Source organism: Stenotrophomonas sp. 116085_Sma, from assembly GCF_056479585.1.
The window spans coordinates 4,614,284-4,725,868 of record NZ_CM151057.1; the positions used below are offsets into that span (position 1 = coordinate 4,614,284).

105 protein-coding genes and 1 tRNA gene (2 of these 106 only partly in view) are annotated in these 111,585 nt (G+C 67.7%); 40 read left to right on the forward strand and 66 right to left on the reverse strand.

Features of this window, described 5'->3' with window-relative positions:
• Positions 1-721: the 3' portion of a TolB family protein gene (locus ACZK0Z_RS21330; protein ID WP_100443714.1), read on the forward strand. 143 nt of this gene lie to the left of the window's left edge; the window shows 721 of its 864 coding nt (coding positions 144-864); its start codon lies off the left edge, out of view; the stop codon is at positions 719-721.
• Between the two features lie 82 nt (positions 722-803).
• On the opposite strand, the gene ACZK0Z_RS21335 is transcribed toward ACZK0Z_RS21330, so the two are convergent.
• From ACZK0Z_RS21335 to ACZK0Z_RS21350, 4 genes are all read right to left on the reverse strand, one after another.
• Positions 804-1,073 carry a gas vesicle protein GvpG gene (locus ACZK0Z_RS21335; RefSeq protein ID WP_049428564.1) on the reverse strand — a complete coding sequence of 90 codons (270 nt, stop codon included), beginning with the start codon at positions 1,071-1,073 and terminating at the stop codon, positions 804-806.
• 32 nt (positions 1,074-1,105) lie between these two features.
• The gene (gene hemB / locus ACZK0Z_RS21340; RefSeq protein ID WP_049428566.1) at positions 1,106-2,095 is read right to left on the reverse strand and encodes a porphobilinogen synthase; all 990 of its coding nucleotides are present in this window, start codon (positions 2,093-2,095) and stop codon (positions 1,106-1,108) included.
• Positions 2,096-2,114: 19 nt separating this feature from the next.
• Positions 2,115-3,032 (reverse strand): bestrophin family protein, encoded by a 918-nt coding sequence (locus ACZK0Z_RS21345; RefSeq protein ID WP_197632953.1) that lies wholly within the window; start codon positions 3,030-3,032, stop codon positions 2,115-2,117.
• A 122-nt stretch (positions 3,033-3,154) separates the two neighbouring features.
• On the reverse strand, positions 3,155-3,403 hold the full coding sequence (locus ACZK0Z_RS21350) for a hypothetical protein (RefSeq protein WP_005411548.1): 249 nt from the start codon (positions 3,401-3,403) through the stop codon (positions 3,155-3,157).
• Between the two features lie 184 nt (positions 3,404-3,587).
• Between ACZK0Z_RS21350 and ACZK0Z_RS21355 the strand changes: the two genes are divergently transcribed.
• A complete protein-coding gene (locus ACZK0Z_RS21355; RefSeq protein WP_014038879.1) occupies positions 3,588-4,052 on the forward strand; it encodes a hypothetical protein in 465 nt (154 codons plus the stop codon).
• Positions 4,053-4,187: 135 nt separating this feature from the next.
• Here the strand turns inward: ACZK0Z_RS21355 and ACZK0Z_RS21360 are convergent, their stop codons facing one another.
• The 4 genes from ACZK0Z_RS21360 to ACZK0Z_RS21375 form a co-directional block, all read right to left on the reverse strand.
• A complete protein-coding gene (locus ACZK0Z_RS21360) occupies positions 4,188-5,987 on the reverse strand; it encodes a DUF885 family protein (protein WP_197619412.1) in 1,800 nt (599 codons plus the stop codon).
• A 67-nt stretch (positions 5,988-6,054) separates the two neighbouring features.
• Positions 6,055-6,570, reverse strand: a complete 516-nt coding sequence (locus ACZK0Z_RS21365) for a cytochrome c oxidase assembly factor Coa1 family protein (protein WP_049428574.1) — start codon at positions 6,568-6,570, stop codon at positions 6,055-6,057.
• Positions 6,571-6,594: 24 nt separating this feature from the next.
• Positions 6,595-8,820 carry a S9 family peptidase gene (locus ACZK0Z_RS21370; protein WP_049428575.1) on the reverse strand — a complete coding sequence of 742 codons (2,226 nt, stop codon included), beginning with the start codon at positions 8,818-8,820 and terminating at the stop codon, positions 6,595-6,597.
• Positions 8,821-8,982: 162 nt separating this feature from the next.
• Complete coding sequence (locus ACZK0Z_RS21375) at positions 8,983-9,672, reverse strand: glutathione binding-like protein (protein WP_049427180.1); 690 nt, start codon at positions 9,670-9,672, stop codon at positions 8,983-8,985.
• Positions 9,673-9,784: 112 nt separating this feature from the next.
• Between ACZK0Z_RS21375 and ACZK0Z_RS21380 the strand changes: the two genes are divergently transcribed.
• Positions 9,785-10,405, forward strand: a complete 621-nt coding sequence (locus tag ACZK0Z_RS21380; RefSeq protein WP_049427182.1) for a TIGR00645 family protein — start codon at positions 9,785-9,787, stop codon at positions 10,403-10,405.
• 201 nt (positions 10,406-10,606) lie between these two features.
• On the forward strand, positions 10,607-11,611 hold the full coding sequence (locus ACZK0Z_RS21385) for an energy transducer TonB (protein ID WP_197619410.1): 1,005 nt from the start codon (positions 10,607-10,609) through the stop codon (positions 11,609-11,611).
• A 74-nt stretch (positions 11,612-11,685) separates the two neighbouring features.
• Here ACZK0Z_RS21385 and ACZK0Z_RS21390 read toward each other — a convergent pair whose 3' ends face one another.
• Positions 11,686-11,940: a hypothetical protein gene (locus ACZK0Z_RS21390; RefSeq protein ID WP_197619408.1), complete on the reverse strand. Its 255-nt coding sequence runs from the start codon at positions 11,938-11,940 to the stop codon at positions 11,686-11,688.
• Between the two features lie 77 nt (positions 11,941-12,017).
• On the opposite strand from ACZK0Z_RS21390, the gene ACZK0Z_RS21395 reads away from it, so the two are divergent.
• The gene (locus ACZK0Z_RS21395; RefSeq protein WP_197632958.1) at positions 12,018-12,803 is read left to right on the forward strand and encodes a helix-turn-helix domain-containing protein; all 786 of its coding nucleotides are present in this window, start codon (positions 12,018-12,020) and stop codon (positions 12,801-12,803) included.
• Positions 12,804-12,962: 159 nt separating this feature from the next.
• Here ACZK0Z_RS21395 and ACZK0Z_RS21400 read toward each other — a convergent pair whose 3' ends face one another.
• The 4 genes from ACZK0Z_RS21400 to ACZK0Z_RS21415 form a co-directional block, all read right to left on the reverse strand.
• Positions 12,963-14,147: an ABC transporter permease gene (locus ACZK0Z_RS21400; RefSeq protein ID WP_111113176.1), complete on the reverse strand. Its 1,185-nt coding sequence runs from the start codon at positions 14,145-14,147 to the stop codon at positions 12,963-12,965.
• Complete coding sequence (locus tag ACZK0Z_RS21405; protein ID WP_106550666.1) at positions 14,144-14,890, reverse strand: ABC transporter ATP-binding protein; 747 nt, start codon at positions 14,888-14,890, stop codon at positions 14,144-14,146. Before ACZK0Z_RS21405 ends, ACZK0Z_RS21400 begins: the two co-directional genes overlap by 4 nt.
• Entirely contained in the window at positions 14,887-16,413 is a 1,527-nt protein-coding gene (locus ACZK0Z_RS21410; protein WP_197632951.1) for an alpha/beta fold hydrolase, read from the reverse strand. The genes ACZK0Z_RS21405 and ACZK0Z_RS21410 overlap by 4 nt, the downstream gene beginning before the upstream one ends.
• A 68-nt stretch (positions 16,414-16,481) precedes the next feature.
• Positions 16,482-17,684, reverse strand: coding sequence for a GGDEF domain-containing protein (locus tag ACZK0Z_RS21415; RefSeq protein WP_286074503.1), 1,203 nt, complete (start codon positions 17,682-17,684; stop codon positions 16,482-16,484).
• 154 nt (positions 17,685-17,838) lie between these two features.
• On the opposite strand from ACZK0Z_RS21415, the gene ACZK0Z_RS21420 reads away from it, so the two are divergent.
• The 3 genes from ACZK0Z_RS21420 (at position 17,839) to ACZK0Z_RS21430 (ending at position 21,052) form a co-directional block, all read left to right on the forward strand.
• On the forward strand, positions 17,839-18,324 hold the full coding sequence (locus ACZK0Z_RS21420) for a DUF1203 domain-containing protein (protein WP_197632947.1): 486 nt from the start codon (positions 17,839-17,841) through the stop codon (positions 18,322-18,324).
• 233 nt (positions 18,325-18,557) lie between these two features.
• On the forward strand, positions 18,558-19,724 hold the full coding sequence (locus ACZK0Z_RS21425) for a lytic polysaccharide monooxygenase (protein ID WP_049427199.1): 1,167 nt from the start codon (positions 18,558-18,560) through the stop codon (positions 19,722-19,724).
• 161 nt (positions 19,725-19,885) lie between these two features.
• On the forward strand, positions 19,886-21,052 hold the full coding sequence (locus ACZK0Z_RS21430) for a lytic polysaccharide monooxygenase (protein ID WP_049427201.1): 1,167 nt from the start codon (positions 19,886-19,888) through the stop codon (positions 21,050-21,052).
• 77 nt (positions 21,053-21,129) lie between these two features.
• Here ACZK0Z_RS21430 and ACZK0Z_RS21435 read toward each other — a convergent pair whose 3' ends face one another.
• The gene (locus tag ACZK0Z_RS21435; protein WP_080354965.1) at positions 21,130-21,879 is read right to left on the reverse strand and encodes a ferredoxin--NADP reductase; all 750 of its coding nucleotides are present in this window, start codon (positions 21,877-21,879) and stop codon (positions 21,130-21,132) included.
• Between the two features lie 85 nt (positions 21,880-21,964).
• Between ACZK0Z_RS21435 and ACZK0Z_RS21440 the strand changes: the two genes are divergently transcribed.
• The 5 genes from ACZK0Z_RS21440 (at position 21,965) to ACZK0Z_RS21460 (ending at position 26,754) form a co-directional block, all read left to right on the forward strand.
• Positions 21,965-22,933 carry an ATP-binding cassette domain-containing protein gene (locus ACZK0Z_RS21440; protein ID WP_197632945.1) on the forward strand — a complete coding sequence of 323 codons (969 nt, stop codon included), beginning with the start codon at positions 21,965-21,967 and terminating at the stop codon, positions 22,931-22,933.
• Complete coding sequence (locus tag ACZK0Z_RS21445) at positions 22,930-23,721, forward strand: ABC transporter permease (RefSeq protein WP_049427207.1); 792 nt, start codon at positions 22,930-22,932, stop codon at positions 23,719-23,721. Before ACZK0Z_RS21440 ends, ACZK0Z_RS21445 begins: the two co-directional genes overlap by 4 nt.
• A gap of 209 nt (positions 23,722-23,930) precedes the next feature.
• On the forward strand, positions 23,931-24,698 hold the full coding sequence (locus ACZK0Z_RS21450) for a hypothetical protein (protein WP_197632943.1): 768 nt from the start codon (positions 23,931-23,933) through the stop codon (positions 24,696-24,698).
• A gap of 194 nt (positions 24,699-24,892) precedes the next feature.
• Positions 24,893-25,831: a 2-dehydropantoate 2-reductase gene (panE, locus tag ACZK0Z_RS21455; protein WP_197632942.1), complete on the forward strand. Its 939-nt coding sequence runs from the start codon at positions 24,893-24,895 to the stop codon at positions 25,829-25,831.
• Entirely contained in the window at positions 25,828-26,754 is a 927-nt protein-coding gene (locus tag ACZK0Z_RS21460; RefSeq protein ID WP_197632940.1) for an NAD-dependent epimerase/dehydratase family protein, read from the forward strand. Before panE ends, ACZK0Z_RS21460 begins: the two co-directional genes overlap by 4 nt.
• Positions 26,755-26,832: 78 nt before the next feature.
• On the opposite strand, the gene ACZK0Z_RS21465 is transcribed toward ACZK0Z_RS21460, so the two are convergent.
• Positions 26,833-27,630 (reverse strand): TatD family hydrolase, encoded by a 798-nt coding sequence (locus tag ACZK0Z_RS21465; RefSeq protein WP_049427229.1) that lies wholly within the window; start codon positions 27,628-27,630, stop codon positions 26,833-26,835.
• A 68-nt stretch (positions 27,631-27,698) separates the two neighbouring features.
• On the opposite strand from ACZK0Z_RS21465, the gene hrpB reads away from it, so the two are divergent.
• Both hrpB and ACZK0Z_RS21475 read left to right on the forward strand, forming a co-directional pair.
• Positions 27,699-30,203 (forward strand): ATP-dependent helicase HrpB, encoded by a 2,505-nt coding sequence (gene hrpB, locus ACZK0Z_RS21470; RefSeq protein ID WP_197632938.1) that lies wholly within the window; start codon positions 27,699-27,701, stop codon positions 30,201-30,203.
• A gap of 160 nt (positions 30,204-30,363) precedes the next feature.
• Positions 30,364-30,738, forward strand: coding sequence for a hypothetical protein (locus tag ACZK0Z_RS21475; RefSeq protein ID WP_049427214.1), 375 nt, complete (start codon positions 30,364-30,366; stop codon positions 30,736-30,738).
• Between the two features lie 90 nt (positions 30,739-30,828).
• On the opposite strand, the gene ACZK0Z_RS21480 is transcribed toward ACZK0Z_RS21475, so the two are convergent.
• The 3 genes from ACZK0Z_RS21480 to ACZK0Z_RS21490 form a co-directional block, all read right to left on the reverse strand.
• A complete protein-coding gene (locus ACZK0Z_RS21480) occupies positions 30,829-31,368 on the reverse strand; it encodes a pseudouridine synthase (RefSeq protein ID WP_197632936.1) in 540 nt (179 codons plus the stop codon).
• Between the two features lie 88 nt (positions 31,369-31,456).
• Positions 31,457-31,708: a hypothetical protein gene (locus ACZK0Z_RS21485; RefSeq protein ID WP_238378667.1), complete on the reverse strand. Its 252-nt coding sequence runs from the start codon at positions 31,706-31,708 to the stop codon at positions 31,457-31,459.
• Between the two features lie 109 nt (positions 31,709-31,817).
• A complete protein-coding gene (locus ACZK0Z_RS21490) occupies positions 31,818-32,675 on the reverse strand; it encodes a class I SAM-dependent methyltransferase (RefSeq protein ID WP_197632934.1) in 858 nt (285 codons plus the stop codon).
• 169 nt (positions 32,676-32,844) lie between these two features.
• Here ACZK0Z_RS21490 and ACZK0Z_RS21495 point away from each other — a divergent pair, with 169 nt between their 5' ends.
• The 4 genes from ACZK0Z_RS21495 to ACZK0Z_RS21510 all read left to right on the forward strand — a co-directional run bounded on the left by ACZK0Z_RS21495 (position 32,845) and on the right by ACZK0Z_RS21510 (position 37,272).
• Positions 32,845-33,801, forward strand: coding sequence for an aldo/keto reductase (locus ACZK0Z_RS21495; RefSeq protein WP_197632932.1), 957 nt, complete (start codon positions 32,845-32,847; stop codon positions 33,799-33,801).
• A gap of 643 nt (positions 33,802-34,444) precedes the next feature.
• Positions 34,445-34,515, forward strand: a tRNA-Gln gene (locus ACZK0Z_RS21500).
• 355 nt (positions 34,516-34,870) lie between these two features.
• Positions 34,871-35,995, forward strand: coding sequence for a slipin family protein (locus ACZK0Z_RS21505; RefSeq protein ID WP_049427220.1), 1,125 nt, complete (start codon positions 34,871-34,873; stop codon positions 35,993-35,995).
• Positions 35,996-36,051: 56 nt separating this feature from the next.
• Positions 36,052-37,272, forward strand: a complete 1,221-nt coding sequence (locus ACZK0Z_RS21510; RefSeq protein ID WP_049427222.1) for an RtcB family protein — start codon at positions 36,052-36,054, stop codon at positions 37,270-37,272.
• Positions 37,273-37,381: 109 nt separating this feature from the next.
• Here ACZK0Z_RS21510 and ACZK0Z_RS21515 read toward each other — a convergent pair whose 3' ends face one another.
• Positions 37,382-38,287, reverse strand: a complete 906-nt coding sequence (locus ACZK0Z_RS21515; RefSeq protein WP_049427223.1) for an NAD(P)/FAD-dependent oxidoreductase — start codon at positions 38,285-38,287, stop codon at positions 37,382-37,384.
• Positions 38,277-38,735, reverse strand: a complete 459-nt coding sequence (locus tag ACZK0Z_RS21520) for an Rrf2 family transcriptional regulator (RefSeq protein WP_459004604.1) — start codon at positions 38,733-38,735, stop codon at positions 38,277-38,279. The genes ACZK0Z_RS21515 and ACZK0Z_RS21520 overlap by 11 nt, the downstream gene beginning before the upstream one ends.
• Positions 38,736-38,919: 184 nt before the next feature.
• On the opposite strand from ACZK0Z_RS21520, the gene ACZK0Z_RS21525 reads away from it, so the two are divergent.
• Positions 38,920-41,040: a methyl-accepting chemotaxis protein gene (locus ACZK0Z_RS21525; protein ID WP_100443717.1), complete on the forward strand. Its 2,121-nt coding sequence runs from the start codon at positions 38,920-38,922 to the stop codon at positions 41,038-41,040.
• A 91-nt stretch (positions 41,041-41,131) separates the two neighbouring features.
• Here ACZK0Z_RS21525 and ACZK0Z_RS21530 read toward each other — a convergent pair whose 3' ends face one another.
• On the reverse strand, positions 41,132-42,034 hold the full coding sequence (locus tag ACZK0Z_RS21530; protein ID WP_049426727.1) for a LysR family transcriptional regulator: 903 nt from the start codon (positions 42,032-42,034) through the stop codon (positions 41,132-41,134).
• Positions 42,035-42,139: 105 nt separating this feature from the next.
• Between ACZK0Z_RS21530 and ACZK0Z_RS21535 the strand changes: the two genes are divergently transcribed.
• Positions 42,140-43,354 (forward strand): MFS transporter, encoded by a 1,215-nt coding sequence (locus tag ACZK0Z_RS21535; protein WP_197632927.1) that lies wholly within the window; start codon positions 42,140-42,142, stop codon positions 43,352-43,354.
• Between the two features lie 86 nt (positions 43,355-43,440).
• A complete protein-coding gene (gene dkgB, locus ACZK0Z_RS21540; protein ID WP_197632925.1) occupies positions 43,441-44,250 on the forward strand; it encodes a 2,5-didehydrogluconate reductase DkgB in 810 nt (269 codons plus the stop codon).
• Positions 44,251-44,318: 68 nt separating this feature from the next.
• Here the strand turns inward: dkgB and ACZK0Z_RS21545 are convergent, their stop codons facing one another.
• The 3 genes from ACZK0Z_RS21545 to ACZK0Z_RS21555 form a co-directional block, all read right to left on the reverse strand.
• Positions 44,319-45,872 carry an ATP-binding response regulator gene (locus tag ACZK0Z_RS21545; protein ID WP_295547574.1) on the reverse strand — a complete coding sequence of 518 codons (1,554 nt, stop codon included), beginning with the start codon at positions 45,870-45,872 and terminating at the stop codon, positions 44,319-44,321.
• A gap of 208 nt (positions 45,873-46,080) precedes the next feature.
• A complete protein-coding gene (locus ACZK0Z_RS21550) occupies positions 46,081-46,395 on the reverse strand; it encodes a hypothetical protein (RefSeq protein ID WP_336339723.1) in 315 nt (104 codons plus the stop codon).
• Positions 46,396-46,575: 180 nt separating this feature from the next.
• The gene (locus ACZK0Z_RS21555; protein ID WP_157804702.1) at positions 46,576-46,743 is read right to left on the reverse strand and encodes a hypothetical protein; all 168 of its coding nucleotides are present in this window, start codon (positions 46,741-46,743) and stop codon (positions 46,576-46,578) included.
• 39 nt (positions 46,744-46,782) lie between these two features.
• On the opposite strand from ACZK0Z_RS21555, the gene ACZK0Z_RS21560 reads away from it, so the two are divergent.
• Complete coding sequence (locus ACZK0Z_RS21560; protein ID WP_197632923.1) at positions 46,783-47,559, forward strand: ElyC/SanA/YdcF family protein; 777 nt, start codon at positions 46,783-46,785, stop codon at positions 47,557-47,559.
• Here the strand turns inward: ACZK0Z_RS21560 and ACZK0Z_RS21565 are convergent.
• Positions 47,522-48,223, reverse strand: a complete 702-nt coding sequence (locus ACZK0Z_RS21565; RefSeq protein ID WP_197632921.1) for an alpha/beta fold hydrolase — start codon at positions 48,221-48,223, stop codon at positions 47,522-47,524. The genes ACZK0Z_RS21560 and ACZK0Z_RS21565 overlap by 38 nt on opposite strands.
• A gap of 139 nt (positions 48,224-48,362) precedes the next feature.
• Between ACZK0Z_RS21565 and ACZK0Z_RS21570 the strand changes: the two genes are divergently transcribed.
• Positions 48,363-48,743, forward strand: coding sequence for a YbjQ family protein (locus ACZK0Z_RS21570; protein ID WP_049426729.1), 381 nt, complete (start codon positions 48,363-48,365; stop codon positions 48,741-48,743).
• A gap of 60 nt (positions 48,744-48,803) precedes the next feature.
• On the opposite strand, the gene ACZK0Z_RS21575 is transcribed toward ACZK0Z_RS21570, so the two are convergent.
• Positions 48,804-51,524: a bifunctional acetate--CoA ligase family protein/GNAT family N-acetyltransferase gene (locus tag ACZK0Z_RS21575; RefSeq protein ID WP_049426730.1), complete on the reverse strand. Its 2,721-nt coding sequence runs from the start codon at positions 51,522-51,524 to the stop codon at positions 48,804-48,806.
• A gap of 117 nt (positions 51,525-51,641) precedes the next feature.
• The gene (gene mgtE / locus ACZK0Z_RS21580) at positions 51,642-53,012 is read right to left on the reverse strand and encodes a magnesium transporter (RefSeq protein ID WP_100443719.1); all 1,371 of its coding nucleotides are present in this window, start codon (positions 53,010-53,012) and stop codon (positions 51,642-51,644) included.
• A gap of 344 nt (positions 53,013-53,356) precedes the next feature.
• Here mgtE and ACZK0Z_RS21585 point away from each other — a divergent pair, with 344 nt between their 5' ends.
• The gene (locus ACZK0Z_RS21585) at positions 53,357-55,135 is read left to right on the forward strand and encodes a monovalent cation:proton antiporter-2 (CPA2) family protein (protein ID WP_197632608.1); all 1,779 of its coding nucleotides are present in this window, start codon (positions 53,357-53,359) and stop codon (positions 55,133-55,135) included.
• A 132-nt stretch (positions 55,136-55,267) separates the two neighbouring features.
• Here ACZK0Z_RS21585 and ACZK0Z_RS21590 read toward each other — a convergent pair whose 3' ends face one another.
• The 26 genes from ACZK0Z_RS21590 to ACZK0Z_RS21715 form a co-directional block, all read right to left on the reverse strand.
• On the reverse strand, positions 55,268-58,606 hold the full coding sequence (locus tag ACZK0Z_RS21590; protein WP_100443720.1) for an ankyrin repeat domain-containing protein: 3,339 nt from the start codon (positions 58,604-58,606) through the stop codon (positions 55,268-55,270).
• A complete protein-coding gene (locus ACZK0Z_RS21595) occupies positions 58,599-58,859 on the reverse strand; it encodes a YcgL domain-containing protein (RefSeq protein WP_049431711.1) in 261 nt (86 codons plus the stop codon). Before ACZK0Z_RS21595 ends, ACZK0Z_RS21590 begins: the two co-directional genes overlap by 8 nt.
• Positions 58,860-59,019: 160 nt before the next feature.
• Entirely contained in the window at positions 59,020-59,460 is a 441-nt protein-coding gene (locus tag ACZK0Z_RS21600; RefSeq protein ID WP_049431708.1) for a hypothetical protein, read from the reverse strand.
• A 62-nt stretch (positions 59,461-59,522) separates the two neighbouring features.
• On the reverse strand, positions 59,523-60,761 hold the full coding sequence (locus ACZK0Z_RS21605; protein WP_100443721.1) for a beta-ketoacyl-ACP synthase: 1,239 nt from the start codon (positions 60,759-60,761) through the stop codon (positions 59,523-59,525).
• Positions 60,761-61,492: a 3-ketoacyl-ACP reductase FabG2 gene (locus tag ACZK0Z_RS21610; protein WP_049431705.1), complete on the reverse strand. Its 732-nt coding sequence runs from the start codon at positions 61,490-61,492 to the stop codon at positions 60,761-60,763. The genes ACZK0Z_RS21605 and ACZK0Z_RS21610 overlap by 1 nt, the downstream gene beginning before the upstream one ends.
• Complete coding sequence (locus ACZK0Z_RS21615) at positions 61,489-61,944, reverse strand: hotdog family protein (protein ID WP_049431704.1); 456 nt, start codon at positions 61,942-61,944, stop codon at positions 61,489-61,491. Before ACZK0Z_RS21615 ends, ACZK0Z_RS21610 begins: the two co-directional genes overlap by 4 nt.
• Positions 61,941-63,125: a beta-ketoacyl-ACP synthase gene (locus ACZK0Z_RS21620; RefSeq protein WP_197632606.1), complete on the reverse strand. Its 1,185-nt coding sequence runs from the start codon at positions 63,123-63,125 to the stop codon at positions 61,941-61,943. Before ACZK0Z_RS21620 ends, ACZK0Z_RS21615 begins: the two co-directional genes overlap by 4 nt.
• On the reverse strand, positions 63,122-63,679 hold the full coding sequence (locus ACZK0Z_RS21625; protein WP_197632605.1) for a DUF3261 domain-containing protein: 558 nt from the start codon (positions 63,677-63,679) through the stop codon (positions 63,122-63,124). Before ACZK0Z_RS21625 ends, ACZK0Z_RS21620 begins: the two co-directional genes overlap by 4 nt.
• Entirely contained in the window at positions 63,667-64,917 is a 1,251-nt protein-coding gene (locus tag ACZK0Z_RS21630) for a tryptophan 7-halogenase (protein WP_197632604.1), read from the reverse strand. Before ACZK0Z_RS21630 ends, ACZK0Z_RS21625 begins: the two co-directional genes overlap by 13 nt.
• 53 nt (positions 64,918-64,970) lie before the next feature.
• The gene (locus ACZK0Z_RS21635; protein ID WP_336339721.1) at positions 64,971-67,340 is read right to left on the reverse strand and encodes an MMPL family transporter; all 2,370 of its coding nucleotides are present in this window, start codon (positions 67,338-67,340) and stop codon (positions 64,971-64,973) included.
• Positions 67,318-67,941, reverse strand: coding sequence for an outer-membrane lipoprotein carrier protein LolA (locus ACZK0Z_RS21640; RefSeq protein ID WP_197632612.1), 624 nt, complete (start codon positions 67,939-67,941; stop codon positions 67,318-67,320). The genes ACZK0Z_RS21635 and ACZK0Z_RS21640 overlap by 23 nt, the downstream gene beginning before the upstream one ends.
• A gap of 2 nt (positions 67,942-67,943) precedes the next feature.
• Positions 67,944-68,375 carry an acyl-CoA thioesterase gene (locus ACZK0Z_RS21645; protein WP_197632603.1) on the reverse strand — a complete coding sequence of 144 codons (432 nt, stop codon included), beginning with the start codon at positions 68,373-68,375 and terminating at the stop codon, positions 67,944-67,946.
• Positions 68,362-69,912: an HAL/PAL/TAL family ammonia-lyase gene (locus ACZK0Z_RS21650; protein WP_106549976.1), complete on the reverse strand. Its 1,551-nt coding sequence runs from the start codon at positions 69,910-69,912 to the stop codon at positions 68,362-68,364. Before ACZK0Z_RS21650 ends, ACZK0Z_RS21645 begins: the two co-directional genes overlap by 14 nt.
• Positions 69,902-70,843, reverse strand: coding sequence for an LpxL/LpxP family acyltransferase (locus tag ACZK0Z_RS21655; RefSeq protein WP_197632602.1), 942 nt, complete (start codon positions 70,841-70,843; stop codon positions 69,902-69,904). The genes ACZK0Z_RS21650 and ACZK0Z_RS21655 overlap by 11 nt, the downstream gene beginning before the upstream one ends.
• Before the next feature lies 1 nt (position 70,844).
• Entirely contained in the window at positions 70,845-71,621 is a 777-nt protein-coding gene (locus ACZK0Z_RS21660; RefSeq protein WP_197632601.1) for a glycosyltransferase, read from the reverse strand.
• Positions 71,611-73,296, reverse strand: a complete 1,686-nt coding sequence (locus tag ACZK0Z_RS21665) for an ApeI family dehydratase (protein WP_049431678.1) — start codon at positions 73,294-73,296, stop codon at positions 71,611-71,613. Before ACZK0Z_RS21665 ends, ACZK0Z_RS21660 begins: the two co-directional genes overlap by 11 nt.
• Positions 73,289-73,840 carry a COG4648 family protein gene (locus ACZK0Z_RS21670; RefSeq protein ID WP_049431675.1) on the reverse strand — a complete coding sequence of 184 codons (552 nt, stop codon included), beginning with the start codon at positions 73,838-73,840 and terminating at the stop codon, positions 73,289-73,291. Before ACZK0Z_RS21670 ends, ACZK0Z_RS21665 begins: the two co-directional genes overlap by 8 nt.
• 22 nt (positions 73,841-73,862) lie before the next feature.
• Positions 73,863-74,120, reverse strand: coding sequence for an acyl carrier protein (locus ACZK0Z_RS21675; RefSeq protein ID WP_005411609.1), 258 nt, complete (start codon positions 74,118-74,120; stop codon positions 73,863-73,865).
• Between the two features lie 17 nt (positions 74,121-74,137).
• Positions 74,138-74,395, reverse strand: coding sequence for a phosphopantetheine-binding protein (locus ACZK0Z_RS21680; RefSeq protein ID WP_005411610.1), 258 nt, complete (start codon positions 74,393-74,395; stop codon positions 74,138-74,140).
• Positions 74,382-75,179 carry a lysophospholipid acyltransferase family protein gene (locus ACZK0Z_RS21685; protein ID WP_049431672.1) on the reverse strand — a complete coding sequence of 266 codons (798 nt, stop codon included), beginning with the start codon at positions 75,177-75,179 and terminating at the stop codon, positions 74,382-74,384. Before ACZK0Z_RS21685 ends, ACZK0Z_RS21680 begins: the two co-directional genes overlap by 14 nt.
• Positions 75,172-75,915 carry a beta-ketoacyl synthase chain length factor gene (locus ACZK0Z_RS21690; RefSeq protein ID WP_049431668.1) on the reverse strand — a complete coding sequence of 248 codons (744 nt, stop codon included), beginning with the start codon at positions 75,913-75,915 and terminating at the stop codon, positions 75,172-75,174. Before ACZK0Z_RS21690 ends, ACZK0Z_RS21685 begins: the two co-directional genes overlap by 8 nt.
• A 216-nt stretch (positions 75,916-76,131) precedes the next feature.
• Positions 76,132-77,145 carry a cytochrome d ubiquinol oxidase subunit II gene (cydB, locus tag ACZK0Z_RS21695; RefSeq protein ID WP_005414876.1) on the reverse strand — a complete coding sequence of 338 codons (1,014 nt, stop codon included), beginning with the start codon at positions 77,143-77,145 and terminating at the stop codon, positions 76,132-76,134.
• Between the two features lies 1 nt (position 77,146).
• A complete protein-coding gene (locus ACZK0Z_RS21700) occupies positions 77,147-78,544 on the reverse strand; it encodes a cytochrome ubiquinol oxidase subunit I (RefSeq protein WP_049431660.1) in 1,398 nt (465 codons plus the stop codon).
• Positions 78,545-78,794: 250 nt separating this feature from the next.
• On the reverse strand, positions 78,795-79,010 hold the full coding sequence (locus ACZK0Z_RS21705) for a hypothetical protein (RefSeq protein ID WP_197632600.1): 216 nt from the start codon (positions 79,008-79,010) through the stop codon (positions 78,795-78,797).
• Positions 79,007-79,651: a sigma-70 family RNA polymerase sigma factor gene (locus tag ACZK0Z_RS21710; RefSeq protein ID WP_197632599.1), complete on the reverse strand. Its 645-nt coding sequence runs from the start codon at positions 79,649-79,651 to the stop codon at positions 79,007-79,009. Before ACZK0Z_RS21710 ends, ACZK0Z_RS21705 begins: the two co-directional genes overlap by 4 nt.
• 37 nt (positions 79,652-79,688) lie before the next feature.
• Positions 79,689-80,018, reverse strand: coding sequence for a hypothetical protein (locus ACZK0Z_RS21715; protein ID WP_010482336.1), 330 nt, complete (start codon positions 80,016-80,018; stop codon positions 79,689-79,691).
• A gap of 167 nt (positions 80,019-80,185) precedes the next feature.
• Here ACZK0Z_RS21715 and ACZK0Z_RS21720 point away from each other — a divergent pair, with 167 nt between their 5' ends.
• The 8 genes from ACZK0Z_RS21720 to ACZK0Z_RS21755 all read left to right on the forward strand — a co-directional run bounded on the left by ACZK0Z_RS21720 (position 80,186) and on the right by ACZK0Z_RS21755 (position 89,997).
• Complete coding sequence (locus ACZK0Z_RS21720; protein WP_197632598.1) at positions 80,186-82,555, forward strand: prolyl oligopeptidase family serine peptidase; 2,370 nt, start codon at positions 80,186-80,188, stop codon at positions 82,553-82,555.
• Entirely contained in the window at positions 82,552-82,971 is a 420-nt protein-coding gene (locus ACZK0Z_RS21725; RefSeq protein ID WP_197632597.1) for an NUDIX domain-containing protein, read from the forward strand. The genes ACZK0Z_RS21720 and ACZK0Z_RS21725 overlap by 4 nt, the downstream gene beginning before the upstream one ends.
• Positions 82,972-83,001: 30 nt before the next feature.
• On the forward strand, positions 83,002-83,559 hold the full coding sequence (locus ACZK0Z_RS21730) for a hypothetical protein (protein WP_049431640.1): 558 nt from the start codon (positions 83,002-83,004) through the stop codon (positions 83,557-83,559).
• A 35-nt stretch (positions 83,560-83,594) separates the two neighbouring features.
• A complete protein-coding gene (locus ACZK0Z_RS21735; RefSeq protein ID WP_197632596.1) occupies positions 83,595-84,716 on the forward strand; it encodes a hypothetical protein in 1,122 nt (373 codons plus the stop codon).
• 37 nt (positions 84,717-84,753) lie between these two features.
• Positions 84,754-86,370 (forward strand): hypothetical protein, encoded by a 1,617-nt coding sequence (locus ACZK0Z_RS21740; protein WP_197632595.1) that lies wholly within the window; start codon positions 84,754-84,756, stop codon positions 86,368-86,370.
• 435 nt (positions 86,371-86,805) lie between these two features.
• The gene (locus ACZK0Z_RS21745) at positions 86,806-87,768 is read left to right on the forward strand and encodes a hypothetical protein (protein ID WP_152906608.1); all 963 of its coding nucleotides are present in this window, start codon (positions 86,806-86,808) and stop codon (positions 87,766-87,768) included.
• Positions 87,769-87,842: 74 nt separating this feature from the next.
• Positions 87,843-88,739, forward strand: a complete 897-nt coding sequence (gene hemF / locus ACZK0Z_RS21750) for an oxygen-dependent coproporphyrinogen oxidase (RefSeq protein ID WP_197632594.1) — start codon at positions 87,843-87,845, stop codon at positions 88,737-88,739.
• A 94-nt stretch (positions 88,740-88,833) separates the two neighbouring features.
• Positions 88,834-89,997 (forward strand): hypothetical protein, encoded by a 1,164-nt coding sequence (locus tag ACZK0Z_RS21755; protein ID WP_049427258.1) that lies wholly within the window; start codon positions 88,834-88,836, stop codon positions 89,995-89,997.
• Between the two features lie 75 nt (positions 89,998-90,072).
• Here the strand turns inward: ACZK0Z_RS21755 and ACZK0Z_RS21760 are convergent, their stop codons facing one another.
• Both ACZK0Z_RS21760 and polA read right to left on the reverse strand, forming a co-directional pair.
• Positions 90,073-90,552: a DUF421 domain-containing protein gene (locus tag ACZK0Z_RS21760; RefSeq protein WP_032129193.1), complete on the reverse strand. Its 480-nt coding sequence runs from the start codon at positions 90,550-90,552 to the stop codon at positions 90,073-90,075.
• 372 nt (positions 90,553-90,924) lie between these two features.
• Complete coding sequence (gene polA, locus ACZK0Z_RS21765) at positions 90,925-93,699, reverse strand: DNA polymerase I (protein WP_197619343.1); 2,775 nt, start codon at positions 93,697-93,699, stop codon at positions 90,925-90,927.
• A 98-nt stretch (positions 93,700-93,797) separates the two neighbouring features.
• On the opposite strand from polA, the gene ACZK0Z_RS21770 reads away from it, so the two are divergent.
• The gene (locus tag ACZK0Z_RS21770; RefSeq protein WP_005411628.1) at positions 93,798-94,082 is read left to right on the forward strand and encodes a DUF2782 domain-containing protein; all 285 of its coding nucleotides are present in this window, start codon (positions 93,798-93,800) and stop codon (positions 94,080-94,082) included.
• Positions 94,083-94,231: 149 nt separating this feature from the next.
• On the opposite strand, the gene ACZK0Z_RS21775 is transcribed toward ACZK0Z_RS21770, so the two are convergent.
• Positions 94,232-94,678 (reverse strand): universal stress protein, encoded by a 447-nt coding sequence (locus ACZK0Z_RS21775; RefSeq protein ID WP_049427255.1) that lies wholly within the window; start codon positions 94,676-94,678, stop codon positions 94,232-94,234.
• 183 nt (positions 94,679-94,861) lie between these two features.
• On the opposite strand from ACZK0Z_RS21775, the gene ACZK0Z_RS21780 reads away from it, so the two are divergent.
• Positions 94,862-95,008, forward strand: coding sequence for a hypothetical protein (locus tag ACZK0Z_RS21780; RefSeq protein ID WP_197632593.1), 147 nt, complete (start codon positions 94,862-94,864; stop codon positions 95,006-95,008).
• Between the two features lie 81 nt (positions 95,009-95,089).
• On the opposite strand, the gene ACZK0Z_RS21785 is transcribed toward ACZK0Z_RS21780, so the two are convergent.
• The 9 genes from ACZK0Z_RS21785 to ACZK0Z_RS21825 form a co-directional block, all read right to left on the reverse strand.
• Positions 95,090-95,644, reverse strand: a complete 555-nt coding sequence (locus ACZK0Z_RS21785; protein WP_197632592.1) for a hypothetical protein — start codon at positions 95,642-95,644, stop codon at positions 95,090-95,092.
• 107 nt (positions 95,645-95,751) lie between these two features.
• Entirely contained in the window at positions 95,752-96,078 is a 327-nt protein-coding gene (locus ACZK0Z_RS21790; RefSeq protein ID WP_197632591.1) for a low molecular weight protein tyrosine phosphatase family protein, read from the reverse strand.
• 104 nt (positions 96,079-96,182) lie between these two features.
• On the reverse strand, positions 96,183-98,375 hold the full coding sequence (uvrD, locus tag ACZK0Z_RS21795; protein ID WP_197632590.1) for a DNA helicase II: 2,193 nt from the start codon (positions 98,373-98,375) through the stop codon (positions 96,183-96,185).
• A gap of 9 nt (positions 98,376-98,384) precedes the next feature.
• The gene (locus ACZK0Z_RS21800; RefSeq protein ID WP_197632589.1) at positions 98,385-99,806 is read right to left on the reverse strand and encodes an FAD/NAD(P)-binding protein; all 1,422 of its coding nucleotides are present in this window, start codon (positions 99,804-99,806) and stop codon (positions 98,385-98,387) included.
• A gap of 45 nt (positions 99,807-99,851) precedes the next feature.
• Positions 99,852-101,270, reverse strand: a complete 1,419-nt coding sequence (gene cls / locus ACZK0Z_RS21805; RefSeq protein WP_197632611.1) for a cardiolipin synthase — start codon at positions 101,268-101,270, stop codon at positions 99,852-99,854.
• Positions 101,271-101,501: 231 nt separating this feature from the next.
• Positions 101,502-101,669, reverse strand: coding sequence for a 50S ribosomal protein L33 (gene rpmG, locus ACZK0Z_RS21810; RefSeq protein ID WP_169411268.1), 168 nt, complete (start codon positions 101,667-101,669; stop codon positions 101,502-101,504).
• A 10-nt stretch (positions 101,670-101,679) separates the two neighbouring features.
• A complete protein-coding gene (gene rpmB, locus ACZK0Z_RS21815) occupies positions 101,680-101,916 on the reverse strand; it encodes a 50S ribosomal protein L28 (protein ID WP_005411638.1) in 237 nt (78 codons plus the stop codon).
• A gap of 324 nt (positions 101,917-102,240) precedes the next feature.
• On the reverse strand, positions 102,241-102,750 hold the full coding sequence (dnaQ, locus tag ACZK0Z_RS21820; RefSeq protein ID WP_197632588.1) for a DNA polymerase III subunit epsilon: 510 nt from the start codon (positions 102,748-102,750) through the stop codon (positions 102,241-102,243).
• A gap of 56 nt (positions 102,751-102,806) precedes the next feature.
• On the reverse strand, positions 102,807-103,700 hold the full coding sequence (locus ACZK0Z_RS21825; RefSeq protein WP_197632587.1) for a LysR family transcriptional regulator: 894 nt from the start codon (positions 103,698-103,700) through the stop codon (positions 102,807-102,809).
• 109 nt (positions 103,701-103,809) lie between these two features.
• Between ACZK0Z_RS21825 and ACZK0Z_RS21830 the strand changes: the two genes are divergently transcribed.
• The 5 genes from ACZK0Z_RS21830 to ACZK0Z_RS21850 all read left to right on the forward strand — a co-directional run bounded on the left by ACZK0Z_RS21830 (position 103,810) and on the right by ACZK0Z_RS21850 (position 110,451).
• On the forward strand, positions 103,810-104,199 hold the full coding sequence (locus ACZK0Z_RS21830; protein WP_197632586.1) for a RidA family protein: 390 nt from the start codon (positions 103,810-103,812) through the stop codon (positions 104,197-104,199).
• Positions 104,200-104,386: 187 nt separating this feature from the next.
• Positions 104,387-104,719 carry a hypothetical protein gene (locus tag ACZK0Z_RS21835; protein ID WP_049427242.1) on the forward strand — a complete coding sequence of 111 codons (333 nt, stop codon included), beginning with the start codon at positions 104,387-104,389 and terminating at the stop codon, positions 104,717-104,719.
• A 56-nt stretch (positions 104,720-104,775) separates the two neighbouring features.
• Positions 104,776-106,029 carry a TolC family protein gene (locus ACZK0Z_RS21840; RefSeq protein ID WP_197619333.1) on the forward strand — a complete coding sequence of 418 codons (1,254 nt, stop codon included), beginning with the start codon at positions 104,776-104,778 and terminating at the stop codon, positions 106,027-106,029.
• A complete protein-coding gene (locus tag ACZK0Z_RS21845; protein WP_197632584.1) occupies positions 106,026-107,231 on the forward strand; it encodes an efflux RND transporter periplasmic adaptor subunit in 1,206 nt (401 codons plus the stop codon). The genes ACZK0Z_RS21840 and ACZK0Z_RS21845 overlap by 4 nt, the downstream gene beginning before the upstream one ends.
• Before the next feature lie 10 nt (positions 107,232-107,241).
• A complete protein-coding gene (locus tag ACZK0Z_RS21850) occupies positions 107,242-110,451 on the forward strand; it encodes a CusA/CzcA family heavy metal efflux RND transporter (RefSeq protein WP_197632583.1) in 3,210 nt (1,069 codons plus the stop codon).
• Between the two features lie 103 nt (positions 110,452-110,554).
• Here the strand turns inward: ACZK0Z_RS21850 and ACZK0Z_RS21855 are convergent, their stop codons facing one another.
• On the reverse strand, positions 110,555-111,585 hold the 3' portion of the coding sequence (locus ACZK0Z_RS21855; protein WP_049426736.1) for a DUF885 domain-containing protein. The gene runs 739 nt beyond the window's last position; the window shows 1,031 of its 1,770 coding nt (coding positions 740-1,770); its start codon lies off the right edge, out of view; it ends in the stop codon at positions 110,555-110,557.

Consider the following 111,585-nt stretch of genomic DNA (forward strand, 5'->3'; position numbering starts at 1 on the left):
CGACGGCCAGCGCATCGTGTTCGCGCGCCGCGGCGAGGCCGGCTGGGGCCTGTGGCAGGCACGCGTGGTCGATGGCCGCTGGCAGCAGGCGCAGGCGCTGCCGGTGGGCGTGGCCGGCGAGGCCCGCGATCCCTACTTCAGCCGTGATGGCCGCTGGCTGCTGTTCGCGGCCGGCCGCGAGGGCGCGCTGGCGCTGTACCGCGCCACGGTGGAAGCCGACGGCCAGCTCGGCAAGGCGCAGACCTTGGCGGGCGATGGTGGACGCCGGGAAGAGCGCGGACCGGCCCTGAGCGCGGATGGGCGACGACTGTTGTTTGCCCGCCAGCAGGGCCGGGGCGCCGGCTGGAATCTGTTCGTGTCGACGCTGGATGCCCAGGGCCAGCGCGGACCGGCCACTGCACTGAGCGCGTTGAACAGCGCCGACGACGAGACCGACGGCGACTGGCTGGGCCAGGACGGCGCCGTGGTGTTCAGCCGCGGCAGCGGCACCACCGCACAGGTGTGGAGCAGCGGTTGTGCGTGGACCGGCGTGGCCCTGCAGCCGTTGGGGCTGTCATTCAACCAGACGGGTGGCTGGACCGGCGCGCCGGTGGTCGACAACGCCAAGCCGGGCGAGATGATGGTCGCCAGCAGCGCGGCCAAGGCACCGCGTGCCGGTGGCGTGGACGTGTACCGGTTGGCGGTACCAAAGGTGGCGGCGGTGGCGGGGTGCGTGCGGTAGATCCACGCCACGCGTGGATGGCGCCCGCGAAGGGGTCAGAGCCCTTTCCTGCGGAAAGGGATCCGACCCCGGGCATTGCCCGTCAGCGCGACAACACCCTGGCGCGCTGCTGCTCGTACTCGACCTCGCTCAGCTGGCCATTGTCCTTGCGCTGGTTCAGCGCGGCCAGCTCGGCCTGCACGCTCTCCGGCAGGGCCTGCTCACGGGCCACGTGGCGGGCAGCGGAGAGCTGCTCCGGCGGGCGCTTGCCGGCCCGCCAGGCGGCGATGAAGACACCGACGATGATGGCGCCGAACACCAGCGTACCGATGCCCCAGATCAGCCATTGCATCCATCCCAGTTCGGGCCCCATCGCGCATTCCTCCGTCTAGCGTGGCGCTATTGTCAGCGCTCGCGCAGCCATCGCGCCACCTGCGGCGCGAAATAGGTCAGCACGCCATCGGCGCCGGCCCGCTTGAAGCCCAGCAGCGACTCCAGCACGCAGGCGCGCTCGTCCAGCCAGCCGTTGGCGAAGGCGGCCTTCATCATCGCGTACTCGCCACTGACCTGGTAGGCGAAGGTCGGCACGCCGAAGGTCTCCTTCACCCGGCGCACCAGGTCCAGGTACGGCATGCCCGGCTTGACCATCACCATGTCGGCGCCCTCTTCCAGGTCCAGCGCGATCTCGCGCAGGGCCTCGTCGCCGTTGGCCGGGTCCATCTGGTAGGTCTTCTTGTCGGCCTTGCCGAGGCTGGCTGCGCTGCCCACCGCATCACGGAACGGACCATAGAACGCCGAAGCGTACTTGGCCGAGTAGGCCATGATGCGCACGTTGATGTGGTTGCCGGCATCCAGCGCGCGGCGGATCGCACCGATGCGGCCGTCCATCATGTCCGACGGCGAGACGATGTCCGCACCGGCCTCGGCATGCGACACCGACTGCTTGACCAGCGCGTCGACGGTGATGTCGTTCAGCACATAGCCCTTGTCATCGATGATGCCGTCCTGGCCATGGGTGGTGTACGGGTCCAGCGCCACGTCGGTCATCACTCCCAGTTCCGGGAAGCGCGACTTCAGCGCGCGGATCGCCCGCTGCGCCAGGCCGTCTTCGGACCAGGCGGCCGATGCGTCCAGCGACTTCAGCGACGGGTCGATCACCGGGAACAGGTCGATCACCGGAATGCCCAGCTCCAGCGCCTCTTCGGCCACCTTCAGCAGCTCTTCGATCGACAGCCGTTCAACGCCCGGCATCGACGGCACCGCGGTGCGGCCGGCCTGTTCGTGCACGAACACCGGGTAGATCAGGTCGTCGGTGGTCAGCGTGTTCTCGCGCATCAGGCGGCGCGAGAACTCGTCGTGGCGCATGCGGCGCGGGCGGTACAGCGGGTGGGACATGGCAGGCTCCGAGGAGTGGCTATTGCAACAGGTAGCCCTGCGGCAGCAGGGGTTCGGGCAACGGGCGTTCGCCTAGCGCATCGAGCTGGTCGATCTCGATCGTGCGCACCAGCGCGTCCAGCGGCAGGTCGTTCGGCTCCAGGCCGAACGGGTCTTCCATTTCTTCGCCCAACTGGTCCAGGCCGAAGAAGGCATAGGCAAGCACCGCAGACAGTACCGGCGTGCCCCAGCCCAGCGAACTGGCCAGGCCGAACGGCAGCAGCACGCAGAACATCCACGCGCAGCGATGCAGCAGCAGGGTGTAGGCGAACGGCAGCGGCGTGGTGAGGATGCGCTCGCAGCCGGCCTGGATCGACGACATCGCGCGCAGGCGCTCTTCAAGCTGGGTATAGAGGATGGGGTCGAGCTGGCCGGCGCGCAGCGCCTGCGCCAGTTCGGCCGCGATCATCGCCAGCAGTGCATCGGGCACGTTCTCGCGCTGGCCCAGCTGTTCGCGCTGGCGCTTGTCCAGCCACGGTAGTGCCGCCAGGGCGACGATGCGGCCACGCAGTCGCGCCGCCAGCGCATGGGCGAACGCAGTGGTGAGGTAGGCGACGCGACGACGACGGCCCGCGTCGTCGGCCAGCAGCAGGTTCACCTGGCGCGCCAGCGAACGCGATTCGTAGACCAGCTGGCCCCACAGCTTGCGGCCTTCCCACCAGCGGTCGTAGCAGGCGCTGTTGCGGAAGCTCAGGAAGATCGACAGCACCAGGCCAAGCAGGGTGAACGGCGTGACCGAAACGCGTTCGATGCCGGTGGGCGGCGCCAGTTCCACCACCGCGGCCACGGCGATGGACAGGATCAGGATGGCCAGCACCTTCGGCGCGATCGCTTTGACGATCGAGCCGCGCAGGATGTACAGCAGTTGCCAGCCGTGGGGACGGGGTCGGATGATCATGGGGCAGCCGCGCGGGGCGCGGATTCACAGGCACGCGGGGGGCTCGCGCAGCCATTCATTGTACGCCCCCGCCCGGCCATCGGCCGTGTGCCTGCGACGACCGGTCGCACCCGGGACCGGGCTCAGACCACGCCGCCACCCAGGCCAAGGCGCAGGATGCCGACCACCACCACGATGCCGTTCAGGACCAGGCCGGCCCAGGCCCGGCCACGCTTGCTCGGGTGGGTGAACAGGATGCCCAGCGCGGCGATCACCGCGCCCACCGCAGCGAACGGGATCAGGAACCAGTTGCCCCAGCCGAGCAGTGGAATCAGCGCCAGGATCATCCACAACAGCGCCAGTACGCCCCACAACAGACTGATCACACCCATGTCGCTCTCCCGCAGTTGGTTCCTGCCCCAACCATAGACGTTCCCGCTGCCGCCGCCTACTGCCATTGGCGGAGCTGTCACCCGCACCGTGCTAGCGTGCTGCCGTGCGTGCCCTGGCCCGGGTGTTGGCGCCGATTCAGAGTGGCCCGCCGATGATCGCAACCAGTCCTACAGGGGTCGTGCCATGAACATCCGTTGGGCCGCGTTGGCGGCCATCCTGCTGGTCGCCGCTGGCTGTGCCAGCACCTCCAAGGTCATGCTGGGCCGCGCCCGCGCACCGATCGATCCGGCGCTGGTGCAGATCTATTCGACGCCACCGGCCGGCTCCCAGGAAATCGCCCAGCTGGAATCGGCTTCAGCCGTCGGCTTCGGCACCCAGGGCCAGACCGATGCCGCCGTGGCCCGCCTGAAGCGTGAAGCCGCGGCGCTCGGCGCCAACGGCGTGGTGCTGATGGGCGTGGGCAGCAGCGGTTCGCCGGTAGGCATGTCGGTGGGCGCGGGCACGTTCGGCTCGCACGTCGGTGGCGGCGTCGGCATCGGTATTCCGACGACGCAGAAGCGCGCCGCGGGCGTTGCCATCTGGGTGCCGAATCCGGCACCGCCGGCGCGGTTGCCGACACAGGTGATCACGCCGCAACCGCAGCGGTGATGCGGCACTACCGCTGCAACCGACGCATCGCTCTGGTGGGTGCCAACCTTGGTTGGCACGACCCCACAGCGCCGACCAAGGTCGGCATCTACCCACACCGGTTGCCGGCCAGCGGCCGGCACTACCGGGTGGGATTCAGCGCTTGTACTTCGGCACGAACACCTTGTTCACTGCGTCAGCCAGCTGGTCCGGCGGCAGCAGGCCCTGGTCGAGCAGGAAGTTGTTGAACGCCAGGCGGTCGAACTTCGCGCCCAGCGCCAGCTCGGTCTGCATGCGCAGTTCCAGGATGCGGGTATAGCCGTAGAAGTAGCTGCCGGCCTGGCCCGGCATGCGCACCATGTAGCGGTCCAGTTCCTGGGTGGCCATCGCCTTGGACAGGCCGACCTGCTCCATCAGCACGCGCTCGCCGTTGGCACGGTCGGTCAGGCCGAGGTTGAGCATCGGGTCGAGCATCGCGCGCGCAGCGCGCAGCAGGCGGAACTGCAGGGCGATCATCTGCCCGTCCAGCGGCTCGTACGGCACCATCTCGGCTTCGGCATACAGCGCCCAGCCTTCCACGTTCACCGAATTGAACGCGAACATGGTGCGCGCCAGCGACACGCCGCGCTCGACCATTGCGGTGAACTGCAGCTCGTGCCCCGGGCGGCCTTCGTGCGCGCTCAGCGTCCATGCCGCCGCACCGAAGTTGAAGTCGTCGTACTGCGCGCCCGGGCCCGCGGCCGGGTTGCCCAGCGGCAGCACGAAGGTGCCCTGCTGCCCGGTGTTGTTGACCAGCGGGGCCGGCAGGAAGTGCGGCGCCGGGCTGGCCGCGCTCTCGGCGGCCGAGCCCAGGCGCATCTGCATGGCGCGCTTGGGTACGTCGACGATGGCGTGTTCACGGATCAGCGGATCGATCGCATCGATCACCTTGCGGTAGTGGCCTTCCAGGTGATCGTCGGCGATCTTGTCGGCCTTCAGCGCCCGGATCACCGCCACCGGGTCGCTCGGATCAGCCACCTTCAGGCCCTTGTCCTTCACCACCAGCGGTGCCAGCTGCTGCATCGCCGAGCGGGTTTCCATGAACTCCAGCTGCGCGCGCTGCATCAGCAGCTTCGGGTCGATGTCGATGCCGACCTGCTTGAGCTGGTAGGCGTACAGCGGCGCCGGCAGGCGTGCGTCGGCACGTGCTTTCGGCAGCACCTCCCTGCGCGTCCAGGCGGCGTAGTCCTTCATCTGCCCGGCCAGGGTCTTCATCGCCTCGTCGGCGCCGGCGATCTGGTACTTCTTCAGCAGCGACTCGATGCCGGTGACGTAGGTCTCGACGTTGTCCAGCGACTGCTGCACTTCGATCTTCGTCGGCTGCAGCAGGCTGCCGTCCTTCAGCCGCTCTTCGTAGCGCTGGCGGGCCAGTGTGGTGAAGGCGGTGCCACCCGGCTGCAGGCCGGCATAGGCTTTGAGGCGATCGATCGCCTTGGCCCGGCGCTCGGCCGGCACCTGGTCGGACAGCAGCAGGTTGAGGCCGCTGAACACGGTCTGCGGTGCGTCGCTCCACGGCAGCAGGTACTTCTCGTTGAGCTCGCTGCCTTCGATGTTCTGGTTGGCGGCGTGGATCATGATCTCCAGGTCCTGGCGGACGTTGGGATCCTTTTCGGCGGCCAGCTTTGCTTTCAGTTCGTCGCGTGCCTTGGCCATGGCAGCGCGGTAGCGCTTGGCGTTGTCCGGGCCGAGGTCGGCCACCTTGTCGTCATAGCCGGGCACGCCGAAGAAGCCGGTTTCCTCCGGCTGGAACGGGCCCTGCGCATCCAGCAGGATCTGCGCCAGCGCATTGCTGCGGGCGACCCAGGCCGGGCTGGCCGGGGTAGCGGCCTTGGCGGCGGGTGCCGCCAGCGCCGGCGGTGCGGACAGCAGCGGTGCGGCGCTCAGCGCCAGGGCAACGGCCAACGCGATCGGCTTCATGGTGCACTCCAGGACAGGGTTGCCCGCACCCTACGCGCTCACGGCGATGGCGACAATCGGCCGGAGGTCACAACGCGGCGGTCAGCGGGCATTCGCCGCGATCGCGGCAGGCCTGCAGTTCGCATTCGCGTGCAGCCTCATCATCATCCAGCGCCGTCAGGTCGAAGGTCTGCTTGTCCTCGCCCAGCACGTACATCACCGGGTAGTCCCACACGTCATCGCGACGGGTGCCCTGCACGAACAACCGCCCATGCGCGTGCGGTCCTTCCAGGGCCACGGTCAGGCCGACATCACGCTGGCCGTTGATCGCGGTCTGCATGCTGCCCAGCGGCATCGACTCGATGTTCAGCGGCTCACCGAACGCTTCCACCAGTTCGATACTGCAACCGGCGCGCCGCAGCGCCTCGCGCATCGGCGGGCTCTCGCGTGCCGCCTCGCTCCAGCGCAGCACGCTCCAGGTCACCACACCCCCTGCCCCACCCAGCACCAGCACCACCACCAACGGCATGGCCCAGCGCCAGTGGCGGCACCACCAACCGGCGGATGCCGGGTCATGGCCGGGAATCGGCGGTGGCTGGGTCATCGGCGGGCTCCTTCCCGTGCTGGATCAGGGTTTCAGGCAACGTCCCAGGAAGGCTTCGGCCACGCGGTAGCGATGCAGTGCATCGGCGCCGGACAGGCCATGCTTGGCACCCGGGTAGGTCATCAGTTCGAACGGCTGGGCACGCTTCTGCAGCGCGCTCATCAGGCTGGTCGAATTGGTGAACAGTACGTTGTCGTCCGCCATGCCGTGGATCAGCAGCAGCGGCGAACGCAGGCCATCGATATGGGTCAGCACGCGCGCTTCGCGGTAGCCGGCTTCATTGCGCGCCGGCAGGTCCATGTAGCGCTCGGTGTAGTGGCTGTCGTACAGGCCCCAGTCGGTCACCGGCGCACCGGCCACGCCACAGGCGTAGCTGTCGGAGGCCTTGGCCAGCAGCATCAGGGTCATGTAGCCGCCATTCGACCAGCCCTGCACGCCGATGCGCGCCGGGTCCACCCATGGCTGCTGCTTCAGCCAGGCCACGCCACGCAGCTGGTCGGTCACTTCCACCGTACCCTGCTTGCCGTACAGCGCACCGCCGAAGTCGCGGCCACGGCGCGGGGTGCCACGGTTGTCCAGCGAGAACACCACGTAGCCCTGCTGGGCCAGGTACTGGTTGAACAGATGGTCGCCGCGGCCGGGCCAGCTGTCGGTGACGGTCTGGCTGGCCGGGCCGCCGTAGACATACACCGCCACCGGGTAGCGCTTGGACGGATCGAAGCCGGCCGGCTTGATCAGGCTGTAGTTCAACGGGGTCTTGCCGTCGGCAGCCATCAACGTGCCGAACTCGACCGGGCGCTGCGCATCGCGGTAGCGCGCATACGGGTGCTTGGGATCGGTCAGGTCGTTCTCGACCAGCGTGGCGATCTTCTCGCCGTTGGCGCGGAACAGTTCGATCTGCGGCGGCGTGCTGCTGTTGGACCAGCTGTCGACGTAGACGCTGGCGTTGCGCGCAAAGCTGGCGCTGTGCATGCCCGGCGCCTTCGACAGGCGCTGCGGCTCGCCGCCCTGCAGCGACACTGCGTAGATCTGGCTTTCGCGCGAGGTTTCGATGCCAGCGCGGAAGTAGGCCTTGCCGGCCTTCTCATCGACTGCCAGCAGTTCGTCCACCGGCCAGTTGCCGTGGGTCAGTGCAGTGGCCTTGCCCTTGCTGTCGATGCGGTACAGGTGCTGGAAGCCGGTGCGTTCGGACGACCACAGCACGCTGCCGTCGTCGAGGAAGCGCAGGCTGTTGTGCAGCGGCACCCAGGTCGGGCTGGTCTCGTGGGCGAGCACGCGCTGGCGGTTGGAATCGAGCGCCACTTCCACCAGGTCCAGCTGCTTCTGGTCACGCGACTGGCGCTGGAAACTCAGGTGCTGCGCATCGCGCCAGTCGACGCGGGCCAGGTAGATGTCCTGTTCCTTGCCGAGGTCGACCCAGCGCGGCTGCGCATCGGCGGCCGGTGCGATCACGCCCAGCTGCACGCGCACGTTGGCATCGCCGGCGGCCGGGTAACGCTGTTCGATCACATCAGTGCGGTCGGCATAGACCTCGTAGCGCTTCTGTACCGGTACCGGCGATTCGTCGATGCGGGCAAAGGCGATCGCAGAATCATCCGGCGCCCACCAGTATCCGGTGTGGCGGTCCATTTCCTCGTCGGCGACGAATTCGGCCACGCCGTTGCCGATAGTGGTGCTGCCGTCGCGGGTCAGCTGCAGCTGCTTGTCGCTGGCCAGGTCGATCACCCACAGGTTGCGGCCGCGGATGAAGCTGACGAAGCCGCCCTTGGGCGACAGCTTGGCATCGGTGGCGAAACCTTCACCGTGGGTCAGCTGGCGCACCGCCGCCTGACCCTGCTGCTTGAGGTCGTACAGGTACAGCTCGCCGCCCAGCGGGAACAGCAGGCGCTGCGCGTCCGGCGACCACTGGTAATCGACGATGCCGGTCATCGCGGCGATGCGCTGGCGCTCGCGGCGCGCCTTTTCCTCATCACTGAGGGTCTCGGTGCCGGGCAGCACCACCTTGGAATCGACCAGCAGCCGGGTCTGGCCACTGCCGATGTCGTAGGTCCACAGGTCCAGCTGGTTGCGGTCGCTGTCCTTGCCGCGCAGGAAGCTGACCTGCGATCCGTCCGGCGCCACCTTGGGCTTCATCAGGGTCGGGCCGGACAGCGGCAGCGGGCCGGTGATGGCTTCCAGGGTCAGCTTTTCAGCGTGGGCGGCGGTTGTGGTGGCGAGCATGAGGGCGAGCGAAGCGAACAGGTGGCGCATGGAGGATCCCGGCAAACGGCAGGTCCGCCCCCGCGATGGACGCGGAGCGGTCGTCCCCCATCCTAACCAAGCCTGTGCGGGAAGGCAGCATGACCTTCTGCCCATGGCCGGGTGCTGGGGTCAGAGCCCTTTGCGCTGCAAAGGGATCCGACCCCGAGGCGGTCAGCGCTGGCCGAACAGGTGCTTGCGCTCTTCGTCGCTGAGCGGCTTGCCGGCGTTCGGGTTCACCTGCTGGCGCAGGGCATAGGCACGCTGGGTGGCCGGGCGTGCGGCAATGGTTTCATGCCAGCGCTTGAGGTTCGGGAACGCGGTGAAATCCACCGGCAGCTTGTCGTAGGCGCCGATCCACGGGTAGCTGGCCATGTCAGCGATGGTGTACGCGTCGCCGGCCAGGAACGCGTGCTGGGCCAGGCGCTTGTCCATCACTCCGTGCAGGCGACGCACTTCGTTGTCGTAGCGCTCGATGGCATACGGGATCTTTTCCGGCGCGTACACGTTGAAGTGGCCCATCTGGCCACTCATCGGGCCCAGGCCGGCCATCTGCCAGAACAGCCACTCCAGGGTGGTGACGCGGCCGCGGGGGTCGCTGGGCAGGAAGCGGCCGGTCTTCTCGGCCAGGTACAGCAGGATCGCGCCAGACTCGAACACGCTCTGGGGAGCACCGCCATCGGCCGGGGCCTGGTCGACGATGGCCGGCATCTTGTTGTTCGGCGAGATCGCGAGGAATTCCGGCTTGAACTGGTCGCCCGAGCCGATGTTGACCGGGTGGATGCGGTACTCCAGGCCGGCTTCTTCCAGCAGCAGGGTCACTTTGTGGCCGTTCGGGGTGGGCCAGTAATACAGGTCGATCATGGCGGCGGCTCGGGGTGCGGAAAGGAACCTGAAGTCTAGTGCGTGAGTTGGCTTGGCACCGTCATGGCGGGCCGGTAACCTCGCCTCTCCCCCGCAACGCAGCATCCCTCGCATGAGTGCAAACCGCCCGCCGCTCTCCCCCTTGTCCACGCTGATCTTCGCCTCGCGCTGGCTGCAGCTGCCGCTGTACCTGGGCCTGATCGTGGCGCAGTGCGTCTACGTGTTCCTGTTCGGCAAGGAACTGTGGCACCTGATCTCGCACTCGGTGTCGATGGGCGAGCAGCAGATCATGCTGATCGTGCTGGGCCTGATCGACGTGGTGATGATCTCCAACCTGCTGGTGATGGTGATCGTCGGCGGCTACGAGACCTTCGTCTCGCGCCTGCGCCTGGAAGGCCACCCGGACCAGCCGGAATGGCTGAGCCACGTCAACGCCAGCGTGCTCAAGGTGAAGCTGGCGATGGCGATCATCGGCATCTCCTCGATCCACCTGCTGAAGACCTTCATCGCCAGCGGTGCGCTGGGCGGCATCCCGCTGTGCACGCCGGAGCAGATGAGCGTCGCCGCTGCCAACATCGGTGTCGCCCGCTGCTCGATGCTGACCCAGGATGGCGTGCTGTGGCAGACCATCATCCACTGCGTGTTCATCCTGTCGGCGATCGGCATCGCCTGGACCGACAAGCTGATGTCAAACAGCCACAGCAAGCCCCACGACAAGTCGCACGACCACTGATGCGGCAACCGGCAGCGGCCCTTCGCCGCTGCCCCTTCCCGGCCCCTGCCCCTTGTACGCGGCGGTGGCCGGGATGCTAGATTGCACCCTCGCCGTTGCCGGCGGTGGCGTCGGGAAACGTCACCCTGCCGCGCCCGGACCGCAGGTCCCGGCCATGCATATCAATGATTTACGTCACGTCGTCTTCTAGAGGGGAGCAGGATGTCGCACGTCTCAACGATCACCGCCGCGCGCCGGTGGCTGCCGGTTGCCCTGGCACTGGCCCTGGCCGCCTGCTCGGGCAAGGAAGAATCCGCAGCGCCTGCTGCCGCCACGGCGCCTGCCGCTGCCGCACCCGCCGCACCGGCGGTTGCTGCCAAGGTGCAGTCCATGGGCACCGAGCAGCTGCGCGAGTCGGCCAGCCAGGCGCTGCGCGAGAACCGCATGTATGCACCGGCCGGCGACAACGCCATCGAGTACTACCTCGCCCTGCGTGACAAGACGCCGGACGACGCCTCGGTGAAGAGCGCACTGACCGACCTGCTGCCGTACACCCTGATCGCCGCCGAGCAACACCTGAGCCGCGAGGACTACACCGAAGCGCAGCGCCTGGTGGCACTGATCGAGAAGGTGGATGCCTCCGCGCCGGCCCTGCCGCGCCTGAAGGACGGCCTGGCCAAGGGCGTGCAGAACGCAGCCAAGCGCACCGAAGCGGAAGCCGAGAAGGCCAAGAAGGATGCCGAGGACCGCAGCAAGCAGCAGACTGAGCAGCAGCGCCTGAGCGAGCAGCGCGCCAAGGAAGCCGACGCCGCCAAGCAGATTGCCGCGCAGCAGGATGCCGCGCGCCGCGACAACGAGCGCCAGGAAGCCGAGCGCCAGGCCGCCGCCCGCCGCGAGGCTGAGCAGAAGCAGCAGCAGGCTGCCGCCCAGCAGGCCAGCGCCGCACGCCAGGCCGCCGCACCGGCAGCGCCCACCCTGCGCCCGGTCAGCACACCGGCGCCGCGCTATCCGGGCGAAGCCCTGCGTTCGGGAACCTCCGGCGAAGTGCTGGTGGAGATCACCGTCGGCACCGATGGCTCGGTGGTGAACGCTCGCGTGCTGCGCGCGACGCCGGGACGCGTGTTCGACCGTGAAGCCCTGAACGCGGTCAAGCGTTGGCGCTTCGAGCCGGTCAGCGCGCCGGTGACCACCCGCCGTACGCTGGTGTTCGCGCCGGGCAACAACTGAGGCACGTCGAGGTAGCGCCGGGCCACGCCCGGCGACAATGGATCAAGGCCCGGCATGTCCGGGCCTTGTCCGTTTCAGGCCGCTCCATCGATCAGGTGTTGCAGTGCCGGATCGCGCGCTGTCAGCACCTGGAACAGGCCCAGCGCATGCAGCCCGGGCAGCAGCGCGCGCAGATCCGCTTCGGCCGTGGCCCGGGTGGCGGGATCGCTGGCCGGGTCCTGCCAGTCGCGCACGCTGGCGAGGAAAGCCCCGACACTGCCCTTGCGCACGGTCACGCCGTTCACCTGCACGTCGTTCTGATGGTCGGGGAGGATGTCGTGTGGCTGCATGGAGGATGCTCCTGTGGGATCGGAGCCCAGTGTGGCGCCCGCCGGCTGGCGTTTCTGCCGTATAACTGCCAATGGATATGGTAGATCAGACATCCATCACGTTGATCGATCCCACCCTGGCGGACGCCGGCGATGGTCCCGCGGTGCTGTCGTCGCAACTGCGCGCAACCGGACGACGCCGTACAGCACGCCACCGGCATGTGCGCGGCCAGCTGCTGGGTGCCCACCACGGCGTGCTGCGCATCGAAGCGGGGGATCTGCAGTGGCTGCTTCCTGCGGGGCACGTCGCATGGATACCGCCCTCGCTGCCCCACGCACTGGCGGAGGCAGAGGAGTTCGATGGCTGGAGCCTGTACTTCGGCGCCGCGACCTGCCTGGAACTGCCTGCGACGCCACGTATTTTCCAGCCCAGCGCGCTGCTGCAGGCGGCGACGGCGCGGGCGCTGCAATGGCCCCATGCGCCACTGGATGCTGCGCAGGCACGCCTGGCCGGCGTGATCGCCGATGAGATTGCCGCCAGCACGCCGCTGCCGCTGGCCCTGCCACAACCGCGTGACCGGCGCCTGCGCCAGATCGCCGCCGCGCTGGCTCGCGCGCCGCACGACAACCGCACCGTCGAGGCCTGGGCCGCCAGCAGTGGCCTGTCGGGCCGCAGCCTGGCCCGCCACTGGCTGGCCGAGACCGGCATGACGCTGGGCCAGTGGCGACAGCGACTGCGTGTGCTGCTGGCGCTGCCACGCCTGCTGGCAGGTGATCCGGTGATCGGTGTTGCGCTGTCGATGGGGTACGACACGCCCAGCGCCTTCATCGCCGTGTTCAAGCGCGAGATGGGGGTGACGCCTGCGCGGTATGGGGAGGGGTGAGGTGTCCAACACTCCCGCTGTCTGCACTTGCGATTGGCGCCGGTGATCGCCCAGCGTTTCGCCACTTGGCAGGCAACGCGGTCCTGAAAACAACGAAGCCCGGAATGACCGGGCCTCGTTCCGGATCCGCCGGGCATGGCCCGGCGCTACCACCCGCACTTAGCCGGAGATGGCCAGGCGCTCGTTGTGGTAACGGCGCACGGCGGCGAACCACAGCACGGCCGCCAGGCCGAGGCTGGCGCCGAGGTAGATCGCCCACACCGAGGGGGTGATGGTCTCGTGGCGGATCACCTTCAGCAGCATCTGGTTCTGCGACAGGAACGGCACTGCGTACTGCCAAAGCTGGCTCTTCACCGGGTAGGCAATCAGCGCATAGCCCGGCAGCATCGGCAGCAGCATCAGCCAGGTCATGTGGCTCTGCGCTTCCTTCATGCTCTTGGCCGCTGCGGCCAGGAACGTCAGCAGCGAGGTGCCGATCAGCAGCATCGGCAACATCACCAGCAGCATCTGCACCATGGCGACGATGTTCATGTTGAGCTGGCGGCCGATGTTGCCCGGTGCAATCTGCGCGCTCACCTTGAACGCGGCCAGGGTCAACAGCAGCGAGGCAAAGCCGACCATGCAGGCGGCGGCGATCTTGCCGCTGACAATGGCGCTGCGCGATCCCGGCGTGGCCAGCAGCGGCTCCAGCGACTGCCGCTCACGCTCGCCGGCGGTGGTGTCCATCACCAGGTAGGCGCCGCCGAGGAACGAGGTGAGGGTCAGCAGGATCGGCAGCAACGCCGACAGCATCAGGCCACGCTTGGCTTCGGCACTGGCCATGTCCTGGCTGGCCACGTCCAGCGGCCGTGCAACCTGGGCGTCGATGCCACGCGCCATCAGCCGCAGCGCTCCCACCTGCCCGTTGTAGGTGGCCAACGCCGCCTGCAGGCGCGCAGTGGGCACCTCGGCGGCACGCCGCGTGCTGTCGCGGATCACCTCCACCAGCGCCGGCTTGCCATCGGCCCAGTCCTTGCCGAAGTCCGGGCTGATGCGCAGCGCCACGTCGATGTCCTGCGAGCGGATGGCCTCGGCCAGGTCCTTCGGTGCAGCAGCGGCATTCAGGCCCTGGGCCGCCAGGAAGCGCACCAGGTTCGGCGCGTGCTCGGCGCCGATGGTGGGAATCTGCAGCGGCTGCTCGATCTGCGTGCGCACGCGGCTTTCGGACAGCTTGCCCATGCCCAGGATCAGCAGCGGGTACAGCAGCGGCCCGAACAGCAGGGTCAGCGCCAGCGTGCGGCGGTCGCGCGACAGGTCACGCAGCTCCTTGCGCATCACCGTCATCAGGGTCGACATCATGCTCATGCGTGCAGGCCCTCTTCGCTGCCGATCAGTTTCACGAACGCATCCTCCAGATTGGTTTCACCGGACTGTGCGCGCAGTTCATCGGCGCTGCCGGCGGCCATCACCGTGCCCTTGGCAATGATCACGATGTGGTCGCACAGCGCCCCCACCTCCTGCATGATGTGGCTGGACAGGATCACGCAGCGGCCCTCTTCGCGCAGCCCCAGCAGGAACCGGCGCAGCGCGCGGGTGGTCATCACGTCCAGGCCGTTGGTGGGTTCGTCGAGGATGACGTTGCGCGGGTCGTGCACCAGCGCACGGGCGATGGCGGTCTTGGTGCGCTGGCCCTGCGAGAAGCCATCGGTCTGGCGATCAAGGATGTCGCCCATGTCCAGTGCATGCGACAGCACCTCGATGCGTTCGCGGATGTGCTGGGCCGAGAGGCCATGCAGTTCGCCGAAGTAGGCGATGTTCTCGCGCGCGGTCAGGCGCTTGTACACGCCACGCGCATCGGGCAGCACCCCCAGGTGGCGGCGTACCTCCACCGGGTTGCGCGCTGCATCGATGCCATCGACGCTGATGCTGCCCTGGTCGGGCGTCATCAGCGTGTACAGCATGCGCATGGTGGTGGTCTTGCCGGCACCGTTGGGGCCCAGCAGGCCGGTGATCTGGCCATCGGCGGCGCGGAAGCCGACGTTGGCCACCGCCTGGATACGGCCGGTGCGGGTATCGAAGGCCTTGTGCAGGTTGTCGGCGACGATCATGGGGCCCATCCGTTGAACGAAGTGAACGCCGGCACGTAGCTCAGCGTATCCAGGCAGCTGGCATCGATCGCCTTGGCATTGGTGGTGTCGATGAACTGGCCGAGCAGGCGCGGCATGCAGCCGGCGTTGAGCGTGCCGTGACCCTGCCCGCGGGCAACCAGCGCTCGGCCGTTGGGCAGGCCCTTGAGCACCTGCTCGGCGTAGCGCGGCGGGGTGACCGGGTCCAGTTCACCGGACAGCAGCAACACGGGCAGATCGCCCTTCAGCGCTGCGGTGCTGGCGGCCGGCGCCGGCTGGTGGGGCCACACCGGGCAGGCGGCGAAGAACGCGCGCGCTGCTTCGGCACCGAACAGCGCGTCATCGCTTTCAGGCGGGGCCTGGAAGCGCGGCGCGTCTTCGCTGCAGATCACCGACCACTGCATGCCGCGGTTGATCTGGAAATCCATGCTGCGGGTGGCGCCACGCACCAGCGAGGCCAGCGGGGCGTAGCGGCCCTGTGCGGCTTCATCCAGCACCAGTGGCAGCAGCGAGGAGTACTCGGGCACGTAGGAGAAGGCGAACGCCAGGCCAACCACGCTGTCCGGCGAAAGCACGTCCTGGCGCGGCGCGTTCGTACCGGGGTCGCGGTAATCGACCGTCACCGGCGTGCGGCGCAGGGTGTCGGCCACGCTGCGCAGCTGTTCACGGGTATCCACCGGGAAGCGCTTGCTGCAGGCGGCATCCTTGCGGCACTGCGCCGACTGCAGGGTGATGGCGTTGTCGAAGGTCCTGGCGAACTCGCCACCCACCACCAGATCGTTGGGCACCACGCCATCGATCACGATGCTGCGGGTGTGCTGCGGGTAGGCCATGGCATAGCGCTGGGCCACGCGGGTGCCATAGGAACCCCCGACCAGATTGATCTTTTCAGCGCCCAGCGCCTGGCGCACGGCGTCCAGATCGGCAATGGCTTCGGTGGTGGTGTAGAAGCGCGGATCGGCACGGCCTTTCAGCGAGGCCAGGCACTGCGTGGCGAAGTCGCGCATCACCGCTTCGGTGGGCGCAGCGTCTTCGTCCAGCTGCAGTTCCTTGCCGTCGGCGCCCAGGCAGCTGAGCGGGTTGGAGCTGCCGGTGCCGCGCTGGTCGATCAGGAACACGTCGCGCTGCTTGCGTACCTGGCGCAGGGCGGTATCGACAACGACGGCCACCTCGCTGGCGGCCTGGCCGGGGCCGCCGGCCAGGAAGAACACCGGATCGGGCTGGCTGCTGCTGCCGTCGCCCGACTCCAGCCAGGCGATGCGCAGGCCGATGCTGCGGCCTTCGGGATGGGCGCGATCCTCCGGCACCTGCAGGGTGGCGCACTGCGCTTCCACATTGGCGCTGGCGCCGACGGTGGACAAGGTGCAGGGCTGGAAGCCGATCGTGCCGAAGCGGCGGCTGGGCGCGTCGGTGCTGCCCTTCGCGTCGGCGGACGGCGGTTGGCTGCAACCGGCAAGCATCAGGCTGGCCAGCATTCCGGCCAGCGCGAGGTGGTGTCTTTGCATCGTGCGTGTTTCCCCTGGAGGACGTTCCTGCCGACCACGACGGGCTGCCGTGGAAGATGTGACCCAACTTACACGGGCAGCGCGTCGGCGGCGATGGGCAGAGGCGGATTCCCGGGCGGGACGGCGCAGGCCAGGCGATCGCGGCCCTCGGCCTTGGCCCGGTACAGCGCCGCATCGGCCGCCGCCAGCAGCGTGGACAGGTCGCCTTGGCCTTCGTCCATCGCCAGACCGATGCTGGCGGTGACCGTCACCGGTCCGGTGGCCAGGCGCGCCGGGCACCGCTGCAGAGCGGCGCGGATCGCTGCGGCCCCTGCCATTGCGTCGTCCTGCGTGCTGCCGGCCATCACCAGCACGAACTCCTCACCGCCGTAACGGCCCAGCAGGGCGTCGTGGCCCGGGGCACAGCGCTGCAGCAACGCAGCGAAATGGCGCAGTACCTGGTCGCCTGCCAGATGGCCCCAGCGGTCATTGATCTGCTTGAAGTGATCGACATCCACCAGCAGCAGCGCCAGCGGCTGCCCTTGTCGACGCAGGCGCTGCAGACGCGCCTGGCCATCGGTCAGCACGGCACGGCGGTTGAGCAGGCCGGTCAGACCGTCGGTGCGCGCCGCATGCCGCAGATCGACCAGCATCCGCTCGACCAGCAGCAGCACCATCGCGAAGCAGCGCGCCAGTTCCAGCATCACTCCGGCGATGTAGGTGGCGAACATCGGCGAACCGGTGCGCATGATGTCCTCGCCGGCATCCGGGGCCACCGGCAGGAACAAACGCACGGCATACAGCGCGGCTTCGGCCAGGAACACCGCCGCGGCCAAACGGCAACTGGTGCGTTGCTGGGCCGGGGCATGGCGCAGCAGCAGCCATGCGATCCAGCCATCGACAACCAGCGCAAACACGCTGAACACCTGCAGGCGCACGCCCAGGCTCGGCCACAGCACCAGGAAGGCAAAGATGCAGGCCATGAACGCGGCCGCCATCAACAACGGCCGCCACAGCGGCAATGGCTGCTCCAGGTGCAGCGCCACGCCGCGCAGCATCATCAGCGCGCACCCGGCCATCGCTGCGTTGCCGGCCAGTACGGCCGGCACCAGTGGCAGATAGGGACGCAGCGCCAGCAGGGTCACGCCCAGGGTCAGCAGCCACAGGCTGGCGGTCCACTGGCGCAGCACGGGTTGCCCGCGCAGCACGACCAGCAGCAGCGAGAACCCCACGGCAATGCCGATGCAGAGCAGGAAGCCAAGCACGGTGATGGTGCGGAAATCCAGGGACATGCAGCGCTCGTCGGCCGGGGCGGCGCGCGCATCTTAGCGCCTTGCAGCGTGATTCCTGCGGCGTTCTTCGGCTCGAGGGTGATGCCGGGTCTGAAAACGGCGAGCAGGGCCACCGGCGCATGCGCAGAATCCGCAGAAGCCCAAGGAGACGCCCATGCACGCGTGGTACCTCGGTGGCATCGACCACCGCCCCTTCCTGCCCCTGTTCGAGATGAGTGACAACGCGCTCGCTGCACTGGGAATCCAGCGTCGCTGGGCGGGCGATTCGGGAGGCCACCCCTGCCGGATCAGCCTGAGCGATCCTCCCTGCGGCAGCGAACTGCTCCTGCTGTCCCATGTACACCTGCCGTTGCACTCGCCGTATCGCGCCTCCGGCCCGATCTTCGTGCAGCGCGGCGTGACCCGTTGCGTACTGCCCGCCGGGGAAGTGCCACCTTATGTGCAGCGCCGCATGATCTCGCTGCGCGCCTACGACCGCGCAGCGTTGATGCGCAGTGCGCAGGTCTGCGCCGGCACCGAGGTCGCCATGCAGCTGGACACGATCTTCGCCGATCCAGCGGTGGCCTTTGTCCAGCTGCACAACGCGGCACACGGCTGCTTCTCATGCCAGGCAGATCGGGTTGGCATCAACGCCACGTAGCGCCACCTCCATGACGTGATCGACGGCACGCCGATCACGTGACCACTGGCGCATCCGTTCAGCACCACGTGAAGCCTGCGGGAAGGGCTTCACATGCACAGTCACGGATCGGCACTTCCATGGTTCCGCCGCCCGCACCACGACTCGATACTCGCTGTGGTGCCGCCGCAAGTCCGCTGCGCAGCGCAACGCCTGCGGTCACCGTTCCCTTTCGACGACCACAAGGATGCGCCATGTCATTCCGCTCCACACCAGTGCTGCTGGCCACCGCGTTCGCCGCCGCAGGCCTCGGCCTGGCCGGCACTGCAGCCGCTCACGGCACCATGACCACGCCGGTCAGCCGCGTCTATGCCTGCTTCCAGGGCAATCCCGAGAACCCGACCAATCCGGCCTGTGCCGCCGCCAAGGCGATCGGCGGCTCGCAGGCGTTCTACGACTGGAATGGCATCAACCAGGCCAACGCCAATGGCAACCACCAGGCGGTGGTACCCGATGGCAAGCTGTGCAGCGGCAACAACCCGACCTTCCGCGGCCTGGACGTGGACCGCAGCGACTGGCAGACCACGCCGATCCAGCCTGATGCCAATGGCAAATTCACCTTCGTGTTCAAGGCCACCGCGCCGCATGCCACGCGCGACTGGCGCTTCTTCGTCACCCGCGAAGGCTGGCAGCCGGGCAGCCCCTTGCGCTGGGCCGACCTGCAGGAATTCTGCACGCTGGGCAATACACCGCTGTCGGCCGATGGCACCTACAAGCTGCAGTGCACGTTGCCGCAGCGCAGCGGCCAGCACGTGATCTACAACACCTGGCAGCGCTCGGATTCGACCGAAGCGTTCTACACGTGCATGGACGTGCGCTTCCAGGGCGGCGGCGGCACGCCAGCACCGCAATGGCAGGATGCCGGCCCGGTCACTGCGCGCGGTGAGCTGCCGGTCGGCACGACGCTGGCGCTGCGCGTGTTCAACGCCAACGGCAACGATGTCGAGCGCGTGGAGGCCACCCTGGCCAGCGGCCAGACCGCCGCGGCACAGTGGCCGCTGGTGCTGGCACGCAGGGTCAATGCCGATGCACAGCATGCGCGGCTGGGTGTGCTCAGCAACGGCGTGATCACGCCCACCGCATCGGCCACCGCCAACCGTGTGTACCTGAAGGACGGCAACCGCTTCCAGCTCGACACCAAGGTGCCGGACCCGGGTACGCCGTCGCCGGGCGGTGATTTCGACCATGTGTACCCGGCCGGTATCGGCAGCTACGTGCCGGGCCAGACCGTGGTGAAGGGCACCGACGGCAAGCTGTACGCCTGCCGCCCGTTCCCGGAAGGTGCGTGGTGCAACGTCAATGCCGATGCCTATCGTCCGGGCACCGGCTCTGCCTGGCGGGACGCTTGGATCGCGTACTGAGATGCCCTGCGGGGAACGGCGTTTTTTCGTCGTTCCCCCTCGGAATGCGAAGTTCATCGCAGCGCAGAAAACGCACCCTTACCTTTCAAACTATTCCTATGGAGCGTGCCGGGACGCATGTCGAAACTCCGCAGGGTTCCACCACCCACAGGAGATTCCTGATGCACCTGTCCCATCGGACCGTCCTTGCACTGTCCTTCATCGCGGGTCTGGCGCTGCCTGGCAGCGCCTTCGCCCATGGCACCATGTCCAAGCCCACCAGCCGTGTCTACGCATGCTATCTGGGCAACCCGGAAAACCCGACCAATCCGGCCTGCGCCGCCGCCAAGCAGCTGGGCGGTGCCCAACCGTTCTACGACTGGGCTGGTGTCAATCAGGCTCATGCCAACGGCAACCACCAGGCGGTGGTTCCGGACGGGCAACTGTGCAGCGGCGGCAACTCCACCTATCGCGGCCTGGACCTGAACCGCAGCGACTGGGCCACCTCGCCGATACGGGCCGACGCGCGCGGTCGCTACACCTTTGAATTCCTGGGTTCCGCTCCGCACGAAACCCGTGAGTGGAAGTTCTACGTCACCCGCGATGGCTGGCAACCTGGCTCTCCCCTGCGCTGGGGTGATCTGGAAGCCTTCTGCACGCTGGGCAACGTACCGTTGTCCGCCGGTGGCGTATACAAGCTGGACTGCCCGCTGCCAAAGCGCGAGGGCCAGCACATCATCTACAACACCTGGCAGCGCTCGGATTCGCAGGAGGCCTTCTACACCTGCATGGACGTGCGTTTCGAAGGCGGTGGTGGCGTCACCCCGCCGCCGCAATGGCAGGACGCAGGTCCGGTCATCGCGCGGGGCGCGCTGGACACCGGGACCACCTTGACCCTGCGGGTGTTCAGTGCCAACGGCAACGATCTGGAACGCCCGGCGCTGACACTGAGCGCTGGTCAGACCGCAGCGAATCAATGGCCCTTGGCGCTGGCACGGCAGGTCAACGCCAACGCGCAGCACGCACGTGTGGGTGTAATGAAAGACGGGATGATCACGCCGGTCGCTTCTGCCACGGATAATCGTGTCTACCTCAAGCCTGGCAACCGCTTCCAGCTCGAAACACTGGTTCCGGGACCGGGCCCGATAGACCCACCTCCAGGTGACTACGACTTCATCTACCCGGCTGGTATCGGCAGCTATAAACCCGGCGAAACCGTGGTGAAGGGCACCGACGGCAAACTGTACGCCTGCCGTCCCTTCCCGGAAGGTGCGTGGTGCAACATCAATGCCGATGCCTACCGTCCGGGCACCGGCTACGCTTGGCGGGATGCCTGGGTCGCGTACTGAGGCAGGTTCCGGAGGCGGCATGAGGCCGCCTCCGGTACATGAGGGGGTTGCCGGCCAGCGGCCGGCACTACCCGGGCCTATTTGCTGCTGACGTACTTCTCGCGGCGGATCTGCGGGTTGCCCAGTCCGGCAGCCTTGAGCAGCTCGGCGCAGGCGTCGACCATGTCCGGGTTGCCGCACAGGTAGGCGATGTCGGTGGCCGGGTCCGGCGAGAAACCGGCCAGCGCCTGCTGCACGTAGCCATGCTGCACGTCGGGATGCGGATCGGCCGGCAGTTCGCGCGACAGGCACGGAACATAACGGAAGTTAGGATGCTTTTCGGCGAAGCTGTAGAAATCTTCGCTGTACAGCAGCTCGCCCGGGCTGCGCGCGCCCTGCAGCAGCACGATCTGCACGCCCCGCTCGGCCATGGCCGTTTCCAGCAGCGGCAGCATCGAGCGGTACGGGGTGACGCCGGTGCCGGTGGCGATCAGCAGGTAGCGGGCGTTGTGGTCGCCGGGGTTCAGGCAGAACCGGCCATAGGGGCCGGACGCATTGATCTGGCCGCCCTGCTCCAGCGCCTCGAACAGGGCCGTGGCGGCGCCGCCGGGCACGAAACTGACCGCGATATCCACCGCCTCGCCCGGGCCCAGCGCGTGGTCGTGGATGGTCGCCAGCGAGTAGCTGCGCTTGGTTTCGGTGCCGTCGGCATAGCTGAAATGGACCTGGATGAACTGGCCGGGCTGGAAATCCAGCGGCTGCCCATCGTCACGCACGAACTGGTAGTGGCCGACGGTCGGGGCCAGCATGCGGCAGCCGACCAGCTTGAGGGGGAATTGAACAGGCACGACTTTTCGGGACAGTGTGTAGCCGGGGCAAGCCCTCGGGGTCTTCTATAATAGCCCCTCCCCGCCCCCTCTCCAGCGCCAGCCCATGGGCGCGAAGGCTTCGAGCTTGGCATCCCAGAACGATATGGCGCCCGCCCTGCGCGTGCGCGACCTGCGCAAGACCTACGACAACGGCACCCAGGCCCTGAAGGGTGTTTCCCTGGAAGTGGCTCCGGGCGACTTCTTCGCCCTGCTCGGCCCCAACGGCGCCGGCAAGTCGACCCTGATCGGCATCATCAGCTCCCTGGTCAACCTCAGCGAGGGCCAGGTGGAGGTGTTCGGCAGCGACCTGGTGCGCAACCGCAGCGCCACCATGCGCCTGATCGGGCTGGTGCCGCAGGAAATCAACTTCAACCTGTTCGAGAAGCCCTTCGACATCCTGGTGAACTACGCCGGTTTCTACGGTGTGCCGCGCCCGGAAGCCGAGCAGCGCGCCGAAGAGGAACTGAAGCGCGCGCACCTGTGGGAGAAGGCCCAGGTGATGAGCCGCACACTGTCCGGCGGCATGAAGCGCCGGCTGATGATCGCCCGCGCGATGATGACCCGCCCGCGCCTGCTGATCCTGGACGAACCGACCGCCGGCGTGGACATCGAGATCCGCCGCGACATGTGGCGCGTGCTGAAGGAGATCAACGCGGCCGGCACCACGATCATCCTCACCACGCACTACCTGGAAGAGGCCGAGTACCTGTGCCGGCACCTGGCGATCATCAACCACGGCCAGATCGTCGAGCAGGGCCCGATGCGCGCGTTGCTGGCCAAGCTGGACGTGGAAGGCTTCCTGCTGGACATCGACGGTGAACTGCCGGCGCAGCTGCCGGTGATCGAAGGCGCGACGTTGACCGCCCCGGACCCGCACACGCTGGACATCGACATGCCGCGCGCGATGGACCTCAACCGCGTGTTCGCCACGCTGAACGAGGCTGGCATCCGCGTGCGTTCGATGCGCACCAAGAGCAACCGCCTGGAGGAGCTGTTCGTGCGCCTCACCGGCAACCTGGAGACTTCCGCATGAGCACCACCGAGCTGACCGACGGCCAGCGCAACCGCGTCGCACTGATGACCATCGTGCGCCGCGAAGTCGCCCGCATCATGCGCATCTGGGGCCAGACCCTGGTGCCACCGGCGATCACCATGACCCTGTACTTCCTGATCTTCGGCAACCTGATCGGGTCGCGCGTGGGTGAGATGGGCGGCTACAGCTACATGCAGTTCATCGTGCCGGGCCTGGTGATGATGAGCGTGATCCAGAACAGCTACGGCAACATCAGTTCCTCGTTCTTCGGCGCCAAGTTCGGCCGCCATGTGGAAGAGCTGCTGGTCAGCCCGATGCCGAACTGGGTGATCCTGTGGGGCTACGTGGCCGGTGCCGTGCTGCGCGGCCTGATGGTGGGCGTGATCGTGCTGATCATCGCGATGTTCTTCACCCCGGTGCGCATCCCGCACCCGATCGTGATGCTGACCACGGTGATCCTGGGCGCGACGATCTTCTCGCTGGCCGGCTTCATCAACGCGGTGTATGCGAAGAAGTTCGACGACGTGGCGATCGTGCCGACCTTCATCCTGACCCCGCTGACCTACCTGGGTGGCGTGTTCTATTCGGTGAAGCTGTTGCCGACCTGGGCCGAGGCGGCCACCCACGCCAACCCGATCTTCTACATGGTCAACGCGTTCCGCTATGGCCTGCTGGGCAGCAGTGACGTTCCGCTGCCGGTGGCCTACGGCCTGATGATCGGCTTCGTGGTGGTGCTGACGGCACTGGCGCTGTGGCTGCTGCGCCGTGGCGTGGGCATGCGCAGCTGAGTTTTGCCTGCAGGGCCTGCGGCCCCGCACCCGCTGAATCAACTTCAACGGCAACGGCAAAAGCTGACTATCCGTGGCATGGCGGGAGCCTGGTGGGTGTCGACCTTGGTCGACACTGTAGATCCACGCCATGCGTGGATGAAGCGATCTCTGTAGAGCCAAGCCGATGCTCGGCTCTTTTCGTTTGGGATTGCGGCTAGGCTGTGGCGATGAAGATCACTTCCATTCCGTTGGACAAGGCCGTGTCGGACGGCCCCATCGATGCCTTCAGCCACGCGCTGCTGGGCGATTCGCCCACGCTGGATGAGGTGCTGGGATACCTGGCCACACTGCACGCAGCTGATCCCCGGCACCGCTATCTGTGCACGCTCGATGATGCCGGTCAGTGCCGCTACACCAGCATGCACGCGTCAGACGACGCGCGCATCGCGCTGTACGAGGACGAAGACCCGGCAACCCCCGACGATGCGTTGGCGGCACGCGAGCGGTTGCTGGCGCATGTCATCGCGCAGCTCGAGCATTCCTCTCATCGGCTGGAATGGAGCGCGCTGGCAGGCACACTGATGTGCAGTGACGCAGACATCGAGGCGCTGGTTGCTGCCAATGCCGCGCCAGATCTGATCGTCGACGAGGTGGTCTGCGTGCAGCAGGTACCCGTGGTCCGTGACGACCTGCTGATCGCCGCCCTGCCCAATGGCTACTTCAGCGCCGACTGGGACATCTTCCAGAACCATGCCCTGATCCGGCACCTGCAGGAACACCATGGCTACCGCCTGTTCGGGCTTGGCGCATCGTGGTTGGGCTTCCAGCGCGACAGCGCGCCGTTGCCTGCGGAAGCGAGTGCTCTGGTCACGGATCTGCAGCACATCTTTGCCACAGGAAGGGACGACACCTGGTCGCACCTGGCTGCGACGCTGGCCACCCGCACCACGCTTCTGCTGGGATACACCGAAGACTTCAGCGAGCAGCTGCGCTGAGCACCGCTCTGCATGGGCGAGCGCAGCGAGCGACCCGCTTCCGCCCTTGAACTGCTTCACGCGGTGGCGGTGGCCGCGCCGGGCCAACCCCACTGAACAGTGCTTTCCGCGAACCACCACGGGGTGCACCGCCGTTGGCCGCAATCTCCGGCACAATCGCAGTTCTGATTCCCCCAGAACACGGTGAACCTGCAATGCGCATCCTGATCCTCGGCGCCGGCGGTACCGGCGGTTACTTCGGTGGTCGACTGGCCCAGGCCGGCGTGGACGTGACCTTCCTCGTGCGCCCCGCCCGCGCAGCGCAGCTGGACCGCGATGGGCTGGTCATCCACAGCCCGATCGGCGATGCCTGCTTCCCGGTGCAGCACGTGACCGCCGAGGCACTGCCCGCGCTCGCCGCGGAGAAGCCGTTCGATCTGGTCATTCTCAGCTGCAAGGCCTATGACCTGGACAGCTCGATCGATGCCATCGCGCCGGCAGTCGGTGCGAACACCACCGTGCTGCCGATCCTCAACGGCCTGCATCACTACAACGCACTGGATGCGCGCTTCGGTCGTGAGGCGGTGCTCGGCGGCCTGTGCTTCATCAGCGCCACCAAGGCCGCCGACGGCGCCGTGCTGCATCTGGGCAAGCCGGCCAAGCTCACCTTCGGCGAGCGCGATGGCGGCGCGATCTCCGCGCGCGTGCGCGCCTTCGCTGCCGCCTGCGCACAGGCCAATCTTGATCACCTGGCCAGCGAGCACATCGGCCAGGAGCAATGGATCAAGTACACCTTCCTGACCGCGCTGGCCGCAGCCACCTGCCTGCTGCGTGCGGACATCGGCACCATCGTCGCTACCCACGATGGCGAGGCGATCGTGCGTGGCCTGTACGACGAGTGCCTGGCCGTGGCCGAGGCCGCCGGTGAACCGATTCCCGAAGCCGCGCAGGACAACGCGCGCGGCACCTTGACCCAGGCCGGATCTGCGCTGAAGGCATCGATGCTGCGTGACCTGGAGGCCGGCCAGCAGGTGGAGGCCGAGCAGATCGTCGGCGACATGCTGGCGCGTGCGCGCAAGGCCGACCAGGAAGCCCTGCTGCTGCAGGTCGCCTACAGCAGCCTGCAGGCCTACCAGGCACTGCGCAGCGCGTGAGCTTCGCGTTGCAGGCCAACGCACTGCCAGCGCGGGTGCTGATCCTCGGCCTGGGCTGGAGCGGATGCGTGCTGGCCACGCAGTTGCAGGCACGTGGCGTGCAGGTTGCTGGGACGGTGCGCGATCCGGCAGCGGCGCCCGATGACGGTCTTCGTCGGTATCGGTTGCAGGCCGACACCGCACCTTCGCCCGATCTGCTCGAGGAGATCGCACACGCCGATGCCGTGCTGTGCAGCGTGCCGCCCGATGCCGAGGGCGATCCTGCCTTGCGCCTGCTGCTGCCCGCGCTGTTGGCCAGCCCAGCACTGCGCTGGGTCGGCTATCTGTCGTCCACCTCGGTGTATGCCGATCGCGCCGGAGGTTGGATCGACGAGCGCAGCGCGGCCGACGCCACCGACGCGGCCGGCGTGCAGCGCCTGCTCGCGGAAGCACAGTGGCGTGCACTGGCCGGACAACGCGGCATCGCCTCGGCGGTGTTCCGCCTGCCAGGCCTGTACGGACCGGGCCGCAATGCGCTGGTGCAGTTGTCACAGGGCCGTGCACGCCACGTGGTTCGCCCGGACCAGGTGTTCAACCGACTGCACGTGGATGACCTGGCAACCGTCATCATAGCCGCAATGCGGCGACCGGCCCGGCAGGGTCTCTACCTGCCCAGCGACGACGAGCCCGCACCGCCGCAGGATGTGCTGGCCTTCGCCGCGAAGCTGGGCGGGTTTGCGCTGCCGCCCGCCGTGGCCTGGGATGACCCGGCACTGAGCCCGACGCTGCGACGCTTCTACGAGAGCAACAAGCGCATCGACAGCCGGGGCACGCGTGAAGCGCTGGGGTGGGCGCCACGGTTTCCGACGTATCGGGAAGGGCTGAAGGACCTTGCCGCTTCGCTCGCCGGGCATGGCCCGGCGCTACCGGACAGCGCTTTGTAGAGCCGAGCCCATGCTCGGCTGCTCTCCGTGTCCGTCGCGCTGCGCGCGATGAGCCGAGCATGGGCTCGGCTCTACGGATCAACCCGCGTCGGGCAGACGGAAGAACGTGCGCGCGGCCGCCGTGGCATTGGCCGCGGTCAACGCAACGTCCTCGCCACGGTCACGTGCCAGCTCTTCCACGATGTGCGACAGGAACATCGGTTCGTTGCGGCGATCCTTCGGCATCGGCTTCAGTGTGCGTGGCAGCAGGTACGGCGCGTCGGTCTCGATCATCAGGCGGTTGGCCGGGATGTTCTTCACCAGTTCGCGCAGGTGCGCTCCACGGCGCTCATCGCACAGCCAGCCGGTGATGCCGATGTACCAGTCCTGGTCCAGGTAGTCGAACAGTTCATCGCGTTCGCCGGTGAAGCAATGCACCACCGCCGGGCCGATGCGACCTTCGAAGTTCTTCATCTGTGCCATGAAATCGGCATGCGCGTCGCGCTGGTGCAGGAACAGCGGCTTGCCATTGTCCGCGGCCAGCTGCAGCTGGCGCTCGAACGCACGGTGCTGGGCCGGGCGCGGCGAGAAATCACGGAAGTAGTCCAGCCCACACTCCCCCACCGCCACCACTTCCGGATGGGCGTGCAGCGCGCGCATCTCGGCATCGCATTCGTCGGTGTATTCCACCGCATGATGCGGGTGCACGCCGGCGGTGGCATACAGGAAGCCCGGATGCTGCTGCGCCAGCTGTACCGCCAACGGCGAGTGCTCGCGGCTGGCGCCGGTGATGACCATCTGCACCACGCCGGCCTGGCGCGCACGGTCCAGCACGGCATCGCGGTCGCGGTCGAAGGAGTCGTGGGTCAGGTTGGCGCCGATATCGATCAGGTGCATGGTCATCGCGGGGGAAAAGTGCCCGCGCATTGTACCTGCGCCGGCCGTGGCCCCTTATCCTTTGCACAATGAACGCCCCGCTCTTCCCGATTTCCCCGCTGCTGCCACAGATCCAGCAGCACCTGGCTGCGCAGCCGCGGCTGGTGCTGGAAGCCCCACCCGGCGCAGGCAAGACCACCCAGGTGCCGCTGGCGCTGCTGGACGCACCGTGGCTGCAGGGCCGGAAGATCATCCTGCTGGAACCGCGCCGGGTGGCTGCGCGCAGCGCGGCGCTGTTCATGGCACGACAGCTCGGTGAAGAGGTCGGTGGCACGGTCGGCTACCGCATCCGCTTCGAGAACAAGATCTCGGCACGCACCCGCATCGAGGTCGTCACCGAGGGCATTCTCACCCGCATGCTGCAGGACGACCCGATGTTGGAAGAGGTCGGCGCGATCCTGTTCGACGAATTCCACGAACGCCACCTCAGCGGCGATCTGGGCCTGGCACTGGCGCTGGACGTGCAGGCACAGCTACGCGATGACCTGCGTCTGGTGGTGATGTCGGCAACGTTGGATGGCGAGCGCTTGGCACGCTTCCTCGATGCGCCGCGACTGAGCAGCGAGGGCCGCAGCTACCCGGTGGCGATCAGCCATTTCCCGGCGCGCCGCGATGAGACGCTGGAACTGCAGGTGCGCCGCGCGGTGCAGCAGGCCCTGGCCGATCACCCCGGTGACCTGCTGGTGTTCCTGCCCGGCCAGCGCGAGATCGCGCGGGTGCAGGCCGGCCTGCAGGAATCGCTGGATGCCGGCGTCGAAGTACTGGCCCTGCATGGTGAGCTGCCGGTGGAACAGCAGGCGCGCGTGCTGCAGGCCGCCAGCGACGGCCGCCGCCGCGTGGTGCTGGCCACCAACGTGGCCGAGTCGTCGGTGACCCTGCCCGGCGTGCGCGTGGTGATCGACAGCGGCCAGGCACGCGAACCGCGCTACGACCCCAACAGCGGCTTCACCCGGCTGGACGTGGTCTCCATCGCCCAGGCGTCGGCCGACCAGCGCGCCGGTCGCGCCGGTCGCGTGGCCGAAGGCGTGGCTTGGCGGCTGTGGCCGCAGTCGCAGCGATTGGAGCCGCAGCGCCGGGCCGAGATCGACCAGGTGGAACTGGCCGGACTGGCACTGGAACTGGCCGCTTGGGGCAGCAGCGACCTGCGCTTCCTCGATCCACCACCTGCCGGCCCGATGGGCGCCGCCCGCGAACTGCTGCAGCGGTTGGGCGCATTGTCCAGCAGTGGTGCGATCACCGCACTCGGCCGCCGCGTACTGGCGCTGGGTACGCACCCACGGATGGCGGCGATGCTGCTGGCCGCGCCCGATGCACGTTCGCAGGCGCTGGCCGCCGATCTGGCCGCGCTGCTGGAAGCGCGCGATCCGCTGCGCCAAGGCGGTGACGCGCTGGCGAGCCGCTGGCGCGCACTGGCCGCGTTCCGCAATGGCCGCACACCGGGCGATGCCAACCGTAGCGGGCTGGCCGCCATCGATGCCGCCGCCAAGCAGTGGCGTCGCCGCCTGCGCTGCGAAGCCACGCCGCCGGCCAGCATCGAGGCCCATCAGCTGGGTGACCTGCTCGCTCACGCCTTCCCTGATCGGATCGGCTTCCAGCATCCCGGCGATCCACTGCGTTACCTGCTGGCCAATGGGCGCAGCGCGCGCCTGCACGAGCTGAGCGACCTGCGTGGCGAACCGTGGCTGGTGGCCAGCGAGCTTCGCTTCGAGGCACGCGATGCGCTGCTGCTGCGTGCCGCACCGGTGGACGAAGGCCAGCTGCGCAGGGCGTGGCCGGAGCGCTTCGTCACCGAAGATGTGGTCCGCTGGGACAGCGAGCGCCGCGCCCTGGTGGCCCTGCGCGAGACCCGTTTCGACCGCATCGTACTGGACAGCCGCTCGGCCGGCCGGGTCGATCCGCAGCACGCCGCGCAGGCGCTGACCGACGCGGTGGCCGAGCTCGGCCTGCAGGCGCTGCCATGGACCGAAGGCCTGCGCCAGTGGCAGGCACGGGTGGAATCACTGCGGCGCTGGATGCCGGAGTTGGATCTGCCCGACTGCAGCGACGCGGCCCTGCTGGCCAACCGTGCGCAGTGGCTGCAGCCCGCGTTCGCCGGCAAGAGCCGTCTGGATGCGCTGGACGAGTCCAGCTTCGGCGAGGCGCTGAAGTCGCCGCTGGAGTGGTCGCAGCGGCAGCTGGTCGAGCGCCATGCGCCGACCCGCATTACCGTGCCGTCCGGACTGGAGCGGCCGATCACCTACGAGTTGGACAGCGAAAGTGGCGAGCCCTTGCCACCGGTGCTGGCGGTGAAGCTGCAGGAACTGTTCGGCCTGGCTGATACGCCGCGCATCGCCGATGGGCGCGTGCCGCTGACCCTGCACCTGCTCTCCCCCGGCGGCCGCCCGTTGCAGGTCACCCAGGACCTGCGCAACTTCTGGGAAAGCACCTACGCCGAAGTGAAAAAGGAAATGAAGGGGCGCTACCCGCGGCATCCGTGGCCGGATGATCCGTGGACCGCGACGGCCACGCACCGGGCCAAGCCGCGCGGAACCTGAAGGGCGGGGTCAGAGCCGTTTCCCAACGGAAAGGGATCCGACCCACCCTGCCTGATCCTGAATGGCTACGCTAAAGTCACACCGCCTGCGGCCCCGACTGACATACCGTTTACGGGCAACACGCGACACTGGACTTCGACCCGAGGCAAAGGACCCCCGCATGAGCAAGCTCACCGTAATCACCGACCGCGCTCTGGAGCGCGCCCTGGAACTGGCCCACACCGCCGGCGATGGCCTGAAGAGCGCCGGTGGCAGCCTGCGCAATGCGGACTGGATCAAGACCGGCGCCGCCATCGGCGCAGTGAAGACCGGCGGCAAGGTCGCCACCAAGTTCGCACGCCGCAACCCGGCCGTGACCATCGCCGCTGCTGCCGTCGGTGTCGGCCTGCTGGGCTATGCGCTGTACCGCAAGCAGCAGAAGAAGAAGGCTGCCAATGGCCACGTGGTGAATGGGCAGGCGCAGCGCATCAACGCACGTGACCGCCGCAACGACACCGTGGTGGACGAGCACAGCGATATCGGCAGCGACGCCTGAGTGTGACCGACCGGGTCAGAGCCCTTCCTGCGGAAGGGATCTGACCCCGAGCCAGGGCCGGATGCCGCGAGGTATCCGGCCCTTTCTGTTTCAGCCGATCTGCCGCCACTGCCCCGGCTGCAGGTCGTCCAGCCGGTAGGGTCCCATCGAAGCGCGGACCAGGCGCAGCGTCGGCAGGTTCACCGCCGCGGTCATCCGCCGCACCTGGCGATTGCGGCCCTCGCGGATAGTGATCGCCAGCCAGGCATCGGGGACGGTCTTGCGGAAGCGCACCGGCGGATCGCGTGTCCACAGCGACGGCGCCGGATCGAGGCGCTCGATCTTCGCCGGCAAGGTCGGCCCGTCATTCAGCTCCACCCCATCGCGCAGCCGTTGCAGCTGCTCATCGCTGGGCGTGCCTTCCACCTGCACCCAGTAGGTCTTGTCAGCCTTGTGCCTGGGATCGGTCAGCTTGTGCGCCAGCGTACCGTTGTCGGTCAGCAGCAGCAGGCCCTCGCTGTCATGGTCGAGCCGGCCAGCGGCGTAAACACGCGGCGGCAGGCCGAACCCGGCCAGGGTCGGCCGCGGCGGCACGCTGCGGTCGGTGAACTGGCAGAGCACGTTGAAGGGCTTGTTGAAGGCGATCAGCATTGCGGGCACGGCGGGCGGCGGATGAGGCATTGTCCCACGCCGCGCTGCCCGCTCACCGGGCATCGCTTTGGCCGAGGCTGCGGCGGGATCAGCCGAAGACCTTCCACTCCAGCAGGAACGAGCCCAGCACCAGCGCGATGCCGCAAGCCGCGATGATATTGGCCCGGCGCCGCAGGCGAACCGGCGGCGGATTCGTGGCACGCGCGCGTTCCTCCAGCAGCGCACCGGCGAACAGCACGGCAAACCCCACCGTCGCCACCAGGTCGTAGGCATGGCCACCGTAGAACACGAAATCAATCAGCCGCGCCAGCACCAGCACGGCCACGGCGATGTAGAACACTTTCTTCAACAGTCCACTCCATGGGTAGCGCCGGGCCATGCCCGGCGGATGCACATTGCGTCGATTGCCACGCCGCTGCGCTCGCCGGGCGTGGCCCGGCCCTGCCGATTTACGGCTTGATGAAGCGCAGGGTCATGCGGTCGCTTTCGCCGATCGCCTGGTACTTCGCATCATCGGCCTTGTCGTGCTGGTTGGTCGGCGGCAGCGTCCAAACACCGTTCGGGTGGTCCTTGGTGTCGCGCGGGTTGGCGTTGACCTCGCTGCGCGCATCCAGCTTGAAGCCGGCGGCCTCGGCCATCGCGATCACCTGCTGCTGGCCGACATAGCCGGTGTCATCGTCGTCGGCCACATCGGCCTTGGCGCGATGCTCGACCACGCCCAGGACGCCACCCGGCTTGAGTACATTGAAGAAGCCCTGGAACATGCCCTGCGCCTGGCCGGCCTTGCGCCAGTTGTGCACGTTGCGGAAGGTCAGCACCACGTCGGCTGAATTGGCCGGGCCGAACACCGGCTTCGCCGGATCGTAGGCCACCACGGCAGTCTTGCCGAACTGCGCCGGGGCGCCGGCGTACTTCTTCTCCAGGCTGTCGCGGCTGCGCTGCTGGTAGTCACGGCCGCGGCCTTCGGGCACGGCCATCGGGTCGACCACGGCGGCGACGTAATGACCCTTGTCATGCAGCAGCGGCGCCAGGATCTCCGAGTACCAGCCGTTGCCGGGGGTGATCTCGATGACGGTCTTTTCCGGAGCCACCTTGAAGAACGACAGCGTCTGCGCCGGATGACGGAAGCCATCGCGCTTGATGTTGTTGGCATCGCGGGTGGGCGCCTTCACCGCCGCCTCGATGGCCGGCGAGACCTCGATCTTCGCCGGCGCGACCGTGGCCGGTGCGGCGAACGCGGGAACAGCAGCAAGCAGGGCCGAAGCAAGCAGCAGGCGGCAGCCACGCAGGGACGAAGCAGGCATCATCGGGACGACTCCAGCGGAAGATGCGGCGAGACTAGCAGTCGCAGCGTCCAAGGTGTTCACAAAACGTTAGCGGCGTGCGCATCGCGGAACACTGTTTTGTGGTCGCCGCCGCAGCACGGTCACACATCGCGTTCTATTCTGGAGCACTTCCCCCAAGGAGTCCGTGCCCATGACGGCAACCCGCGAACTGGGCCGTTCCGGCCTGCATGTACGTCCGCTCGCCTTCGGTGGCAACGTGTTCGGCTGGAGCGCCGATGAGAAGGCCAGCTTCGCCCTGCTCGATGCCTTCGTCGACGCCGGTTTCAATCTGGTCGACACCGCCGATGTGTACTCGGCCTGGGTGCCGGGCAACGCCGGCGGCGAATCGGAAACACTGATCGGCAAGTGGTTCGCGCGCAGCGGCAAGCGTGACAAGGTGGTGCTGGCGACCAAGGTGGCCAAGTGGGCCGAACGCCCCGGCCTGACCCCGGACAACATCACTGCGGCGGTCGAGGATTCGCTGCGCCGCCTGCAGACCGACGTGATCGATCTGTACCAGGCCCACGAGGATGACGAGTCGACGCCGCTGGAAGCCACGCTGGCTGCGTTCGGCCGCCTGATCGAAGCCGGCAAGGTACGTGCGATCGGTGCCTCCAACTACAGCGCCACGCGCCTGGCCGATGCGCTGAAGGTGTCCACCGACTACAAGCTGCCGCGTTACGAAACCCTGCAGCCGGAGTACAACCTGTATGACCGCGCCGGCTACGAAAAGGAACTGGAACCGCTGGTGCAGCGCGAGCAGATCGGCGTGATCGGCTACTACGCGCTGGCCAGTGGCTTCCTCAGCGGCAAGTACCGCACGCCGGCCGATGCGGCCAAGAGCCCGGCGCGTGGCGAGACAGTAGTGAAGCGCTATCTGAACCCGCGCGGCCTGCGCATCCTGCAGGCGCTGGATGACGTGGCCAGCAAGCACGGCGCCAGCGCTGCGCAGATCGCACTGGCCTGGCAGATCGCACGGCCGTCGATCACCGCGCCGATCGTCAGCGCTACCAGCGTCGAACAGCTGCACGATCTGCTGGCGGCGGCGAACGTGTCGTTGAGCGTGCAGGATGTCGCGCAGCTGGATGCCGCCAGCACGGAAGCCTGAGTTGCAGTGCCGGCCGCTGGCCGGCATTGCACAACAGCGAAGAAAATAATTGAACAAAATAGTTGCGCACGACTAAATCGTGGTTTATCGTGCGCACCTCGTTTCAACAACCACTGGAAACTTCCCTTGAACGCGCATTCCGTCGCCACCGCCAAACTGCTGCCATGCCTGCGCATGGACGTGCTGGCGCGCGCGTTCTGCAAGGAAGTCCAGCTGACAACGGCCTGATACCCGCCCTGCGGAGATCGGCCACCCCGATCTCCGAGGCCTGACGACGCCCTCGGAACGCAAGTCCCGGGGGCGTTTTCATTTGCGTCGGCGCAAGGACCGGCGATGCCAGAACTGCACCCCACGCGGCAACCCGCCGCTCACTGACCCAGGTTTTTCCGCCCCACCGGAGGATTTTCTCCGCGTGCACGGCAACGCCTGGACATTATCTGCATCGCACCCAAACATTATCGCTCGCGATAATGTCGGTGGCCTGCACCCTCGACTACCAACGGTCCCGTTTCAACCACGGGCTGGTGCGCGCGGCATTGCCGTGGCGTATGCCGGAGGTCGCGGACATGCCATCGCCTGGATCGCCTGCTGGAGGCAGGCGCCGGTTCGCCGGCACGCGGTTCGATTCCGCGCGGTTCACCACTGGATAGCTCAGTCGGGTAGAGCAACGGACCCTGATTCCGTCTGTCGTGGGTTCGACTCCCACTCCAACCACATGACCTTCCACGTCATGACGTAAAGCAACACCCGGGGCGCACGCCCCAGCGGCCATCGTCGCCGGTCCTGCGAACGCCTTCGGGCGTTACAGGAAGGGCAACGGACCGCACGCCGGGCCTCGGCCCGCCGTCAATGCCAGCCACGTTCCGCCCCGGTGCTGCCTGCCGGGAACGACGACGGCAGCACTGCCGGTGCACCGAAGGCTCCGCGCGCGGACCGTCCGCCGATGGCCGCCCTCTTCCGCTGCCTGCACGTGGTGTGCACGCGGCCTCGCCACGACCTGATCGACCCGGGTCCTGGCGATTCATCCGCAACGGGTCGAACCACCAGAGCCATACAAGGAGAGACTCCCATGTTCTGGACCATCAAGGTCGTGATCGGCGACGGCGAGCGCGGCCTGGTGTATCGCAACCGTCGTTTCCAGCAGATCCTGCTGCCGGGTGTGCACCGCCTGTCGCTGTTCGGCGGCCGCCCGCAGGTGGACATCCACAACGCATCGAAGGGCGCGGCCTACTCCGGCAGCGACCAGGACAGCCTGATCGAAGCGCTGGGCGCGACGCTGGACACGCACTTCGTGCTGGCCAACGTCGGTGCCGGCGAGGTCGGCCTGCTGCTGCGCAACGGCCGCATCGACGAGGTGCTGCCGCCGGGCAGCCGCCGCCTGTACTGGCGCGGTTCTGTCGACACTCAGGTGCGCGTGATGGCACTCGGTGACGAGCCGCGCGTCCCGGCGGACGTGCAGCAGCGGCTGGGCCAGCTGGGCGTGCTGCCGCGTGTGGCGGTGATCAGCACCGTGCCGAGCGAGTCGGTGGGCCTGCTGTTCATCGATGGCACGCTGCGGCAGACGCTGGACGCCGGCCTGCACGCGTTCTGGAACTTCAACGGCAACGTGTCGGTGGAGCGTGTGGAGCTGCGTGCGCGTTCGCTGGACGTATCCGGCCAGGAGCTGCTCAGCCGCGACAAGGTGACCCTGCGGGTGAACCTGGCCGCGACCGTGCAGGTGGTCGACCCGGTGCGGGCACACCGCTCGCTCAGCAATGCTGATGAGTTCATCTATCGGCAGCTGCAGTTCGGCCTGCGCCAGGCGATTGCCGTGCGCAGCCTGGACGAGCTGCTGGGTGACAAGGCGGCACTGGACGGTGAGATCGCCGCCCATGTGCAGGCCGCGATCGAGGGCCACGGTGTACGTCTGCTTGGCGTGGGCATCAAGGACGTGATCCTGCCGGGCGAGATGAAGGAGATCCTCAACGGCGTGGTGCTAGCCGAGAAGCAGGCCCAGGCCAGCGTGATCCGCCGCCGCGAGGAGGCCAATGCCACGCGTTCGCAGCTCAACACCGCAAAGCTGATCGAGGACAACCCGGTGCTGATGCGCTTGAAGGAGCTGGAGGCGCTGGAGAAGGTCACCGAGAAGATCGACAAGCTCACCGTGTTCGGCGGCCTGGATGGCGTGCTGAAGCAGCTGGTGACGATCAGGTAGGGGGTAGCGGCGGCGCAGGGACGCGCCGCCGGCCCATCAAGGACATACACGAAGACATGGACACTCAACACAACTATCAATGGCTGCACGCCCAGGGCACCACGCCGATCAAGGGCTGGGTCAACGGCGTTCCGCTGGAAGCGCAGGCGCATGAGCAGCTGCGCAACATCGCTGCGATCCCGTTCGTCGGGCCGTGGGTGGCAGTGATGCCGGACGTGCACCTGGGCAAGGGCGCGACCGTGGGCTCGGTGATCCCGACCCGTGGCGCGATCATTCCGGCCGCGGTCGGCGTCGACATCGGCTGTGGCATGGCCGCCGTGCGCACCACACTGCGCGCCAACGACCTGCCCGATGACCTGCGGCAGCTGCGCAACAGCATCGAGCGCAGCATCCCGGTCGGCAACGGGCGCGGCGGCGAGCACCAGCGCATGCCCGACAGCATCCACACCCGGTTGGTGCAGTCCGGGCTGGCCGCCGGGCTGGAGAAGATCAAGGACAGGCACCGCAGGATCCGCACCGACAAGCTCGACCGTCAGCTGGGAACGCTGGGCGGTGGCAACCACTTCATCGAACTGTGCCTGGACGAGACGGATACGGTGTGGGTGATGCTGCACAGCGGCTCGCGCGGCACCGGCAACCTGATCGGCACCTACTTCATCGAAAAGGCGCGCGAGGAGCTGGCACGGCGCGTGCTCGGCTTCCACCTGCCGGACAAGGACCTGGCGTTCTTCATGGAAGGCGAGCCGCTGTTCGATGATTACGTCGAAGCCGTGTCGTGGGCGCAGGACTACGCCCGGCAGAACCGCGAGGCGATGATGTCGCGCGTGCTGGCCGAGATGCGCCACCGCTTGCCGAAGTTCCAGCTGGCGGCGATGGCGGTGAACTGCCACCACAACTACGTGCAGAAGGAGACGCACCACGGCCAGGAACTGCTGGTGACGCGCAAGGGCGCGGTCAGTGCGCGCGAGGGCGAGCTGGGCATCATTCCCGGCAGCATGGGCACGCGCAGCTACATCGTGCGCGGCAAGGGCAACGCGGACAGCTTCCACAGCTGCAGCCACGGTGCCGGCCGGGTGATGAGCCGTGGCGCTGCACGCCAGCAGATCACGCTGGCCCAGCACCGCGAGGCCACCGCGCATGTGGAATGCCGCAAGGACAGCGGCGTGCTGGACGAGTCACCGGCGGCGTACAAGTCGATCGATGATGTAATGGCCGCCCAGCTGGACCTGGTGGACGTGGTGCACACGCTGCGGCAGGTGCTGTGCGTGAAGGGATGATGGAACGGTGCCGGCCAGGGCCGGCACCCACCGCGCTCGATTGCGGTAGATCCACGCCATGCGTGGATCGAACGGCGCCGGGCAAGGTCGGCAGCTACCGGCGCAGCGATCAACGCGGCACGCTGTCCTCGCCCACCAGCGCATGGTGCACACCAATGCCCGCACGCACGCCTTCGGCAGCGGCCAATGTGATGTTGCCGACCGTCGTCGCATCGCCTGCGGCATACACGTTCGGCACCGAGGTCTGCTTCATCATGTCGACCTCGATCAGCACCCCCAGCGGGCTCTCGACCAAGGTGCAACCGAGCTGCTGCACCAGCGGCGTGGCCATCGCCTGGGTGGCCGGTACGAACAGCGCACGCTGGGCGATGCGGCGGCCATCGGCCAACTCCACTTCCAGCCAGGTCGGCTGGTCACCCTGCACGCCCACCACCGGCGCGGTCTCGATCTGCACGCCGCGCTGCTGCATGGCGGCCTGCTCCTCATCGGTGATCGGCAGGCCTTGGCTGAAGAAGGTGACATTTCCCCAATCGGCGAACAGCGGCGCCTTGCTGGCGGACATCGGGTGACCACCAAGCAGGCCGATGGCGCCACCACCCACTTCGTAGCCATGGCAGTAGGGACAATGCAGCACGGTACTGCCCCAGCGCTCGGCCAGCCCCGGCAGGTCCGGCAGCTGGTCGGCGATGCCACTGGCCAGCAGCAGCTTGCGTGCGGCCAGGACCTGGCCATCGGCGGTACGCAGTTCCACGCCTTCAGCGCTGGCGGTGGCCTGCACGGCTTCGGCATGCACCCAACGCACCGTGGGGTAGTCCAGCAGCTGCTGGCGCGCGGTCTTCAGCAGCTCGGCGCCACTGATGCCATCCAGCCCGAGCACCCCGTGCGAATGACTGGCGAAACGGTTGCGCGGCGAACCGGCATCGATGACCGTAACCGGGCGACGGGCACGGGCCAGGATCAGGCCGGCGGCAATGCCGGCATAGCTGCCGCCGACGATGAGCACATCAGGATTCATGCGGACCTTCCAGGGAACGGTGATGGGCGAGATGGCGGGCGAAGTCGGCGCCGAGCTGGTCCAGCGTGGTCGCTTGCAATCGCTGTTCAAGCATCCGTTGTGCCTCGCGCGCGCCCTCCAGCAGGGCGCTGTTGACCAGCTGCTGGATCGGGCAGCCGCCGCTGGCGTCGCGGGTACCGACCTGCACCAGCGGCGGCGCTCCCACCGCCAGATAGATGTCGTGCAGGGTGATCGCTGCGGCATCGCGGGCCAGCTGGCTGCCGCCGCCATGACCACGGGTGCTGCGCACCAGGCCGGCCTTGTGCAGCTGTGCCAGCAGGCGGCGGATCACCACCGGAGGATGGGTCGGCAGGCACGACGCCAGCTGCTCGGAGGTGCGCGGGGCGGCATGGCCGACCAGATGCGCCATCACGTGCAGGGCGTCGGAAAGGGGATTCGCGGATTTCATGTAACAACGATAGTTACATTTAAATCCTCTGTCGAGGGTCTTCTTTCGTTCCATATGGACACATTTGTCCTATGAAATATCTCCTTCACATCACTAAACGAAACGGGAATGTGATCCAAGTCGCACTTCAGAGAGAAGTGGCACCGGTCGATACCGAATCGCCCCTTCCCGAGAGTCCCTCCCCATGAATGCGTCTGTCCGTGCTCCGCGCCTGCAGTCCAAGCTGCTCGGCGCGGTTTCCGTTGGTCTTGCCGTGGTCCTGCTGTGCGCTCTGGCGGGCCTGGCCTCCGCCTGGTTGAAGCTTTCCACCGAGGTTCCGCCCGAAGTCGCGCACAGCCGCGACGCCGAACGCCTGCAGCGCGAGTTCCGCGGCCAGGTGCAGGAATGGAAGAACGTGCTGCTGCGCGGCCACGACGACGCGCTGCGCCAGCGCCATCTGGACGCCTTCGACAGCGAGGGCCGCCTGGTCGAGCAGCTGGCCAAGAGCCTCACAGCCAGTCCGGACGCGCGTACGCGTGAACTGGCACAGGCCTTCATCGGCCTGCACACACAGCTGCAGAAGGACTACCACGCCGCCCTGCAGGCGTTTGCGGAGGCCGGCTACGATCCCGCCGCCGGCGACAACCTCGTGCGCGGCAAGGATCGCCCGGTGGCTACGGCACTGGATGCACTGAGCACGCATGCCACGCAGGTGGCGGAGACGGCCGTGGCGGCACGGTCGCAGCAGGCGCGGCAGACCCTGCTGCTGTGTGCCTCGTTGACCGTGCTGGCCGCCGTGCTGCTGCTGATGGGCCTGGCCTGGTGGCTGCGACGCGCGGTGGTGCAGCCGGTGCTGGCGGTGGAAGCCGCCGCCCGCGCGGTGGCCGCCGGCGACCTGCAGCACGTGGTGCAGGTGCGCAGCCGCGACGAGATTGGACGCCTCGCGCAAGCCATGCAGGCGGTGCAGTCCACGCTGCGCGGCGTGCTGGATGCGCAGACTGCGATGGCACAGGCACACGAGGCCGGCACCATCAGCCACCGCATGGACGCCAGCGCGTTCCCCGGCGCCTTCGGCACCATGGTGGCCGACTGCAACACGCTGGTCGACGCACATATCCAGGTGAAGATGCGCGCGATCTCGATCATGGGCCGCTATGCCGTCGGCGACCTCAGCCAGGACATGGAACGCCTGCCCGGCGAGAAGGCCGTGATCACCAACGCACTGGATACGGCCAAGGCTAATCTCGGCGTGATCAACGGCGAGATCCGCCGCCTGGCCGAAGCCGCTGCCGCCGGTGACTTCAGCCAGCGCGGCGACAGCGCACGCTTCGAGCATGATTTCCGCGCGATGGTCGATGGCCTCAACCGTCTGATGCAGACCACCGAGCTGAACCTGGGCGAGGTTTCCAGCATGCTGCGCGCGATAGCCGACGGCCGCCTCGGCGCACGCATGCACGGTGATTTCCAGGGCGTGTTCGCGCGCATCGCCGGTGACGCCAACACCACCGCCGCGCAGCTGGCGACCATCGTCACCGACATCAAGCACGCCTCCGGCAACATCCACACCGCCGCCGCAGAGATCGCCGCCGGCAACAATGACCTGTCGCGCCGTACCGAGCAGCAGGCGGCCAATCTGGAAGAGACCGCTGCCTCGATGGAGGAACTGACCTCCACCGTGCGCCAGAACGCCGAGCATGCGCGCCAGGCCAACCAGCTGGCCATCGGCGCGCACACGGTCGCCTCGCAGGGCGGCAGCGTGGTCGGCCAGGTGGTGGCGACGATGGGCGCGATCGAGACCTCGTCGAGGCGGATCGCCGAGATCATCAGCGTGATCGATGGCATCGCGTTCCAGACCAACATCCTGGCGCTGAACGCGGCGGTTGAAGCGGCACGCGCCGGTGAGCAGGGTCGCGGCTTCGCCGTGGTGGCCAGCGAAGTGCGCACGCTGGCACAGCGCTCGGCCGGTGCCGCCAAGGAGATCAAGGCGCTGATCGAGGCCTCGGTGGAACAGGTCGGCCTCGGCGCACAGCGCGTGCGCGAGGCCGGCGACACCATGGCCGAGATCGTGGCGTCGGTGCAGCGCGTGACCGACATCATGGCCGAGATTTCCGCGGCCTCGCAGGAACAGAGCGCAGGCATCGAACAGGTCAGCCAAACGGTGATCCAGATGGATGGCACCACCCAGCAGAATGCGGCGCTGGTGGAAGAAGCCAGTGCCGCCGCACGCAGCCTGGAACAGCAGGCGAACCGATTGATCGATGCGGTGGATGTGTTTGATCTGTCGACCACCGCCGCAGCGAAGGATGCGCTGGCGCGCGCAGCCTGATCCTTTGCAGGCAGCCGAGCGTGGGCTCGGCTCTACACCGGGCCGTCAATCGTTCCGGGCTCTGTAGAGCCGAGCCTGCGCTCGGCGCACCTCAACGCAGGTAATCGCTCCGCGCCATCGCTTCACCCAGGTAATCCAGGAACGAGCTGATCCGCGCCGATACTGCGGTGTTGCGGTAATACACCGCATGGATCGGCTGGTACACGTCCAGCGTCTGTGCCGCCAGCACCGGCACCAAGGTGCCGGCGGCGCGGTCGCGGTCGGTCACGAAGTCGGACAGGCAGGTGATGCCCACCCCTTCCACCGCCAGCCGGCGCAACGTCTCGCCGCTGGACACCGCGATGTCCGGGCGCACCCGCAGCAGGCCATCGGCATCGCCCGGCAGCGGCCAGTGATTCAGCGATTCCGGCTCGTTGAAGCTGAGCAGGGTGTGCTGGCCCAGCGCCGCCACGCTGGCCGGTTCGCCATGTGCGGCCAGGTAGGCCGGGCTCGCCACCAGGCGCAGCTGGCAGCGGCCCAGCGGTCGGGCATGCAGGGTGGAATCGGCCAGCGGACCAATCCGGATCGCCAGGTCGGTGCGCCGTTCCAGCAGGTCGATGTAGCGCTCGGAGCTGTTCAGCTCCAGCTGTACTTCCGGATAGCGCGCACGATAGCCGGCGACCAGCGGCGCGATCACATGCAGCACGAACGGCATCGCCGCATCCACGCGCAGGCGTCCGGCCGGGCGTTCGCGGCGCGCCGCCATCTGCTCCTCGGCTGATTCCACCGCGTCGATGATCGCCCGCGCATGGCGCAGGTAGGCCTCGCCTTCGGCAGTCAGGTGCAGGCGGCGCGTGGTGCGGGTCAGCAGGGTGGTACCCAGCTTGTCCTCCAGCCGCCCCAGCGCACGGCTGACGCCGGAGGGCGTCTGCCCCAGCTGCTCGGCCGCGGCACTGATCGAACCGCTGTCGATCACCGCCAGGAACGCCTGCATTTCATCGAGGGTGGTTTTCATGGCGCCATTATTGACCACGCGGCAAGAGTGATTGGCGTGAAGATGGGTGTTTAGGCAAAGGTTCGACGCGCACACTGCGCGCCTTCCTTCCCTCTGGAGCCTGCCATGATCCGTGGCATTCCCCTCGCCCTGCTGGCCCTGACCCTCGGTGCCTTCGCCATCGGCACCACCGAGTTCGTCATCGTCGGCCTGATTCCAACCATCGCCGCCGACCTGCAGGTCAGCCTGCCCTCGGCCGGCCTGCTGGTCTCGCTGTACGCGCTGGGCGTGGCGATCGGTGCGCCGGTGCTGACCGCGCTGACCGGCCGCGTGCCGCGCAAGACCCTGCTGGTGGCGCTGATGGTGCTGTTCACGCTCGGCAACGTCATCGCCTTCCTGGCGCCGGGCTACACCTCGCTGATCGCCGCGCGCATCCTCACCGGCCTGGCACATGGCGTGTTCTTCTCGATCGGCTCGATCATCGCCACTGCGGTGGTACCGAAGGAGAAGGCGGCCAGTGCCATCGCCATCATGTTCACCGGCCTGACCGTGGCACTGGTGACCGGCGTACCGCTGGGCACCTTCATCGGCCAGCACCTGGGCTGGCGCGCCACCTTCCTGGCCGTGGCCGGGCTCGGCGTGATCGCACTGCTGGGCGCGCTGCTGTTCGTGCCGCGCAGCGTGCCGCAGAGCGCGCCGTCCAGCTTCCGCCAGCAGATGGCCGTGCTGGCCCAGCCACGCCTGCTGCTGGTCTATGCGATGACCACGCTGGGTTATGGCGGCACCTTCCTGGCCTTCACCTACCTGGCGCCGATCCTGCAGGACGTCACCGGTTTCTCGGCCAACGCGGTCAGCCTGGTGTTGCTGGTGTACGGCGTGTCGGTGGCGATCGGCAACCTGTGGGGCGGCCGCATGGCCGACCGCATGGGCCCGGTGCCCGCGCTGAAGCGCATCTTCGCCCTGCTGGCGGTCGTACTGTTCGTGCTCACCTTCACCGCCTGGAACATCTGGCTGATGCTGCTGACGGTGCTGGCGCTGGGCGCGGTGGCATTCGGCAACGTGCCCGGCCTGCAGGTCTATGTGGTCAAGCAGGCGCAGCGCTATGCACCGCAGGCCACCGACGTGGCCTCGGGCCTGAACATTGCCGCCTTCAACATCGGCATCGCGCTGGGTGCCTCGCTGGGTGGCCTGGTGGTGGAGCACGTCGGCCTGATGCACACGCCGTGGCTCGGCGCGCTGGTGGTACTGGCCGCCTATGCGCTGACCGTGCTCAGCGGGCGCCTGGACCGTCGTGATGGCATCGATGATCGTGCCGACGGCATCGCCGTGGCCGCGCACTGATCCATGCAATGCAGCGTTGCCGGCATGCATACGGCACCTGTCCTACCCTCTTTCCCTAGCAACTCCCTCCCCCCTTGGAGCTTTCAATGACTGTTCCCGCCTTTGGCCTTGGTACCTTCCGCCTGAAGGACCAGACCGTGATCGACTCGGTGCGCAATGCACTGGATGTCGGCTACCGCGCCGTCGATACCGCGCAGATCTATGGCAACGAAGCCGAAGTCGGCCAGGCCATCGCCGAGTCCGGCGTGCCGCGTGATGATCTGTACCTCACCACCAAGGTGTGGATCTCCGAGTTCAAGCACGATGCGCTGCTGGCCAGCCTGCGTACCAGCCTCGAAAAGCTGCGCACCGACCGCGTCGACCTGGCGCTGATCCATTGGCCCTCGCCGAACGACAAGGTCGACGTGCCGATGGAGGAGTACCTGCCGGCGCTGGCCGAAGCCAAGGCGCAGGGGCTGACCAGGGCGATCGGTATCTCCAACTTCACCATCGCCCAGACCCGCAAGGCGATCGAGATCCTCGGCGCCGATGCGATCGCCACCAACCAGATCGAGATCCATCCGTACCTGCAGAACCGCCTGCTGGTGAAGTTCCTGCAGGACAACGGCATCCACATCACCGCCTACATGAGCCTGGCCTATGGCGAGGTGATCAAGGACCCGGTGATCCAGGCCATTGCCGGCCGGCACCAGGCGACGCCCGCGCAGATCGCACTGGCCTGGGCCCTGCAGCAGGGTTACTCGGTCATTCCATCTTCGACCAAGCGCGAGAACCTGGCCAGCAACCTGGAAGCGGCCGCTATCCGCCTGACCGACGAAGACATGGCACAGATCGCCAAGCTGGATCGTGGGCACCGCCTGGCCAATCCGGAAGGCATTGCGCCGGCCTGGGATTGAGGCCCTGTTGTTGTAGAGCCGAGCCCACGCTCGGCTGCCGTATCCCTGGAGCCGAGCATGGCTCGGCTCTACTGAATGGATCCCCGGGACCCCACCTCATGCAGCATCCGCAGCACCTCGTGCACGTCCAACGGTTTGCACAGGAAGCCGGCAGCGCCCATTGAACGCGCCCTCTCGATGACCTGCAGACGCGTGTCCGCACTCATCACCAGGATGGGCGGATCTTCCGTTCTGGAGCCGATCGCTTCAAGTACGTCCCAACCGCTGCAACCCGGCATATGAAGGTCCAGCAGCACCACGTCCGGCGCAAGCGAGGCCATCGCAGCCTGCGCATCGCGCCCGTCGTTCCGGCAACTCAGCCGATGGCCCGCGCATTCCATCAACCGCTCGACCACCTGCCGGTTGGTCTCCACATCTTCGAACAGCAGGCAATGCAGGGATCGCACCGATCTCGAATGCGCCTTGAAAACCTCCTCAAGCGACGGTGACGATGCCTCGCCGATGATGGCGGGAGCAGTGAAGCGCCACGTGAACGAGGCACCGCCCCACGCACTGCGACCCACCTCGATCGTCGCGCCCATGGCATCGGAAATCAGCCGCACGATGTAGAGCCCAAGCCCAACCCCCTGCTCGCAACGTGCATCCCCCTCGCTCACCTGCACAAACGGCGAGAAGATCGATTCCTGATCGCTCTCGTCAATGCCGCGGCCGGAATCGGAGACGATGACACGCACCTGCCATTGCTCATCGATTCGGGTGCAATCAACACGCACTCGGGTTTCCCCACCCATCGGGCTGAACTTGATCCCGTTGCAGACGAGATTGCTGATCACCTGTTCGATGCGGCCCGCATCGGCCAGCATCCACACCGCAGGATCGCACTCATCGACCGTCAGCAACACGCCCTTCTCTGCAGCGGCCGCTGCGCAGCTTTCCTGCATTGCATCGAGCGTGGCCGCCAACGAACAGGGCTGGGGACGAAGCCGCAGCTTTCCACCCTCGATACTCGCCACATCAAGGACATCGTCAATGCGATGCCGCAGCGCTCTCGCCTGACGGGCCACCATCGCAAGTGCGCCGCGCCGGGCCGCCGTGGCGGTCTCCATGTCCAGCAACTGGATGCCGTTGATGATGGCGTTCAGGGGAGTTCTCAGTTCGTGGCTCATCGTTCCCACGAACCGCCCCTGGGCCTCACGCGAGGCGACGGCACGCAGTGCGATATCGCGCATGGCAGCGACCATGGTGGCGACGACGGCAGGCAGCAGGACAGTCAGCGCCAAGGCGTACGCCAGGTACGCCGGCCGCGAGGTCCAGTAACCCTCGGGCGCAGCCCACAGCAGGCCCAGCGTCGCCGCAGCGATGGCCGGAGCCATTGCCTTCCGCCCGTAGACCGTTGTCGCTGCGATCACGAGGAAAGGCAAGGTTGCATTGAGCGTCATCAGAAGAATGAAGGCCGCATCGACCTGCACGGTGACCATCATCAGGCTCAGAAGCAGGCCCGCCGCGTCGCGCCATGCCACACCGCGGTCCTTGTACAGATTCACCCACGCCGCCCATGCCACGGAAGCGAAAAGCAGCGCAATGGACGCGGGCAACACCCTCGCCGCATCGTTGGCCAGCACGGGTTGCGGTCCATCCATCCATCCAGAGCCAGCACCACAACACCGTCAGCGCCTGCAATACCACCCTGAACAGACTGGCCCTCGGCTCCTGCAGGCAGGACAGCAACAATGCGAGTCGATTCATCTCCAGTGAGCGGGCCGCCTGGAGCAGGGCGTCGGGGCCAGGCTCGAGCAGGCCAGAGCGGGCATTGGACATGGCTGGATTCCTTCAGCTGTGAGGAACGATGGAACGTTGCAGAAGACGCTGCGCGGCGGCCGCCACCCTTTGGGAGCGCCGACGTATGTGCTCCACCGTCGCCCCCGATCGAACGCACTCACCCAGGTCATCGCAGGCTTTGGCGATCATCGGGCTGCCCAGCGCCGAGGTGATGCTCTTGAGCGCATGCAGGCGCGTCAGTTCCGCATCCGGATCGCCGCAAGGCACCCTCACAGCCTCGCTCGTCCACCGCGAAATCGCTTCGTCCAATGCAGAGACAAAGCGCGGAAGCTCGCGTGGCGACATCGCTGCAATCATCCGCAGCATTGAATGCGGTCCAAGCTCTGGGCCATCGCTCCCGGCCGTTGGTATTTCCGGTTCATCCATCCGTTCGGTTGTGTGCATCTGCCTCCGCCCCGTGTCGCATTCGACCTGTTGCCGCCGATCGCTCGCGGCCAGAAACGACTTAGTGCAAGGCCATTTGCGACAACCGATCCTCCGCAAGAACTACTGCATCCGCTCGTGAATGAGCGCGGCCAACCCGGGGAAATGCCTGGAAAGCACGTATCCCAGCGCTATTCCAAGCAATATTCCGGCAAGGATGACGCTCACTCTCAAGAAGGGTGACAGTCGTTTCAGATCCATGGCATCCAGCATCCATGCAACGACGGCCATGCGCCATCGGAATCCATTCAATCTTTCCTGAGGTGCACTGTGCTGGTGTTCATCCTTCTTCTTCTGCTGGCATGTGCTGCACTGATCGCCTCACGCCGATTCCGCACCGCGGCGCTCCTGTCGGTGCTGCCCTTCATGGCCTTGTCCAGTGCAACGGGCCCGATCACGCAATGGATGCTCGACCGGGCCCAGGCCAGCCCTGCGTTCACGACACCTGCAGATCGGCCGAAGACAACGATCGTGCTGCTGGGCGGTGGCATCGAGCACCATCCCGAGGGCTCCAGCCCGGGACTGGCGGGGTACAGCCGATTGCTGGTGACGGCGCAGCGCTATCTGCTCTGCCAGCGGAAGTACGAGATCTGCAGGGTGATCGTGAGCGGAGGTGCCTCAAGAAACCGTAAGACCAGCGAGGCCTACGTCTACGCGCGCGAGCTGGCCCGTCTGGGTGTGCCGAGGGATCGCATCGAGCAGGAGGACGCCAGCGCCAACACCTGGGAGAACGCCCGGAACAGCAGCGCGATGCTCCGCCACGATCCATCGCGCGTGGTGATCGTGACCTCGGGTCTTCACCTCAGGCGAAGCCTGCTTTATTTCCAGCATTTCGGCGTGATTGCCGAAGGCCTGCCCAGCGACCGACTACGCGCCACGCCCGGCTGGCTCCCCTCGACCTTCAACCTGCTGCTGGCCGAGGTGATGTTGCACGAACGTATCGGCGTGCTTCGCTACCACGCCTACAACAGGCTGGGGTGGAACGAACCGCCGATGCCACCGATCCCCTTCAATCCACAGACAGCCACCCACGCATCGCCGCACTGACCTCGTCCGGCTTTTCCATCGGGGCCAGGTGACCGCAATCGGGCACCACCACCAGCTGCGAATGCGGCACCAACGCATGCATTTCCTCGCTCACTGCCAGCGGCGTGATGCGATCATTGGCACCACAGATGATCAACAGCGGATCACGGTAGCCGGCCAGCACGTCATGGCCGTCGCGGCGTTCCAGTGCGCTCTGGCGCAGGAACACCTCCGAACCCAGGCGGGCGGTCATGTCGCGCACGCGCTGCACCAGCACGTAATCGTCCAGCCGCGAGGCATCGATGTAGCTGCGCATCAGCGTATCGCCGAAGCCATGGAACCTGCCCGGCAGGCGTACGCTGGCGCGCTGGCTGCGGCGCTGCTCGGCGCGCTCCGGTGAGTCGGCGTGGATCGAGGTATCAACCAGCGCCAGCTGCAGTACGCGCTCCGGGGCGATGCGCAGGATCTGCTGGGCGACGAAGCCACCCAGCGAGAAACCGGCCAGGGCGAAGCGCTCCGGTGCCTGTGCCAGCACATCCTCGGCCACTGCCTGCAGGGTCTCGCCACGGGTCTGGTCACCTACGGTGCAATCGGCGATGTCGGCCAGGTCGGCCAGCTGTGCGCGCCACAGCTCGGCGTCGTTGAGCAGGCCGGGCAGCAGCAACAGGGGAATACGTTCGGTCATGCGGGTATTGTCGCGCTGGTGCGGTGACAGAACCATGCCGCAACGGGCGATTGCGCTGTAGAGTCGAGCCATGCTCGACTGCTGCACGGCCAGTCGAGCATGGCTCGACTCTACATAAGGCAGCGACAAGGATGCGACCATGGCAGACCCCTACAACAGCGGCAACCCGACGACCTCACTGGCACGTTTCGACGATTCACTGGTCACCACCGCCTTCGAGCTTCCCGGCCACCGGGTCGTGCGCAACCTCGGCGTGGTACGCGGCATCACCGTGCGCTCGCGCTCGATCGTCGGCAATTTCCTCGGTGGCATCCAGACCCTGTTCGGCGGCAACATCACCATCTACACCGAACTGTGCGAACAGGCGCGCGAGGAAACCTACCGCGACATGGTCAAGCACGCGCGACAGTTGGGCGCCAACGCGATCATCGGCATGCGCTACGACGCCACCGATGTGATGACCGGGCTGACCGAGGTGCTGTGCTACGGCACGGCCGTGGTGGTGGAGCCGGTGCGTTGATGCTGTAGAGCCGAGCCCATGCTCGGCTCAGGCGCAAGACAGCCGAGCGTGGGCTCGGCTCTACAGAGGGGTCTCAGGCACTTCGACCTGCTGCACCGGCAGGGTCACCATCATCACCGTCGGGTCGTCCGGGTCGAGCCTGGTCTTGAAGCCCAGGCTCTGGCACATCGCCAGCATGGTGCTGTTCTCGCGCAGCACCTGGCCCTCGACCACATCCAGGCCCAGCCACTTGGCGTACTCGATCATGATCGCCATCAGCCGCCAGCCGATGCCGTGGCCCTTCAGGTCCGAGCGGATCAGGATGCCGTACTCGCCGCGGTGGTAATCGGCATCGGCGTGCAGGCGTACCGCGCCGAGCATTTCGCCACTGCGCGGTTCGATCGCCACCAGTGCGATCGAGCGCGCATAGTCCAGCTGGGTCAGGCGCGCGATGAATTCGTGGCTGAAGTGCTTCACCGACTGGAAGAAGCGCAGGCGCAGGTCTTCGTCGCTGACCCGGGCGAAGAACGCACGGAACAGTGCATCGTCTTCCGGCCGCACCGGCCGCACGAACGCACGGCCGCCATCGGACAGTTCGATGGTGCGCTCCCACTCCTTCGGATACGGGAATACCGAGAAGCGCGGATGGCCACGTCCCTTGTGCAGGATGCGCGACGGTGCCACCGCCACGCGTGCGTCGAGGGCAAGAATGCCCTTGCTGTCGACCAGCAGCGGATTGATGTCCAGCGTGCGCACTTCGGGAATGTCGGCGGCCAGCTGTGCCAGCTTAACCAGTGCAAGGGCCAGCGCGCGCTCGTCGGCAGCCGGTACATCGCCGTAGGCCTTGAGGATGCGCGAGGCCCGGGTCTGTCCGATCAGTTCATGGGCCAGGCGCAGATCGAGTGGCGGCAACGCCAGCGCCTTGTCGTTGATTACTTCTACTGCAGTACCGCCACGACCGACCACGATCACCGGGCCGAACGTTGCGTCATCGGCAATGCCGACAATCAGTTCACGCGCCTTCGGGCGAACAATGGTCGGCTGCACCAGCAGGCCATCGATGCGCGCGTCTGGTCGCAGCTGCCGCGCACGCGAGAGGATCGCGTTGGCCGCGCTCTGCACTGCCGGAAGCGTCGCAAGGTTCAGGCGCACGCCATCGACTTCCGACTTGTGCGGAATGTCCGGCGACAGAATCTTCAGCGCCACGCTGGCACCACGCTCCAGCAGCGGCTGTGCCAGGTCCATCGCCTCGTGCGCATCGCGCGCGTGCATCACCGGCGCGGAGGGAATGCCGTAGGCCTTGAGCAATTCGTGGGTAGCCAACGGATCCAGCCACTGCTGGCCGTTGGCCAATGCCGCATCGACCAGCGCGCGTGCGGCCACCGCGTCGACACTGAAGTCCTGCGGCAGGCTGGGAGGTGTTTCCATCAGCGCGTTCTGCGCCTCGCGGTAGCGCACCAGATGCTGGAAGCCACGCACGGCTTCGGCCTCGGTCGGATAGGTCGGCACCCGTGCCGCGTTGAGCGTGGCGGTGGCCTGGTCGTCGTTGCCCAGCCACACCGCGAATACCGGCTTGTCGCGGTGATGGCGTGGGCGCAGGCCGAGCGTGCGGGTAAGTGCCTGTGCGGCGTCTGCGGATGAAGTGAATGCGGTCGGCACGTTGACCACCATCACCGCATCATTCTCGTTGTCGGCCAGCAGCGCATCGATGGCGGCGGCATAGCGCTCACCATCGGCGTCGACCACGATGTCGACCGGATTGCTGCGCGACCAGCCCTGCGGCAGCACGGCGTCGAGCTTTTCGACCGTGCTGTCGGACAGGTTGGCCAGCGTCCCACGCAATGCGACCAGCTGGTCCACGGCAAGGCGGCCGACACCGCCACCATTGCTGAGAATCGCCAGGCGACGACCGGGGAACGTCCCCAACCGCCCCAGCGATTCGGCGGCGGTGAACAGTTCGTCCAGCGCGCCCACGCGCAGCAGGCCGGCACGGTTGAACGCGGCGCCGTACACGTCGTCGGCGCGGGCCAGTGCCTGTACATGGGTATCACGACTGCCCGGCTGCACGCGTTCGGCGCGACCGGATTTCACCACCACCACCGGCTTGGCACGCGCGGCGGCACGTGCGGCCGACATGAACTTGCGCGCATCCTTGATCTGCTCGACATAGAGCAGGATGGCGCGGGTGCGGTAGTCGGTGGCGAAGTAGTCGAGCAGGTCGCCGAAGTCGACGTCCATCGTGTCGCCCAGCGACACCACGGCGGAGAAACCCACCGAACGGGCCACGCCCCACTCCACCAGCGCCGCGGCAATGGCGGAAGATTCGGAGATCAATGCGAGATCGCCGGCCTGCGGGAAATGCGCGGCGATGCTGGCATTGAGCCGCGCGTGCGGCGCGATCACGCCCAGGCAATGCGGGCCGAGGATGCGCAGGCCATGCTTGCGTGCCACCGCTTCCACCTGCGCCGACAGCGAGCCCGGGCCTTCACCCAGATGCGCGGTGAGGATGATCGCCGCCTGCACGCCGCGTTCGGCGGCGGTGCGCACCACCTGCGGCACGATCGCCGCCGGTGCGGTGATCACCACCAGGTCCGGCACCCAGTCCACGTCCTTCAGCCGCTTGACCGTGCGGATGCCATCGATCTCGGCATGCCGCGGGTTGATCCACGCCACCTTGCCGGGGAAGCCGGTGCCGCGCAGGTTGCGCATCACCGCGCGGCCAGCCGAGCGCTCGCGCGGGCTGCCGCCGATCACCGCGACCGACTGCGGACGGAACACGGACTGCAGGTGGTAGGTACTCATGCGCCTACGGTAACCAAATTCCAGGGCGATGGGGTCAGATCCCTTTCCTCAGGAAAGGGATCTGACCCCCGCGTGACCGTGGCGCGTGCCCACCAAGGTGGGCACCTACCAGAGCAGTTACAGCAGGGTGCCGTGCAGGATCATCGCGGCGATACTGAAATAGATCACCAGGCCGGTCACGTCCACCAGGGTAGCCACGAACGGGGCCGAGGCACTGGCCGGGTCGAAGCCGAGGCGCTTGAGGATGAACGGCAGCATCGAACCGGACAGCGAGCCGAAGGTGACGATGCCGACCAGCGCCGCGCCGATGGTGATCGCCAGCAGGATCCAGTGCTCGCCATAATCATGCAGGCCGCCGAGCTGCCAGATCACGATGCGCACGATCGCCAAGCAGCCGAGGATGGCGCCCAGCACCATGCCGGTGGGGATCTCGCGGATGGCCACCTTCCACCAGTCGCGCAGGCGCAGTTCGCGCAGCGCCAGGCTGCGGATCAGCAGCGAGGTGGCCTGCGAGCCGGAGTTGCCGCCGGAACTCATGATCAGCGGAATGAACAGGGTCAGCACCACCGCGCGCGCCAGTTCGTCCTCGTAGTGCTGCATCGCGCTGGCGGTCAGCATCTCGCCCAGGAACAGCACGCTCAACCAGCCGGCGCGCTTGCGCAGCATCTCGAAGAAGCCGATCTGCATGTACGGCTTGTCCAGCGCTTCCATGCCGCCGAACTTGTGCGCGTCCTCGGTGGATTCCTCGATCAGCGCATCCAGTACGTCATCGACGGTGACGATGCCAAGCATCTGCTGCTGCGCATCGACCACCGGGATCGCCAGCAGGTCGTGGCGACGGATCAGCCGTGCCACTTCTTCCTGGTCCAACAGCGCGTCCACCGTGACCGGCGGATTGACCTGGGCCACGTCCAGGATCGACTCCTCCGGCAGGCCGGTGATCAACCGGCGCATGGTCACCACCTGCTGCAGCTGCTGGGTGGCCGGGTCCAGCACGTAGATCGCGTACACCGTCTCGCGGGTGCGCTCGACCTGGCGGATGTGCTGCAGGGTCTGCGCAACGGTCCAGCTGGCGGGCACGGCCACGTACTCGGTGGTCATCAGCGCACCGGCGGTGTTCGGCGGATAGCTGAGCAGCTTCTGGATGGTCTGGCGGGCATCGGTACCGAGCAGCGGGATCAGCCGTGCGCGTTCTTCTTCGTCCAGCTCGTGGACGATGTCGGTGGCCCGGTCATCAGCCATCAGCCCGAGCAGTGCGGCGGCGCGGGCCGGCGGCAATGCGGCCACCAGCTCGCCGCTGCGGTGCAGCTCCGGCGCTTCCAGCATCTTGACCGCACGCGGCAACGGCAGCGCAGCCAGCGTTTCCGCGGCGCGCACCAGTTCCAGCGTGTTGAGGAATTCCACCGCGTCGGCGGTGTTGTAGTTCGCCAGCGGCGCGGCCAGGGCGGCGGCATCGGCCACCGGGCGCAGCAATTGCTTCTGGTTCATCGGGTTTGCCTTGTGGGGTGCGACCTCGCGCAACGCCAACGCAGGCAAACCGTCCCGATGTCAGGCGGTGGCCATCGCTGGCGTCGAACGAGGTCGACTTCTACTGTCGCTGGACATGGGTTGGGGACTCCGGGATGCGTGTACTGGCGGACGCGCCGCCAGCGGCGGGCAGTCTGGACCCGTGGGCCATGCAGGTCAACCCGGTCCCGCAACGGCAGCACCCTGCCCCGCAGGTTGTTCTCGTGCGTACACAGACCGGCGCGCATAATGGCGCGGTGGTGTTCGCCACGCTTTCTCCACCCGAACGGACGCACAGCGGGCTCCCCCGATGACCAGGTATTCCCATGCATAGCGGTGGTCTGGAACTGGCCCTGGTGCTGCTGCTGGCGGCGGTCATCGCCGTGCCGGTGTTCAAGAAATTCGGCTTCGGCGCGGTGCTGGGCTATCTGGCGGCCGGCGTGGTGCTGGGCCCGGACGGGCTGGGCTTCGTGCAGGACGCCGACCGCATCCTTGGCGCCGCCGAGATCGGCGTGGTGATGCTGCTGTTCGTGATCGGACTGGAGCTGTCGCCGGCACGCCTGAAGGTGATGCGGCGCTCGGTGTTCGGTGCCGGTGCGGCGCAGGTGGCGCTGTCAGGGCTGTTGCTGGGCGGCCTGCTGCTGCTCGACCACTTCCAGTGGAAGAGCGCACTGGTGGTGGGTGTGGCGCTGGCGCTGTCATCCACGGCGGTGGGCCTGCAGCTGCTGTCCGAGCACAAGGCGATCAACAGCGACCACGGCCGTTTGGGCTTTGCCATCCTGCTGTTCCAGGACCTGATCGCGATCCCGCTGCTGGCGGCCATTCCGCTGCTGGGCGGGGTCAAGAATGAAACCCTGCGCTGGGAAGATGCGGCCGTCGCGCTGGGTGCGCTGGCGGTGGTGATCCTGTGCGGGCGGCCGGTGCTGCGCCGGGTGTTCAGCACCATTGCCCGCACCCGCAGCCCGGAAGTGTTCACCGCCACCGCGTTGCTGGTGGTGCTGGGCACCGCCTGGTTCATGCAGGAAGCCGGCCTCAGCCCCAGCCTCGGTGCCTTCCTGGCCGGCGTGCTGCTGTCCGACTCGGAGTTCCGGCACGAACTGGAATCGCAGATCGAACCATTCAAGGGCCTGCTGCTCGGCCTGTTCTTCATCGCGGTGGGCATGGGCATCGACCTGGACCGCATTGCCGCCGAGCCCTGGCTGATTGCCGCGGGTGTCGGCATCCTGCTGGTGGTCAAGTTCAGCCTGCTCTACGCGGTTGGCCGCGTCGCCCGGCTCAGCCCGCGGCAATCGCTGCTGCTGGGCAGCGTGCTGTGGCTGGGCGGCGAGTTCGCCTTCGTGGTGTTCAACGAGGCGCAGCGCGCGCACCTGCTGGGCAACGCCAACCACGACCGGCTGGTGGCGATCGTCGGCCTGTCGATGGCGATCACGCCGCTGTTGATGATTGCGCTGTTGAAACTGCTCGGCCAGGAGAAAGCCGCGCCGCGCGAGCCGGCCGACGCCGACAAGGTGGCACCGGACAACCGGCCGAAGGTACTGATCGCAGGCATGGGCCGCTTCGGCCAGGTGATCGCGCGCCTGCTGACCGCGCAGAAGGTACCGTTCGTGGCGCTGGAGGCGAACCCGGATACCGTGGCCGACCTGCGCCGCTTCGGCAACCAGCTGTATTACGGCGACCCGACCCGGCCGGAGATGCTGCGCGCGGCCGGCGGCGAGCACATCGATGTGTTCGTGATCACCGTGGACGACCCGGAAACCAACCTGCGTGCGGTGCGCATGGTGCGCCGGCTGTATCCGGACGCGACGGTGCTGGCGCGTGCGCGCAACCGCCAGCATGCGTGGCGGTTGATGGACATGTCGGCCGAGCCGTTCCGCGAGGTGTTCGGCACCAGCCTGGAGATGAGCGGCCGCGTGCTGACCGCGCTGGGCATTGCGCCGAACGTGGCCGAGCGCCACGTGCAGCGTTTCCGCGAGCACGACGAACAGCTGCTGCGCGACCAGTACCTGGTCTACGACGACGAGGCGGCGGTGATCCAGACCTCGCGCGATGCGCGCAACGACCTGATGCACCTGTTCGAGGCCGACGCGGAAAGCGACGACAAGTAGGCGTGCCGGCCAGCGGCCGGCACCCACCACAGATTGAGGTTGCGGATTCCGGCAGTAGATCCACGCCATGCGTGGATGCTTTGGCTTCCGGGCACGATCATCCACGCATGGCGTGGGTCTACCGGGTCCCGATCAGCCGTTGTCGCGCAGGAACCGCGCCATCGACGAGACACCCGGCACGCGCGGTTCGAACTCGCCGGCCACATCGATGAAGCCCCGCATCACCGCGATCTCGCGCGGGCTGCGGTTGAGGCTGTCGCGCACTTCCGGATCGGCGCCAGCGCGCAGCAGGCGCTGCACCAGCAGCGGCAGGCCATGCAGCGCCGCCAGGTGCAGTGGACCGAAGCCGCGCGGGTCGCGCACGTCCAGGCTCACGTCTTCGTCCAGCAGGCGTTCCGCCGCGGCCATCACCACCTGCTCGTCGCAGGCGGTCCCGGGCTCGGCGCGGGCGCCCAGCAGCAGCAGCAGCGGCGTGACCGAACCGGCCGCGGCCTGGTCCGGTTCTGCACCGGCCAGCAGCAGGGTGTCGAGCAGCGCGAGCAGGCGCGAACGGTCGCGGGCACTGAAGCCGTACAGCGCGGCACAGTGCAGCGGGCCCAGCTGCTGCGCGTCACCTGCGTGCACGTCGGCACCGGCAGTGAGCAGGCGCGCGACGATGTCCGGCAGGCCCAGCGCAGAGGCCAGCATCAACACGGTCACTCCGCCCGGCAGGCGGTGTTCCAGCTTGGCGCCGGCGTCGAGCAGGGCCGAGACGATATCCACCTGGCGCATGCTGACCGCCGCCGACAGCGGCGTGGCACCGCTGGCCGCCGCGTGCTGCGGATCAGCGCCACGCGCCAGCAGCAGGTCGGTCACCGCCAGATGGCCGCCACCGGCGGCGCGCAGCAGCGCGGTGCAGCCCTGTGCATCGACCGCATCAACGGCAAAGCCCAGATCGATCAGGCGGCGCACCGCATCGACGTCACCGGCCATTGCGGCGGCCGGCAGATCGGCCTCGCGCAGGGTGCGGCGCGGCAACGGCCACACCCGCCAGTCCAGCCAGTCGGCCAGATCGCGGCGGCCAATCGACAGCGCCACGCCCAGCGGCGTCTGGCCATCGGCGGCGCGGGCTTCCGGCGAGGCGCCGTGCTGCACCAGCAGCTTCAGCGCACCTTCGCGGGCCAGCGCAGTGGCCAGATGCAATGCGGTCATGCCGTGGCTGTCGCGCGCTTCGCGATCCACGCCCGCCTTCAGCAGGGCCTGCTGCAGGCGCAGCCAGCCCAGGCGCACCGCCAGCGAAAGCGGCGGATCACCGGCCGGCGAAGCTGCGAACGGATCGGCGCCACGCTCCAGCAGTTCCAGCGCCAGCTGTTCCAGGCCGCGCGCCGCCTGGTCGTGCTGGGCGCAGGCGGCAAGGAAGCGCGCCAGGCCGCCACGGCCGGCCGGCGACAGGCCACGCTGCAACATCACCTGCAGCGCCGGCACCGCATCGATGCCGCGCGACAGCAGGGCGAACATCGGCGTATCGGAACAGGCGTCGCGCACGTAGGGATCGGCGCCGTGGCCCAGCAGCCAATCAACCGCGCGCGGCTCCAGCGCCAGTTCCGGATCGAGCAGCAGGCCACCCAGTTCTTCCGGCTGGCACAGCTTGGCCAGCGCGGCCATGCCTTCGGTGTTGCCGAAGCCCAGCGCTTCGCGCAGCAGGGTCAGCGGCGGGCGGTCCGGCAGCAGGCCACTGGCACCGGCGGCTTCGCCACGCTCGGCCAGGCCGTCACTGACCGCGGCCGGCAACGGATAGGAGGGATCCAGCAGCGCGACGATCGCCCAGCGGCCGGCTTCGGCAGCGTAGTCCACCGCGCGGCGACCGACCGGATCGGTCGCGTCGGCGGCGATGCCCAGCTCCACCAGGCGCTTGATCAGCAACGGCGAGACATCCTCGGCCATCACCGCCAGCTGCACCGCGTTGCGGCCTTCGCCGTCAACGGCAACCAGGTCCGGCTTGTGCGGCAGCAGGTGTTCGACCACCGCGGCACGCCCGGCACGGGCGGCTTCCAGCCAGGGCGTGCGCCCCAGTGCATCGCGCGCTTCCAGGTTGGCACCGGCGGCCAACAGCACGCCGATGATCTCCACATGCCCGGCCAGCGCCGCCTCGTGCAGCGCGCTGCGGCGCTGGCGGTCGCGGGCGTCGGCACGTGCCTTGTGCTTGAGCAGCAGCTGCACGCCAGCCGGATCGTCGTCTTCGGTGGCAGCGGCGGCCAGCAGCACCGGGGTGCCCTCTGCCGGTTCGCTGCGTGCACCGCGTTCGAGCAGGAAGCGGGCCAGGCGCCAGTTGCCAACCTGGCAGGCCACCGCCAGCGGCGACCAGCCATCGCGGTTCAGCGCGTCGACTTCGGCGGCGGCATCGCGCAGCAGCGCGGCCACACCCGGGTCGGAACTGCGCGCGGCATGGTGCAGCGGCGTATTGCCATCGCTGTCGGTAGCACGCGAGTCGGCACCGTTGGCGAGCAGGGTCATCACCGCTTCGGGGCGGCCATGCCAGCTGTCACGCGTGGCGGCCAGCAACGGCGTCATGCCGCGGTGCGGCGCGTTCACGTCAACGCCGCGGGCGATCAGTTCGCGCAGCAGGCGCAGGTCCGGCAACACCGCGGCCAGCACTGCCAGGCTGCGCTGGTCGCGCCAGTTCGGGTCGGGCAGCGCATACGGATCGGCGCCGGCCTGCAGCAGCTGCAGGCCACGGTCGATGCGGCCATGGCGGGCGGCTTCATACAGTGCCGGGGTCAGCTCCTGCGGTGCCATCGCCTCCAGCGGCGCGGTCTCGGCCGCGGCGGCGAACATCGGTTCGTGTTCGTGGCTGGACGTCGCCAATGGGCTGGAGCGCAACGCCACCAGCGGTGCCGGCTTGACCCGCTGCAGCAGCAGATGCAGCAGCGGTGACAGCAGCACCACCGCCAGCGCGGTGGGCCAGCGTGCGCTTTCCGGCAGCAGGCCCGGCCAGGCGGGCAGCACCACCAGCGCGGCAAGCGCGATCACCAGCGCGGCCACGCCAAGACCGCGCCAGGCGGTCAGGTCGCGACCGGCCAGCGCCTGCCAATGGTGGGCCAGGCTGCCATCAAGCCGTTCGACATCGTTCCACAACGGCCAGGTGCGCCAGGCCGCGAGCAGGCCGGCACTGACCAGCACGCTCAGGCCCAGCACCGCCGCAAGGCTGCCGCTGTCACGCAGTGCGGCCAGCGGCCAGGCCAGCAGCAGCGCCAGCAACACCGGCGCCGCCGACCACAACGCCAGCAGCGCCGGCAGGTCCTGGCGTGCAACCACCTTCAACGGCAGCAGCGCGCGGCTGCGCCGCCACCACGACACGCCCAGCGCGAACACCGGTTGTGCCAATGCGGCAAGGACGGCACCGGCAACGCCGCCCACGGCAGCGCCCAGCGCCAGCAGGGCGCCGGCAGCGAAGGCGATCGACAGGGCGCGCGGACGGGAGGCGTCAGTCATAGTGGCGCGGCATCAGGCTGGCCACCGACGGCGGCACCTGCAGGTAGAACCCGCGCTCGCTCATTTCACTGCGAACCTTGTCCGGGTCGGCCTGGGCCAGGCGGCGCTGGGCATCCAGAGCCACGTCCAGGACGAAAGTGAGCGCACCCAGCGAGGTGAGCAGCGGCGCAGGCAGCGCGCTGAAATCATCGCGTCGGGGAACGTAGACGTAGGTGTCAGGCTTGAGTTGGCTTTTATAGACGTAGGCGTGCATGTCCGCGGGACGATAACCCGGGAAGAGCCATGATTGTGTCGGAAAGCCGACACCGGGGAAAGCCGTCAGCCGACGATGGCGGCGGGATCAACGGCGTTTCCCCGACGGGGTTCAGCAATGTGGCGGCGGCGTTCAGGCAACGCCACCGCCCTGCGGTCGCTTACTTGACCTTGGCGTAGGTGCCCTTCAGCGCCACGCCGGCGACGAAGGTACCGGCCCAGCACTCGTAGTTGGTGCTGCTCTTGAACTCGTTCTTCTTGTAGTAGCTGACGATGTCGACCACCGCGTTTGCACCGCGCGACCTGGCGCCATCCTGCAGCGCGCGCAGCGCCGACAGCGCAACCCAGCGGCAGGCTTCGGCGTCGCTCTTGTTGGCGGCATTGGTCTTCTTGTTGGTCACGTCTTCGCCCAGGCGCTGCTGCACGCCGACCGGCTGGCCGGCCAGGTAGAAGCGCACGCTGCCGTCAATGCCGGCGTCCCTGGCGGCCTGCGAGCTGACCAGCTCCTGCAGGGACTGCTCGAGGCGGGTATCGCGGGCGGAAGCGGTGGAGGTCAGGGCCAGCAGTGCGGTGGCCGTGGCGATCATCAGGGTGCGGCGCATCGGAACATCTCCTTGTCGAGGGTGCGGGTGGGTTGCGGAAAAAGGCGGGATGGGACGGCGGATCATTCGCTCCAGCGGCGGAACACCAGCGAGGTATTGATGCCGCCGAAGGCGAAGTTGTTGCTCATCACGTACTCGGCCTGCAGTTCGCGGCCCTGCCCGGTGATGAAGTCGAGCTGGCCGCAGCGCGGATCGACCTCGGCCAGGTTCAGGGTCGGCGCGAACCAGCCGGCGCGCATCATTTCGATGCTCAGCCAGGCCTCGAACGCACCACAGGCACCGAGCATGTGGCCGACGTAGCTCTTCAGCGAGCTGATCGGCACGCGGCTTCCGAACACCTGCGCGGTGGCCTGGGTCTCGGCGATGTCGCCGTGATCGGTGGCGGTGCCGTGGGCATTGACGTAGTCGATCTGCGCCGGCTCCAGGCCTGCATCTTCCAGCGCCAGGCGCATGGCGGTGGCCATGGTGTCGGCGCTGGGCTGGGTGACGTGCTGGCCATCGCTGTTGGTGCCATACCCGACCACCTCGGCAAGGATGGTGGCGCCGCGTGCCTGCGCGTGCTCCAGGTCTTCCAGGATCAGCGTGCAGGCACCCTCGCCCAGCACCAGGCCATCACGGCCGGCATCGAACGGGCGCGGCGTGGTCTGCGGCGCGTCGTTGCGCACGCTGGTGGCGAACAGGGTGTCGAACACCGCCGCAGCGGTGGCGTCGAGCTGCTCGGCACCGCCGGCGACCATCACCGTCTGCTTGCCGCTGCGGATCGCTTCATAGGCCGCGCCCACGCCCTGGCTGCCCGAGGTGCAGGCGCTGGAGGTGGTGTAGACGCGCCCGGACAGGCCGAAGAACACGCCGATGTTGACCGGCGCGGTGTGGCTCATCATCTTCAGGTAGGTGGTGGCGCTGATGCCATCGGTGGTGAACTCGTTGAGCATGCGCCCGAACTCACCGGTGGCTTCGTGGCTGCCCGACGAGGAACCGTAGGCCACGCCGGTGCGGCCGCTGCGCAGCACCGGGTGCTCGTGCAGGCCGGCCTCGCGCAGCGCCACTTCGGTGGCGCGCACCGACATGATCGCCACCTTGCCCATCGAGCGGGTGGTCTTGCGGTTGTAGTTCGGCGGCAGCTCGAAGTCCTGCGCCGGCGCGGCCAGCTTGGTGTTCAGGCCGGCGTAGACATCCCATTCGGGCATCGTGCGCACCGCGTTGCGGCAGCTGCGCAGGTGCGCTTCGATGGTCGGCCAGTCATGGCCGAGCGGACTGATCGCGGACGCGCCGGTCACCACTACGCGACGATCGGCGGCCATCAGAGCATGCCTCCGTTCACCGAGATCACCTGGCGGGTGATGTAGCCGGCCGGCTCGGACAGCAGGAACGCCACCGTGGCCGCCACTTCGTCGGGACGGCCGACACGGCCGGCCGGAATCAGCTTGAGCGCGTGTTCAACCACTTCGTCGTTGAGCATTTCGGTCTCGATCAGGCCCGGGGCCACGCAGTTGACGGTGATCTGGCGGCTGGCCAGTTCCAGCGCCAGGGCCTTGGTGGCGCCGATGATGCCGGCCTTGGCGGCACTGTAGTTGACCTGCCCGCGGTTGCCGGCCAGGCCGGACACCGACGACAGGGTGACGATGCGGCCCGGTTTGCGCCGCCGCACCATCGGCATGATCAGCGGATGCAATACGTTGTAGAAGCCATCCAGGTTGGTGTGGATGACCTGGTCCCAATCGTCGGCCGACAGTGCCGGGAAGGCGCCGTCGCGGGCGATGCCGGCATTGCAGACCACGCCGTAATACGCGCCGTGCGCTTCGACATCGGCCTCCAGCACGGCGCGTGCGGCCTCTCGATCGGCCACGTCGAACATCAGCACGCGGGCCTGCTGGCCCAATGCGTGGATCTCGGCCATCACGGCCTGTGCCTCATCCAGGCGGCTGCGGCAATGCACCACCACGTCGAAGCCATCGCGCGCGATGCGCAGCGCAATGGCCCGGCCGATGCCCCGGCTGGCGCCGGTCACCAGCACACTTCGATTCCCTGTCATGCCTGTCCACTCTCCAGATAGGCCATCGCATCGGACGGTTCGAACACCGACACGTTGGCTGTCGCCCATTCGTCCTCGCCCGCCAGGATGCGGCAGGCGAACATCCCCAATCCATTGTCACCCAACAGCTCGCAGCGCGCCTGTACACGCAGTCGCGAGCCGCTGGGGAAGCTGCTGCGCGCGCTGTTGTAGCGGCGGCTGCCGAGCAGGAAACCGAGCTGCGGCGGCTTGCCGGCCGCACGCGCACGGCAGCCGGCCCAGGCCGCGATGGCCTGCGCCATGTACTCGATGCCCACCCAGGCCGGCACTTCGTGGTTTTCCACGAACAGGCCGGCCTCGGGCACCACCAGTTCGGCCTCGATGGCGTCCTGGTCCCAGTGCGTGATGCGCTCCAGCAGGCACATGTCCTGGCGGTGCGGCACCACCTCTTCAATCGCATACAGCATGTTCATCGGCGCTCCAGCGCCAGCACGGCATTGCTGCCGCCGAAGGCGAACGAATTGCTCAGCACCCGCCGCGGCGGCTGTGCCAGGCACGTGGCGGGTGCGACCAGCGTCAGCGTCGGCAGCGCGGGATCGGCCACGCCGTCCCACCAGTGCGGCGGCAGCTGCTGCTGCGGATTCTCGGCCAGCAGGATCCAGCACAGTGCGGCTTCGATCGCGCCTGACGCGCCCAGCGTATGGCCGGTCAGCGGCTTGGTCGAACTGGCCGGAACGCCGTTGCCCAGCACCTGCGAAACCGCAAGGCTTTCCATCGCATCGTTGTGCCCGGTGGCGGTGCCATGCAGGTTCACGTAGTCCACTTCATCGGTGGCCCAGCCGGCGCGCTGCAGCGCCTGCTGCAGGGCATCGATGGCGCCCAAGCCCTGCGGATCGGGCGCCGACATGTGGTGGGCGTCGGCCGATTCGCCCCACCCGGCCAGGCACACCGGACCCGGCTCGCGGGTGAGCAGGAACAGTGCCGCGCCTTCGCCGATGTTGATGCCGGCGCGGTGCTGCGAGAACGGGTTGCAACGCGACGCCGACACCGATTCCAGCGCGCTGAAGCCAGCCACGGTGAAGCGGCACAGCGAGTCGGCACCGCCGGCGATGACCGCATCGACGATGCCGGCGCGCAGCATGCGCGCGGCCGACATCAGCGCCTTGGCGCTGGACGAGCAGGCAGTGGACAGGGTCCAGGCCGGCCCCTGCGCGCCACTGCGCTGGCGCACGAACTGCGCGGCGGTGCCCATTTCCTGCTGGGCGTAGTCGAACCCCGGCGGCCACTGGCCCTGTTCGGCGTATGTGCGCAGGGCCTGCTCGGATTCACCGATGCCCGAAGTGCTGGTGCCCAGCACCACCGCCACGCGCTCGGCACCGTGGCGGGCGACGGCGGCGCTTACCGCCGGCGCGATCTGCACCAGGGCCACCTCCAGCAGCGCGTTGTTGCGCCCGCGCAGGGCGGCCGGCAGGTCCTCCAGCGCCGGCAGCGGCGTGCGCACTTCGCCCAGCGCCAGGGTGCGCCCCGGCAGCAGGTGGTCGTTGTCGCTGAGCCCGCCCGGCACGTCGGCGAACATCGCCGACGCCACCGCGGCGCGGCCCTCGCCGAGCGCGCAGACCACGCCCAGGTCGTTCAGGTAGATCGGTGCACTCATCGGTCCTGCCCGGCCATGTCGATCGATTCGATGCGCAGTGCATAGCCTTCGGCGCGGTTCTCCAGCTGCACGCTGCCATCGTCCAGCCGTTGCAGCTGCAGCCACACCACGCCATCGCGCGACAGGCTGCGCTGCTGGCCGTCGTCGCTGACCTGCCAGCCGGCCGGTAGCGCGGCAGCGATGGCGGCGGTCGGCCACAGCGCGAACTGCAGGTCATCGAGCACACGCTCGGCACGCACCTGCGGCGGCAACCACGGCGCACGCTGCTGGGTCAGCTGTCGGCCGTCCCATTGCAGGCGCACGCCGGTCTGGCCCATCGCCTGCACCGCCAGCTGTACCTGCTGGGTGTCGGCTTCCAGCAGCGCATCGAGGTCGCGCTCGTGGCTGCCGAAGCGGAAGTGCAGCTGCTGCTGCAGCGCCAGCGGCGCCGGCAGGCTGGTCGGCGACAGGCGCAGCGGCGGCAGCTCCACCTGTGGCTTGGGCATGCGCCCGGCACAGGCGGCCAGCAGCAGGCACTGCAGCAGGGCCGCAGTACGGAAGATCAGGCGCTGCACAGTTCCTCCAGCACGCGCATGCGGCGGCCACTCTCGTCGGCCACATACGGGTTGTTGGTGTCCCAGGCGTATCCGGCCAGGATGGAACTGATCATGTTGCGTACTTCCGGCTGCTGCTGCGGGTGGTAGATGATCTTCTGGAAGCCGCCCTGGTACCAGCTTTCCACGAAGCGGCGGAAGGTCTTCACGCCTGCACGCAGCGGCCTGGAGAACTCCGCCTCCCAGTCCACGGTTTCACCGGCATAGCGGCGCTTGAGGCACTCGCTGGCCAGCTGCGCGGACTTGAAGGCAATGGTCACGCCGGACGAGAACACCGGGTCGAGGAACTCGCCGGCGTTGCCCAGCAGCGCATAGCCCGGGCCCCACAGCGAGCTGACATTGGCCGAGTAGCCGGTGATGCGGCGCACCGGCAGCACCGCCCATTCGGCATTGGCCAGCAGCCCGGTCAGGTTGGGGTCCTCGCCGACGATGGCCTGCAGCTTCTGCAGGTCGTCGCCTTCGTAGCGCTCGAAGAACGACGGCTCGGCGACCACGCCCAGCGAGCAGCAGCCGTTGGAGAACGGAATCGTCCAGTACCAGACGTCGATGTGCTCGGGGTGGGTGGTGATCAGGATCTTGTTGCGGTCGAAGTCCGCTTCGGCCGGGATGTTGTCGCGCACGTGGCAGAAGATCGCGCCGCGCACCGGGAAGTTGGAGGGTGATTCCAGCTGCAGCAGGCGCGGCAGCAGGCGTGCGAAGCCGGAGGCATCGAGGATGAAGTCGGCTTCGATGCGGTATTCGCTGCCATCCGGGCGGCGCACGTTCACCGCCGGCTGTTCACCGGGTTCGACCGACAGCACTTCATCACCGAAACGCAGCGTGGTTCCCATGCGCTCGGCGCCGCGTGCCAGCACGTTGTCGAAGTCGGCGCGCTGCACCTGGTAGGTGGTGCCCCAGCCCGGCGAGAACTTGTTCCGGAAGTCGAAGGCGGTACGTGCTTCACCGTGCACGAAGGCCGCGCCGTTCTTGTACTGGAAACCGGCCTCGACCACGTCCTGCAGCAGCCCGGCCGCTTCGATGTACTCCATGCTCTGCGGCAGCAGGCTTTCGCCGATGGAGAAGCGCGGGAACTGCTGGCGCTCCAGCATCAGCACCTGCCGGCCCTGCTGGCGCAGCATCGCCGCGGCGACGGAGCCGGCCGGGCCCGCGCCGATGATCAGGATTTCAGTGCGTTCGACAGCATCCAAAGCAGTACTCATCGGGGCGTCCTTGTTGCTCGATCAGAGGGAAAGAAGAAAAGCGGAAGGTGGGCTCAGGCTGGCGGCAGATCGTGCGGCGGCGGCCGGAACAGCGGCGAGATCAGCCAGACCAGGCCGATGCCGAACAGCAGGGTCAGGCCGAACGCGCGCAGCGCCGGGGTCTGCGACAGGCCCAGCAGGCCGAACGACAGCCAGGTGCTGGCCGCACCCACGCACACCGCCAGCCATGCGCTGGCATCGCCACGGTGCTCGATCAGGAAGATGCCGTAGTCGATGCCCATGCCCAGCAGCAGCATCAGCGCCAGTACGTTGAACAGCTGCAGCGGCTGGCCGAACAGGCCCAGCAGCCCAAGGGTCAGCGCGCCGGCAATCAGGGTCGGGGCAAACACGCGCCAGGCCTGGCGGCGGTAGCGCAGCCACAGCGCACCGAACACCAGTGCGATGCCGACCAGCAGCAGCCCGCCCATCAGCTTGCGGTAGTGGCCCAGCAGCTTGGAGAAATCAGAGGTGCGGTCTACCCAGCGCACGCCGGGCAGGCCTTCGGCGGCACCTTCCAGCGTGGCCAAGGCATCGGCGCGCGACAGGTCATCAACCATCACCACACTGATCATCTGCCCACCGACCTCACCCACCCACAGGTGGCGGAACGGCTGCGAGGCCGGCGAGGCCAGGAAGGCTTCGGCGGTAAGCGGCGCATCCGCGAACTGCGGTCGCTGCAGCGGCTCGCCCACGGCCTCGGACACGGCCGACAGCACCCCAGGTTCCACCTTCGCGGTCAGCGCGGCATCGGCCTGCTGGCGTGCCGGCGACGGCAACCAGTCACTGATGGCGCGGTAGCCGCCGATGCGCTTGTCATCGGCCAGTGCACGCAGGCGTTCGGTCAATGCCTCTTCGCGCTGCAGCAGCTGCGCCGCATCGGTGCCCTGCACCAGGTAGAACTGCGCCGGGCTGGGCATTCCCAGCAGCTGGCTCAGGCGAATCTGCTGGGCCATCAGCGCCGGCGGCGACGACTGCAGGCTGCGCAGGTCGTCGTTGCTGTGCAGGCGCGCGATGCCTACCGCTGACAGCGCCAGCGCGGCCACCACGAAGATCGCCACCGGGCGGCGGCCGTGCAGGCGCGGGAATCGCTCAAGCGTATTGCCCAGCCACTGCGAGAAACGGGTCTGGCGGATCTCGCCACCATCCAGCCACGGGAACCAGAAGATCACCGTGAGAAAGGCGGCGGCCAGGCCGACCACCGAGAACAGCGCCATCTGGCGCAGGCCCGGGAACGGCGCCAGGCCCAGCGCCAGATAGGCCAGCGCGCTGGTCAGCAGGGCCAGCCACAGGCCCGGCAACAGGTGCCGCAGCAGTTTCCAGCGGCGATCGGCCGGCTCGGCCTGGCGCGAGGCGAACCAGTGGATGCCGTAGTCCTCGGCCACGCCCACCAGCGACGCGCCGAACACCAGGGTCAGCACGTGCACCTTGCCGAACACCAGCACGGTGACCGCCAGCGCCACGCCGCAGCCGATCAGCAGCGAGGCGGCCACCAGCAGGATCGGGCGCAGCGAACGGAACGCCAGCCACACCAGCAGCAGCACCGCGGCCAGCGAGCCCCAGCCGATGGTGTTGATCTCCCGGTTGGCCTGTACGGCAGCGGCTTCGGCGTGCAACGGCACGCCGGCATGCAGGATTTCCAGCTCCGGCGCGACCGCCTTGGCCGCCTTCCCGGCACGTTCCAGCAGGCCATCAAGATGGCGCTCGCCATCAAGCTGGAACGCCGAACCCGGCGTATCGAACTGCAGCGCCGCCCAATGCTTGCCCTCGGCCTCGAGCAGGCCGTCATCGCCCAGGCGCAGGCCCGACCCCTGCGCCTGCTGCTGCCACCACTGCGGCCACAGCGACAGCGGGTCCTGCCGCCAGTCGGTCAGGCGCGGCGCGCCCATCGGGCCGTACAGCGCAGCCAGTGCCTGCTCGGCCAGTGCCCCGGTTTCGCTGTTCTGCAGCTGGTTGCGCTGGCTGGGAGTCAGCAGGCGATCGCGGTACGGCGCGTAGAACGCGCGCGCCTCATCGAACCAGCCCTCGATGGACCCGCTGGGCACCAGCAACGCGCTGTCGGCATCGGCAGCCATCGCCGCGGCGAACGCCGCCTGCGCGCGCTTGGCGGCGGTGCCATCCTGGCTGCCGAGCAGCACCACCACCTGCCGCGAACTGCCATCGGCGATGCGCCGGGTGACATCGCTCAACAGGCGGTCATGCGCATCCTGCGGCAGCAGCGCGAGGATGTCGGTGTCGATCCGCGACTGCTGGCTCCACAGGTGCCACTGCTGCGCGCCCAGCGCCAGCAGCAGCACCAGCCAGGCGATGCCCAGCCAGTGCCACCAGCGCCGCAACCGGTCCGGCGCGTTCAACGCCACGGCGTCACTCAAAGCGGCGTGCCTCATCGGGGTTCAACGTGGCCGGGGCCTCGCTCAACGCGCTGAACTGGATCTGCGTGCGGTCCTTGTTGGCCTCGACGATCTCCACCTGGCGCACATAGCGGTCACCCTGCAAGGTCAGCGATTCGAAGGCCTTGGCCAGCATTGCCGACTTCGGTGTCAGGCGCAGGCGCCAGCCCTGCCCTTCGCGGCTGGCAGCAACATTGAACTGGCTGGACAGCGCCTGCACGTCGCCGCTCATCAGCGCGAACATGATCGCGTTGACCGAGCGCATCGCCGGCTGCTGCCGCGCGTCGAGCTCGACGCGGGTGCTGCCATCGCGCTGGCGGCTGAGGATGCGGTCGGCAGTGACCACCACTTCAGAAGGGAAGGGCTTGAGCGTGGTCCAGATCACGCCGTGCCGGCGCGCGACCACGAACCGGCCCTGCGAGCGCAGTGGGTTCTTGAAGCCGCTGACCTGTTTTTCCTGGCTGAACTGGCCACGCAGCACGTCGGGCCGCGCCACCGCCTGGGTGATCGCATCGACGGCGGGGTCGGCCGCCTGTACACGCGGTACGGCCACCAGCAGCAGCGCGCACAGCAGCACGCTCGAAACACGGGCAAGCATCGTCACGGCGCAGGCACTCCCAGGCGTTCCCACAGTACCGGCGGGCACTGGTACAGCATTTCCTTGCTGGCCGCGTCCACCGCGACCTGGATGGTCATCGCGCGGGTCAGCACCTGGCCGCTTTCCGCATCGAGAATCTCGTACTCGATCTTCAGCCGGTTCTCCCATTCCACGATGCGCGCGACCACGCGCAGCGCCTGGTTGAACAGCAGCGGGCGCACGTACTTCACCCGTGCATCGACCACCGGCCACAGGTAGCCCGATTCGAGCATCTGCGGGTAGTCGTAGTCGTAGCGGCCGAGCAGCGCGCAGCGCGCGATCTCGAAGTACTTGAAGTAGTTGCCATGCCAGACCACGTTCATCGGATCGCAGTCATGGAAGGCGGGGGTCAGGGTGATTTCCCCGACCATTTCCGAGTGTTCATTCACCGGCATACAGTTCCCAGCGTTGCGCGCGGATCTCCACCAGCAGTTCCCGCAGTTCGCGATCCAGCGCGCGGTCTTCTTCGACCAGGGCGATGCGCTGCCCCAGGTCGGCGTACATGTCGGCCAGACTGCCATGCAGCTGCGCATTCAGGCCAACCCGCTCGCGCAGGGCCAGGCCCTGGCGCGCGGCAATCAGCATCGCGGCCACCACCTGCTCGGTCAGTTCGATCACACGCAGGCAGTCGCGCGCGGCGATGGTGCCCATGCTGACCTTGTCCTGGTTGTGGCATTCGGTGGAACGCGAGAATACCGAGGCCGGCATGGTCTGCTTCAGCGCTTCGGCGGTCCAGGCCGACACGCTGATCTGCAGTGCCTTCAGGCCATGGTTGATCGCCGCGCGCGGGCCGGTGGCCGCCGACAGGTTGGCCGGAAGGCCATGGTTGTAGCGGGCATCGACCACCAGTGCCAGCTGCCGGTCGAGCAGATCGGCAACATTGGCCACGGTGTTCTTCAGGGTGTCCATCGCCAGCGCGATGTGGCCGCCGTAGAAGTGGCCACCGTGCAGGATGCGCTCGCCGTCGGCGTCGATCAGCGGATTGTCGTTTGCGCTGTTCAGCTCGGTCTCGATCAGCTGGCGCAGGAACGGCAGGCTGTCCTCCAGCACGCCGATCACGTGCGGTGCGCAGCGCAGCGAGTAACGGTCCTGCAGGCGCTGTTCATTGCGCGGCGGACGCTCGCTGTGCAGGTCGCTGCGCAGGCGCGCGGCGATGCGGCCCTGGCCCGGGTGCGGCTTGGCCGCGAACAGGGTCTGGTCGAAGTGGTGCGCGTTGCCGTCGCTGGCCAGTACGTTGAACGCGGTCAGGCGCGTAGCCATGCGGGCCAGGTAATCGGCACGCTGCCAGGCCAGGCAGGCCAGGCCGGTCATCACCGCGGTGCCGTTCATGATCGCCAGGCCTTCCTTCGGCCGCAGCTTCAGCGGGGTCATGCCGATCTTCGCCAGCACCGGGCCGGCCGGCTGCACCTGGCCTTCGAACAGTACCTCGCGCTCACCGCACAGCACCGCCGCCACGTACGACAGCGGGGTCAGGTCACCACTGGCACCCACCGAGCCTTCGGCCGGAATCATCGGCAGCACGTCGTGCTGCAGCAGCGTGGCCAGGCCTTCCAGCAGCGGCACGCTGACGCCGGACATGCCGCGCACCAGCGAGGCCAGGCGCGCCGCCAGCACCGCGCGGGTTTCAACCGGGTCCAGGTAACGGCCCAGGCCGCAGCCGTGATAGGTGTACAGATGGTGCGGCAGCTCAGCCACCAGTGCCGGCGGGATGTTCACCGTGCACGAATCGCCATAGCCGGTGGTCACGCCGTAGATCACGCCATCCTCGCGCAGCAGGCGGTCGAGGAAATCGGCGCCGCGCTGGATGTGCGCGCGGAACGCCGGCGCGTCGCTCAGTGCGGCCTCGCACTGGCGCTGGGCCAGGGCCACCACGTCTTCGATGGTCAACGGTGCATCGCCAAAGCGGCACACGGGTACGGCGTCAGTCGTCATGCGGAGCCTGATCCCAGAAGGGGAAGAAATTGAACCAGTCCAACGGGGACTGGATGACCTGGAGTTCCAGCCAACGCGCGAAGCGCTGTGCCTGTTCGGCCAGTGCCGCGTCGCGCGAGCCACGGGGCAGCACGATGCGTTCGGCGAACTGTTCGAATGCCACGCGATAGCCTTCGCCCTGGTGCAGGCAGGCCATGGTGTAGACCGGGCAGCCCAGCGCTGCGGCCAGCACATAGGCACCGATCGGGAACGGGGCGCGATGGCCGAGAAAATCGGCGGTGACGCTGCGGCCGCCCTGCACAGGCGTGCGGTCGCCAACAATGGCGACGAAGCCACCGGCCGCCACGCGCTCGGCCAGCATCATCGCGGTGGCCGCTCCCATTTCGGTCACCTGCACCAGTTCTACCGCCGCCAGCGGGTCGAGCCGCTGCAGCAGGCGGTTGAAGCGCTGCGCATGTGCGGTATGCACCAGCACGGTGATGCGGAAACCCGGCACCTGCTCGGCCAGCACCTGGCACAGTTCCAGGCAGCCGATGTGTGCGGTCAGGATCAGCCCGCCTTCACGGCGCGCGATCTTCTGCAGCACCAGGTCGCGATGCAGGTGGATGCGTTCGGCCGGATAGCGCCCGCCCAGTCCGAGGATCTTGTCCAGCATCGTGTCGGCGAAGGCGAAGAAGTGGCGCAGGCTGTCGCGCCGGGTCGGCGCGCGGCCCAGCACACCGCTGTGTGCCTGCAGGCGCTGCAGGTACTGCATCGAGGCCTGGCGGCCAACACGGTTGCCCAGCCAATGGCAGGCCACCACCGGCCACACGCACAGGCGGAACGGCCAGCGCCCGAACCAGCGGTGCACCCAGCACAGGAACAGCACGCCGGCCACCGACGTCGATTCGCCGATGTCGGCCCAGTGCGGGGCGCCCTGCGCGGCCGCCATCTCAGCACTGCCCCCGCAGGCGGCGCCACAGCAGGCGCGGTGCGCGCCAGAGCATGCCGAAGAACAGGCGGGTGTGCATGCGGCTGATACGCACGTTGTCGCGCCACACATCGAAGTGCGATACGCCATCGGCGGGATAGGTCACACGCGTGGCCAGGTGTTCGACCGGCACCTGCCGCCAGTACAGGCGAACCATCACTTCAGTATCGAAATCCATGCGTCGGCCGATGGTCTCTTCATCGACCAGGCGCAGCACCGGCGGCAGTGGATACACGCGGAAGCCGCACATGGTGTCGCGCAGGTGCAGCGACAGCGTGTTGATCCAGACCCAGACGTGGGTCGCATAGCGGCCATACAGGCGCGCCTTGGGAACACTGGCGTCGTAGGCCGGAATGCCGCAGATCACCGCACCCGGGTGCGCACGCGCCGCCTTGATGAAGCGCGGCAGGTCGGCGGTATCGTGCTGGCCGTCGGCGTCGATCTGCAGCACGTGGCTGTGGCCACGCGCGGCGGCTTCGGCAAAACCGGCCAGCATCGCACCACCCTTGCCCTGGTTGATGTCCAGGCGCAGCAGGTCGACGCCATGGCGCTGCGCCAGCGAGCGCAGCACCGCCGCGCACGCCTCATGCGAGCCATCGTCGACCAGCAGGCACGGAAGGCCGGCGGCCTGCACACCGTCGACCACCGCCGCGATGGCGTGCTCGTGGTCGTAGACGGGGATCACCACCAGTGGCGCGAACGCGGCACCGGCAACGGCAACGGCCGGATCAGTCCGCATCGGCGAAGACCACCTTGCCGCTGGCGTGCACACCGTGGCTGGAGGTGTAGCGGAAGGCCAGCACATTGCGTGTGGCATCCCAGTCCAGCTGCAGGGTCAGCTCATCACCCGGGCGTGCCACGTGCTGGAACTTCACCGCATCCATGCGCAGGAATCCGGCCGGCATGCTGAACACCTGGCGGCCAAAACGCACGGCCCAGTCCAGCTGCGCCACGCCGGGCAGGATCGCCGCCTGCGGGAAGTGGCCCTGGAACGGCCGCAGCGCCGGGTCGAGGGTCATGCGCAGGGTGGCGCTGGCGGCATCGCGGCGGTCCCAGACCGGCACCGGCATCAGCGGCTGGAACAGCGCCGCCAGTGCCGCCTGGGTGACCTTGCCCTGTGCGTTGATTGGCAGCGCCTGCACCAAGCGCCAGCGGCGCGGCCGGGTGACCGCGTCATGTGCCTGTGCCAGGCGCGCGCCAAGGCGCTGGCCCAGCGCACGGCGCGCGACGTCACCGCCTTCCAGCAGCGCCGGATCGGCCGGTACCACCACCGCTGCCAGCTGCTCACGCTGTCCTGGCAGGACCAGCACGCGCACGTCGTCCACTTCGGCGTCTTCGCGCAGCGCGCGTTCGAGCGCATCCAGCGAAACGCGGCGCTCTTCGATCTTGACGATACGGTCGGCACGGCCCAGCAGGCGGAAGCGGCCATCGGTCAAGGCTTCCACGCGGTCCTGGGTGCGCCACCAGTCGAGGGTTTCCAGATGCGCCGAGGCGACGGCCAGGCAGCCATCCTCGATGCGCCACCGCACACCCGGCAGCGGCTGCCACGGCGGCAGGTCGGTGTCCCAGCGGCGCCAGGCGATACCACCGGTCTCGCTGCTGCCGTAAACCTCGGTCGGTGCCACGCCCAGCCACTGCCGTACCTGGCGTGCAGCTTCTTCCGGCAGTGGGCCACCGGAGGAGAACACCGCGCGCAGGCGGCCGTGCAGGCTGGCCCAGTCGAGCTGCTCAGGCAGGCGCTTGAGGTGGGCTGGCGTCGCCACCAGCACCGTGTCGGTACCAGCCAGCGCGCCTACCAGGTCTTCGTGGAAGAACCGGCGCGGATGGATCAGGCGGCCGGCGGCCAGCGGCCACAGCACGCGGAACAGCAGGCCGTAGATGTGCTGGTGGGACACCGTGCCATGCACCTGCACGCCTTCCAGCTGCGCGCCGAACGCAGCCTGCAGCGCATCCACCTCGCGCGCCAGCTGGTCCATGCGCTTGTTGATCGCACTGGGCTGGCCGGTGCTGCCGGAGGTGAACACGCACAGCTCGCAGGCGCGCTCGTCCAGCACCTGCAGTTCGCCGTCCACGCCAACGGCGGGGGCAACCAGCGGTCGGTAGTCGGCGGAAACATCACCGGCGAAACCGCTCACCTGTGGCTGCAGCGCCTGCAGCGTGGCCGGCAGGTTGTCGGCGGCCAGGAACACCCGCTTGCCGGCATGCCAGGCACCGAACAGCGCCGCCGCGAAGGCCACCGCGTCATCGAAGTACAGCGCCCAGTCGCGACCATCGGCGGCGGCAAAGGCCGCGCGCCAGGCCAGCACCCGCTGGCGGAAGTGGGGGTGATCGATCACCTCGCCTTCGCAGAGGCCGATGCGGCGCTGCGGCTGCGGGTCCACCAGCAGCCGGTCCAGGGCGATCCACTCAGCCATGCGCGTGCGCCGCCTTGACCCGCCGCCGCACCAGCCACTCACCTGCAAACAACACGCCCATCATCACGTACGCCAACAATCCGTTGTAGAGCATCCAGACCCGGTCCGACGCGTAAAGCGCGGTCAGCAGGGCCAGGCTGCCGTTGAGAACGAAGAAGCCACACCACACCTGGGTAACGCGGCGGGTATAGGCCACCGCGAACGCCGGCAGGTCCGGCTCCTGCAACCGCGCCAGGCGTTCCACCAGCGGCGGGCCGAAGCGCAGGCTGGTGCCGAACACCGCCAGCATCACCACGTTCACCAACGCCGGGTACAGCTTCAGCGGCAGGGCCTGGTTGAGCACGGTGGCCAGCACGGCCAGCAGGCCGGTACCCGCGGCAGCGGCCCACCACAGCGGCTGGCGCGTACTCAGCGCACGCAGCAGGGCCAGGGTGAACAGCAGCAGCGACAGCCAGCGTGGCTCGAAACGGCCCATCGCCAGGTACACCAGCACCGGGTAGGCCAGCGAAATCGCAGCCACCACGAACGTGCGTGCGCGTGCCATGGCGGAGCCGCCGGCGCTGCGGTCAGGCTGCTGCCTGGTCCGGCAGCAGCCCGTGCACGACATCGACGATGTCCTGTACGGTGCGCACGGCCTTGAACGCTTCCGGCTGCAGGTTGCGGCCAAGCAGCGGCTTGAGCTGCACGATCAGGTCGACCGCATCGATGCTGTCGATATCCAGGTCGTCGTACAGGCGGGCCTCGGGGGTGATCCGGGCGGTTTCGATCTCGAAGCTGTCGGTCAGGATGCTGACGATGCGTTCGAACAGTTCATTCTTGGTCATGGCAATTCCTGGCGCCGTTACGACTGGCGGGCGGCGACGAACTCGCCGAGCGCGCGCACGCTGGAGAAATGGCGACGGGTTTCTTCCGAGTCGGCCGAGAGGCTGACACCGTACTTCTTCTGCAGCGCCAGGCCCAGCTCCAGCGCGTCGATCGAATCCAGGCCAAGGCCTTCGACGAACAACGGCGCGGTCGGATCGATGTCCTCCGGCGTGATGTCCTCCAGCGAAAGGGAGGAAATGATCAATTCCTTGATCTCGTGCTCAAGTGCTTGCACGGGGCGGCTCTCCAGACAGGTCGAAATAACGAGAAAGGTGCTCGGTAACGCGGCGTGCCGCCAAGGCATCCCCCCTTGGCGAGTCGTCTTCGGCCAGGAAAGGCGCGATCGGGATATCTTCGCCGATCTGCAGCCGAACGTGAAAGCGACGTGAGGGGACACGATACCACTTCTGCCCCTTGGTCAGGGTCGGGGGGGTACAGGTGATCCGCACCGGGGTGATGTCCAGCCGGCCACGCACGGCGATGTTGGCCGCGCCGCGCTGCAGCCGCGGCGGCTGCCCGGGCACGCTGCGGGTGCCTTCCGGGAAGATGACCAGGGTGCCGCCGGCCTGCACCGCCGCTACGCAATCGTCCACCAGGCCAGCGCCGTCATCGTTGGAGATGTAGCCGGCCGCGCGCACCGGACCACGCATGAACGGGTTGCAGGCCACGGCCCGCTTGACCACGCAATCGGCGTTGGGCAGCAACGAAATCAGGCAGACCACGTCGATCAGGGTCGGGTGATTGGCCAGGACCAGCAAACCGTCGCGCTGCAGGCGTTCCCGGCCTTCGATCTGCAGGGTCATCACCCCCAGCCGGCACATCAGCCGGACATGGCTGGCAAAGGCGGCCTGGACCACGCGCCGGGCGCGCCGGCGACGGGCCACCGGGTCCCGCATCAGCAGCAGCACCGGCATCACCAGGACGCCGAGCAGCAGCCCGCCGAGGCCAAACGCAGCAAAGCTCAGGCCGGTGCCGAACACCCGCCAGGCGTGATCGAGGCGGCGCAGCAGCTCACTCACGGCGGCCCCAGCGCCAGCGCTGGCCGTGGGCCACGTGCTCCAGCGCCGACGCGCCGGACAACAGGAAGCGGTGCAGGTCCAGCGCATGCGGCAGCAAGCCCGGCGCAGAAGTGGCCTGTTCTTCGGCCGGCTGCCACTGCAGAGAAAGCGTCGGGTGGCCCGCGGCGGGCGCGGTCAACCGCCAGCACCACGCAAAGAACGGGTCGGGTTCGTCGGCGAACGTCGCGTAAATTTCAGGAAGCGGAGATTCGTAGACCACCACCCGCACCTCGCGGGCGCCATCAGCCAGCAGGCCAACGGCCTCCAGGCACGCGGCCTCGACCGTGGCCTGGCCGGCAGCCAATGCCAGGTAGTTGCCGCGATGGCCGCGGGCGATGGAATACAGCGCGGCGATCGCGTTGTGCACCGACAGGCCGAATCCAGTGGGCGACAACGGCTGGTCGCCGACCAGCGCCCCCAACAGGTCCATCGAACGTGCGACGTCGCCATGGCGGCTGGCGAACACCAGCGGCACGTCGCTGTCGGCCCCCTGCCCATCCTCGCACCAGCACGCGGCCTGGATCGCCATGCGGCCCAACCGCTCGATACGACGGCGTTGCATTGCCGGAACCTCCGCCAATGCCGGCGTATCCCCGCCATGCGGCAGGTACGGCGCATCGGCCCAGCCCAGCCACTGGCTACGCTCGCTCAGGCCGGGCGCCCACGCGGCCCAGTCGACGATGGAGAATTCAATCATTTAGCGTTGGTGCTTCAACGGGAGAACGATAGGCACGAGCCATTACGGCGACGCGCGGCGGCCCCCATTCCTGCAGCCGTGCGTCCGTCCAGGACGTCGCCGGCTGCCCCCCTGGCCGCCGGAAAGGAGCGCACGCTAGCACGTCCCGCGCAGGGTGTGCAGGTTTCACATTCCCCAACGCGGGGCCGGGCAACAGCCGGCCCCGCCTTCAATCGATCAGTGGTAACCGGTGTCGGCGTGTACCTTGCCGCGGAACACCCGATAGGACCAGGCCGTATAGCCGAGGATGACCGGCAACAGAATGACCAGCCCAACCAGCGTGAAGCCCAGCGAGGACGCCGGCGCCGCGGCCTGCCACAGGGTCATCGACGGTGGCAGCAGGTACGGCCACATGCCCAGCACCAGGCCGAGGAAGCCGAGCACGAACAGGGCCAGGCTGAGCAGGAACGGCGGCAGGTCACGGCGAGGATGGGTCGCGCTGCGCCACAGCGCGGCCGCCACCGCCAGGGTCAACAGCGGCACCGGCGACAGCCACCAGAAGTTGCCGTCGCTGAACCAGCGCGCCATCAGCCGCGAATCCAGGAACGGCAGCCAGCTGCTGACCAGGCCCATCGCCGCGATCACCGCCACCACCAGCGGCCGGGTCATCTGTCGCGCCAGCGCCTGCACGCGCCCTTCGGTCTTCAGGATCAGCCAGGTGCTGCCCAGCAACGCGTAGCCGGCCACCAGCGCGGCGCCGGTAAGCATCGCGAACGGACTGAACCAGGCGAACGGTCCGCCCTGATAGACACCGTCCACCAGCGGGATGCCCTGCACCAGGGTGCCGAGGATCACGCCCTGGGCGAAGGTCGCCAGCAGTGAGCCAAGGCCGAACGCCACGCTCCACAGCCGGCGTGATCGATGCGCCTTGAAGCGGAACTCGAAGGCGACGCCGCGGAACACCAGCGCCACCACCAGCAGCAGCACCGGCAGGTACAACGCCGACAGCAGCACCGCATACGCCTTCGGGAAGGCCGCCAGCAGCCCGGCACCGCCCAGCACCAGCCAGGTCTCGTTGCCGTCCCAGATCGGCGCGGCGGTGTTCATCATCAGGTCCAGCTGTTCCTCGTCCTCGGCGAACGGAGCGAGGATGCCGATGCCGAGCACGAAGCCGTCCAGCACCACGTACATCAGTACGCCGAAACCGATCACCGCGAACCATGCCACCGGCAGCCAGGTCATCAGGTCCATGTCAGCGCTCCTCCAGCGGTTCGTCGGCCGCCGACAACGGGCGCGCCGGGGTATGGCTGCCGTGGTCCAGCGATGGTCCTTCGGCATGCGGCTGCGGTCCATGACGCAGGATCTTCACCAGGTACCAGATGCCCCAGCCGAACACGAACGCGTAGCCGACCACGTAAACGCCCAGCGACAGCGCGGTCATCCATGCACTCTGCGGGCCGACCGCATCAGCGGTGCGCAGCACGCCATACACCACCCACGGCTGGCGGCCCATCTCGGTGACGAACCAACCCGACAGCAGCGCGATGAAGCCGCTGGGCAGCATCCAGTTCCAGCCGCGCAGCAGCCATGGCGAATCCAGCAGCTTCCTCCGCCACAACTGGAAGGCCGACACCCAGGCCAGCAGCAGCATCAGCGTGCCCAGCCCAACCATGATGCGGAAGGCGAAGAACACCGGCGTCACCGGCGGCCGTTCACTGGCCGGTACCGAGGTCAGCGGATCGAAGGTGCCGTCCAGGCTGTGGGTGAGGATCACGCTGCCCAGCTTCGGGATGGCCACCTCGAAATCGTTGCGCTCTTCCTTTTCGTTGGGCAGCGCGAACACCACCAGGGGTACGCCCTCGCCCTCCTTCGTTTCATGCCAGTGCGCTTCCATCGCCGCGATCTTCATCGGCTGGTGCTTGAGCGTGTTCAGGCCATGCATGTCGCCGACGAAGATCTGCACCGGCACGGTCAGCGCCGCGAACGCCACCGCCGCTATCAGCATGCGTCGGCCCGCTTCCACATGCGTTCCCCTGCGCAGGTACCACGCACCCACGCCACCGATCACGAAACAGGTGGTGATGAACGAGCCCAGCGCCATGTGCGCCAGCCGGTACGGGAACGAGGGGTTGAACACCACCTGCCACCAGTCCACAGGATGCACGATGCCGTTGACCATCTCGTAGCCGGCCGGCGTATGCAGCCAGCTGTTGGACGACAGGATCCAGAACGTGGAGAACAGCGTGCCCAGCGCTACCATGCAGGTGGACAGGAAATGCAGGCGCGGCGAGACCCGGCCCCAACCGAACATCATCACGCCAAGGAAGCTGGCTTCCAGGAAGAACGCGGTCAGCACTTCGTAGGTCAGCAGCGGGCCGATGACCGTGCCGGCCACCTCGCTCAGCCGCGGCCAGTTGGTGCCGAACTGGAAGGCCATGACGATGCCGCTGACCACGCCCATGCCGAACGACACTGCGAAGATCTTCTGCCAGAAGAAATACAGCTCGCGCCACACGGGCAACTTCGTGCGCAGCCAGCGCCACTCGATGAAGGCCAACCAGCTGGCCGTACCGATGGTGAAGGCGGGGAACAGCACGTGGAAACTGATGACGAATCCGAACTGGATCCGGGACAACAACAACGCGTCCAAGGGACGCCTCCTGCCTGCGACCGGTGGGATACCGGACCACTTTAGGAGGATTTCGTTAAGGTGGGATGCGACCGGGTGACGCGCTGCTTCACTTTGTCGCAGGGCGGCGTGAAGGCCGCCGGACACGGCCCAGCGCTACCGATTGTCCGCTCCGGTAGCTGCCAACCTTGGTTGGCACACGCACCCAGGCACCGACTACGGTCGGCATCCAACCACCGCGATTGGAGCGACCCATCGCCCGGCAGGCGCCTCAGTGCCAGAAATACCAGGCCGCTGCAGCCAGCAGCGCGCCAAACAACAGAACCTGCACCACCACATACCCCACGCCACTGTCACGCGACTCAGCGGCGATGCGCTTCTGCAGCGCCTCGCTCACATCCGGTGTGTGTTCCTGCTTCGCCTGCTCATGCAACGCCTGCGCCAGCGCGCGCTTTTCCGCATCGCGAGGGTCGGTCGGTGGGTTCACAGCAGTTCTCCGGCGGTCGCATGCCGCGTCAGTTCCTGCTTCAGGACCTGGCGCGCACGGTGAAGGTGGCTCTTGATGGTACCGCGGGCCAGTCCAGTCACCTGCTCGATCTCGGCCAGATCGAAATCCTCCAGGTAATGCAGGCCGACGATCAGCCGCTGCGGTGCACTCAGCCGTTCCAACGCCGCGCCAAGATGGCGACCAGCCTGCAGCGCCTCGCTCAGTTCAGCCGGCCCCGGCCCTTCATCGCCAATACCCAGTTCCTCGGGTACTTCCACCGCCACCATCCATTGCGCCTCCAGCCGTCGCCTGCGCAGGTGCTGCAACGCCGTGGTGTAAGCCACCCGTGAAACCCAGGTGCGCAGCGAGGATTCAAAGCGGAACCGGTGCAGCTGGCGGAACACGGCCAGGAAGGTTTCCTGCAGCAGGTCGGCCACCTGATCACGGTCGCCCACCATGCGCCCGATCACATGCCCGCAGGTACGTTGATGGGCCTGCACCAGCTGTGCGAAGGCCGGTTGCGAGCCATCGATGATGGCGCTGACCAGGGCGCGGTCGTCGTCCGCGTCCGGCGTGGGCTCGACGGGGACGTCGCGGCGGCGTCCCCGCAATGCAGCCAGTGCTCCGCACAGCAGGCTCATGCGCGGGGCGCCCCCTGTGCCCGAGGCATGTCCTGGCTCAGCCCTTGCGTGCGGCAGGACGGGTGAAGTGCCAGGCCAGCAGCTGGCCGAGGCCGGCACTGCCGACCATCGCGGCGGCGGCGCCGAAGGTCAGTTCGCGTGCACCGATCGCCTCCAGCAGGCCCATTGCCACGGCCAGGCTGACCAGGCTGATGCCCCAGCGCAGCGCGCCCTGGCGGCGGCGTTCTTCTTCCAGCACGGCCAATGAGCGGATCACTTCCTCCGGCACGTGCGGGGCCACCAGCTTGCTGCGCGCGCGGGCATCGGCAATGGCGTGGATCGCGTAGGCGATGCAGATGAAGAGGGTGATCGGAATCAGTTCCTGCATGGTCGGGCTCCTGTTCGGTGGATGATGCGGGTTCAGGAGAATGGATGCGCGACCACGGCCACCGGTTGCAGGATTTTGCCGATTCCGCTGCCATGACCTGTGGCCCCTGCCCCGGGCCCTTGCGGCTGCTACGCTTGCCCGGTTTCCTCTTCTGGTGCCGTCCGCCCATGTCCCGAGTGCTGCCCCTGTCCCTCCTGCTGTCGGCCGTGCTGGCCGCACCGGCTGCGCATGCCGCGCCGACGCCGATCACCATCGAACAGGCCATGGCCGACCCGGACTGGATCGGTCCGCAGGTCGAGAAGGCCTGGTGGTCGTGGAACAGCCAGCAGGTGGAATACCAGCTCAAGCGCAACGGCAGCCCGGTGCGCGATACCTTCCGCCAGCCGCTGGCCGGTGGCGTGGCCGCGCAGGTGGCCGATGACCAGCGCGGCACCCTGGACGTGGCCGAGCCGGTCTACGACCGCAGCCGCAGCCGCAGCGCCTTCGTGCGCAATGGCGACGTGTTCGTGCGCGACCTGCGCAGCGGCGCGCTGACCCAGCTGACCCGCAGCAACGAGCGCGCGGGCAACGTGAACTTCGCCGCCGACAACGGCGTGATCTGGCGGGTCGGCCAGAACTGGTTCCACTGGACCGCCGCCAGCGGCGTGCAGCAGGTGGCCAGCCTGAAGGCCGAGAAGGATCCCCGCACGCCGCCGAAGGCCGACGTGCTGCGCGACCAGCAGCTGCGCACGCTGGAGACCCTGCGCCGCGACCGTGACCAGCGCGAAGCCCTGAAGGACCAGGACCAGCGCTGGCGCCAGGCCGACCCGACCCGCGCACCGGGCCCGGTGTACCTGGGCGCCGACGTGGAGATCGGTGACAGCGTGCTGTCGCCCGACCTGACCCACCTGATCGTGGTGACCAAGCCTAAGGACTTCGATGACGGCCGCGGCGGCAAGATGCCGCTGTATGTGACCGAGTCGGGCTACGAGGAAACCGAGGACACGCGCACCCGCGTCGGCCGCAACGGCTTCGAACCGCACACCCTGTGGTACGTGGACGTGCGCACCGGCAAGGCCGAGAAGGTCTCGCTGGCCGGCCTGCCGGGCATCAGCACCGACCCGCTGGCCGAACTGCGCCGCAAGGCCGGCAAGGACGCGCTGAAGGGCGAGCGCAGCGTGCAGGTGATGAGTGACTTCATGGGCGGCGGCATCCGCTGGAGCGCCGACGGCCAGCAGGCCGCGGTGATGCTGCGTGCCAACGACAACAAGGACCGCTGGATCATCAGCGTCAACGCCGCCGACGGCCGCGTGCAGAACCGCCACCGCCTGACCGACAACGCCTGGATCAACTGGGGCTTCAATGATTTCGGCTGGATGGCCGATGGCCGCACGCTGTGGCTGCTGTCGGAGGAATCGGGCTTCTCGCACCTGTACACCCAGGCCGGTACCGCCAAGCCGCAGGCGCTGACCAGCGGCAAGTGGGAAACCTCGGCGCCGGTGCCGTCCGCCGATGGCAAGGGCTTCTACTTCCTGTGCAACCAGCAGGCCCCGCATGACTACGAAGTCTGCGCGGTCGATACCGGCACCCGCCAGGTGCGCGAGCTGACCAGCCTCAACGGCGTGGAAGACTTCTCGCTGTCGCCGGATGGCCAGCAGCTGCTGGTGCGCTACTCCGGCGCCTACCTGCCGCCGCAGCTGGCCGTGCTGCCCAGCACCGGTGGCCAGGCACGCGTGCTGACCGACACCCGCACCGCCGACTACAAGGCGCGCCAGTGGATCCAGCCGAAGCTGGTGGCGGTGCCGTCCAAGCATGGCGCCGGCGTGGTCTGGGCCAAGTACTACGAACCGGAAAACAAGGAACCGGGGAAGAAGTACCCGATCGTGATGTTCGTGCACGGCGCCGGCTACCTGCAGAACGTGCACCAGCGCTACCCGGCCTACTTCCGCGAGCAGATGTTCCACAACCTGCTGGTGCAGAAGGGCTACATCGTGCTGGACATGGATTACCGCGGCAGCGAGGGCTACGGCCGCGACTGGCGCACGGCGATCTACCGCAACATGGGCCACCCGGAACTGGAAGACTACAAGGACGGCCTGGACTGGCTGGTCGACACCCAGCAGGGTGACCGCGACCACGCCGGCATCTACGGTGGTTCCTATGGCGGCTTCATGACCTTCATGGCGCTGTTCCGCTCGCCGGGCACCTTCAAGGCCGGCGCCGCGCTGCGCCCGGTGGTGGACTGGCACCAGTACAACCACGGCTACACCAGCAACATCCTCAACACCCCGGACATCGATCCGGAGGCGTACCGCGTGTCCTCGCCGATCGAGTACGCGCAGAACCTGCAGGACAACCTGCTGATCGCCCACGGCATGATGGATGACAACGTGTTCTTCCAGGACTCTGTGAACCTGACCCAGCGCCTGATCGAACTGCACAAGGACAACTGGTCGATCGCACCGTACCCGCTGGAGCGCCACGGCTACGTCCGCGCCGATTCCTGGCTGGACCAGTACAAGCGCATCCTCAAGCTGTTCGAGCAGAACCTGAAGTGAGCAACGCCGCAGCCACGATCCGGATCGTGGCTGCGGTCATCCTGGATGACCGCGGCCAGGCGCTGGTGGTGCGCAAGCACGGCGCCAATCGCTTCATCCAGCCCGGTGGCAAGCCCGACCCCGGCGAGACGCCACTGCAGGCACTGGCCCGCGAACTGGACGAGGAACTCGGTGTGCAGCTGCGCGCCGGGGCTGCCATCGCGCTGGGCACGTTCGAGGACTGGGCGGTGAATGAGCCCGGCCACCGCGTGCAGGCACAGGCGTGGTGGGTACAGGTGGACGGCACGCCACAGGCGCGCGCCGAGATCGCCGAACTGGCCTGGGTACCGCTGCAGCCGCCGCACGGCCTGCTCTTGGCACCGTTGAGCGAACACCATATCCTGCCGGCCGTCGCCACCCGGGTGACGGCCCGCTGACCGCGTGGGCACCGATTGCAGGGACACCGGATGTCAGTGCCGCTTCCACCCCCTTCGTTGCAGCCTTCGCCCTACCACGCGTGGATTCGGCCGCTGGTCCAGGCCTCCTTCTGGCTGTCCGCACTGCTGACCGGCTACTTCGTACTGCAGGGGCTGCTGGTATGGCCACTGCACGACGTTCCACTCTGGCAACTGCTGGCCGGTGAAGTACAGCATCGGCAGATGCACAGCCTGACCTGGCTGCTGGCACACCCTGTGGGTGCCTCGATGATCGCCGCACTGCTCTGCCTGCTCTCGGCCGTGGCCAGCCGGGGCCTGCTGCGGGAGCGCCGCTGGGGCCTGTGGAGCTTCGTGGTGATGCTGCTGTTGAGCGCGCTGGCCAATTTCGCGATCACCTGGTGGCTGGACGTGTTCATGCGCGACATGATCGTGCTGCTTGCCGACGATCCGGACATGCAGCAATCGCTGCAGCCGCGGCGCTGGATGATGACCTTGACCCTGCTCGGCACGTCGGTCCTGTTCCTCGGCCTGCAGGGCTGGCTGGCCTGGCGCCTGCTGCGGCAGGATATCCGCTCGCGTTTCCACTGAGCCCCATCCCTTTCCCGCATGACAAGGACCGTCGCATGCGCTTGCTGGCTCTTCTCCCTGCACTACTGATGTTCGCCGCACTGCCTGTAGCCGCCGACGCGTTGCACTGCGGCGAGTACCGCAGTGCCGATGGCGGCATGGCGCTGGTGTTCACCACCCCCAGCACCGGCTACCGCCACAACGACGTCAGCGAGCCGCAGCCGCTGTGGGTTGATCGCAGTGCGGCGCAGACGCGCCTGGTCATGCTCGACGATGGCGTGGCAGAGCCGATCCGGATCAGTGCAGACGGGCAACGCATCAAAGACGATGTGCCGTTGGTCTACACCCTGCGCCAGCCCCGCACCTGCGCCGCCGAGCCCAGAGCGATTGCCGGCAGCTGCCGTGCCGCTGGCAGCCACTGCATCGCGCAGCTGCCCACCGCTTCACCGGGCCAGGCCCAGCGCGCCTGCAGCGAAGGCGTTGGCGCGGGCTGCTCGGCGCTGTTGCGACAACTGCGCGATGGCGTAACTGCGGCCGGAAACGATGACACCGGCCCCTCGCGCTTTGAACGCCCGCCCGTCTGCCGCGAACACACACCCGGACATGACCCGCAGGCCTGCGAGGCGCTGACCCACGATGCGCTGGCTGCCGCCATGCAGCGGGTAAGCGAACGCCTGCAAAGGGAAGACGAAGACACGCTGGATCCGCCGCTGCCGGCCACTGCACGCGAACGTCTGCAGCAGCTGTGCCTGCAGCACCGTGGTGGCCGCTTCTGCGTGGAAGCGGCCGAACAGCAGTTGAACGCACTGGAGCCTGCGTTGGCGGTGCAGGCCCTGCAGGTGGTCTGCGATGCTGGGCGCGTCAGCGCCTGCGAACGTGTCGCACCGCTGCGCGATCTCCGCGCCGAGCTGCGCCTGGTGCCGGCCCAGCAGGTGCCCTGCGGTCGCTATCAGGCCGATGGAGGCGTGATCGACATGCTCGACTTCGGCGATGGCACGCGTGGCCGCTTGCATGATGGCGCCATCCACCTGCAGCAGAACGGTGAACCCCTTGTCCTGCGCCAGCTCGGCAATGGCGACCTGCTCGGCATGGATGCGCAGACGGGATATCAGCGTTACCAGCCGGTGCCCGGCACGCCACAATGCACACCCCCGCGCGAGGGCCGCGGTTCGCCGTAGCGCCTGGAGCTTCCCGTTCGATCGTCAAGGAGACGACATGCATTCACCCGCACCGCGCCGCCGATGGCTGGCCTGGGCGCTGCTGCTGGCCACGCCGATGGCCGCCGCACAGTCACCGCAATGCGGCCTGTTCAAGGCCGATGAAGGCAGCGGTACGTTGCGCATCAGCTCGCCGAACCGCGGCGAGCAGAAGCATTTCGGCAGTGCACCGACGCCGGTCGCCTTCCAGCAGATCGACGGCAAGCTGCAGCTGGTGAACCTGGAATACGGCCTGCCCAGCGCGCTGCAGGTGCGCGATCGTGGCCGGACGGTCGAGGTCGATGGCACGGTCTACATCCTGCAGGCCCCCGCACAGTGCGCCGCAACCGCCGCGCCGGCTGAAGGCAGCTGCCTGGCCGATGCGGCGGCGTGCCTGGACAACCGTCGCGAAGCGGACCCGGCCGCTCTGGAAGCGGCGTGCCGGGAGGGCGTGCCCGGCATGTGCCTGCAACTGGCTGATCGTTGGCACGAGGAGGCCATGCCTACGGTCGAGGCCGATCCCGCTCTGGCAAAGGCGGCGCTTGACGCCGCCTTGTCCGGCATCAAGCTCCCCGCCGCCTGTGACGACGGTGGCTTCGAACAGGGAACCCCGGCGTGTGCCGCCGCACTCGAGGCCGCCCCCGCAGTGCAGGAGCAGCTGGTCAAGGCGGCGATGACGGCAGCCATGACCGAAGCCGTGGTGACGATGACAGCGCCGACCGCGCCGGTGATCATTCCGGCCGAGCGGCGCCAGCAGTTGTTGCAGCTGTGCCGCGAGGTATCCCATGGCGGCTTCTGCACCCGCGTGGCTGAACTGTCCTGGGAGGCAGGAGACCACTTGCAGGCGGTGCAGGCCCTGGCTGCGGCCTGCACACCCGGCAACGACACCGCCAGCTGCGAACGCCTGCCTGCGCTGCAGGCGGTGGGTGCATCGTTGCGACCGCAGCCGGCAACGGCCCTGCCCTGTGGCAACTACCGGGCCGACGGCGGCCTGATGGACACGCTGGACTTCGGTGACAACGGCCTGGTCGGCGTTGGCTGGAGCAGCCATCTTCGCGCGCGCGTCGAAGCGGGCGACATCCGCATCCGCCACGACCGGGACGGCGACTTCGTGCTGCGCCCGCTGCCCGGCGGCCAGTTGCTGGGCCTGGATAGCTGGACCCGCTTCCAGGTGTTCACCCCCACCGGGGAGGGCCCGACCCGCTGCAGCGCACCGAAGCGGTACACGGTGCTGCCACTGCCGCAGGATTGCCCGCTGGCGCTGGCCAACGAGGACGGTGCCGAAGCCTGCTGTGCGCAGGGCAAGCTGCAGGGCTGCAACATTCTCGGCAACCGTCTTGCGCTGTCCGGGCACTGGCTGCAGGCCGCAGAGCACTACACCACGGTCTGCCGCGCCGGTGTCCGCGAGGGTTGCGAGAATCTGGTCACCGCACAGGGCAATGGTGCGGACGTGGACGCGCGTCGCATCCTGGAACAGCTGTGCAAGGCCGACCGCAGCGGCCTGCACGTGGCCTGTGACGTGCTCGAAACCCAGAACTGGGAGCTGATCACGCTGGGCGGTGCCCTGCAGAAGGCAGTCGATGAGGCGGCCGTGGACAACGCTTCGACGCCGCGCAACTCCAACCGCAAGCGCTGAGCCGGCCAGGGCCTGTCCGCAGCTTCGGGCGGGCCCTGATTGTCGTGATCGACACACCTCGGGCGGGTTGTTCCCACCAGCCTGCAAGGGTTTCCGACGGAAATCACTGCTGCGTCCGAGCGGCTCCCTATCATGGATTTCACTGGAACTGGCGGGCATGCCCAGGTCATCGCCCAATGCGGGCTCCAGTATCTCCACTCATGCTGGGAAGGCGAAATGCCGCTAGATGCTCCGCGTTTGCTTGCCTGGTCGCCCGTGACCGGTGCCCTTCTGCTGTTCCTTTCCTTCCCAACCTTGGCAACCGGGGTCGCGTGTGGCGTCTTCAGTGACGAGTACGGAAGCTCGAAGCTTGTTGTCGAGGCACCGGATAGAGGACATGCAATCTCCCACGATGGAAGTCATTCCCGATTCGCGCTGCAACAATCCGGGGACGACATGATCATCATCAACCTCAGCACCGGCTATGCCCGCTCCGTGGGTGCAGATCAGAGCGGACAGGCTCTTCACGACGATGGAACGCACTACTCGCTGATCGAACCGTCGCAGTGCTCGGCCGCACTCAGGCATCCCGCAGACAGCTGTCTCGCAGATCCCAAGCAATGCGTGGACATGCGGCATTCCATGGAAACCACCGCTCTTGAGAATGCATGTGCGGAAGGCGTGCCCTACATGTGCATGGCATTGCCGGAGAAGTACATCGAGCATCTGATCGATACCGGCACCATTGCTCCGCCGGGGGAACTGGCCACCAGAATGCGGGCGACGCTGGAGAGGCAGCTGGCCGCGATGCCGCTGCCCGCCGAGTGCCTGGATCCCGACAGCACTACCTCGGGGCCAGCGTGTCTGGCTCAGCTCGAGGAAGAACCCGAGCTGTTGAGTTCATTCAGGAACGCGATTGTCGCCGCTTCTTTGGGGCTGCATGCAGCCACTGTGGCCACCGCCACCCTTCCCAAGGATCACAGGGAAACGTTGCATGACTTCTGCACGAAGACGCCTGATGGTGCGTTCTGCCACAAAGTTGCCGATCTGCATGCTTCGGCAGGCGACCTTGGACGGGCAACGGAGGCCCTGGAACTGGCATGCACCGGTGGTCGGAGCCTCGACTGCGCATTGCTGGAACCACTTCGGGGACTGGGCCCGGACCTGCAGCCAGCCAAGGGCGTGGAGCTTCCGCAAGGAACGTTCGTCTCTTCGGGCGGCATCATAAGCTCCCTGACCTTCACTGAAGACGGCAGTGTCTCCGCGCCGTTCGGCCAACTGCAGGCCCGGCTGGAAAATGACCGCATCCATCTCAAGCATGCAAGAGTTGGAGAGCTGATCCTCCAGCCGCTGCTCAACGGAGATCTGCTCGGCATCGGGCAGCACGTTGGATTCGACTACTTCAGGGCGACCGAGTAGGAGGGGCTGATGGCCACGTCTCCAAGGGACGGGGCCTTCCAGCGGTGCGTGGCCGTTGCGGTAAAGTACGCGCCATGAACGAATTCGAGCGCGTGCGCGCCTACCTCACCGACCTGCAGGACCGCATCTGTGCGGAGATTGAGGCTGCCGATGGGCAGGCCCGCTTCCAGGAAGACCTGTGGCAGCGTGCCGAGGGCGGTGGCGGGCGCACCCGCGTGCTGCGCGATGGTGCGGTGTTCGAGCAGGCCGGCATCGGCTTTTCCGACGTGGCCGGCAGCCGCCTGCCGCCGTCGGCCTCGGCCAACCGTCCGGAACTGGCCGGCGCCTCCTGGCGCGCCACCGGCGTGTCGCTGGTATTCCACCCGCTCAACCCCTACGTGCCGACCACCCATGCCAACGTGCGCTTCTTCCAGGCGCAGCGCGACGGTGAAGTGGTGGCCAGCTGGTTCGGTGGCGGCTTCGACCTGACCCCGTTCTACCCGTTCGATGAGGATGTGCAGCACTGGCACCGGGTCGCACGCGATCTGTGCGCGCCGTTCGGCGACGAACGCTATGCCGCGCACAAGCGCTGGTGTGATGAGTACTTCTTCCTGCGCCACCGTAATGAAACGCGCGGCGTCGGCGGCCTTTTCTTCGATGACCTGCACGGCGATTTCGAACGCGACTTCGACTACCTGCGCGCCGTGGGCGATGGCTTCCTCGAGGCCTACCTGCCGATCGTGCAGCAGCGCAAGGACACCGCCCATGGCGAGCGCGAGCGCGAGTTCCAGCTGTACCGCCGCGGCCGCTATGTGGAGTTCAACCTGGTGTACGACCGCGGCACGCTGTTCGGCCTGCAGAGCGGTGGCCGCAGCGAGAGCATCCTGATGAGCCTGCCGCCGCGGGTGCGCTGGGAATACGGCTTCACCCCGGAAGCGGGCAGCGCCGAGGCGCGCCTGGCCGACTACCTGGTGCCGCGCGACTGGCTCTGAAGTTCCGGTGCCACGGATGACCGTGGCGCCTCCGTTGCCTGTGGTGCGCCCTGCACCGGACAGGCCCTGTTCCACCTCCTTCAAGGACGAACCAATGTCTGCTGCTGTTTTCCTTCGCCCCCGCGCTGCGGGCTGGCGTTCCCTGCTGTTGCTGGCCCTGGTCTCGGCCAGCCTGCCGGCTGCCGCGCAGTCGATGGCCTGTGGCACCTACAAGGACAGCAGCGGCAACACCACGCTGACCCTCGAGAGTGAAGGCCACGGCTCCCTGTCCGGCCCCTACCAGGCCACCGAGAACCTGCGCATCGCCCGCCAGGAGGACGTGCTCGGTACCGGCAACCTGTCCACCGGCCAGCTGGAGAACTGGTACTTCTCGGACAACGACCGCACGATCAGCACGCCCTATCGCGAGTTCACCCGTGAGCGCGCCGCCGCCTGCAAGGCGATGCCAGAGCCCGTCGAAGACGGTTGCGTGATGAACACCTCCGAGTGCCTGGAGGCGCTGCCGGAGGCCGCACCCGTGAAACTGCACGCCTGGTGTGCCGAGGGCGTGGGCGCAGCCTGCATGCGGTTGCTGGAGACCTACCAGGAACACGCCAACGCAGCGGCACCGAAAGTGACGGACCCGCCGATGCCTGAGATCTGCAAGGAGGAATCACCTTCCTTCGACGCCGAAGGCTGCATGGCGGCAGCCAGGAAGGTCGCCTCGCAGATGGCAGGGGAGGCAATGCTGGGCCTGCGGCATTCGGTCGATGCGCCCTTGCCGCCGGTGCAGCTGGATGAGCTGGCGGCACTCTGCCGCGAACAGCACGGCGAGACCTTCTGTGAAGCGGCGGCCGAGTCGCTGTGGAGCGGCGGGCGCCTGCAGCAGGCCCGCGAGGCATTGCAGCTGGCCTGCGCACAGCGCGCGGATGCGCCGTCCTGCGGACCGGCCAAGGACCTCGCTGTTGTTGCCGGTGCAACCGCAGCGGCACTCGAACCGATCGCCGCCACCGCCCTGCCCTGCGGCAGCTTTGTCGCCGAACGCAGCGTGCTGTCGCAGCTGCGCTTCCTCGATGGCGGCATCGTGGAAGCCGGTGGCGAGGACGTGCGCCTGCGCGCGAGCCTGCGCGACGGCCAGATCGTCCTGCATCGCGATGTCGGCAGTGACTTCGTTCTGCAGCTGCTGCAGAACGGCAATCTGGTGGGCGTCGACAACGGCAACCGCTTCGCCTACTACGAGCGCAAGGCGACTGCGGGCAACGTCCGCTGCACTCCCTGAGCAGCGTGATGTAGCGCCGAGTCCACGCTCGACTGATGAACCAGCGCAGCCGAGCAGGGGCTCGGCTCTATGTCGTCAGGTGCTCTTCCGGGGGATGATGGTGATGTGCCCGTTGATCTCCAGCAGGGCCAGCTCCACATCCTCCACGCCCAGGCAGCCCTGCTGGCGCATGGCGGCCTCGAAATCCGCACGGGTGACCTGCTCACGGCGCAGAACGGCGTCGAACAGGCGCCCATCGCGCGCGATCACCACCGGTTCGCCCTCGACCAGGCGCTCGATACGGCGGCTGCGGGTGCTCACCCAGCCCACCCCGTAGTTGAGCAGGATCAGCGTCGCCGCCAGCAGCAGGCCGCCGCCCAGCGAGGTGTCGGTGCCCAGCAGCGCGTTCTGCACCGCATTGCCCAGCAGCACCACCAGCAGCACGTCGAACGGGGTGATCTGCCCCAGCGGGCGCTTGCCGCTGAGCCGGACCATGCCCAGCACCACGACATACACCACCACCGCGCGCAGGATGAATTCCCACCACGGCATCGCCAGTGCGAACAGATCGGGCATTGCGGGTTCCCCTGCTGGACAGTGGCCCAGCCTAGCACCTGGGGTCAGATCCCTTTGCCCGGTGGGCAAAGGGATCTGACCCCATGCGAAGTGTTCCGGCGGCACAAATAAAAAGCCCCGCTGACCAGGGGGAGGTCAACGGGGCCGGGGAACGGGCACTTGGGGAGGAGTCCCCGTTCCGAGATCTGCTCCAGGGGATGGGAGAGATCCACAACAGGCGTTGCGCCTGTCGAGAGTTATAGAAGCACTCCGAACACTAACGGTTCGTGAAGGGGCCCAATTTAATGAACCTCGATCAGGGCAACATTCATGATCGAGTCAGAAACCTCTGACGAATGAACGAATTCACGTCGTTTTCGGCCTGAAACACCCTCAGTGCGCTTCGTCCCAGTTGTTGCCGATGCCGGTATCGACCACCAGCGGCACCCGCAGTTTGGCCGCTTGCGACATGCGCTCGACCACCTGCAAACGCAACTCCTCGACGAAACTGCTTTCGGTTTCGAACACCAGTTCATCGTGTACCTGCAGGATCATCCGCGCCGGTGCACCGCTGTCACGCAGCCACTGGTCCACGTCCACCATCGCGCGCTTGATGATATCGGCGGCGGTGCCCTGCATCGGCGCGTTGATCGCAGCACGCTCGGCACCGGCGCGCAGGCCCTGGTTACGTGCATGAATGTCGTTCAGGTACAGTCGGCGGCCGAACAGGGTCTCTACATAGCCCTGGTCGCGGGCCTGCTGGCGCATCCGCTCCATGAAGTCGCGCACGCCCGGGTAGCGGCTGAAGTACAGCGCCACGTAGTCCTGCGCCTGGCCCCGGTCGATGCCCAGGTTGCGGGCCAGGCCGAAGGCGCTCATGCCGTACATCAGGCCAAAGTTGATCGCCTTGGCAGCGCGGCGCTCGTTCGGGGTCACCTCTTCCAGCGCACGCCCGAACACCTCGGCGGCGGTGGCACGGTGGACGTCGGCGCCCTGCTCGAAGGCACGCACCAGGCCCGGGTCCTCGGACAGGTGGGCCATGATCCGCAGCTCGATCTGCGAATAGTCGGCGGCCAGCAGCTGGAAGCCCTCCGGGGCGATGAACGCGCGGCGGATGCGGCGGCCATCTTCGGTGCGGATCGGGATGTTCTGCAGGTTGGGGTCCGACGAGGACAGGCGGCCGGTGGCGGCACCGGACTGGTGGTAGCTGGTGTGCACGCGGCCAGTGTCGGGGTTGACCATCTCCGGCAGCTTGTCGGTGTAGGTGCTGCGCAGCTTGGCCAGGCCGCGGTAGTCGAGGATTACCCGCGGCAGCTCGTGCTGGTCAGCAATCGCCTCCAGTGCCTCTTCATTGGTGCTGGGCTGGCCCTTCGGGGTCTTCACCACCGCCGGCAGCTTCAACTCATCGAACAGCACCGCCTGCAGCTGCTTGGGCGAATCCAGGTTGAAGCTGCGCCCAGCCAGTTCGGTGGCCTTCTGCTGCGCGGCCAGCATGCGCGAGGACAGGTCCTGGCTCTGCCGGCGCAGTTCGTCGGTGTCGATGCGCACGCCGTTGGCTTCGATCGTGGTCAGCACCGGCACCAGCGGCATCTCGATGTCGCGGTACACGCTGTCCAGCGCTGGCTCGGCCAGCAGCTGCGGCTGCAGCGCGTGGTGCAGGCGCAGGGTGATGTCGGCGTCCTCGGCGGCGTAGCGGCTGGCTTCGTCGATGCCCACCTGCGAGAACGGAATCTGCTTGGCGCCCTTGCCGGCCACGTCCTCGAACTTGATGGTGCTGTAGCCCAGGTAGCGCAGGGCCAGCGAATCCATGTCGTGGCGGGTGGCGGTGGAATTGAGCACGAAGCTCTCCAGCATCGTGTCGTCATGGTAGCCCTGTACGTCCACGCCATGGCGGCGCAGCACGTGGAGGTCGTACTTGCCGTGCTGGCCCAGCTTCTTCTTCGCCGGGTCCTGCAGCACCGGGCGCAGGGCATCGAGCACCTGCTGGAGCGGCAGCTGGGCCGGCGCCCCCGGGTAATCGTGGCCGACCGGAATGTAGGCGGCCTTGCCCGGCTCGACCGCCAGGCTGACGCCGACCAGGCGCGCGCGCATCGCGTCCAGCGCATCGGTTTCGGTATCGAAGCTGATCAGCTCGGCCTGCTGCAGGCGCTCCACCCAGGCCTGCAGCTGCTCGGGAGTCGACACCGTCTCGTATTCACCCGGCTCGGACAGCGCAGGATCCAGCGCGCCAGCGGCTGGCACCTCGGCGCTGCCACGGGCGAAGCCGGCGGCGGTGCCGCGCAGGCTCGGGGTGGCTTCGCTGGCCACTGCCGGTGCCGGCAGCGGTGCACCCAGTTCCTTCAGCGCCTGGGTGAAGCCGTAACGCGTATACAGCTCGGTCAGCTCCGGTACGTCCTGCTCGCGCAGGGCCAGCGTGGTCGGGCTGGCGTCCAGCGCCACGTCGGTGCGGATGGTCACCAGCTCGCGGTTCAGCGGCAGCCGTTCCAGTGCAGCGCGCAGGTTCTCGCCGATCTTGCCCTTCATGGTCGGCGCGGCCGCCATCACGCCGTCCAGGTGCTGGTACTCGGCCAGCCACTTGGCGGCGGTCTTCGGCCCGCACTTCTCCACGCCCGGCACGTTGTCGACCGCGTCGCCCATCAGCGCCAGCAGGTCGATGATCTGGTCGGCGCGCACGCCGAACTTCTCCATCACCGCCGCGTCCGAATCCATGCGGCTGCCGGTCATGGTGTTGACCAGCTCGATGCCCGGGCGCACCAGCTGGGCAAAGTCCTTGTCGCCGGTGGAAATGGTCACCTTCAGGTCCTGCGCCAGGCCCTGCAGGGCCAGCGTACCGATCACATCGTCGGCTTCCACGCCGGGAATGCGCAGGATGCTGATGCCCAGCGCCTCGACGATGCGGCACATCGGCTCGACCTGGCTGCGCAGCTCATCGGGCATCGGTGGGCGGTTGGCCTTGTACTGGTCGTACAGGTCGTCACGGAAGGTCTTGCCGGGCGCATCGACCACGAACGCTACGTAGGCCGGGCGCTCCTTCAGCGTCGAGCGCAGCATGTTGACCACGCCGAACAGGGCGCCGGTGGGTTCGCCCTGTGCATTGGACAGGGGCGGCAGCGCGTGGAACGCGCGGTACAGGTAACTGGACCCGTCGATCAGGACTAATCTGCTCATGGGTCGATTCTACGCGCCCGTGCCTGCACCGCGACGACACGGCACACGCGCGGCGATGGGGCATAATCAAGGCTCTATCCAGGCAAAGGCCCCCGCCGATGAAGACCCTGATGCTGGCTTCCCTGCTCCTGCTCGCTGGCTGCGCCAGCATGGGTGGCGCAGGTGCTCCCCCGGTGGACGTCAAGGGCGCCGATGTCTCCAAGCGCACCATGGACAACGGCGATGTCATCGAGGAATACCGCGTGTCCGGCCAGCTGCGCATGGTCAAGGTGACCCCGTCGCGCGGGGCTCCGTTCTACATGTACGACAAGAACGGCGACGGCCGTTTCGACAACGACAAGGACGGCGTGTCGCCGGTGTACTGGAAGCTGTACAGCTGGTGAGGTGACCGGGGCCGGATCCCTTTCCGCAGGAAAGGGCTCTGACCCCATCATGGCAAACGGCACGGCCACCACAAAAAACAACGCCGGCGCGCATCCTGCGGCCGGCGTCGGGTCCCCTCCCCGGGAACGCTTGAATCAGTGGGTGTGGATCAGCGGATGACCAGCACCGGCAGCGTGCTGCGCGCCAGCACTTCCGCGGTCTGGCTGCCCAGCAGCACGCGGGTCACGCCGCGACGGCCATGCGAGGTCATCACGATCAGATCGCTGTTGCGCTCGCCCGCCGTCTCGATGATGCCATCGGCCGCATAGCGGTCCAGCACGTGTATCGGGTTGGCGGTAATGCCCTGCTCGGCCGCCTTGGCCAGCGCGGGCTGAAGGACCTTCTGCGCGCCTTCCTCGCGGTCGGCCTTGTACTCCGGGCTGTTCATGTAGCCCACGCTCCAGCCCATGGCGTCGTACATGCCGACGGCCCACGGCTCGGAAACGGTCACGATATCGACCTCGGCATTGAGGTCCTTGGCCAGCTCCAGGCCCTTGGCCAGGCCTTTGTCGGCCAGCTCGGACCCGTCGGTGGCAATCAGGATGCGCTTGTACATGGTGGGGCTCCGTAGCGATCTGCCAGATGGGAACAACACCATTGCACACCGGATGTGCAGGCTGCGCCTTGAGCAGGATCAATCCGGCGCAGAGCAGCGGCCCGTGCGCATCGCCGGCTTGCGCGCCCGCTTACCCCCAAGCATGCTGGCCAGGCGGTATCGGGCCGCGCCAGGAAAACATGCATGCAGGACAGCAAGCCGACATCACGAAGCCCCCTCAGGATCATCCTTTGGAGCCTCATCGCCGCCTTCGTGCTGTTATACGGCGGCTATCATCTGGGCAAGGACATGGCGCTGCGTGACAACGCCCGCCAAGCAGCAGGCAAGTAAGTTGCTTCTGTAGAGCCGAGCCCATGCTCGGCTGCGGATGGAGGAGCCGAGCATGGGCTCGGCTCTACATCAGGCCCATGCTCAGGCGATCTGCACCACGCGTGCGTTCTGGCACAGCGGGTAGCTGGCCACGAACCCGGCAATCGCTTCGCGCATCGCTTCGAACGATTCACCATACATGTACAGCGCGGTTTCGGTCGGGCCCTGCCACCAGCTGCAGATCTCGCCCAGGCCGTCGATGTTCTCCGACAGCTGCTCGAACACGTGGTTGGAATCGCACTGCTCGTAGACTTCGTCCGGCAGGGTCAGGCCATCCAGGTAGATGCCCAGTCCCTCGGTCACGCCGAAGCTGCGGTCGGCCTCGCCCGCACCACGCAGCTGCGAACCCTTCGGCGCACCCAGCTGTTCCAGCAGGTCGATCAGCTTCGGCACGCCGCTCGCATCGATCAGCGCCACTTCGATATCGCCGTACTCGACCTCACCCAGATCCGACATCGCGGTGCCGCCACCAGTCAGCTCGCCCACCTGGGCAGCCTGCAGCAGCGCGTCGAGCGGGTCCTCGAACAGCTCGTGGCGATGCTCGGGCTGCAGGCGGGCGTTCAACTTCACGGTGACGTGCAGCGTGGGTTCGGTCATGGGGGCGTTCCTGGAAGATGTCGCCGCCTATTGTAGAGCCGAGCCCATGCTCGGCTGCATTTCCCGCCAGAAGCAGCCGAGCATGGGCTCGGCTCTACAACAGCCCGTCAGCGCAGGAACGGCGTGACCTTGCGCTTCAGCAGTTCCACCAGCACCGGGTCCATGTACTCGTAGTCGTCGGGGATATCCAGGCAGATCAACCGCTTGCCGTTCAGCCATGCCTTGTAGCGGCTGGACAGGCGGTTGCGGTGGGCTCTTTCCATCACGAACACCAGGTCGGCCCACTGCAGCAGCTCGGGGCTGAGCGCCTCTTCGGCGTCGGCCAGCAGCCCGGGCGAGGCGGTCTCAATGCCCGGCCAATCGGCGAAGACCTGCTCGGCGGTGGGGCTGCGCAGGCGGTTCTGGCTGCAGAGGAAGAGCACGTTGCGGGTCATGCATACTCGCCTTTGTAGAGTCGAGCCATGCTCGGCTGGTTTTCTCCGCCAACAGCAGCCGAGCATGGCTCGGCTCTACAGGAGTTCCCGCCCCTCGACGGTGATCAGATCACCGTCAGATTCGCATACGCCATCACCAGCCACTTGCTGCCGGCATCAGCAAACTCGACCTGCACGCGGGCGTGCGCGCCGCTGCCTTCATAGTCGGTCACCATGCCTTCGCCGAACTTGGGATGGGTGACCAGCGCGCCGAGCTTGACTGGCGGCGCCTCGATCGAGGCATGGCCCATCACCCGGCTGGCGCCCATCGAGGCCGGCCGCGAGACCTGCACCTTCGGGCGCACTTCGTGCAGCAGCTCGCGCGGGATCTCGCGCAGGAAGCGCGACGGCAGGCTGTAGTTGTCCTGGCCGTGGATGCGGCGCGATTCGGCATAGCTCAGCACCAGCTTCTGGCGTGCGCGGGTGATCCCCACGTAGGCCAGGCGGCGCTCTTCTTCCAGCCGCCCGCTTTCCTCCAGCGAACGTGCGCTGGGAAACAGGCCTTCTTCCAGGCCGGCCAGGAACACCAGCGGGAACTCCAGGCCCTTGGCCGAATGCAGCGTCATCAGCTGCACACCTTCCTCGCCGGCCTGCGCCTGGCCTTCGCCGGCCTCCAGCGCGGCATAGGCCAGGAACGCGACCAGCTCGTCCATGTCCTCGCCCACTTCCTCGATGTCATCGGCACGGCGCACGAAGCGCGAGGCCACCGAGACCAGTTCGTCGAGGTTGTCGGTGCGCGATTCCGAGTCCAGCGCGTTGCGGCTTTCCTTGCTCCAGTGCTCGCGCAGCTGCGAGCGGGCCAGCACGTGGTCCACGCGCTCGGCCAGGGTCATGTGCAGGGTCTGCGCCTGCAGCTCATTGACCAGCACCAGGAAGCCGGCCAGCGCATTGCGCGCGCGCGCGGCCAGTGCGCTGCCCTGGGTGACCAGCATGGTCGCTTCCCACAGCGAGATGCCCTGCGCGCGCGCCTCGCGGCGTACTTCATCCAGCGTGCGGTCGCCGATACCACGGGTGGGCGTGTTGACCGCGCGCTCGAACGCCGCGTCATCGTTGCGGTTGGACAGCAGGCGCAGGTAAGCCAGCGCGTCCTTGATCTCGGCGCGTTCGAAGAAGCGCATGCCACCGTACACGCGGTACGGCACCTGTTCGCTCAGCAGCGCTTCTTCCAGCGCGCGCGACTGCGCGTTGCTGCGGTAGAGCACGGCCACTTCGGTGTAGCTGCCACCGTCGCGCACCCACTGGCGGGCGCGCTCGACGATGTAGCGCGCCTCGTCCATTTCGTTGTACGCCGCGTACAGGTCGATCGGTTCGCCGTCGCCGCTGTCGGTCCACAGCTGCTTGCCGATGCGGTCGGGGTTGTGCGCGATCACCGCGTTGGCGGCGCCCAGGATGTTGGCGGTGGAGCGGTAGTTCTGCTCCAGGCGGATGGTCTGCGCACCCGGGAAGTCGCGCAGGAAGCCCTGCACGTTCTCGACCTTGGCGCCGCGCCAGCCGTAGATGGCCTGGTCATCGTCGCCGACCACGAACACGTGGCCGGAATCGCCGGCCAGCACGCGCACGAAGGCGTACTGGATGGCATTGGTATCCTGGAATTCGTCCACCAGGATTTCGCGGAAGCGGGCGCGGTAATGCGACAGCAGCGCCGGGTTGTCGCGCAGCAGTTCATGCGCGCGCAGCAGCAGCTCGGCGAAGTCGACCAGGCCGGCGCGGTCGCATCGCGCCTGGTACTCGATATAGGCCTGGCGCATGGTTTCCAGCCACGCATCGTGCGGCTCGGGCTGGATGTGCTGCGGGCGGCGGCCTTCGTCCTTCTGCGCGTTGATCCACCACGCGATCTGCTTGGCCGGGTACTTGCCGTCGTCCAGTTCAAGCGCCTGCACCACGCGCTTGACCAACCGCAGCTGGTCGTCCGAATCCATCACCTGGAAGCCTTCGGGCAGCCTGGCGTCCTGCCAGTGCAGGCGCAGCAGGCGGTTGGCCAGGCCGTGGAAGGTACCGATCCACATGCCGCGGCTGCCATTGGGCAGCTGGGCGTCGATGCGGTGGCGCATTTCGCCGGCCGCCTTGTTGGTGAAGGTCACCGCGAAGATGCCGTGGGTCGGCACGCCGTCGACTTCATGCAGCCAGGCGATGCGGTGGGTGAGTACGCGGGTCTTGCCGGAACCGGCACCGGCCAGCACCAGGTGGTGGCCGGGGGGAGCGGAGACGGCTTCGCGCTGGGCCGGGTTCAGGCCATCAAGCAGGTGGGAGACATCCATGCCCCCATTTTACGGCATCGCCGTCGCGGCTCCTGCGACCACTTCGGTGGCAAGCGTCTGCGCCTGCTGACGCAGTTCAGGCACCGCCAGGCTTTCCCACAGGCTGCCGATGCGCAGGCTGCCGAGCACGCCCAGCCGCGCCTGCGGCTGGCCACCGGCGGCGCACAGGCGGTCGCCCGGCACCGTGCTGTCCAGACCCAGCCCATGCGGACCGGGACGGGCCAGTCCATCTGCCTGCAGCTGCTGCAGCAAGGGATTGCGCAACGCGCTGGCGCGGGTCTCCACGCCGGTGGCGTTGATCACGCCGCCGATCGTCCAGTGCTGTTCATTGCCGTTGGCATCGCGGCCAGACAGCCGCAGGGCATCGCCTTCGCGGCCGACGCGTTGCAGGCGGGACCGGTGAATGCGCAGTTGGCCGCTTTCGATCAGCGCCTGCAGCTGTGCGTCGACCTCTTCGGCGATGCGGTGGCGATGCACGTCCCAGTAGCGCACAACATGGCGCAGGAAGCGGCGCTGGTCGGCCGCGTCGAGGCTGCACCACAGCGCCTGTCCGTGCGGACGGATGCGGTCCATCACGCCCTGCCACGGCAGCCCGTCGGCCTGCGCCTGGCGAGCGAACCCGCGCAATGCGCGCAGGCGCTGGCGCAGGCGCATCGGCAGCAACGTGGCCGGGTCGAACGTGGGCAGGCCGCCATGCGCATGCGGCAGCGGCAGCAGGCCATGGCGCGAGATCACGTGCAGCGGGCCGGTGTGGCCGGCGGCAACCAACGCCAGCACGGTGTCGGCCATGCTCAGGCCGGAGCCGACGATGGCCACGGCATGGTTGCCGGCCAGGGTCCGCACGCCGTCGTAGTCCCAGGCCTCGATCACGTCATCGGCGGGCAGCGCGTCGGCGCCGGCCACCGGCAGCGGGCGCATGCTGTTGCCGGTGGCCAGCACCGCCTGCGCGGCGTGCAGCGTGCTGCCATCGCCGAGTGCCAGCTGGTAGCCGTGGTCATCCGGTTGCAGGCCCAGCACCGGCTGCGAGATCACCTGCAGCAGTGCGGGGCTGGCGGCCACGGCCTCCTGCAGGCGCTGCTGCAGGTAGGCAGCAAAGTAATGGCGACACACGTAACGCTCGCCCATCACCTCGCGCGCCTCGCCCGGGTAGGCGTTGGCAGCCACCAGATAGTCGAGGAAATCGCCGGGCTGGTCGGCAAACGCACTCATCTTTGCCGCCGGTACGTTCAGCAGGTGCTCCGGCCATGGCGTGGCATAGGCGATGCCCTGGGCCAGCTGCGAGGCGGGTTCGAAGAGGGCCAGCACCAGCGGCGCGTGGGCCTGGCGCAGTACCTGGATCGCCACCAGCACCCCGGCCGCACCACCACCGATGATCGCCAGGTCCAGTTCGCCATTACGCGGTGAATCAGTCATGCGCCGATTGTAGGCCATCGGCGATGACAGGCCGGATTGCCGAAACGGGCGGCCGGCATTGCCTTACATCAACGCATCGGCCAAGCGTGCGATGCCCTCGCGGCTGCGCCACCAGGCAGGCCGTTTGCGCCATTGCTGCAGATCCAGCTGCCGCGATTCACGCAGATAGCCATCCTCGATCGCATACAGCTGCTGCACCAGCGCGCGGTCGTAGCAGATCAGGCCGATTTCGGCATTCAGCGCAAACGAGCGGATATCCATGTTGATCGAACCGAGTACGGCGATGTCCTCGTCCACGCTCATGTGCTTGGCATGCAGGAACTGCGGCTCGTACAACGCGATGCGTACGCCACAGCGCAGCAGCTCGTCGTAGTAGGCCTCCTGTGCCCACGAGGTCAGCCGCTGGTTGTTGCTGGCCGACAGGATCAGCTGCACCTCCACGCCGGACAACGCGGCAATGCGCAGCGCGCTCAGCGTGGCCTCGTCGGGCACGAAGTACGGCGTGACCATCACCAGCCGTCGCCGTGCCAGGTGGATCAGCGCCGCCACCGCATCGCGCGCGTTGCTGTACGGGTAGGCCGGGCCACTGGGCAGCAGCTGGGTGGCGATGTCGTCGCTGCACTCGGGCACATCGGCAATCACGTCCAGGCGCTGGCCGGTTTCCATGTACCAGTCGCTGGCGAACACCGCTTCCAGATGCGCCACCGCCGGGCCACGCACGCGCGCCACCAGCTCGCGGTTCGGGTGGCCGGGCACGAACTGCGGGCCGGCCAGGTTCTGCGAACCGACATAGGCCACTTCGTTGTCGATCACCGCGATCTTGCGGTGGTTGCGCAGGTCCATGCGCCCGCTGCGGCGCCAGCGCAGGCCACCGGGCAGCATTGCGCGCACTTCGATGTCGCGCGCTTCCAGGCGCTTGCGGTAGGCGCGCAGACCGCGCTTGGCGCCCACCGCATCGAGCAGCACGCGGCACTGCACGCCACGCGCGGCAGCGCGCTGCAATGCCTCGACGATCGCCTCGCCCACCGCATCGTCGAACATCAGGTAGTACAGCAGGTGCACGCGGTCTTCGGCCTGGTCGATGTCGGCGATGAGCGTGTGCAGCGATTCGTCGTAGTCGGTCAGCAGATCGACCGCATTGCCGTGCACCGGCATGAAATCGCCCTGGCGCTGCACCAGCGGCACGATCTCGGCGCTGGCGGTGTCCGGCTGCGGGGTCCAGCGCAGGCGGTGCTGCAGCGCCTGTTCCTCGCGGATCACCTGCGAGGCTTCGGCCTGGCGGCGGATGCGCTCGCGCGACAGCCACGGGTGGCCGAACAGCAGGTACAGCGGCAGGCCCAGCAGCGGCACGAAGCCGACCAGCAGCAGCCAGCTGCGCGCCGCCCCCGGCGTGGTGCGGGTGGGAATCCAGCACAGCGCGACCAGCCGGATCAGCCAGTCGATCAGCAGCAGATACGAACCCAGCAACCACTCGAACAGCATCGCGTCGCCCGTCGGGAGGTGATGGGCCATTCTGCCCAGCAGGGTGTGTAGAGTCGAGCCGCGCTGGACGGCCTTGAACCAGCGTGTCGACCAAGGTCGACACCTACCAGGCGCGGGGACAGCGCGCCGACCCACGGTCGGAACCCACAGGCACCCACCACGGGAACATCGGGCATGAAAAAACCCGCCACATGGGCGGGTTTCTTCGCGGGGACCAGCAATCCTTGCGGATTACTTGATCTTGCCTTCCTTGTACAGGACGTGCTTGCGCACGACCGGATCGTACTTCAGGAATTCCATCTTCCCCGGGGTGTTCTTCTTGTTCTTGTCGGTCGTGTAGAAGTGGCCGGTACCGGCCGAGGAAATCATACGGACCTTATCGCGCTTGCCTGCCATGATGCTTTACTCCTCAGACCTTTTCGCCGCGCGCACGCAGCTCAGCCAGAACGGAATCAATGCCGTTCTTGTCGATGGTGCGCAGTGCATGCGCGGAAACACGAAGCTTGACCCAGCGGTTCTCGCTGGCCACCCAGAAACGGCGCTCGTGCAGATTCGGCAGGAAACGACGACGGGTCTTGTTGTTGGCGTGCGAGACGTTGTTACCCGTCTGCACTCGCTTGCCGGAAACCTGGCATACGCGGGACATTGCGCACCTCGATAGTAGTAGTTGTCAGCCCGTAGCCCGGGAGACGGCGGCCTCGATGGTTGCCCACCACACGTCAAGAGAATCAAAGGGTTACGCTGGCGTTGGGCGGCCGGGGACGTGCTCCCGGGGGCGCCGCCCGGTAGAAAACCGGACACAGCGAGCCGCGCATTATGCACGGGCTCAAGCACTTGCGCAAGTTACCCACAGGCTGCGGCTGAACACGGCGGCGGGAGCCCTTGTAGAGCCGAGCCCACGCTCGGCTCTGGCATTCCGGGACACAGCAGCCGAGCATGGGCTCAGCTCTACAACAACGACCGGGCCGGTTCAGCGCAGGTGCGGGATGACCTGGGCCAGCAGATGGGCGTCCTTCAGCGCGCCGTGCAGGCCACGCGTCCCTGGAATGCGCAGGCGCTGCAGCACATCGTCCAACTTGTTGCCCTGGCCGGGCCAGCGCCCGCGCGCCAGCTTCAGGCTGCAGGTGATGCGGCAGTGCTGGGCCAGCGTGGCGGGAATGCCGGCCAGGCGCAGCTCATTGTCGAGGAAACCCACATCGAACGTGGCGTTGTGCGCGACCATCTCGCTGCCGCGCAGGAATTCCAGCAGTTCGGCGGCCTTGCTGGCGAACAGCGGCTTGCCCACCAGCATCGCATCGCTGATGCCATGCACGCGCTGTGCGCCCCAGTCGACCCTGCGCTGCGGTTGCAGGTAGGTGTGGAACTGGCGCCCGGTGAGCTGGCCGTCGATCAGTTCGACGGCACCGATTTCGATCACCCGGTGCCCCAGGCGGTGGGAGATGCCGGTGGTTTCGGTATCCAGTGCAACGATGCGGCTCATGCGTGGCGATGTTTCCTGTTACGTGCGGTGGTGATTTTCGCACGCGACCGATGCACTCACCCCAGCGCTTCCACCACCCAATCAATGAACACCCGCAACCGCTGGCTCATGTGCCGGTTCGGCGGGAACATCACGTGCATCGGCATCGACGGCAGTTGCCAGTCCTCCAGTAGCGGCAGCAACTCGCCGCGCGCCACGTGCGGTTCGGCCATGTAGCTGGGCAGCGCCACCACGCCGAGTCCGGCCAACGCAGCGGCCAGATAGGCGTTTCCGTCATCGAAGCCGACCGTATAGCGGCCCTGCACCTCAACGCGTTCATCGCCGCGCTGCGCGCTGAACACCCGCGCCCGGCCACTGCGCGGGCTGAGAAAGCCGACCATGTGGTGATCGGGCCCTTGCAGCGCGCGCGGATCGGTCGGCAGGCCGAAACGCTGCACATACCCGGGGCTGGCGTGGAAACCAATCGGCAGCGCCGCCAGCGGTCGCGCCACCAGTGCCGGGTCGGTCGGGGTGCCACCCCGGATCACACAGTCGACGTTGTCGGCGATGACATCGACTTCGCGGTCGCTCACGCCGACGTCCAGCTGGATCTCCGGGTAGCGCGCCTGGAACTCCGGCAGCGCCGGCACCAGCCGTAGTCGCGCGTAGGGTCCGGGCACATCCACGCGCAGGCGCCCGCGCGGCTGGGCGGCCGCGTCGCCCAGCCCGCCCTCCACCTCTTCCAGCTCGGCCAGCAGGCGGGCGATGCGCGGGTAGTAGGCCGCGCCGTCGGCGGTGACGCTGACCCGGCGCGTGGTGCGGTTGAGCAGGCGCAGCCGCAGGTGTGCCTCCAGCTGCTGCACCAGCTGGGTGACCGTGGTGCGGCTGATCTGCAGCGTGTGCGCCGCACGGGTGAAGCTGCCGGTTTCCACCACCCGGGCAAACGCCCGCATCGCCTCGAAGCGGTCCATCGAACTGCCATGATTGTTTGGAATTGACAATCAATCTAGGCCGATCATCGCGGTTTATCCAGACAGCGCTGGCGCGGAGGATGGCGTTCTCTCCCACGGGATCTTCCCCATGTCACAGCGTGATGTCGTTTTCCCCGCCGGGCGGCAGGCCCTGTACGCGCACAACCGCTACTCGCCGGCGATCCGGTCCGATGGCTTCCTGTTCGTTTCCGGCCAGGTCGGCAGCCGCGAGGACGGTTCGCCCGAGCCGGACTTCGAAACCCAGGTGCGCCGCGCCTTCGAGAATCTCAATGCGGTGTTGGCTGCCGCAGGCTGCACGTTCGATGACGTGATCGACGTGACCGTGTTCCTGGTCGATCCGGAGAAGAACTTCGAGAAGGCCTGGGCGATCGTGCCCGAGTACTGGGGCCAGGCGCCGCACCCGACCCTGACCGGCATCGGTGTGACCTGGCTGTACGGGTTCCAGTTCGAGATCAAGGTGATCGCGAAGCTGCCGTGACCTTCGCTGTAGAGCCGAGCCCATGCTCGGCTGAGCGCGCAACAGCAGCCGAGCATGGGCTCGGCTCTACAGAAGCGCAGCCCGGTGGGCCGAAAGGGCCGCCCCACCTGAACGGGAGATTCCGACGAATTCCCGAAGCGGCCATTGATATTGTATCCGGCGAAAACCGCTTGCTAGCCTCCCCTTCATGCGCTGGATCACCCGCCACCTCCGTTCGACCCTGCTGATGCTGCTGATGGCGGCATTCGTGGTCGTGCCGGTGGCCGACGCGCTGGCGTGCACGGTGGAACCGCACGCCAGCACGGTGCATGTGGAGTCCGCACCGGATTCCGATGGCGACAGCGACGGCAAGCATGTCGGTGCCTGTGGCCACAACCACTGCCACCATTCCAACCTGAGCCTGCCGGCACACACGCTGGCCGCGTTCGGGGCGCCACTGCCGGCGCGCTGGATGAGTGCGGGCGATGCGGCGGCCTATGCGGTTGCCCAGGATGAATTGACGCGTCCACCCCGGGCGTGAGTTGAGCGCGTCCCGCGATTGCGGGCTCCCGTTTCACTCACAACCGGAATCCCCCTATGTCGATCCTGACACCTCGGTCGCCGCGTGCGGCCGGGCTGGTCGTCGCTGTGCTGCTGGGCCTGGCCCCGGCGGCATCGGTGATGGCGCAAGCCGCCCCCTCCTACGACACCCTGCTTGAACGCCTGGACCAGCTGCCCGGCACCCGTGTGGGTACGGCACTGGCCGAGGCCGCCGATGCGCGCGCCGACCAGGCCCGTGCGCTGCCCAATCCCTCCCTTTCCTGGTCGGCCGAGAATGCCTGGGGCTCCGGCACCTACCGTGGCATGGGCAAGGCCGATACCGTGCTCACCCTGTCCCAGCCGCTGGAGGTCTGGGGCCAGCGTGGCGCGCGCGTTCGTGCCGCCCGGGCCGAGGCACAAGCCGCTGCCCTGCGTGGTTCGCAGAGCCGCAGTGATGTCGCCAGCCAACTGGCGGCGGTCTACGCACAGGCGGAAAGTGCATTGCGTCGTTACGCCCTCGCCGGCGAAGCGTTGACCCTGACCCGCGACGATGCGGCTGCCGTCAATGCGATGGTCAAGCAAGGCCGCGAACCGCAGCTGCGCGCAGTGCAGGCGCAGAGCGAAGTGGCCAACGCCAGCGCCGCGCTGGATGAGGCACAGGCCTTCCGCGATGCCGCACTGGCCCGCCTGGCCGGCACCGCGCTGCTGGATGCGCCGGTGCAGTCGATCGACAACAGCCTGCTCGATCGCGTGCCACCGCTGCCGCGCGGGGCCACCGATACCGCACTGGCAGTGCGCATCGCCGAAGCCGAAGCCGATGCGGCGGGCAAGCTGGTGGACGTGGAGCGCAAGCGCGCCCTGCCCGACCTCAGCGTCACCGCCGCGCAGACCCGCTTCCGCGAAGGCGGCGAGCGTGCCTACAACCTCGGGCTCAGCCTCAGCATCCCGTTGTTCGACCGTAACCGTGGCGGCATCCGCGCCGCCAACGCCGACCAGCGCGCGGCCGAAGCGCGCCTGGACCAGCAGCGTCGCGACAGCGAGGCCGAGCGCCTGTCCGCCGTGGCCGGTCTGAAGGCCGCCGGCAGCCGTACCCGCGCCGCCGATGAAAGCGTGGTCGCCGCCGAAGAGGCCTATCGCCTCGCGCGCGTCGGCTTCGACGCCGGACGCATCTCGCAGCTGGAGCTGCGCAGCACGCGCAGCGCCCTCATCGCCGCCCGCGGCACCGCCGTGGATGCGCGCCTGTCGCGCGTCGCCGCGGAAATCGATCTTGCCCGCCTGGAAGGGCGCGCACCCTTTGTGGAGGCCCCATGACTCTCTCCCGTTCCTTCCCCCTGATCGGCGGCCTCCTGCTGACCGTGTTCCTGGCTGGCTGCGCTGGCAACGCGCAGACGCCTGCCAATGAAGACCCCGCTGCGGCCAAGGCCGGCACCGACGATGGCCATGGCCACGCCGCCGACAGCAAGGACGCCAAGGCAGAAACCGCGAAGGCGCCGGCAGACGCCGATGAAGGCGTGGTGCAGCTGACCCCGGAGCAGATCAAGGCCTCCGGTATCGAAGTGGTTGCCGTCGGTCGCGGCGGTGGCGGTTCAACCCGCCTCGCAGGCCGGGTCGAGCCCTCGGTCGGTGCGCGTGCCTCGGTGGCCTCCACTGTGACTGGCCGCGTTGAACGCGTGCTCGTTGCACCGGGCACCGCGGTGAAACAGAACCAGGCACTGGCCATCGTGGTCAGCGGCGAGGCGGCGGTGTTCCGTGCCAATGCGCTGGCCGCATCTGCCGAAGCCGAAGCCGCGCGCCTGGCCTATGGCCGCGACAAGGCGCTGGTCGACCAGGGCGTGGTCGCGCGCCAGGAGATGGAGGCCTCGCGCGCTCGTTCGCTGGCGGCACAGGCCCAGGCCGCGGCCGCGCAGGCCCAGGCCGCCGCCAACGGCGCGCCCGATGCCAGTGGCCGCGTGCGCATCACCAGTCCGGTGGCCGGCATCGTCGGCAACGTGCAGGTCACTCCGGGCGGCGTGGTCGCTGCCGGCAGCGCGGTGGCCGATGTCGCCGACCCGGCGATGAACGAACTGGTGTTCACCGCGCCGCCCGCGCTGGCCGCACAGGTCACGCCCGGCATGAAGCTGGAAGTGAGCGTACCGGGTGGCAGCTTCACCGCTACCGTCACCGGTTCGGCCGCCGATGTGCGGCAGCAGGGCGGCGTCGCGGTGATCCGTGCCACGCCGGTGGATGCGTCGCTGCCGCCGGCGGGTTCGCCGGTATCGGCGGTGGTGGTCACCGAGGGCCAGGACGGCTCGCTCAGCGTGCCCGCCGATGCGGTGCAGAACGTCGATGGCAGCAGCGCGGTGTTCGTCGCCGTCGAAGGCGGCTTCAAGGCGCAGCCGGTCCTCGCCGGACGCCGTGCCGGCGACCGCATCGAGATCCTCGGTGGGCTGACCGGAAACGAGCGCATCGTCGGTGCCAACGCCTTCCTGCTCAAGGCCGAACTGGCCAAGGGCGAAGCCGAGCACGGCCACTGAGGAGGCGACCATGTTCAAGCTGATCATTGAAACAGCGGTGCGCCACCGCTGGCTGGTGGTGTTCATGGCCGCGTTGATCGCCGCCGTGGGCCTGTTCCAGCTGGGCAAGCTGCCGATCGACGCGGTGCCGGACATCACCAACCGCCAGGTGCAGATCAATACGGTGGCACCTGCACTGACCCCGGAGCAGATCGAGCGGCAGGTGACCTACCCGCTGGAAACCGCGCTGGCCGGCATTCCCGGCCTGTCCACCACGCGTTCGCTGTCGCGCAATGGCTTCTCGCAGGTCACCGCGATCTTCACCGATGCCACCGACATCTACTTCGCACGCCAGCAGGTGGCCGAACGCATGCGCGAAGCGGCCGATGACCTGCCCGATGGCGCATCGCCGATGCTGTCGCCGGTCACCACCGGCCTCGGCGAAGTGCTGATGTGGACGGTGGACTTCACTACGTTCGATCCGGCCAAGCTGGCCAAGCCCGGTGAAGCCGGCTGGCAGGCCGGTGAGGTCTACCGCACACCGGAAGGCAACCTGCTGCGCACGCCGGAAGAGCGCGCGACCTACCTGCGCACCGTGCAGGACTGGATCATCGCGCCGCAGATGCGCTCCAGCCCCGGGCTGGCCGGTGTCGATACGGTCGGCGGCTACGTCAAGGAATACGGCGTGCATCCGGACAGCGCGCGGCTGGCCGCGCATGGCCTCGGCCTGGCCGATCTGGTCACTGCCCTGCAGCGCTCCAACGTGCAGGCCGGCGCCGGTTTCGTGCAGCGTGCCGGCGAAGGTCTGGTGGTGCGTGCCGATGGCCTGGCGCTGACCACCGAGGATCTTGCACAGGCGCCGGTGGCTACCCGCAATGGCGTGGTGGTGCGCGTGGCCGATGTGGCCACCGTGGAACTGAGCCGCGCGCCGCGCCTGGGTGCAGCCAGCCGCAACGGCCACGAGGCCGTGCTGGGCACCGCGCTGATGATTGCCGGTGGCAACAGCCGCACCGTGGCGCAGGCCGCGGCCGCACGCCTGGAACAGGTCAACAAATCGCTGCCGCCCGACATCGTGGCGGCGCCGGTGCTGGACCGCAGCGTGCTGGTCAATTCCACCATCAAGACCGTGGCCAAGAACCTCACCGAGGGCGCGCTGCTGGTGGTGGTGGTGCTGTTCCTGCTGCTGGGCAACCTGCGTGCGGCGACGATCACCGCGCTGGTGATTCCGCTGTCGTTCCTGTTCGCAGTGATCGGCATGAACCGCTTCGGCATCAGCGGCAACCTGATGAGCCTGGGCGCGCTGGACTTCGGCATCCTGGTGGACGGTGCGGTGATCGTGGTTGAGTCGACGCTGCTGATGCTGGGCCAGCGCCGCGCCGAACTGGGCCGTGCGCTGACCGCGATGGAACGCCTGCGCGTGGCCGCCGATTCGGCGTTGAAGATGGCGCGGCCGGCGGCGTTCGGACAGCTGATCATCCTGCTGGTGTTCGCGCCGATCCTCACGCTGGAAGGCGTGGAAGGCAAGACGTTCCACCCGATGGCGGCGACCTTCATGCTGGCCCTGGTCGGTGCCTTCATCTTCTCCTTCACTTTCGTGCCGGCGATGGCCGCGCTGCTGGTGCGCGAGCCGAAGCTGAAGGACGGCGAAGCCCATACCGACGATGGCGAGCACGAAACGAAGCTGATCCGCGTGCTGCGCGCGCGCATCGAACCGGTGGTGCGCAAGGCCGTGGCACATCCGCGCACGGTGCTGGCCGGTGCGGTGATGATGGTGGTCGTGGGCATCGGCTCGTTCTCGCTGCTGGGTCGCGAGTTCATGCCGACGCTGGACGAAGGCAACGTGGCGATGCAGGCCCTGCGCGTGCCGTCGACCTCGCTGGAGCAGTCGCTGGCGATGCAGCTGGCGCTGGAAAAAGCGATCGCCAAGCAGCCGGAAGTGGAAACCGTGTTCTCGCGCACCGGTACCGCCGAGGCGGCGATCGACCCGATGCCGACCAACATCTCCGACAGCGTGATCGTGCTGAAGCCGCGCAAGGACTGGCCCGATCCGAAGCTGGCCAAGGACGCACTGGTGGCGCGTTTCGAGAAACTGGCTGGGCAGCAGCTGGGCAACAGCTTCGAGTTCAGCCAGCCGATCGAGCTGCGCTTCAACGAGCTGATTTCCGGCGTGCGTACCGACCTGGCGGTGATGATCTTCGGCGATGACTTCAGCCAGCTGCAGAAGGTGGCCGACCAGGTGGCGCTGAAGCTGCGTGCGGTGGATGGCGCCGCCGATGTGCGGGTGGAACAGATTTCCGGCCTGCCCACGCTGAACGTGGCGATCGACCACGTGGCGGCGGCGCAGTACGGGCTGACCGCAGCGGACGTGAGTGATGCGCTGTCCACCGGCATCGGCGGTACCGCGGCAGGCAAGATCTTCGAAGGTGATCGCCGCTTCAACGTGGTGGTGCGCCTGGACGATGCCTCGCGCAACGATCCGGACCAGCTGGCGTCACTGCCGATCGCCACGCCGTCGGGGCTGGTGATTCCACTGTCGTCGGTGGCCCGCATCACGGTCAGCGAAGGACCGAACCAGATCAGCCGCAACAACGGCAGCCGCCGCGTGGTGGTGCAGGCCAACGTGCGTGGGCGCGACCTGGGTGGTTTTGTGGGCGAGGCGCAGGCCGCCGTGGCCGATGTGGCGCTGCCACCGGGCGCCTACCTGACCTGGGGCGGCCAGTTCGAGAACCTGCAGCGCGCGGAGAAGCGGCTGGCGACGGTGGTGCCGGTGGTGTTCCTGCTGATCGGCAGCCTGCTGTTCATGGCCCTGCGCAGCGGCAAGGAAGCCATTCTGGTGTTCAGCTGCGTGCCGTTGGCGCTGGTCGGCGGCATCCTCGCGCTGCTGCTGCGTGGCATGCCGTTCTCGGTGTCGGCGGCGGTCGGCTTCATCGCCGTCTCCGGCGTGGCGACCTTGAACGGCCTGGTGCTGATGCAGGCGATCCGCGAACGCCTGGATGCCGGCGACCTGCCGCTGCAGGCGGCGATCAACGGTGCTTCCAGCCGCATCCGCGCGGTGCTGACCACGGCGCTGGTGGCGATCGTCGGCTTCATTCCGATGGCGATTGCCAGTGGTTCCGGAGCGGAAGTGCAGAAGCCGCTGGCGACGGTGGTGATCGGTGGCCTGATCACGGCTACCGTGCTGACCCTGCTGGTGCTGCCGACGTTTGCCGCGCGCGTGGCCAAGCCACGGGCGGTGGGGTGAGCTGAGAGGGGGTCGGAGCCCTTTCCGTGGGAAAGGGATCCGACCCCGTGACCGGGTCGGATCCCCGCCCTTCGGGCGGGGCTCTGACCCGATCACACGACGGTCAGGCCTTCTTGCGTTCGGCGATGTAGGCCTGGATCTGTTGTTCCAGCACCGGCAGCGGCACCGAGCCCTGCTTCAGCAGGGTGTCGTGGAAACCCTTGATGTCGAACTTGTCGCCAAGCTCCTTCTCGGCCTGCGCACGCAGGCGCACGATGGCGATCTCGCCCAGCTTGTAGCTCAGCGCCTGGCCCGGCCAGGAGATGTAGCGATCCACTTCGGTGGTCACTTCATGCTCGCTCAGCGCGGTGTGGTCGCGCAGGTAGGCCAGCGCCTGCTCGCGGGTCCAGCCCTTGCTGTGCACGCCGGTGTCGATCACCAGGCGCGCCGCACGCCACATTTCGTAGGTCAGGCGGCCGAAATCCTCGTACGGGGTTTCGTAGATGCCCATCTCCACGCCCAGCTTCTCGCAGTACAGCGCCCAGCCTTCGCCATAGGCGGAGATGTAGGCGTTGCGGCGGAACTCGGGCAGGTTCTTCTGCTCGGCGGCGATGGCGCCCTGCAGCGCGTGGCCCGGATCGGATTCATGCAGGGTCAGCGCCGGCAGGTTGTACAGCGGGCGCGATGGCAGGTTGTAGGTATTGAGCCAGTAGGTGCCCATGCCACCACGGCCGGCAGTCCAGAACGGCGCGATATCCGGCGGTACCGGCACGATGGTGAAGCGCGCGCGCGGCAGCGTCATGTACTTGCCGAGCTGGCCATCGGCGCGCTTGGAGATCCACGCAGCACGCGACAGCAGCTCTTCCGGCGTCTTGGCATAGAACTGTGGATCGGTACGCAGGAAGGTCAGGAACTCGGCGAAGCTGCCCTTGAACTTCACCTGCTTGATGATGTCGTTCATCTCGCCTTGGATGCGTGCGACTTCCTCCAGGCCGATGCGGTGGATCTCGTCAGGCGACAGGTCCAGCGTGGTGTATTCGTGGATCTGCTGCTTGTAGTACGCCTTGCCATCGGGCATCGCTTCGGCGGCCAGGGTGGTGCGCGCCTGCGGCACGTACTCGCTGACGAAGAAGGTGCGCAGCTGCTGGAACGCCG

Excerpts from the sequence above, each read along its gene's own strand:
- ACZK0Z_RS21690 (WP_049431668.1), bottom strand. The coding sequence starts at position 75,915 with ATGATTGAATTCTCCATCGTCGACTGGGCCGCGTGGGCGCCCGGCCTG.
- ACZK0Z_RS21490 (WP_197632934.1), bottom strand. The coding sequence starts at position 32,675 with ATGATGCCTGCTTCGTCCCTGCGTGGCTGCCGCCTGCTGCTTGCTTCG.
- ACZK0Z_RS21525 (WP_100443717.1), top strand. The coding sequence starts at position 38,920 with ATGAATGCGTCTGTCCGTGCTCCGCGCCTGCAGTCCAAGCTGCTCGGC.
- rpmB (WP_005411638.1), bottom strand. The coding sequence starts at position 101,916 with ATGTCCCGCGTATGCCAGGTTTCCGGCAAGCGAGTGCAGACGGGTAAC.
- ACZK0Z_RS21735 (WP_197632596.1), top strand. The coding sequence starts at position 83,595 with ATGCGCTTGCTGGCTCTTCTCCCTGCACTACTGATGTTCGCCGCACTG.
- hemF (WP_197632594.1), top strand. The coding sequence starts at position 87,843 with ATGAACGAATTCGAGCGCGTGCGCGCCTACCTCACCGACCTGCAGGAC.
- ACZK0Z_RS21390 (WP_197619408.1), bottom strand. The coding sequence starts at position 11,940 with ATGCAGCCACACGACATCCTCCCCGACCATCAGAACGACGTGCAGGTG.
- ACZK0Z_RS21670 (WP_049431675.1), bottom strand. The coding sequence starts at position 73,840 with ATGGCACGCGCACGCACGTTCGTGGTGGCTGCGATTTCGCTGGCCTAC.
- ACZK0Z_RS21465 (WP_049427229.1), bottom strand. The coding sequence starts at position 27,630 with ATGCACCTGATCGATATCGGCGCCAACCTGACCCACGACTCCTTCGAC.
- ACZK0Z_RS21610 (WP_049431705.1), bottom strand. The coding sequence starts at position 61,492 with ATGACAGGGAATCGAAGTGTGCTGGTGACCGGCGCCAGCCGGGGCATC.
- ACZK0Z_RS21450 (WP_197632943.1), top strand. The coding sequence starts at position 23,931 with ATGAAGATCACTTCCATTCCGTTGGACAAGGCCGTGTCGGACGGCCCC.
- ACZK0Z_RS21425 (WP_049427199.1), top strand. The coding sequence starts at position 18,558 with ATGTCATTCCGCTCCACACCAGTGCTGCTGGCCACCGCGTTCGCCGCC.
- ACZK0Z_RS21780 (WP_197632593.1), top strand. The coding sequence starts at position 94,862 with ATGCAGGACAGCAAGCCGACATCACGAAGCCCCCTCAGGATCATCCTT.
- ACZK0Z_RS21555 (WP_157804702.1), bottom strand. The coding sequence starts at position 46,743 with ATGGCCGTCGTTGCATGGATGCTGGATGCCATGGATCTGAAACGACTG.
- polA (WP_197619343.1), bottom strand. The coding sequence starts at position 93,699 with ATGAGCAGATTAGTCCTGATCGACGGGTCCAGTTACCTGTACCGCGCG.
- ACZK0Z_RS21785 (WP_197632592.1), bottom strand. The coding sequence starts at position 95,644 with ATGACCGAACCCACGCTGCACGTCACCGTGAAGTTGAACGCCCGCCTG.
- ACZK0Z_RS21715 (WP_010482336.1), bottom strand. The coding sequence starts at position 80,018 with ATGCAGGAACTGATTCCGATCACCCTCTTCATCTGCATCGCCTACGCG.
- ACZK0Z_RS21360 (WP_197619412.1), bottom strand. The coding sequence starts at position 5,987 with ATGAAGCCGATCGCGTTGGCCGTTGCCCTGGCGCTGAGCGCCGCACCG.
- ACZK0Z_RS21600 (WP_049431708.1), bottom strand. The coding sequence starts at position 59,460 with ATGCGCCGCACCCTGATGATCGCCACGGCCACCGCACTGCTGGCCCTG.
- ACZK0Z_RS21510 (WP_049427222.1), top strand. The coding sequence starts at position 36,052 with ATGGACACTCAACACAACTATCAATGGCTGCACGCCCAGGGCACCACG.
- ACZK0Z_RS21335 (WP_049428564.1), bottom strand. The coding sequence starts at position 1,073 with ATGGGGCCCGAACTGGGATGGATGCAATGGCTGATCTGGGGCATCGGT.
- ACZK0Z_RS21355 (WP_014038879.1), top strand. The coding sequence starts at position 3,588 with ATGAACATCCGTTGGGCCGCGTTGGCGGCCATCCTGCTGGTCGCCGCT.
- ACZK0Z_RS21630 (WP_197632604.1), bottom strand. The coding sequence starts at position 64,917 with ATGAGTACTGCTTTGGATGCTGTCGAACGCACTGAAATCCTGATCATC.
- ACZK0Z_RS21710 (WP_197632599.1), bottom strand. The coding sequence starts at position 79,651 with ATGAGCCTGCTGTGCGGAGCACTGGCTGCATTGCGGGGACGCCGCCGC.
- ACZK0Z_RS21515 (WP_049427223.1), bottom strand. The coding sequence starts at position 38,287 with ATGAATCCTGATGTGCTCATCGTCGGCGGCAGCTATGCCGGCATTGCC.
- hemB (WP_049428566.1), bottom strand. The coding sequence starts at position 2,095 with ATGTCCCACCCGCTGTACCGCCCGCGCCGCATGCGCCACGACGAGTTC.
- ACZK0Z_RS21775 (WP_049427255.1), bottom strand. The coding sequence starts at position 94,678 with ATGTACAAGCGCATCCTGATTGCCACCGACGGGTCCGAGCTGGCCGAC.
- ACZK0Z_RS21640 (WP_197632612.1), bottom strand. The coding sequence starts at position 67,941 with ATGCTTGCCCGTGTTTCGAGCGTGCTGCTGTGCGCGCTGCTGCTGGTG.
- ACZK0Z_RS21535 (WP_197632927.1), top strand. The coding sequence starts at position 42,140 with ATGATCCGTGGCATTCCCCTCGCCCTGCTGGCCCTGACCCTCGGTGCC.
- ACZK0Z_RS21520 (WP_459004604.1), bottom strand. The coding sequence starts at position 38,735 with ATGAAATCCGCGAATCCCCTTTCCGACGCCCTGCACGTGATGGCGCAT.
- ACZK0Z_RS21575 (WP_049426730.1), bottom strand. The coding sequence starts at position 51,524 with ATGAGTACCTACCACCTGCAGTCCGTGTTCCGTCCGCAGTCGGTCGCG.
- ACZK0Z_RS21380 (WP_049427182.1), top strand. The coding sequence starts at position 9,785 with ATGAGTGCAAACCGCCCGCCGCTCTCCCCCTTGTCCACGCTGATCTTC.
- ACZK0Z_RS21505 (WP_049427220.1), top strand. The coding sequence starts at position 34,871 with ATGTTCTGGACCATCAAGGTCGTGATCGGCGACGGCGAGCGCGGCCTG.
- ACZK0Z_RS21850 (WP_197632583.1), top strand. The coding sequence starts at position 107,242 with ATGTTCAAGCTGATCATTGAAACAGCGGTGCGCCACCGCTGGCTGGTG.
- ACZK0Z_RS21590 (WP_100443720.1), bottom strand. The coding sequence starts at position 58,606 with ATGACTGACGCCTCCCGTCCGCGCGCCCTGTCGATCGCCTTCGCTGCC.
- ACZK0Z_RS21790 (WP_197632591.1), bottom strand. The coding sequence starts at position 96,078 with ATGACCCGCAACGTGCTCTTCCTCTGCAGCCAGAACCGCCTGCGCAGC.
- cydB (WP_005414876.1), bottom strand. The coding sequence starts at position 77,145 with ATGGACCTGATGACCTGGCTGCCGGTGGCATGGTTCGCGGTGATCGGT.
- ACZK0Z_RS21345 (WP_197632953.1), bottom strand. The coding sequence starts at position 3,032 with ATGATCATCCGACCCCGTCCCCACGGCTGGCAACTGCTGTACATCCTG.
- ACZK0Z_RS21825 (WP_197632587.1), bottom strand. The coding sequence starts at position 103,700 with ATGGACCGCTTCGAGGCGATGCGGGCGTTTGCCCGGGTGGTGGAAACC.
- ACZK0Z_RS21835 (WP_049427242.1), top strand. The coding sequence starts at position 104,387 with ATGCGCTGGATCACCCGCCACCTCCGTTCGACCCTGCTGATGCTGCTG.
- ACZK0Z_RS21375 (WP_049427180.1), bottom strand. The coding sequence starts at position 9,672 with ATGATCGACCTGTATTACTGGCCCACCCCGAACGGCCACAAAGTGACC.
- ACZK0Z_RS21440 (WP_197632945.1), top strand. The coding sequence starts at position 21,965 with ATGGGCGCGAAGGCTTCGAGCTTGGCATCCCAGAACGATATGGCGCCC.
- mgtE (WP_100443719.1), bottom strand. The coding sequence starts at position 53,012 with ATGAACCAGAAGCAATTGCTGCGCCCGGTGGCCGATGCCGCCGCCCTG.
- ACZK0Z_RS21480 (WP_197632936.1), bottom strand. The coding sequence starts at position 31,368 with ATGCTGATCGCCTTCAACAAGCCCTTCAACGTGCTCTGCCAGTTCACC.
- hrpB (WP_197632938.1), top strand. The coding sequence starts at position 27,699 with ATGAACGCCCCGCTCTTCCCGATTTCCCCGCTGCTGCCACAGATCCAG.
- ACZK0Z_RS21800 (WP_197632589.1), bottom strand. The coding sequence starts at position 99,806 with ATGGCCTACAATCGGCGCATGACTGATTCACCGCGTAATGGCGAACTG.
- ACZK0Z_RS21730 (WP_049431640.1), top strand. The coding sequence starts at position 83,002 with ATGTCAGTGCCGCTTCCACCCCCTTCGTTGCAGCCTTCGCCCTACCAC.
- ACZK0Z_RS21605 (WP_100443721.1), bottom strand. The coding sequence starts at position 60,761 with ATGGCCGCCGATCGTCGCGTAGTGGTGACCGGCGCGTCCGCGATCAGT.
- ACZK0Z_RS21615 (WP_049431704.1), bottom strand. The coding sequence starts at position 61,944 with ATGAACATGCTGTATGCGATTGAAGAGGTGGTGCCGCACCGCCAGGAC.
- ACZK0Z_RS21845 (WP_197632584.1), top strand. The coding sequence starts at position 106,026 with ATGACTCTCTCCCGTTCCTTCCCCCTGATCGGCGGCCTCCTGCTGACC.
- ACZK0Z_RS21395 (WP_197632958.1), top strand. The coding sequence starts at position 12,018 with ATGGTAGATCAGACATCCATCACGTTGATCGATCCCACCCTGGCGGAC.
- ACZK0Z_RS21840 (WP_197619333.1), top strand. The coding sequence starts at position 104,776 with ATGTCGATCCTGACACCTCGGTCGCCGCGTGCGGCCGGGCTGGTCGTC.
- ACZK0Z_RS21770 (WP_005411628.1), top strand. The coding sequence starts at position 93,798 with ATGAAGACCCTGATGCTGGCTTCCCTGCTCCTGCTCGCTGGCTGCGCC.
- ACZK0Z_RS21495 (WP_197632932.1), top strand. The coding sequence starts at position 32,845 with ATGACGGCAACCCGCGAACTGGGCCGTTCCGGCCTGCATGTACGTCCG.
- ACZK0Z_RS21660 (WP_197632601.1), bottom strand. The coding sequence starts at position 71,621 with ATGCGGACTGATCCGGCCGTTGCCGTTGCCGGTGCCGCGTTCGCGCCA.
- dnaQ (WP_197632588.1), bottom strand. The coding sequence starts at position 102,750 with ATGAGCCGCATCGTTGCACTGGATACCGAAACCACCGGCATCTCCCAC.
- ACZK0Z_RS21755 (WP_049427258.1), top strand. The coding sequence starts at position 88,834 with ATGTCTGCTGCTGTTTTCCTTCGCCCCCGCGCTGCGGGCTGGCGTTCC.
- cls (WP_197632611.1), bottom strand. The coding sequence starts at position 101,270 with ATGCTGTTCGAGTGGTTGCTGGGTTCGTATCTGCTGCTGATCGACTGG.
- ACZK0Z_RS21585 (WP_197632608.1), top strand. The coding sequence starts at position 53,357 with ATGCATAGCGGTGGTCTGGAACTGGCCCTGGTGCTGCTGCTGGCGGCG.
- ACZK0Z_RS21760 (WP_032129193.1), bottom strand. The coding sequence starts at position 90,552 with ATGCCCGATCTGTTCGCACTGGCGATGCCGTGGTGGGAATTCATCCTG.
- ACZK0Z_RS21665 (WP_049431678.1), bottom strand. The coding sequence starts at position 73,296 with ATGGCTGAGTGGATCGCCCTGGACCGGCTGCTGGTGGACCCGCAGCCG.
- ACZK0Z_RS21645 (WP_197632603.1), bottom strand. The coding sequence starts at position 68,375 with ATGCCGGTGAATGAACACTCGGAAATGGTCGGGGAAATCACCCTGACC.
- ACZK0Z_RS21635 (WP_336339721.1), bottom strand. The coding sequence starts at position 67,340 with ATGAGGCACGCCGCTTTGAGTGACGCCGTGGCGTTGAACGCGCCGGAC.
- ACZK0Z_RS21475 (WP_049427214.1), top strand. The coding sequence starts at position 30,364 with ATGAGCAAGCTCACCGTAATCACCGACCGCGCTCTGGAGCGCGCCCTG.
- ACZK0Z_RS21595 (WP_049431711.1), bottom strand. The coding sequence starts at position 58,859 with ATGCACGCCTACGTCTATAAAAGCCAACTCAAGCCTGACACCTACGTC.
- ACZK0Z_RS21745 (WP_152906608.1), top strand. The coding sequence starts at position 86,806 with ATGATCATCATCAACCTCAGCACCGGCTATGCCCGCTCCGTGGGTGCA.
- ACZK0Z_RS21430 (WP_049427201.1), top strand. The coding sequence starts at position 19,886 with ATGCACCTGTCCCATCGGACCGTCCTTGCACTGTCCTTCATCGCGGGT.
- ACZK0Z_RS21530 (WP_049426727.1), bottom strand. The coding sequence starts at position 42,034 with ATGAAAACCACCCTCGATGAAATGCAGGCGTTCCTGGCGGTGATCGAC.
- ACZK0Z_RS21445 (WP_049427207.1), top strand. The coding sequence starts at position 22,930 with ATGAGCACCACCGAGCTGACCGACGGCCAGCGCAACCGCGTCGCACTG.
- ACZK0Z_RS21370 (WP_049428575.1), bottom strand. The coding sequence starts at position 8,820 with ATGCGCCACCTGTTCGCTTCGCTCGCCCTCATGCTCGCCACCACAACC.
- dkgB (WP_197632925.1), top strand. The coding sequence starts at position 43,441 with ATGACTGTTCCCGCCTTTGGCCTTGGTACCTTCCGCCTGAAGGACCAG.
- ACZK0Z_RS21385 (WP_197619410.1), top strand. The coding sequence starts at position 10,607 with ATGTCGCACGTCTCAACGATCACCGCCGCGCGCCGGTGGCTGCCGGTT.
- ACZK0Z_RS21420 (WP_197632947.1), top strand. The coding sequence starts at position 17,839 with ATGCACGCGTGGTACCTCGGTGGCATCGACCACCGCCCCTTCCTGCCC.
- ACZK0Z_RS21410 (WP_197632951.1), bottom strand. The coding sequence starts at position 16,413 with ATGCAAAGACACCACCTCGCGCTGGCCGGAATGCTGGCCAGCCTGATG.
- ACZK0Z_RS21365 (WP_049428574.1), bottom strand. The coding sequence starts at position 6,570 with ATGACCCAGCCACCGCCGATTCCCGGCCATGACCCGGCATCCGCCGGT.
- ACZK0Z_RS21720 (WP_197632598.1), top strand. The coding sequence starts at position 80,186 with ATGTCCCGAGTGCTGCCCCTGTCCCTCCTGCTGTCGGCCGTGCTGGCC.
- ACZK0Z_RS21565 (WP_197632921.1), bottom strand. The coding sequence starts at position 48,223 with ATGACCGAACGTATTCCCCTGTTGCTGCTGCCCGGCCTGCTCAACGAC.
- ACZK0Z_RS21675 (WP_005411609.1), bottom strand. The coding sequence starts at position 74,120 with ATGACCAAGAATGAACTGTTCGAACGCATCGTCAGCATCCTGACCGAC.
- ACZK0Z_RS21350 (WP_005411548.1), bottom strand. The coding sequence starts at position 3,403 with ATGGGTGTGATCAGTCTGTTGTGGGGCGTACTGGCGCTGTTGTGGATG.
- ACZK0Z_RS21405 (WP_106550666.1), bottom strand. The coding sequence starts at position 14,890 with ATGATCGTCGCCGACAACCTGCACAAGGCCTTCGATACCCGCACCGGC.
- ACZK0Z_RS21570 (WP_049426729.1), top strand. The coding sequence starts at position 48,363 with ATGGCAGACCCCTACAACAGCGGCAACCCGACGACCTCACTGGCACGT.
- uvrD (WP_197632590.1), bottom strand. The coding sequence starts at position 98,375 with ATGGATGTCTCCCACCTGCTTGATGGCCTGAACCCGGCCCAGCGCGAA.
- ACZK0Z_RS21400 (WP_111113176.1), bottom strand. The coding sequence starts at position 14,147 with ATGAGCATGATGTCGACCCTGATGACGGTGATGCGCAAGGAGCTGCGT.
- ACZK0Z_RS21830 (WP_197632586.1), top strand. The coding sequence starts at position 103,810 with ATGTCACAGCGTGATGTCGTTTTCCCCGCCGGGCGGCAGGCCCTGTAC.
- ACZK0Z_RS21550 (WP_336339723.1), bottom strand. The coding sequence starts at position 46,395 with ATGCTGCGGATGATTGCAGCGATGTCGCCACGCGAGCTTCCGCGCTTT.
- ACZK0Z_RS21650 (WP_106549976.1), bottom strand. The coding sequence starts at position 69,912 with ATGACGACTGACGCCGTACCCGTGTGCCGCTTTGGCGATGCACCGTTG.
- panE (WP_197632942.1), top strand. The coding sequence starts at position 24,893 with ATGCGCATCCTGATCCTCGGCGCCGGCGGTACCGGCGGTTACTTCGGT.
- ACZK0Z_RS21620 (WP_197632606.1), bottom strand. The coding sequence starts at position 63,125 with ATGAGTGCACCGATCTACCTGAACGACCTGGGCGTGGTCTGCGCGCTC.
- ACZK0Z_RS21415 (WP_286074503.1), bottom strand. The coding sequence starts at position 17,684 with ATGTCCCTGGATTTCCGCACCATCACCGTGCTTGGCTTCCTGCTCTGC.
- ACZK0Z_RS21740 (WP_197632595.1), top strand. The coding sequence starts at position 84,754 with ATGCATTCACCCGCACCGCGCCGCCGATGGCTGGCCTGGGCGCTGCTG.
- ACZK0Z_RS21655 (WP_197632602.1), bottom strand. The coding sequence starts at position 70,843 with ATGGCGGCCGCGCAGGGCGCCCCGCACTGGGCCGACATCGGCGAATCG.